This is a genomic window from Streptomyces sp. NPDC086787 (genome assembly GCF_044745865.1).
Lineage (GTDB): Bacteria > Actinomycetota > Actinomycetes > Streptomycetales > Streptomycetaceae > Streptomyces.
In genome coordinates this window covers 500,077-614,476 of the sequence record NZ_JBIVBC010000002.1, presented here as the reverse complement: position 1 = coordinate 614,476, position 114,400 = coordinate 500,077, and the positions used below count along the sequence as shown (strand labels likewise).

Sequence of the window (114,400 nt, the reverse complement as noted above, 5' to 3'; positions counted from 1 at the left end):
GGGCGGCCTCCGCGGCCGTGGCCTCGCCGGTCGTCAGCATGTCCCACACGGTGGCCGCGGCCACGCCCCGGGAGACGGCCGAGGGCAGCCGCGCCGCCGCACCCAGGAAGTCGTCCCTGGTCGCGGCGTCGGGGCGGACCGTGGCGAAGGTCAGGTCGTCGTCGTTGACCAGCAGGAAGTCCGCCCGCGGCGGGAGTCCGGTGACCTCCGTGCGCTTTCCGGTGACCTCCACCCGTATCAGGGCCGTACGTTCCAGCGCGTCGCCCTTCCGGTCGTAAGCGCCCACCGCCAGCACCTGGGGACGCGCGGTGTCCGCGGCGACCAGCGTGGCCTTTCCGCCGTCGCTCTCCAGGGTGAACCGGTCGGTGCCAGCCGTCGCGAGCCAGGCCGCGCGCCAGTCGTCCAGGTTCCGGCCGCCGGCTTCGGAGAGCGCGTCGATCAGGTCCTGGAGGGTGGTGCTGCCCCATGCGTGGCGGGCGAAGTAGGCCGCCATGCCGGCCGTGAAGCGCTCCTCGCCGACGTAGGTCATCAGCTGCTGGAGGACGGAGGCGCCCTTCGGGTAGGTGATGTTGTCGAAGATCGACGCGGCCTGGGCGACGTCCTCGATGGGTTGGTGGATCGGATGGGAGACGGGGCCCTGGTCGGCCAGGTAGGCCTTCAGCTTGTCGCTCGCCAGGTGGCTCGCCCACGCGTCGGTGTGGCGGGTGGCGCGCTCGGCCGCCCAGTGGCAGGCGAACTCCGCGAACGCCTCGTTCAGCCACAGGTCGTCCCACCAGCGCATGGTGACGATGTTGCCGAACCACATGTGCGCCATCTCGTGGAGCAGCACCTTCGCGAACAGCTCGTGCTCGGCGGGCGTCGGGGCGGCCCGCCGCAGGAACGAGTCCGTCCAGGTCACGCAGCCGTAGTTCTCCATGGCCCCGCCGAACTCGGGCATGAAGACCTGGTCGTACCGACGCTGCGGAAAGGGCATCGAGAAGACCTCGCCGTAGAAGGCGAGGCCCTGGCGGGTGAGGGTGAAGATCTCCTCGGCGTCGCGGCGGAGGATCTCGGCGAGCGAGCGGCGGGCATAGACGCCCAGGTCGTATCCGTCGGCCCGACTGCGGATCTCGTGGAAGGGGCCGGCGTTGACGACCGTGTTGTAGACGGACAGGGGCGGGGTGTCCGGGAAGATCCAGCGGCGGGCCGCCTCCAGATCCTCGACACGGGCGTCGCCGGAGTTGCTGGTGACGGTCCAGGAGGTCGGGGCGGTGACCGTGAAGACGTGCGGGGCCTTGAGGTCGGGCTGGTCGAAGCATGCCCAGACGAAGCGGGCCTCGTCCGGCTCGAAGCTCATCCAGACGTAGACCTCGCCGTCGGCGGGGTCCGTCGCCTTGTGCACGCCCTCGCCCGTGGTCGTGTCCGCCTGGACGCTCTCCACCCGCAGCACGTTGTGCTCCGCCAGGGCGGGCAGCGGTATACGGCCGTCGACGGCGGGGAGGAGGGGGGCGCCGTTCAGTGTGGCGCGGAGGACCTGGGCCGCACAGTCGACGAAGGTCTCGGCACCGGGTTCGTGACAGGTGAAGGCGATGGTGGAGACGGCCCGCACCTCCGGCCCCTCGGGCAGGGCGGTGAGGTCGATCTCCACGTCGTACCGCTCCACCGTCAACAGCTCGGCCCGGCGCTCGGCTTCGGTACGGGTCAGACTTCGGACCCCCATGCGTCCTCCCTCGGTAGTCGGCGGCGGCCAGCGTACGCGGTGGCGCTGCTGTGATCGACGCGATTTAGCGGGGACGTACGTCAGTTCTCCGAGGGGACGCGTACGGCGATCTCCTTCGCGATCCGCCGTGCCTCGGCGGACAGCTCCCTGCCGTCTCCGGGAGCCGCGGCCAGCAGCAGACGCAGCAGGTCGTGCGCCTCGGTGAGGCTCAGCGGGGTCAGCCGGTCGCCCGTCTCCGCCCAGGAGGCGAAGGCGATCTCGGCCGGGTCGATGTGCTCGTGGTCGTCCATGTCGGGGGCAACGTACCCGACCGGCGGGCGGTCACACTCGCGGTCACGAGTGGTTGGGCGGACCGGCCCGGCCTAGCGTCGGAGGAGAGGAAGCTCCTTATCCGCTCGCAGGCTGGGAGGGCGACCATGGAGATCCGGGGTTCGGCGGCTCTGGTCACGGGAGCCAACCGCGGTATCGGGCAGGCCTTCGCCCAGGCACTGCTCGACCACGGTGCCACCAAGGTCTACGCCGGTGTCCGGGACCCGGACTCGGTCCGGATTCCGGGGCTGGTGCCGCTGCGGCTGGACGTCACCGACGAGGAGCAGGTGGCCGCGGCCGCGCGTACCGCCGACGACGTCAGCATCGTCATCAACAACGCCGGGGTGGGCGGTGGCCCGGCCCTGCTCGACGGGCCGTTCGACGGTGCCCGGCGCGAGATGGAGGTCAACTACTTCGGCACCTGGGCCGTATCGCGCGCGTTCGCGCCGGTACTGGCCGCGCACGGCGGCGGAGCGCTGGTCAACATGCTGTCGGTGGCCTCGTGGGTGGCCAACCGGCTGCTCCCGAGCTACGCGGCGTCCAAGTCCGCCGAGTGGTCGCTGACCAACGCCTTCCGGCTGGAGCTGCGGGAGCAGGGCACGCTGGTGATCGGCGTTCATGCCGGGTACGTGGACACCGACCTGGCGGCGGGCATCGACTCACCGAAGATCAGCGCGTCGGACGTGGCCGGCCAGACGATGACGGCACTGCTGAACGACGAACCCGAGGTGCTGGCCGACGAGCGGACCCGGGCCGTGCGTGCCGCCCTCGCGGGCGGACTGGAGGCGCTGTACGCGGGCCGTTGACGCGCGCCTACACCTCGGCGCGTACCTTGTCGGCCTGCATGCCCTTCTGGCCCTCGATCGCCTCGAACGAGACCTTCTGGCCCTCCTGAAGGGACTTGAAGCCCGTTCCCTCGATCGCCCGGAAGTGCACGAAGAGGTCGGGGCCGCTCTCCGGCGTGATGAAGCCGTAGCCCTTCTCGTCGTTGAACCACTTCACCGTGCCGTTCTGGCGGTCGGCCATGTGTTCGTCCAGTGCCATGTGCGTACTGCCCTCCAGCCGTGGTCGTGCGCCTACGGCCACATACTTCCCGGGCAGTGGCCACCCGATGCCCTATTTAACACGTTTAGATGCAAAACGGTTCCGGGTCGACGCCAGCGTGGCCGCCGCGACGCCGCCGACGAGCGCGGTCGGCAGGAACGGCGTCCACAGGGGCGCGAATCGCAGCAGCAGGGCGCCCGCCACGGCGCCGCACAGGAACGCCGTCAGACGGAGCGCGGCGGCGACGGCGAAGCCGTGCGGGAGGCCGCCGAGGGCGCGGGCCAGGCTCGTCAGCGTCCCGGTGAGATAAGTGGTCGACGCTTCCGGCACGCCGGAGCCGACCGTCGCGGCGCTCTGCACGCCCATGGCCATGGCGGCGCACGCGAGCAGCAGCGGGGTGCCGCCGGGGCCGGGCCGCCCGGCAAGGGCCAGCCAGCCTCCGGACACGGCGAGGAGCAGCGCCGTCTCGGCCGCCACGACCAGGCCGGTCCGCCGTCGCCAGCCCGGATCGCGATGCCTCAGCACGGCGGTGGCCGACGTCACGCCCACGGCGTAGCAGCCGACGGCCACCACCGCGCCCGTGACCATTCGGCCGTCCGGCGCCACTAGGGCCCGGCCCAGTTGTACGACGTTGCCCGTGATGACGCTGGCGAACATCCCGTCGAGCGTGGACACGCACAGGGCGTCCAGGCTGCCGGCCGCGGCGGCCAGCACGACGAGAAGGCGCAGGACCTGTCGTTCGGAGAGCACGGCCCATGAGTGTGCACGTCGCGAGGCCGCCCGCCGCCGCCGACACGACCGGGCCACGCGGAGTGCGCGTCCATGCGGGTTGTCCCCGTGGCGCGAGCGAGCCCGGAACAAGGAGCCGGTCGTTGTCGGGGTACTGGTTCGTCTCCGTCGGAAAGGCCTCGAAAATGCGCCGCACCGTCCTCGCCCTCTGCGCCCTCGTCACCGCCGCGGCCACCGGATTCCTCGCCACGAGCGCCATGCGCAGCCGCTGACGCCCGGCCGCCCCCGGCGCGCCGGACGGGTCGGCGGTTGCCGGTCGCCGGGTGTACGGCGTCGGTGCAAGGTGGAAGACATGGATGTCCGGCAGGTCTGGGCCGACGCGCGTCGGCCGTGGCAGTCGAGCCATGCGCTGCTGCTGATCCCGATCGCGCTGATCGTGGTGATCACGGTGGTGGACCAGCTGGTTCCGGCAGACGTCCATCTCGGCCCGCTGCTGGTGATCGCCCCCGCCATCACCGCCTCGTTCGCCGGACCCTGGCCGACCGGGCTGATCGGTTTGCTGGCCGTGGGCGCGCAGGCCTACATCGGCTGGCACTTCGGGGTGCTGTTCACCCGGAACGTGCTGGTCCAGATCCTGGCCCTGGCCGTGCTCTCCGTCCTGATCGCCTGCTACTGCCAGGTGCGCGAGCGCCGCAGACGCCAGCTCGCCCAGGTGCGTCTGGTCGCCGAGGCCGCGCAGCACGTGCTGTTGTGGCCACTGCCGGAGCAGATCGGCTCACTGAGGATCGCCTGTCTGTATCTGGCGGCCGAGGCCGAGGCCCAGATCGGCGGGGATCTGTACGCCGCCACGCCGACCGACTCGGGCGTGCGGGTCATGATCGGCGACGTCCGCGGGAAGGGGCTGTCGGCCGTCGGCGAGGCGGCGCTGCTCATCGGCGCCTTCCGGGAGGCGGCGCACTGCCACACCGCCCTGCCCGCGCTGGCCGAGGCGATGGAGCGGAGCATGGAGCGCAACCTCCCCGAGCTGGAGCCCAAGGAGGAGAGCGGGGAGCGGTTCGCCACGGTCCTGCTGATGGAGGTTCCCGAGGACAGCCATGTCACCCGGATCCTGAGCTGCGGCCATCCACCGCCCCTGCTGCTCAGCGGCGGCAGTGCCACCACCGTCGCCGTGCACCCGGCTCCCCCGCTGGGGGTCGACGGTCCGGGGCCGGGGCGCCATTCGCTGGACGTGTTCACGTTCGAGCCCGGTGACACCCTGCTGCTCTACACCGACGGTGTGATCGAGGCCCGGGACGCGGACGGCAGCTTCTATCCGCTCACGCAGCGGGTGGCGCAGTGGGCGGGCACCAGCCCCGAGAAGCTGGTGCACCTGCTGCGCGGCGACCTTCTGCGTCATGTCGGCGGACGCCTGGACGACGACGCCGCGATCATCGCGCTCTGCCGTGACCCCCACGTCCATGGCCGCGCCCACACCCACGCCCACTCGCACCGTCACCTTCACCGGCCGGGGTCGGGCCACTGACGGCTCGCCGTCCGCTCACCCGTCGGCGCGCTCCTCACCGGTGTCCGGGGTACGCAACGGGAAGATCATGCAGCTGCTGGTGGCGTGGGCGAGTAGACGGTCCCCGGCGTCGACCAGTCTGGCCTCGGCGAGCGCGGTCCGGCCGCCCCGGCTGACCACTGTGCCGATGGCCCGTACCCGGCCGGTGTCGACCGTGACCCGCTTCAGGAACTTCACCGTCAGGTCGAGCGAGGTGTAGCCCGTGCCGGGCGGGAGCGTGGAGTGGACGGCGCAGCCCGCCGCGGAGTCGAGCAGGGTCGCGTAGACACCGCCGTGCACGCTGCCGATCGGGTTGTAGTGCTCCTCCCCCGGCTGGAGGGAGAAGACGGCATGGCCCTCGGCGACCTCGTCCAGCCTGAAGTCCAGGGTGGCCGTGATGGGCGGCGGGGGCACCCGGCCCGCCAGCATCTCGCGCAGGAAGTCCATACCGGAGGCCTGTCCGGCGGCCGCCGCCGTGGCCGCGGGGTCCTCCCAGTCGTACGTGCGTGTCCGTCCCATGTTCCAGTGCCTCCCAGCTGACTTCTGTGATCGAAGTTAGCTGGGCGCCCGGCTGACTGTCAATGGCGAAGCCAGCCTCCTATCATGGCTGGATGGAGTGGCTTGAGGTCAGCACCGAGAACTGCACCGTCCAACGGACGCTCGACCTGGTCGGCGAGAAGTGGACCATGCTGATCCTGCGCGACGCCGTCAACGGCGTGCGCCGGTTCGACGAGTTCCGGCGTCACATCGGACTGTCGGAGGCAGTGCTCAGTGACCGGCTCCGCAAGCTGACCGCGGCCGGTGTGCTCACCACCGTGCCGTACCGGGAGCCGGGCAGCCGGTCCCGCAACGAGTACCGGCTGACCCGCAAGGGGTGGGATCTCTGGCCGGTCCTGGTCGCACTGCGCCAGTGGGGCGAGGCCTACGCCCCCGATCCGGCCGGTCCCGTCCTCGACCTGCGCCATGGCGCGTGCGGGGCGCCGGTGCGCGTGGTGGTCGAGTGCGCCGAGGAGCACGTGGCGCTCGCCCCGGACGAGGTCTCCGCACATCCGGGACCGGGCGCCCGCCGCCTGACCTGACCCCTCACCGGAGGAGGGGCAACTGCATTGCGGCCCCGCTCAGTTCCCCGACTTGGTGATGTTGACCATCCAGGGGACGCCGAAGCGGTCCGTGCACATGCCGAACACATCGCCCCACATCTGCTTCTCCAGCGGAACGGTCACGGAGCCGCCGGTGGACAGCTTCTCCCAATAGCCGCGCAGTTCGGCCTCGTCGTCGCCGCTCAGGCTCACCGCGAAGTTGTCGCCCACGGTGCGCTCCATGCCGGGCGGGGTGTCGGCGCCCATCAGGGTGAAGCCGCTCGGCGTCTCCAGCATCCCGTGCATGACCTTGTCGGCCTCGGGGCCGCCCTGGTGGCCGAACTCGCCGTAGGAGTGCGCGGCCAGGGTGCCGTCGAAGACCTCTCGGTAGAACTCCAGCGCCTCGCGGGCGTCGCCGTCGAAGCTGAGATACGGGTTGAGTCGCGAAGCCATCTGAGCCTCCTGAAATCAGGAAAAACCGGGCGTGGACAGCGTAGCGCCGACCGCTGACCGTCGCGTACTGCTGTTAAAATGATCCCGCAGGCCTTCGGCGCCCCGGATGAGAGCGCGCGAAGGCTTTTTTCATGCCATCTGACACGTCCTCATCGACCACATCCTCATCGAAATCGAACGCGTGCTCGTCACGAGCGACCCCCACCACCGGCTACCGCGCCCTCCTTCGCGGCCGGGAGTTCGCCGGCCTGTACTTCGGTTTCACCCTGACGACCGCCGCGACCACCCTGTCGGGCTTCGCGCTCGGAACGCTCGTCAACCACCGGACGGGGTCGCCGTTCCTGACCGCGGTGAGCATGTACGGCGCCTCGTTCGCCACGGTGCTCGGCGCGCTCACTCTGATGTCGGTCGCGGACGGCGGACGCCCCCGCCGGACGCTCGTCGTGCTCCAGTGCGTCTCGCTGGCGGGTGTCGCCGCCCAGGCGGTGCCGGGGACACCGCTGGCCGCCCGGTTCGGACTGCTGCTCGTGCCGGGCTTCTTCCAGTCCCTCGGCAACGGGGTACGGATGGGACTGCTCGCCGAAGTGGTGCCCGACTCCGCCTACACCCTGGCACGTTCGCTGTTCAACATCACCTCGGGGGGCATGTCGATCCTCGGCTACGCAGCCGGGGCGGTGCTGGTGGGATTCCTGAGCCCGCAAGGGATCTTCATCGCCGCGGCGGCGCTGACCGCGACCGGGTCGGTCGTCGTGACGGCGACCGTCCGGGAGCACTCGATCCGGCTCACCCGCCGTCCCGGACTGCGACAGACCTGGACGACGAACATCGCGCTCTTCTCCCACCCCGGGCGCCGGGCGCTGCTGGTGAACCTGTGGGTGCCCAACGGTCTGATCGTCGGCTGCGAGGCCCTGTTCATCCCGTACGACCTTGAACTCGCCGGTGTCCTGCTGGCCGCCGGGTCGGCCGGCATGCTGGTCGGCGACCTGGCCGTCGGGCGGCTGCTCAGCGCCGACCGGCGACGTCGCGCCGCGTTCGCCCTGCGGCTGCTGCTCGCCGTCCCCTTCCTGGTGTTCGCCCTTCATCCGCCCACGCCGGTGGTGGTGGCCGTGGTGTTCGGCGCCGGTGCCGGATTCGCCGCCACACTGCCGCTCCAGGAACAGCTCCTCGCGATGACCCCCGACGCGGAACGCGGTCAGGTCCAGGGCGTCGAGTCCGCGGGCCGGATGGCCTGGCAGGGCATCGGCGCCGCGATCGCGGGCGGTGCCGCGCAGCAACTCGCTCCCGGTACGGCGATCAGCTCGGTGGCCGCGGTCTCCGTCGCCGTCACCGTGTTGTCCCGGCCGTCGGTGGTGCGGTCCCGGGACCTGCGGGCGGAGGTCGCCGACGTGTGAGTCGTACCGGCAGCGTTCCCGCTCGTGAGGTGCGTCAGGCGGGTGCCCCCGACAGCACTTCCACCTTGCCGGTGTCGAGTGAGTAGTAGGCGCCGACCACGGCGAGGCCGCCCTTGCGTACCAGAGGGGCGAGGTCCTGGTTGGAGCGGAGTTGGGTCGCGGTCAGGGTCACCTGGGCCCGGGACATCGTCTCGACGGGATCGTCGCCGCCCTCGCGCACCGCCTGCTCGTACGCCGGTCGCAGGGCCTCGGCGATGGCCTCCAAGTTGCCACGCAGCGGCTTGTCGTCCTGGAAGGACCTGTACGCGGACTGGACGGCGCCGCAGCGCTGGTGGCCGAGGACCATGATGAGCGGGGTTCCGCCGGTCATGGGGCCGTACTCGACGGAGCCCGTGACGACCGGGCCGGTCGCCTCGCCGCCGGTGCGCATCACATAGAGGTCGCCGAGGCCGGTGTCGAAGATGAGTTCGGGCGGCACCCGTGAGTCGATGCAGGACAGGACGGCCCCGAAGGGTTCCTGCTGCTGGGCGACGTACTCACGCCGGGTCGGGTCCCGGTCCGGATGTTCCAGGTGCCCGGTCACCCAGCGTGCGTTGCCTTCCATGAGGCGTGCGAAGGCTTCCGCGGGTGTGCCCGGCCGGGTCGGCGGCGAGGTGCTGATCACCGTTGTGGCCGCACCGGTCGACGCGCACCCCGCGAGCCCGGCCGCCGCGGCGGCGAGCGTGCCGGCCAGCAGCGTCCTGCGACGGTGACGTCCCGCTGTGTCCATGGCTCCATGGTCGGTGCGGCAGGCGCGACCCGGCGGCAGGCTCCAGCGGGCCCGGGAGACTATGCCCCCAACAGCCCACAGGGCCCGCACGACCGGGTCGGCGGCGGCTCGGGGTCAGGGTTCCCCGGGGGTCAGAGTTCCTCGACGAAGTACGGCTCGACGGTCATCCAGCCATTGCCCGCGGCACCGTTCAGCCGGCCGGTGGAGTTCCTGGACAGGGTGTACCAGGACTCCACGTAGTCGGGGTCGTCGGTGAACCACGAGTCGGGCATCGCGGCGAGGAGCGCGTTGACCAACGGGATGTAGGTTCCCTGGTCGGTCACGGTCAGCAGGGCGGTCGTGATCGCCTGCGCCAGGGCCTTGTAGTTGGTGCCGTCGTCGTCCTCCATCATGACGACGTCGGCGAGGTTGTACTTGTAGTTCGACCAGTTGACTAGGATCTGGTTCGGGTAGTAGACGGTGCCGTCGTAGTCCAGGTACGGCATGTCGACCGAGTCGACGCGCGGCTTGCCGTCCAGCCCGAAGCCGGTGACCAGGGAGAACGTCTCGGCGGCGCCCTTGAACCAGGGCTCCTCGTCGTCGCTCACCTCGACGGCCGTGACCTTGGTGGCCCACCAGCCGGCCGTGGCCCGCGCGTCCGCCCGGGCGGACGGGGAGGCGGCGAGCCCCCGGTCGGCGAACGCCTTGCGGAGCACCTCCAGTCCGGCCCGGTGCGCCTTGGAGACGTCGATGTCCAGCACATAGAGGGGGCGGTCGGGCACCCGGGCGGTGTCCACGGTGTGGGAGCGGCCCCGACTGTCGTAGGCCGTGATGCTGCCGGCGTGGTCGTCGGCCGCCGCGACCGCGACCCAGGGGTCGACGGCGGCGGTCAGGCGCGCGCGCATGGCCGGCGCGCCCAGCCGTATGCGCAGCAGCGACCCGGTCGACGCGGGCAGCCCCTTCAGCTCCGCGATGCGCCGGTCGGCGGCCGCCACCGAGGTGCTCAGGTGCCTGCCGGCGGGGTCCGTGGCCCGGCCGGCCAGCGCCCCCAGGTCCGCTTCCGCCGTGCCCAGCGCGGCCGAGCGCACCTGCGCCCGCCAGTGCGGGCTGCGCAGCGAGGAGGACAGTGACCTCGCGATCGTGTCCTCGACCTCGTGCACCTCGCGCAGCTGTGAATGCCGCGTCGCCGTCGCGCGGCCCGGCGTACCGGTCGGCGCCGACGCGATCGCCGGCTGGGCGGTGCCGCCGATGACGGCGGACAGCAGCACACCGATGAGCGCGCCGCGCCGCCTGCTTCGTCTTGTCACCGTGCTCCTCATGTCGTGGGGGACTCGCCTCAACGAGGCGTAATGACCTGAGCATGACAATTCAGTGGTTCAGTGGCTCAGCCACTTCCTCAGTGAAGCAGGGCGTCGTTCCGGCCGTCAACTACTTGGCGGAGCATGGAAGTTGGCGGCGCCCAGGATGCTCCTCGCACGGGAGGGCCGTACCCGGGGACGAAATCTTCAGTATGCGGGCGGGTCCTCCGGCCCGCATCCCAGCGAGCGGGTGTCCCCGGGCGGTACTAGAAAGGAATGAGTTGCCGGTGTGCCGGAGGGAGTGACCAGCGATGCAGATCGTGGTGGACCTCACCCGTTGCCAGGGCTACGCCCAGTGCGTGTTCCTCGCGCCAGAGGTGTTCCAACTCCATGGCGAGGAGGCCCTGCTGTACCACCCGGCCGTCCCCGCTGAACAGCTCGAACGCGCACGTCAGGCCGCCGCGGCCTGTCCGGTGCAGGCCATCCTGCTCGGCGAGGGGGTGAGTGCCGGTGGCCGCTGACCCCCGCGAAGGCCGCATCGTCATCGTCGGCGCGTCCCTGGCCGGGCTGCGGGCCGCCGAGAAGCTGCGCGAGGAGGGCTTCACGGGCTCGTTGACCGTCATCGGCGACGAGCCCCATCCGCCGTACGACCGTCCGCCGCTGTCCAAGCAGGTGCTGTTCGGCAAGGTGCCCGCGGACTCCACCGGACTGCCGATGCGCCGCGACCCGAAGGCGGAGTGGCGGCTCGGGGTACGCGCCACCGGGCTGGACATGCTCGGCAAGCGGGTGCTGCTCGCCGACGGCGAAGCGGTCCCCTACGACCGGGTGCTGATCGCCACCGGAACCCGGGCCCGGCCGTGGCCCAATCCCGAGGAAGCCGCCCTGGACGGGGTGATCACCCTGCGTACCAGCGACGACGCGGCGCTCCTCGCGCAGCGCCTGGCCGCCGGACCGCGCCGGGTGCTGGTGATCGGCGGCGGCTTCACCGGCTCGGAGATCGCCTCGGCATGCCGGGAGCACGGCCTCGCGGTCACGCTCTGCGAACGCGGACCCGCACCGCTCGTGGGCGCCCTCGGCGGCACCCTGGCCAAGCTCGCGGCGGCCATGCAGCGCAACAACGGCGTGGACCTGCGCTGCGACATCAACGTCACCCGGCTGCGCGGCAACGGCCAGTTCACCGGCGCCGACCTGTCCGACGGCAGCCATGTCGACGCGGATGTGTGCATCGTCGCCATGGGAGCGATCCGCAACGTCGAGTGGCTGGCCGACTCCGGACTCGCGGCCGGCCCCCGGGGGATCGCCTGTGACGCCGGATGCCGCGCCTTCAACATGTACGGCATCGTCACGGACAACGTCTTCGTGGCCGGTGACGTCTCGCGGTTCCCGCACCCGCTATTCGACTACCAACTGCTCTCCCTGGAGCACTGGCACAACGCGGTGGAGCAGGCCGAGGTCGCCGCCCACAACATGATCAGTCCGGAGCCGCTGCGCCGTCCGCACCTCGCGGTCCCCACCTTCTGGTCGAGCCAGTTCGGGCTCAACATCAAGTCCGTGGGCGTACCCACCTACTCCGACCAGGTGGTCATCGCGCAGGGGTCCCTGGAGGCGCGCCGTCTGGCGATGGTCTACGGCTACCGGGGCCGGGTGACCGCAGCGGTCACCGTCGACATGGCCAAGTCGCTGGAGTACTACCAGCGTCTGATCGAGACCGGTGCCCCGTTCCCGCCCCCCGTCGGCGCCTCGGACCGGCCCATGGCGGCGGAACTCCCGATGCCCTCCGACGTACCGGACCCGAGCAGGCTCTACCACGGGCCCAGCGTCGCGCTCACCGGCCACCTGCCGGACCGCCGACTGACCCTGGCGCCGCCCATCGCCTGATCCCGCCGGTTCCTTCGTCCGGACCCTCGGCCCGGCCCCTCTCCGTCCGGCCCCCTCCGTCCGGTCCGTCCCATCCCGTCCGTCCGTCCACGAGGAGTGCCCCATGACCCCCGACACCCTGCTGGAGCGGATCACCGACTACGCCAACCGCGCCAACCCCTGGCCGCTGTACGAGGAACTCCGGGAGTCCGGCCGTGTGGTGCCGCAGGCGGACGGAAGCTTTCTGATCGGCCACTACCACGACATCCTCGCCCTGCTGCACAACCCGCGGATCAGCGTCGACGGGCGTAACTCCGCCAAGGAGTTCGAGGAGGAGCGGCGACCGCCGTTCCTGCGACTCGACGACCCCGAGCACCACCGGCTGCGCACGCTGGCCATGCGGCCGTTCGGACCGCCGCACTCCCCCGCACGGGTCGATGCCATGCGCGACGCGATCGCCCGGATCACCGAGGAGCTGGTCGCCTCGCTCAAGGACCGCGAACGGTTCGACGTCGTCGACGACTTCGCCTATCCGCTGCCCGTGACCGTCATCTGCCGACTGCTCGGCGTGCCGCGCACGGACGAGTCGATGTTCAGCGAATGGACCGACGTGCTGGTCGCGTCCGCGGACATCGGACCCGCGGAGGACACCGCGGCACGGGACAAGGCGGCCATGCAGGCACAGCAGGAGATGGGGCACTATCTGCTGGATCTCGCCGATCACCGGAAGGGCGAGCCGACGGACGACATGCTGTCCGCCTTCGTGAACGAGTCCGACCCCGAACTGCGGCTGAGCGCGGACGAACTGGCGCAGACCGCGATCCTCCTGTTCATCGCCGGGCACGAGACCACGGTCAACCTGATCACCAACGGTGTGCTCACCCTGCTGCGTCGGCCCGACCAGCTGGAGCGGCTGCGCCGCGACCCCGGGCTGCTGCCCCAGGCGGTCGAGGAACTCCTGCGCTTCGAGCCCCCGGTGCACATGCGGGAGCGCTATCCACTGGCCGATCTGGAGGTCGCCGGCACCACCCTGCCCCAGGGCTCCACGGTGGTGCTGGCGCTGGCCTCGGGCAGCCGCGACCCCCGGCGGTTCAAGGACGCCGACCGGTTCGACCCCGGCCGCCCGGACATCGAGCACCTCGGTTTCGGCAGCGGTGTCCATCTGTGCTACGGCGCTCCGCTCGCCCGTATCGAGGCGCAGACCGCGCTCGGCGCGCTCATCCCCCGGCTGGGCAGCGCGACGCTGGTGGAGGACCCCCCGCCGTACCGGACCAACGCGATGCTGCGCGGGCCCCGGCACCTGATGCTCGACGTCAAGGGCTGGAACTGAGCCGGGGCACCGCACCGGCATCGAACAGCTCGGCCAGCACGGCCGCCAGGCCCGCTCGCGAAGTGACGTGCAGTTTCCGGAAGATACGGGTCAGATGACCCTCGACCGTCTTCACGGAGATGAACAGGTCCGCCGCGATGGCGTTGTTCGTGAGCCCGCGGGCGACCAGGGCGGAGATCCGGCGCTCCTGGTCGGACAGTGTGGGGCCCATCGGGCCCTGTCCCGGGCGTGGCTGGCGGGCGCCGATCTGCCGCTGCGCGTTCACGGCGAGGGTGCCGAGGTACCCGGCACCGCAGGCGTCGGCGAGGCGCTTGGCCCGGCCCGTGGCGGCCGTGGCGGCTTCGAGGCGGCGGGCGGCGGTGAGTGTGCGGCCCAGGGCGAGCCGGGCGCGGGCTTCGGCGAGGACCAGACCGGCGGCCGCGAAGCGGTCGGCCGCGGTGGCACGGAACTCGATGGCACCGCAGGCACAGGGGTCGTCGTCGTGGACGGCGGCCCGGGCGAGTGCCGCGTAGCCGCGCTGGCCCGGCAGCCCGGACGTCTCGGCGGCATCGGTCGCCCGTGCGGCCCATACGCGGGCGGCCGCGTTGTTCCCGCGGGCCGTCTCGGCCTGCGCCGCCGTGCAGTACCAGGTGGCCCGTAACGCCTGGATTGTCGCCGTACGGCCGGAGCGGTCCGAGTCGTGGGCGCCGATGACGGTGTGCAGGAGTTCCATGCAGGCGTCGGGCCTGCCCTGGTCCAGACGCAGGGCGGCCAGGGCGGCGGTGGCCAGCTCCCACAGTCTGCCGCGGCGCTCCACCAGGCTCAGGGCGTGTTCGGCGGCGGGTGTGGCGGCGGCCGGGCCGTCCCGCAGGGCGGTCGCCGTGGCGCGCAGGGTCAGGGCATGGCCGACCAGGTCCGGTCTGCCGAGCAGATGCGCGGTCTCCTCGGCGTGCGCCGCCGATGTCAGCGCGCCCGTGAGGTCGCCGGCCGCCTGCTGCGCATACGACTGACAGAGCGACAGGTACGCCATCATGCAGGTCTGCCCGGTGCGCCGGGCGACGCGGACGGCGCGGGACATGTGCCGGATCGCATCGCCGTGGCGCTCGGCGAGGGCCTCGGCCCAGCCGACCTGACCGGCCTCGTCCAGGAAGGTCGTGAGTTCCTGGTCGTCCATGACGTCGAGCGCCGCCGACGCCTCGCGCGCGTGGGACGTCAGCAGCGGGCCGCGTCCGCTGTAGGCGGCGCCCAGGGCGCGGCAGGCGGCGATCGCGGTGCGGGTGCGGCGGTCCAGCGGCGCGGGGGTGCGGGCGAGCAGGGCGTCGAGGTGTTCGTCGGCCTCCGCGTAGCGGCCCTGGGCCGTTCGCACGGTGGCGAGTTGCAGCCTCAGCGGGTTGGCGCGGGGGTCGTTCTCCGGCCAGCGCGCCACTTCGTCCTCCAGGGCGAGTCCGGCCGCCCTGGAGCTGCCTAAGATCCGTTCCACGACCGAGCGGAGCACCACGATCGGGACGCGGTCGGCGGGCCGGTCGCGCGGGATGAGGTCCAGAGCGTGAAGGAGGGCTTCTCGGCAGGCCGCGAGGTCGCCGGTCATCCCGCTGGCGTTGGCCAGCCCGAGCAGCATGCCGAGGCGGCGGGCGGGTTCGACGGAGCGGTCCGGTGGGGACAGGCGCAGGGCCGTACGGAGCCAGGCCGCCGCGATGGCGGGCGTGGTGCGCAGGGTGAGGGCGGCCGCCTCGGTGAGCACACCGACCGCTTCCCGGTCCCCGGGGTGTGCGGAGCGCACGACGTAGGGGGCCCGTTCCACCGGACCGGCGCCACTGAGCCACAGAGCGCGGTCCGCACGGCCGTTCGCGGCGAGGAACCAGCCGGGCGGGGTCTCCCAGGAGACCACCTCACGGAGCAACGGGTGCCGGAACTGGAGCAGTTGACGTGAGTCAGGTCGCTGCCCCGCCGGTGTCACGGGCCGGATGAGGTCCTTGGCGGCGAGTACGTCGAGCGCGTCGAGGGCGCCCGGGGTGGCCAGGTCGGCCACGGGGGCGACGAGCAGTGGGTCGAAGGGGTCGCCGAGGACCGCGGCGGCGCGCAGTACGGCGAGTTCACCGGTGGTGAGCAGGGCGATCTCGCGGGCCAGAGCCGCGCGCAGGGTGTCCGGGAGGTCGGCGAAGTCACCGGCGCCCTGCGCGGAGAGTTCGGCCAGCACTTCGAGGTAGAGCGGGTTTCCGCCGCTGACGGCGCAGAGTCGTTCGCGTCGGCCGGGGGTGTGGCCGGGGCCGAGCAGTTTCTCGCACGCGTGCCGGTCGAGCGGTGCCAGGGGCAGGCGCGACGTGGAGTAGTCGGCGGCGGCGTGCTGGAAGGAGGCACGCAGCTTGGCGGGGGCCTGCCGGGGCCGGTGGGCGCAGGCCAGGATCAGCGGGGTCCCGGGGGGCTGCCGCAGCAGATGGTGCAGCACTTCGAGGGTGCTCTCGTCGGCCCAGTGCAGATCGTCCAGACAGAGCAGCACCCCGTGGCCCCGGTCGGCACCGGCCAGCAGCCGGGCCACGGCGAGGTACAGCCGGTACCGTTCGACCCCGGGGAACCGGGACCGGCCGGTGACCGTGCCGGGAGCCCAGTGGGACAGCAGGTCGAGCAGCGCGGCCGTGTCCTCGTCGGGTGTTTCGCGCGCGTCCTCGGGTAGCAGGCCGGCGCACCGGCGGAGGGGTTCGGCGAACGCCGCGAAGGCGCGCTGCCGTTCCAGTTCGGAGGCGCGGCCGGAGAGTACGGTGAGGCCTTCGGACCGGGCGAGAGCACCGAGTTCGGTGAGGAGTCTGGTCTTGCCGAGCCCGGGGTCGCCGGTGATCTCGACAACGGTCGAATTCCCGCCCGCGCAGGCGGTGACGGCCGACCTCAGCAGGGCCATCTCCGGGTCCCGGCCTGCCAGGTGCCAGGGGGTGCGCGGGCCGGCCGTTCTCGCCGGTACGGATGTGCCCTGCCGTTCGTTCTGAGAAGTCATGGGCGCCTCAACTCTGTGTGGGTTGTGCGGCGGCTGGGGTGACACGGCATGCGGTGGTACGGGATTTCCCGGGCATCCTCGCCGGGTCCGGGCGGCCGGTCATCCGTGGAACTACGCAGACGGCTACCGAGCCTCTGGGCGCGCGGATGCCGGGGCGGGGGTGAGTCGGGACAGCGGGACGGCGGAGCGAGACCGTCCGGTACGACCGTGGCGAAGACACGGCGTTCCGCCTGCGGCGGCGCGGTCGTCGCCGACGGGGCGCGCCGGCTGACGGCCGGACAGGTGTGCGCAGCGCGTTGTGGTCACCAAGTCGCGGTGGCCGGCGTACTGGGCGAACCGGCCGATGGTCCAGTCGGCGTGTGCCGACTCCGTCAGCCGCGGATGCGGGCGGGTGCGCTGCCGCACCGCCCGTCCGTACGCGTCGACCGTGTTCGGCTCACGGGCGAGCCCAACGAGCTCAGGGCAGCGTGCATTCGGCGACGGCCGTCAAAGTCATCCCCAGCGACACGACGGGACCAACCGTGACGGTCCACGACTCCGGTGCGACGCCTCGCGCGTTGGCATAGACCGCGACAGACACTTGGACGCCTCCCGTCCTGTATCCGCCTCCTGTAAGGCGCTGCCCAGGCGGACATGTCGCGGTCGAAGTCGCTGTGCCGCTCAACGGCACGTTCACTGTGTTTCCTAGAAACTCCGCGGTGGCTACTGGCGGCCCTGGAGTTCCAGTTGCCCCCGTGGCACCGGTTGGGCCAGTCGCACCCGTCGGCCCAGGGACGCCCGTGGCGCCGGTCGCACCCGTAGCCCCAGCCGCGCCAGTGGCGCCGGGAGCGCCTGCGATGCCGGTGGCCCCCGTCGCACCAGTAGCACCAGTCGCGCCTGCAATGCCTGTCGGCCCAGTGAAGCCCGTAGCCCCAGTCGCACCCGTCACTCCGGGGGCACCAGTTGCACCGGTCACGCCAGTCGATCCGGTCGCACCCGTAGTGCCTGTCGGCCCGGTAACGCCCGTAGCCCCAGTGGCGCCAGTGGCGCCGGGAGCGCCTGTGATGCCGGTGGCCCCCGTCGCACCAGTAGCACCAGTCGCGCCTGCGATGCCTGTCGGCCCAGTAACGCCCGCGGCCCCAGTCGCACCCGTAGCGCCAGTTACTCCAGTCGCGCCGGTGGCGCCGGGATCTCCAGTGACTCCAGTCGCACCCGTCACTCCGGGAGCACCAGTTGCACCGGTCACGCCAGTCGATCCGGTCGCACCCGTAGTGCCTGTCGGCCCAGTAACGCCCGTAGCACCGGGAGCCCCTTCAGTGCCGGTGGCTCCAGTGGCACCGGCAGCACCCGCAGCGCCAGTCGCACCCGTCGCTCCGGGTTCGCCAGTCGCCCCGGTAGTGCCTGTCGGCCCAGTAACGCCGGTCGCACCGGTCGCGCCTGCAACGCCCGTAGCTCCAGTCTCGCCAGTGGCGCCTACGGCTCCGGTGGCTCCCGTCGCGCCTGTGGGCCCTGTTGACCCGGTGAAGCCCGTAGCCCCAGTCGCTCCGGTCATGCCCGCAATTCCAGTAGCCCCCGTCACACCAGCAGCTCCGGTCGCACCTGCAATGCCTGTCGGCCCAGTGAAACCCGTAGCCCCAGTCGCTCCAGTCTCGCCAGTCGCACCGGTAGTGCCTGTCGGCCCAGTAACGCCGGTCGCGCCTGCAACGCCGGTGGCACCGGTCGCGCCCATAGGCCCAGTCACGCCTGCAATGCCCGTCGGCCCAGTAACGCCCGTAGCTCCGGTCGCGCCAGCGCCGGTCGCACCGGTAGCGCCTGCTGGCCCGGTAACGCCCGTAGCTCCCGTCACCCCGGCCGCACCCGTAGCGCCGGTCGCACCTACAGCACCAGTAGCTCCGGTCGCACCTGCAATGCCCGTCGGCCCAGTAAAGCCCGTAGCCCCAGTCGCACCGGCCGCACCGGGAGTCCCTTCAGTGCCAGTGGCCCCCGTCGCCCCGGTCGCTCCCGTGGCACCAGTCGCACCCGCAGTACCAGCGGCGCCGGCAGCACCGGTAGCGCCCGCTGGCCCAGTAACACCCGCAGTACCGGTCGCACCTACAGGGCCAGTGGCTCCCGTGGCACCAGTCACGCCCGCAGTACCAGTGGCGCCCGCAGCACCGGTAGCCCCTGCTGGCCCGGTGGCGCCGGTCGCGCCCGCGGTGCCGGTGGCCCCCGTCGGACCGGTCGCACCTGTGGGACCCGTTGGCCCAGTCGCGCCTGTCGGGCCGTGTGGCGGCCGCGGCCGGTTGCAATCGGTGTGACTGCCGTGGTGTCCCTCGTTCTCCTCGGGGCACCACGGGACGCCTCCTGGATTTGCGGCGCTTGACTCTGTTCCCCGACCCACCGTCTTCGCCGCGGCAAGCGGGGGATTCAACGTTCCGGCCACCACAAGTACCAGCGAGGCAACACCACTCCACTTGACGGAACCGTGGCGTCGCGGAAGCGGCCCGAGTCGGGACTTGCTGATTTCAGGAAACACGCGTTCTCCGAATTTTCGCGAAGCCCCAGGCTGCCGCTGCTATCGCAACGCACAGACAAAACATCGTCAATCCGAACTAATACCACACATTAGAACGATAATCGGGTCCGCGGTCAGGGCGTCGACGAGCACGTAGGTTGCTTCACTCAGGCGGGTGGCACGGCCGTGCCACCCGCGAGGCTCCCTCACCCTTCCCCGACCGGAACGGCCTCGATCGGGGGTTTCCCCCGATGCTGGCGCGCGCCACCCACCGGCACGGTGGATCCCGGCAAGCGCGCCCGGCCGGTCCCCCTGTCCCCTACGCGCAGGAGCACATGTGCACGCCTCCGCGATCAGCCACACAGCAGCGAACACCCCGGACTCCGACGCCGACGCGCTGGTGGGGGACGTGCGGTTCTCCCTCATGGGGCCGCTCGCCGCCGAGGCACACGGGTGTGCGCTGTCACTCGGCCCGCTGAAGCAGCGGCTCGTCCTGGCCATGCTGCTGTGCCGTCCCAACGCGCTGGTACCGGTCGGTCTGCTGACCGAGGCGGTGTGGGACGGCGATCCCCCGAGGACGGCGCGCAAGAACCTCCAGGTGTATGTGTCGGCACTGCGCAGGACGCTCACCGAGGCCGGAGCGGCGGACCGGCTCGTGCTCCGCCCCGGCGGATATCTGATCCGGCTGGCCGAGTGCGAACTGGACACCCTGCGCTCGCAGTCACTCGCCCGCGCCGGGCGGGCCGCGGTCGCCGAGGCCGATACGGCGCGAGCCGCCCGGCTGTTCACGCGGGCGAGGATGCTGTGGCACGGTCCGGCGCTGCCCGAGCTGAGCTCTTCCGCGGTCCTGCGGGCCGAGGCGGAACGGCTGACGGCCCGCCATCTGGCCGTGTGCGAGGACTGGGCCGAGGCCGCGCTGGCGGCGGGCCAGGCTCGTGAGGTCGCCGAGGCCACCGCCGACCTCGTCGAACAGCACCCACTGCGGGAGAGGCTCCGTGCCGCCCAGATGACGGCCCTGCACCGCTCGGGCCGCCGGGCGGAGGCGATGGCGGCCTACGAGGAGTTACGGCAGTGTCTCTCCCGCGAGCTGGGTCTGTCGACGAGCCCCGCACTGGAGTACCTGTACCGTTCGATCCTCGCCGACGAAGCAGGCAATGCGGGTCATGCAGGCCCTTCAGGTCACGCAGGGCTTGCAGGTGAAGCCGGTCAGGCAGGTGAAGCCGGCGAAGCAGCAGGTCCCGGCGGTGCCGGCCCGGCCGCCCGGCGGCCCGCCCCAGTCCAAGTGCCCGCGGACACCACCGACTTCACCGGTGCCGCCGGCCTACTGACCGAGCTGGTGGAGACGGTCGGCGGCGGCGGACCCGCCCTGCTCGTCGGCCCGGCGGGCGCGGGCAAGACCGCCGCCGCCGTGCGGGCGGCACACCAGCTGGCCGACGGCTTCCCGGACGGCCGGATCGTCGTACGGCTGCGCGGCAACCACGGGACACCCCGCCCCCTGGCCGCGACAACCGCCGAACTGCTCGCGCTCACCGATGTGCCGCCGGGCTCGGTGCCCGCGGATCCGGAGCGGGCCGCCGCCCGGTGGCGGCAGTGGCTGGCGGACCGCAGGATCCTGCTGGTGCTGGACGACGCCCCCGAGGAGGCCGCCGTACGCCCGCTGTTGCCGGACACCGGACCCGCGGCCGTCGTCGTCACCGCCCGCGGCCAGCTCGCCGGGCTCGCCCCGGCCCATCGTGTACGGGTGCCGCCCATGCCGGTGCCCGAGGCGCTGGACCTGCTCACCCGGCTCATCGGCACGGCCCGGCTGCTGGGCGACCCGCCCGCGGCCGAAGGGATCGTCACAGCCTGCGGTTCACTGCCCCTGGCGATACGGGCGGCGGGTCTCAAGCTCGCGGTCCTGCCGCATCTGCCGCTTGCCGAGTTCGCGAGCCGACTGGCCGACCCCGCCGCGGTGCTGGACGAACTGGCCGTGGGCGACATCGACGTACGGTCACGGGTGGCCGAGGAGTGGTGGCAGCTGGACGGGGCCCACCGCCTCGCGCTCACCCGGCTCGCCCGGCTGCCGCTGGCGGAGACATTCACGCTCGAGGATGCCGCGACCGCCCTCGGGTGCGCGGCGGGCCAGGCGCGGCGGGAGCTGGAGCTGATGATCGAGGCCGGTGCGGTCGTGTCGCCCGGCAGCGAGACGACCGCGCACGCGGCCGCGTACTCCCTGCCGTACCTCACCCACCTCTACGCCAGGGAAACGGCGTCGGCCGGCCGGGTCACGGCGGAAGCACCACACCCGAGCTGCGGGCATGCCATTTCCGTACCGTCCCCATCCCCGGTCTGAACCGGCGGATGGCAACCATGGTGCGTGATGGCCGTGAACGGACGGCGGGCGAGGGGGCGGGGAGGCGGTCCATGGAACTGGCGGAGTTCATCGGCCTTCGGCCGGTTCCCTGTGCCGGTCTGCTGCTCACGCTCACCCGGCGCTGTCCCCTGCGGTGCGCCCACTGCTCCACGTCGTCCACGACGGCCGGTGAGGAGCCCGACGCGGAGCGGTTGCTGAGGTTCGTCGGCTCGTTCACCGCCGACGACCGGCCGGAGGCCGTCATGCTGACCGGCGGGGAGCCGTTGCTGCTGCCAGGCCTGGTGCGCGGGCTGGCCGCCAGGATCCGGGCCGCGGGCGCCCGCAGCGTGCTGCTGAGCGGGATGTTCTTCGCCCGGGGCGGCCGTGTGCCGTCGCCGGTGATGCGGGCGATCCGCGCCGTGGACCACTTCTCGGCGAGCCTGGACGCCTACCACGAGCGGGAGATCCCACGAGGCGACGTCTTCCGGGTGATGCGGCAGGTGCTGGAGTCCGGGATCCCCGTCAGTTTCCATCTCACCGGCAGCGGGCCCGAGGACCCCTATCTGGCGGACGTGACCGGCGCCGTCCGTCGGGAGTTCGCCGACCGGGTGCCGATGCTGGTCAACGAGGTGCGTCCGGTGGGCCGGGCGGCCTCGTGGGTCCCGGCGACCCCCGCGCGGCTCCTCGACGCGGGGCGGGTGCTGCCGTGCGCGATGGCCGCGTGGCCGACCGTGGCCTTCGACGGTGCGGTGCTGGCCTGCTGCAACCAGGTGGTGGTGGACCGCAGGCCGGTACCGGAGCATCTGTCGCTGGGGCACATCGAGCGGGACGACTGGGCCGCCGTACGGCACCGTTCGCTGTCGTCGCCGATGCTGCGGATGGTCCGGGCGGTGGGCCCCGCCCATCTGCGCGCTCGGTACACCGACGAGCCCGACGGGGCCTGCGGGGCCGGTTATTGCGCCGGATGCCGGAGTCTGTCCGCGCGCCCGGAGGTGGTGGCCGGTGCGGCGCGGGACGCCTCGGGACCGGCCGGTGAGCTGCTGGACCGGGAGGCCGCCCGGATACAGGCCGAGGCCGGTCCGGTGGCTCTGCTGCGGCGCTACGGCTGCGCGCCCTACGCCCCGCTGGTGGCGCTCGCGGGAACCGCCGGGGCCGGGGAACGATGACCGGCCGGGTGGGCGCGGCGGCCGGGCTGCGCGTCAAACTCGGCCTGGCCGCACCGCCGTTGCGGGCCGCCACCGCCGCGCTCTGGCGACCCGGTCCGGCCGGTCTGCGCCGACGCTATGTGGAGTACCTGTACGCGATGCACGCCGTGGTGCGGGCGTCCGTCCCGCTGCTGGAACGAGCCGCGCGCCGCTGTGCGGAACTGGCCGGGGACGACCCGGTCGCCGAACCCCTCGGCCGGTATCTGGGCAGCCACGCCGAGGAGGAGCGGGGCCACGACACATGGCTGCTGGAGGACCTCGCCGCCGCCGGGGCCGACCCCCGGGCGGCCCTGACCCGGCTGCCGTATCCGCTCGTCGCCGATCTGGCCGGGGCCCAGTACTACTGGATCGAGCACCACCACCCCGTGGCCCTCCTCGGCTACATCCGGGTGCTGGAGGGCAACGCACCGGCGCCCTGGCTCGCGGACCGGCTGGCGGCGGACACCGGGCTGCCCGCCGCCGCGTTCCGCACCGTGCGCGAGCACGCCGAACTGGACACGGACCACCTCACCGACCTGGACGACCTGCTGGACACCCTGCCGTTGACCGCCTCCCAGCAGGCCGCGGTGGGCGTCAGCGCCCTGCGTACGGCCGACGGGATCACCCGTCTGTTCTCGACCCTCGCGACCGAGCCGGGAGGCCCGTCATGACCGACGACAGCGCAGCCATCGACCGACTGAACCAGGCGGGCTTCGCCGTGCACGCGCTCACCGAGGAGCAGCAGGAGGTGCTGCGCGGGCTCACTTCCCACGAACTGGACCTGCTGGTGGACATCAAGTCCCGGCTGGACGAGGTGGGGCCCGAAGTGCAGGCACACAGCGAGATCGCGGGCGGCGCGCTCTTCTGACCACCGCCCGCCGACGCCCGTTCTCTCCCCCCTCCCCGCCCGTGCCTTGCCCGAAGGGACCCGGACCATGACCTGCTCCGCATGCGCGTGCGCACTGCCGTCCGGGGCCCGGTTCTGCCCGTCGTGCGGAGCGCCGTGCGCGTCGGCCGCCACCGAGGCGACGGACGGGGCACGCACCGAGTCGCGCAAGGTCGTCACCGTCCTGTTCTGCGACCTGGTGGGCTCCACCGCGCTGTCCGGCGACCTCGACCCGGAGACCCTGCGATCCGTGACACTGCGCTACTTCGAGTTGATGCGAGGTCAGATCGAGTCCCACGGCGGCACGGTGGAGAAGTTCATCGGGGACGCGGTCATGGCGGTCTTCGGCGTGCCGCTGGTGCGGGAGGACGACGCCCGGCGGGCGCTGGCCGCCGCCCTCGCCATGACCGCCGCGCTCGATTCCCTGAACGCGGAGCTCGACACGACGCTCGGGGTCCGGCTGAACGTGCGCATCGGCATCAACACCGGCCAGGTGGTGTCCGGTTCGGACGCCTCGGCCCGCCAGGCGCTGGTCTCGGGCGAGACCGTGAACGTCGCCGCCCGGCTGGAGCAGAACGCCGGTCCGGGGCGGATCCTGATCGGTCCGTATACCCTGCGGTCCGCCGGTCCCGCCGTACGCGTCGAACCGGTCGGACCGTTGTCGCTCAAGGGCAAGTCCGAGCCGGTGCAGGCCTACCGGCTGCTCGGGCTCGGCGAGGACGATCCCGAGGCATGGCGCCGCTTCGACGTGCCCTTCGTCGGACGCAGCGCCGAACTGGCGTCGCTGGACGCCGCGTTGGCGGAGATCTCCGACGGGCGCGGGGCGCGGCGGGTGCTGGTGCACGGGGAGCCCGGCATGGGCAAGACGCGGTTGCTCCGGGAATGGCTCGGAGCCGGCGCCTTCCGGTCCGGCGTCGGGCGTTGCCGGCTCTACGGCGGCCGGGGCAGCCTCGGTCCGCTGGGCGACGCGGTGGCGGCGCTGACCGAGGCGGCCCCTCCCGCGCCCGGTGTCACCGACGCATTGCGGGTGCTCTCCGCCGGTCTGCTGCTCGACGGTACGCCGAGCCCTTCGCTCGACGACACCTGCGCCGCCCTCGTCCGGCTGCTGACCGCGCTGTCCGTGTCGGGCCCGGTGGTCCTGGCCGTCGACGACTGCCAGTGGGCCGGGCCGCTGCTGCTCGACGTCCTGGAGCGGCTGGTCCGTGAGCTGGGGCAGGCCGCGGTACTGCTCGTGTGCGCGGCCCGGCCCGAGCTGCTGGAGAGCCGTCCGGGCACGGCCGAAGGGCTGGTGCGGGCGCTGCCGCTCGGGGGCCTGTCCCACGAGGAGTCCGCGGCCCTGGCCGCCGGGCTGGCCGACGTCAGCGCGCACGGGAGCGCCGCGCCCGGCCGGCTGCTGGAGCGGGCCGGGGGCAATCCGCTGCATCTGGAGCACCTGGTGGCGGCCGCCGCGGAGGCCGGGTCGCGGGACGAGCTGCCGCCGACCGTACAGGCCCTGCTCGGAGCGCGGATCGACGCCCTGGAGCCGCATGACCGCGCGGTGCTTGACCAGGCGTCCGTGCTCGGGCGGGAGTTCGCGGCGAGCGAGCTGGCCGACCTGTGCGGTTCGCCCGCCGGTGTGCGTGCCGCGCTGCCGAGGCTCGGCCGGCGGCTGCTGGTGGAGCCCGGCGGCGAGATGTCCTTCCGGTTCAGCAGCGGGCTGGTGCAGGAGGTGACGTACACCTGCATGTCCAAGCGCGCGCGGGCCGAAGGGCACGAGAGGGCCGCGGAGTTGCCGTCCGTGCGGGCGGCCGGGCAGGCGGCGGTGGGCGTGCACCTGGAGCGGGCGCTCGGCTACCGGGTTGAGCTCGGACGGCTCGACGACCGTACCGAGGCGCTGCGCGGCCGGGCGGCCGAGGCCCTCGGCCGGGCCGGGGCACAGGCGCTCGCCCGGTCCGACCTGCATCGGGCGGAGGACCTGCTGACCCGGGCCGTGGCGCTGTACAGGACCGGGCAGCCCGGTCGGCCCGGTGCCGTGCGGCGGCTCGGCGAGGCGCGTTCCGCGCTGGGCCGGGCGGACGAGGGCCGGGGTCTGCTCCGGGAGGTCCGTGCGTCGTCGGCCGATCCGGTGGAGGCGGCACACGCCCGGCTCGCCCTGGCCGTGCTGGGCGACGGCGAGGACGAGTCGCCCGCGGCGGCCGCCGAGGTCGTACTGCCCGTGTTCGAGTCGGCGCGGGACGAGCTGGGCCAGGCGCGGGCCTGTCTGCGGCTTGCCCAGCGCGATCAGGCCCTCGGACGGCACGAGGACGCGGACCGCCGGCTCACCAGGACGCTGTCCCACGCGGTACGCGCCGACGGCGAGCCGGAGCGGGCCGCGGCCCTGGGTGCGATCGGCGTCTCCCTGTGGCGTGGCCCGGTACCGACCGCCGAGGCCCGGACCCGGTGCCGGGCGCTGCTCGACGAGCACGGCGGCGGTCGGCGGACGGTACGGCTGACCCTGAACTGTCCGCTGGCCGTGCTGCTGGCCCTCCAGGAGAGGTGGAGCGACGCACGGGAATGCCTTGCGGAGGCCGCGCAGGTCGCGGGTGAGCTCGGGTATGCGGAGACCGAGGTCGTCCTTCCGCTGTTCGGTGCGATGGTCGAGGCGCCGGCGGGACAGCGGGCGAAGGCCCTCGCGCTGCTGGACTCGGCGGCCGCGGCCGCCCGGCGGCTCGGGGCGGCGGCCCTGCTGGACAGCGTCGGCCTGGAGGCGGCGCGGCTCCATCTGGACGGCGGCGACGTGTCCGCGGCCGCCGACGCGCTCGGGCGGATCCGCCGGGGCGGGGACCGTACGCACGCCGAGGCGGCGGAGTTCGACGGCCTGTCGGGCCGGGTCGCGGCCGCGCGGGGCAGCCGTGCGGCGGCGCTGCGGCTGGCCGCTCGCGCCGTCCGCACCGCGGCGCGGACCGACTCCCCCGTGGTGCGCGCCCTCGCCAGGCTCGACCAGGCGCACGCACTGCGGGTGCTCGGCCTGGCCGGACCGGCCGCCGAGGCGGCACGGGCCGCCGGTGCGGTGTTCACCGCCAAGGGGCATCTGCCCGGGGTGCGCTGGGCCGCGGAGGTCCTCGACGAACGCATCGGCACCGGACGAAATGAGCGAGGATGACGTCAGCGCCGCCGCACGGTCTCACCTGGCGCCTGCTCGGCAAGCGTCCCGAGGACATCCCCGTGGCCGCCGACCAGGTCGGCCCGCCGGGCGCTCCGGCCGACGCCACCGGCCGGGGGGTGCGGGTCTGTGTGATCGACTCCGGTGTCGAGGCCGGTCATCCGTCCGTCGGGCCGGTGAACGGCTCCTGGGTGGTCGTGCAGGACGACAGCGGGATCCGGGTCGAGGAGACCGAGGCGCGGGACACCTGCGGTCATGGCACGGCTTGCGCCGGGATCATCCGGCGGGTCGCGCCGGACTGCGAGCTGTACAGCGTCCGGGTGCTCGGCGAGCGGTTCTCCGGCACCGGTGACGTGCTGCTCGAAGGGCTGCGGTGGGCCGTGGGGCAGGGCTTCGACGTGATCAACCTGAGCCTGTCGACCACCCGGACGCGTTTCGCGCAGGACCTGCGGCTCATCACCGACGAGGCCTACTTCAACCGCACGGTGGTCGTCGCGTCCGCGCACAACGCCCAGGTGGAGAGCTTCCCCTGGCGTTTCGCCTCGGTGATCTCGGTCGGCAGCCACGGGGAGGCCGACCCCGAACTGCATCTGTACAACCCTTCTCCGCCGGTCGAGTTCTTCGCCCCGGGCCAGAACGTGGAAGTGGCCTGGCTGGGCGGCAGGACCATCCGTTCGACGGGCAACAGCTTCGCGACGCCCTACATCACCGGCATGTGCGCACGGATTCTGTCCCACGGGCCGCGCATGACCCCGTTCCAGCTCAAGAGCGCCCTGTACGCCTGCGCAGCCAATGTCCACTAGCGAAGGTGCCGTGATGTCCCTCGATACCCAGTCCGCGAGCACGTCGAACGATCCGATGGCGCTCGAACTCCTCCAGTCCGTGGTCGACGTCGCGCGGGCGATCTTCGGCGCCGAGGCCAGTTCGGTGTTCCTGCTGGACGAGGAGGCGGACGAACTGGTCTTCCAGGCCGTGTCCGGGCGCGGTGAGGACTTCCTCGTCGGCCGGCGCTTTCCGGCGGGGCGCGGTATCGCGGGCTGGGTGGCGGTGTCCGGGGAGCCGATCGTCGTGGACGACCTCTCCGACAATCCGTCGTTCGACCGTTCCCTGGCCCAGTCCACCGAGTATGTGCCGAACGCTCTGATGGCGGCCCCGCTGGTCCACGGACAGCGGATCCTGGGCGTGATCGAGGTGCTGGACCCGGCCGACCAGGCGCGCTCCAGCCTGCCGGAGCTCGATCTGCTCTCGCTGTTCGCCCGGCAGGCGGCGACCGCGCTGGCCTTCAGCCTGTCGAGGCGGGCCGACGCGAAGGAGGCGGCCGCCGGTCTTCCCCCGGGGCGCAGGGCGGCGGCCGCGCGGCTGGTCCGTGAGCTGGAGCGGCTCCTGACGGACGCTCCGGACCGGTGAGGCACGGGAGCGGCGCGTTCGGGGCGCGCTCGGTGCGGGCTCGGGGCGCGCTCGGGGCGCGCTCGGGGCGCGCTCGGGGCGCGCTCGGGGCGCGCTCGGGGCGCGGGTCTCCGCCTGGTGCGGTGGCCCGCGCCTTGTGATGGCCGGTGGTCACGCCCCGCGGTGACCGGTGTCAGCGCCCGCGGTGACCTTTGTCAGCGGCCGCCCGCCTCCGTGGCGGCCGGTTCCTGCGGTTCGGTGTCGGCGCCGGTGGTCTCCTCCGGGTCCTGGCCCAGGGAGTTGAGCGCGGTGCGCAGACGGCGGCTGACGGCAAGCAGCGCCAGCGCGACGGTGAGCGGCGCGGCGAGTACGAGGGCGGCCTTCACGACCCCTCCGGCGCTGATGAGGTAGCCGGTGACGCCGGGGCCCAGCCAGGCGACGCTGGTCGCCCCGAGCACGACCGCCGTGCCCACCCGCCCCTGCATATGGGTGGGCGCGTCCGTGCTGACGGTGAGCCGGGCCAGGGATCCGACCGTGGGCAGGCCCAGTACCAGGAGGAACACCGCCACCACGGTGACCGGTTGGCTGCCCGTCGCGGTGAGCGGGATCAGCACCAGCCAGGCCGCTGTCACCGTGGTGACGATGGCGGTGGGGCTCATGCGGCGCAGCACCCAGCCGGCGGTGATGCCGCCGACGATGCCGCCGCACCCCGCCGCGCTGAGCACGATGCCCGCCGCGGCCGGATCATGTCCGAGGTCGGAGGAGTCGACCGCGGCCAGCAGTTCGACGGCCCGGCCCAGGAGGTTGATGTAGGCGACCCACGCCACGAGGGCGAGCAGGGCGCGCCGCCGGACCAGCCAGGGGATGCCGAGGGTGAGTTCGACGCCGAGATGGCGCAGGGACTGCTTCAGGGTGCGTTCGGCGGGAGCCGCGGGGCCGGCCGGCCGGCGCCGGTGCCTGACCAGGGAGAGCAGAAGCATCGAGACGAGGTACGACGCGGCGTCCAGGGCGAAGGCGAGCGGCGCGCCGAGGCCGAGGAGGACGCCGCCGATGGGTGGGCCGACCGCGATGGCGACGTTGGAGCGGACGACGTTGCGGGTCATGGCCTCTCTGCGCCGCCCGGCGGGTATCACCTCCCGGAGCAGGCCGCCCTCGGCCGGGCTGAACAGCATGGTCAGGACGGCGGTGGCCGCGGCTGCGGCGACCGCCAGCGGTGTGCTGAGCCGTCCGGTGAACAGGGCGAGGGCCAGGAGCACGGCGACGGCCGCGCGAGCGGCGTCGCAGAAGATCATGAGCCGTCTGCGGTCGACGGTGTCCGCGATCAGGCCGCCGGGCAGCATGGTGACCATCAGGGCGATGCCCGAGGCGGTGCCGACCAGACCCGCGTCCGTGGCGGAGTGGGTGGTGGCCAGTACCGCGAGCGGCAGGGCGAGCGAGGTCATCTCACCGGCGATGTCGGACAGCGCCTGGCCTGTCCAGATCAGCGTGAAGTTTCGGTTGATCATGAGGTGACCGGGTGCCGGTTGCCGGTCAGGCGTCGGTCTTCACGGCGACGTAGAGCCCCTTGGTGTGGGTGGTCTCGTCGATGCCGTCCGCGAGGGTGCCGGAGATGTGCAGGCCGTGGTGGCCCACGAGGCGCAGACCGGCGGCGGTCAGCAGGTCGGTGAACTCCCGCGGGCTGTGGTGGGCCTGGAAGTGTTCGACGGTCTTGCGGGTCCAGAGGCCGGGCTGTCCGGCGGCGGGCTGGAAGGCGTCGAGGACGATCCTGAACCGGCGGACCCCGCCTTCTTCCTCCGAGTTGCCGCGGGTGACGACGAACGTGTCCTCGCCGCGCATGACGTGGGGCGCCCGCATCAGGTCGTAGCCGTAGGCGGTGTTCGCGTCGAAGATCAGTACGCCGCCGGTCGTCAGGGAGGCCGCGATGCTGTGGAACGCCTCGCTCACCTGGGCCGGTTCGATGAGGTAGTTGAAGATGTCGCTCATGCACAGCACGACGTCGTAGGGCTCGTGCGCGAGCGGCCGGCGGACGTCGTGGACCGCGAACTCGATGCCGGTCGCCGCGTGCCTGCTCCGGGCCATGTCGATCATGGCCGGGCTGATGTCCACACCGGTGACGTCGTAGCCGCGGTCGGCGAACAGCACGGAGCTGCGGCCGTTTCCGCAGCCGGCGTCGAGGAGTCTGCGGCCGCGCGGTCCGGCGTCCTGGATGAGCCGGTCGAGTACGGCGGCGAAGGCGTCGTAGTCGTCGTGCTGGGTGAGGACGTCGTAGAACGAGGCGGTGGCGTCGTAGGCGTCGGCGGCGTGGTCGGGCCGTACGGTCGTGGTCATGAGGTCGTCCTTCCTGCGGTTCGATGGGTCGAGACCTGTGCGGACCCCTTACGCGGACGCCTTGGCCGTCATGCGCCGACGGGACCGCAGCAGCTCCAGCAGTCCGACCGTCAGCGCGTCGTCGAAGGCCCGCCAGACGGTTTCGGGTGCCTCCCGGACCGCGAACTCCGCGCAGCTGACCCACAAGCGCGGGTCGTAGTCGGTGTAGCCGGAGTCGATCGTGCCGACCTCGTAGCCCGGTTTGCCGATCGTCTCCCAGCAGCTGTACAGCGTGCCGTCGGCGTTGACGACGGCACCGGTGACTCCGTCGCGTTCCCCGCAGAAGCCGCAGGAGGCGCCGCTCGGCCGGCCGACCTGGAAGCCCGCGTCGAGGGCGGTGGCGTAGGCGCCCAGCAGGGTGGCGACGTCGCTGCTCGACCGGTCGATGACCGCGTCGAAACCGCCGGCGTAGTTCAGCACCGGGGCGAGGTGCAGACCGCAGCGGGAGGCGTCGACCCGGGTCGCCAGCAGGCCGATCAGGTCTTTCAGCCCCGGGAGCGCGTCGGGGGTGGTGTTGATGCGGAAGTCGAAGCGCAGATCGGTGACTTGCTGAGCCTCGGCGATGTTGTCCACGATCCGGTCGAAGGTGCCCCGTCCGGCTCGGGTGGCCCGGAGCCTGTCGTGCAGTTCGGGGGGCCCGTCGAGGGTGATCTGCGCGGAGCGCAGGCCCGCGTCGTACAACTGCCGTGCGAGCGTGGCCCGCAGCAGTACGCCGTTGGTGACCATCGAGGCGCCGACCGGCGCCAGTTCTCCCAGGCGGAGGAGGAGTTCACGGCAGGCGCGGGGGTTGAGCAGCGGTTCGCCGCCGAAGAGCAGCACGAACAGCCGCGACAGGCCGGCCGCGCGCATCCGTGGTTCGGCGAAACCGGCGATCCGTTCGATGGTGCCGGAGTCGAGCGCGAACTTCGGTATGCGCGGGGGGTCGAAGCGGCCGGGGGCGGCTTGGCCGGTGTTCTGGAAGCAGTAGGGACAACCCAGGTTGCAGTGGGTGGCGGTGACGACCGTCAGGCTGTAGGACCGCGCCGGACGCTTCCGCGTGATGCCGACCCGTGTGACCTCCGCGTGTCCCTCGGGGGTCAGTTGCCCGCCCTCGGCGAAACGCGTGGGCAGCAGCGCGGTGCCGGCGGGTCCCAGACACCAGATGCCGGACTTCCCTTCGAGGACTCTCACGGTCCCGCTCATGTCCCTCCACGTTCTCCGTCGGGTTCAGGGGTGTGGGACATGAGTGCCGCCCCGTGCCGAACCGACGGCGGCCGGGCCGCGCGAGCGCGCAGCCGCCCGGCCCGCCCGCCGGTCCCGCGGACGATCCGGGTCAGTTGTTGGCCTTCGGGTCGTAGATGCCGCAGATCAGCTCGCCGGACTCCTCGACGACCTCGGTCTCGCCGACGTGCGCCTCGACCTCGTCCTCGGTGGTGGTGGGCTCGGTGTTCTCGGCCATGATGGTTTCCTCTCCCTTTCGGTGTGCGCATACGGACACGGAATGCACCGCCTACGGCGGGGCCGGGGGCGGTGGCCGTCCCGACGGAAGAACCTAGGTCGGAGGGTTCCAGGAGCGGTCGACGAACGGTATGGCACCGGTGTGTGCGCAGACCAACGGCTGCCGTCCCGCGGCGAGGCGCGCCCGACGGCGTGCCGCACACGGTTCCCGGGTCAGCGGCGGGCCGGCGCGATCAGCCCTTGCGCCACTTCTGGTTGGCGGTTCCGCCGCACGTCCACAGCTGGAGTCGGGTTCCGTTCCCCGTGCCGTTGTCCTTGACGTCGACGCACTTGTCCGCCTGGGAGCTGACGAGGTCGCCCGCGGAGCTCAGGTAGAACAACTGGGCGCGGCTGCCACTGCACTTGGCGATCTGGATCGCGGTGCCGTTGCCGGTGTTGCCCCAGGCGAGGTCCATGCACAGGCCGAGTGAGCGCACGGTGCCGTCCGACTTGAACTCCCACTTCTGGTTGGCACGACCGGAGCAGTCCCAGATGTCCAGCTTGGCGCCGTCCCTTCCCACGCCGTCGCCGCCGCCGATGACATCGACACACCGGTGGGAGGCCGAGCCGATCAGCAGGCTTCCGGGGATGCTGACGGCACTGCCGCCGGAGCCGCCGCTCGACGGCTTCGAGGTCGACGGCTTCGAGGGGGAGTTCGGCTTGGTGCCACCGGACTTGGTACCTGACCCCGAACCGGAGCCGCCGGCACCGCCACCGGCCCCGCCGACACCGCCGACACCGCCGACACCGCCACCGACGCTCTGGCCGCCACCCGTCTGCGAACCAGGCACACCACCACCGGCCCCGGCCACACCACCGCCGGAACCACCCGAGCCGCCGGGCGCGTTCCTGGCGGGCTGCCCGGCGGGGCGGCGGGACGCGGTGACGGCGGGAGACGCCGGGCCGGACGCGTCGCCCTTGACCGAAGGCTGCCCGGCGGCCGCCACCGCCGCGGCCGACGTGGGCGCCCGGTCGGGGAAGAGGTCCACCCGGCCCAGCAGCGGTACGGCGAGGACGGCGACCGCGGTCAGCGCGGCGGCACCGCCCACCGTCCCCCACACCCGCAGGCCGGGGACCAGCCCCCGCCGAGGAGTTGCCGGACGACGGGCGAAGGTGTCGCTGAAGCTCTCCGCCGGACTGCCGGACCGGTCCGCCTGGGGCCGGGGTTTGCGAAGGGGCGGCACGTCGTCTCCTGGAGGTCTCGGCATGAGCGGGGCATCCGCACCCTAGCCAAACGGTGACCCTCAAACCCCAAGCACACGCGGGGACTTACGGCGGAAAGTCACCTTGCGTCCGGCTATGGCTGGTCATCCGTGATCAATTCGTTGATGTTCAACGGATTGTTCTTTTCTTCGATGTCTGTTTCTCACGCTAGCGTTCGCCCCTGAAGCAACATCAACACCGGAAGGCGGAGGCCGTGAGCCTCATCGACCATGACCGCGCCGAGAGCGCGGACCGGACACTCGGCCTCCTGCTCGCGGAACGCGACAGCCTGCGCCGTTTCGTGACCGGCATGATGGGCCGCGATCCCCATGGCGCGGAGGACGTCGTCCAGGAAACCCTCCTGCGTGCCTGGCAGTCGGCCGGACGGCTGAACTGGCGGGACCGGCCGATCCGTATGTGGCTGTTCCGGGTGGCCCGCAACCTCGTGGTCGACGGCCGGCGCAGGGACCGGACCGTTCCGGTCGGGATCACTGCCGCGGACTTCGGCGGCGCGGCTCCCGCGCACGTTCCCGACCACGCCGACCGGGTCGGCGACCGCCATGTCCTGGTGTCCGCGCTGCGCACGCTCGCGCCCGCGCAGCGCGAGGCCGTCGTCCGCGTGCACATGTTCGGCCACCCGGGTGAGGACGTCGCCCGGCAGCTCGGGGTACCGCAGGGCACCGTGAAGTCCCGGACGCACCACGGCGTCCGTGCGCTGCGCGGCACGCTGGAGTCCTCCGGCGGTCACCCGGGCGGCGGCCGCCCGGCCGGTACCGGGACGCACCGGGGAGGGACGCGATGACCTCGTCCGACGTGATGACGACCTGGCTCGGCCTCGCCGGTGTGCTCATCGTGGTCCTCGCGGTCACCCACTGGCTGGTGCGCCGCGGCGGCGGCTGGAAGGCTCTGGTTCGCCGTACACGTCGTGAAGTCGCCCTCACGGCCAGGGCGTTCAGCGGGCCGGTGCGGACGGAGCTGCGCTACCGGCGTGGGCTGCGTGTCCTCGTGCGCCTGCTGCGCGATCCCGCCGTGTGGACCGATGCCGAGCGAGCCACGGCCCTGGCCGCGGACGTCCGGCCCGGCGTCCGCCCCTACGGCGTGCTGGCCGGACCCCGCTGGATGGGTGTGCTGGTCGCGGCGGACGACACCGCCCTGTCCGTACCCCCCGAGCCCTGGGCGCCGGACGAGGACGACCCGCGCCTGTGGTGGATCGGCCGCGCCGATCTGACGGACGTCCACGACGACCCGGCCGTACCGCCGTTGCTGGTGTGTGCCGGACTCGACGCGGGCAACGCCGTGCTGCTGAACGTTCGTTCCGGGCCACCCGCCCTGTCGGTGCACGGTCCCTCGCGCGCCGGCCGCACCGCGCGTGCCGTGCTCCAGGCACTCGCCGCCCAGTTGGACAGGCGGCTGCCCGACGGCCGGGTGGGCATCGCCGCCGGGGTGCATCCCCGGTACCAGGGTGCCGCGGCCGGGGCCACCGTGGCGCGGGCCGGTATCGAGGTGGCGGTGTGTGCCGATCCCCTGGAACGCCCGTTGCCGACCGGTCTGCGGCTGCTGACTCTGGGGGTCGCCCGGGGCCGTACCCGGCTCCTCGAAGTCGACCCGGAGGCCTGGCTCACGGTGCACGGCGCGCCCGCGGCCGCACGCGTCGACGTTCTTCCGCTGGCCCGGGCCGTCGCCCGCGCGCTGCCCGCTCTCCCGCCGTGCCCCGACGGACCGGGTGACCAGGAGGCGGTGGAGCCTCCCGAGACGGCGGCCGTGCCGGGTCCCGCAGATCCCGATCTGCTGCCGGACGAGCCGGACCTCGAAGCGGGTGCTGGTGCCGTCGAGCCGACAGGGGTCTCGGCCACCCGGCCGAGCCCTGCGCCCGCAACCGAGCCGCGGCCCGTGCCCGTACCGGCCGCCGCGCCTGCGGGCGGCGGCGAGGGCGACGACGACTTCGCGGAACCGGCCGGGTCCGGCACCACCGGCGTCTCCGCGGCCTCGCCGCACGCGTCGTAGCCACCGCCGTCCACAGCCACAGTCACCACGGCCATGGCCATGGCCATGGCCAACACTGCGTAGCCCACCGCCGTAGCCGCCGCAACCACTGCTGTACCGCGCAACCCCCGAACCCGAACGACCGCCCGGCTGGGAGCCGTGAACCTCACCATCACCACCGTGGACGCCACGGACGGACAGCGCCGCGACCACCATGTCCGGCTGCCCCTGCACGCCACCGTCGGCGATCTCGCCGCCGCACTGGTCCAGGACGACCAAGCCCCCGCGGGCGGTGCGGACTGGGCCGCGTCCGGCCCGCCGCGGGCCCGGAACCTCTACGCCGGTGACCGCCGGCTCGACCCCGAGGCCGCCGTGCCCGGCAGCGGCGTCCGCGACGGCGCCCTGCTGGGTCTCGGCGGCCCGGTGCGCGCCGCCGATCTGATCCGGGTGCAGGACGAGCCCGGCACGGACCACGAACTCGCCGAGGTGCACGTCGTCTCGGGTCCCGGAGCCGGGCGCACCTGGCGGATCGGTCCGGGCAGCCACGAGATCGGCACCGACCCACTGTGCGCCATCCGTCTCGACGACGCCGACGGCGTGCCCCGGTCCGGGCTGTGGGTGACGGTCGGCGCGGACGGCTCCGCGGCCTGGCACCGCACCGGCGACGAGCCCGGCGCCACGATCCGTGCCCGGCTCGCGGCCCCGCCGCCCGACGACGCCGTCACCGCGCTGCGTCGGCCGCGCCCGCAGGCGCCGGGCCAACGCCCGGCGGGGCCCGGCCCGGTGCCGTGGCCGGCCGGTGAGGACCTGACCGTGGGGCCCGTGCTGCTGCGGATGAACAGCCTGGTCGAGGCGGACGCGGCGGTCGCCCCGTCCGCCGACGGCTTCGGCGTGGACTACAACCGTCCCCCGCGGATCGCCCCGCACCTGGACGCCGAGCGGGTCCGGCTGCCCCAGCCGCCGTCGCCGCCGCAGAAGCGTCCGTTCCCGACGGTGATGATGATCTCCCCGGTCGTGCTCGGCCTGTTCATGGTCAGCATCTTCAAGTCGTACTACTTCCTGGTCTTCCTGTTCCTCAGCCCGATGATGATGCTGTCGAACTGGGCCACCGGGCGGCGCGCGGCCCGCAAGCAGTTCCTGGAGTCGGAGCGGGCCTACGAGCAACGCCGTGATGTCGTGGAACAACAGGTCCGGGACGCCGTCCGCAAGGAGCGGCGGGTACGCGACACCACCGGCCCCGACCCGGCCGCCGTCGCCCTCGTCGCGACCGGTCCGGGCGGGCGACTGTGGGAGCGCCGTCGGCACGACCCCGACCATCTGGTGCTGCGCCTGGGCACGGTGGACCAGCCGTCCGTACGGGAGTTGGAGGACCCTGCGCGCGACGAGAACCACCGGACCATTCGCTGGAACATCCCCGACACCCCGATCGGCGTCGACATTCCCGCGCACGGTGTCGTGGGCATCGCGGGTGCCGCCGCCGAGGTGCAGCCGCTGGCCCGCTGGCTGGTGACGCAGGCGACCGTTCTGCACAGCCCGCGCGATCTACGGATCGTCGTGCTCACCGAGCCCGACCGGGTCGCCGACTGGGCGTGGGCCCGCTGGCTGCCCCATCTGCGGCCGGGTACGGCGGCCGGTCCCGTCGTGTTGATCGGCAACGACCCCGAGTCCACCGCCGCCCGGGTCAGCGAACTGGTGTCACAGGTGCAGTCCCGCCGCCGTACGGTCGGCAACGATCGCAACGCCGTCCTCACCGACCCCGACGTGCTGGTGATCGCCGACGGCGCGCGGCGGTTGCGCGACGTGCCGGGCATGGTGCAGGTCCTCACCGAGGGCCCCCGGGTACGGATCTTCAGCGTGTGTCTGGACGAGCGGGAGCGCCTGCTGCCCGAGGAGAGCACCGGAGTCGTGCTCGCGTCGGACGGTCGGCTGACCGTCCGACGTCCCGGTATGCCCGACGTGCCCGACGTCCGGGCGGACCGGGTCGAACCCGAATGGTGCGAGCAGGTGGCCCGGGCGCTGGCCCCGATCCGCGACGTCAGCCCCGAGCACGACGCCGGACTGCCGCAGCGGGTGAGCCTGCTGGACCTGCTGGAGCAGGAACCGCCGAACGCCGACGCCCTGTTGGAGCGGTGGCAGGCCGAACCGGCCAGCACCACCTTCCTGGTGGGCACCGGCTTCGACGGCCCGCTCTCCCTGGACCTGGTGCAGGACGGCCCTCACGGCCTGGTCGCCGGCACCACCGGCGCCGGAAAGTCGGAGCTGCTCCAGACCTTCGTCGCCTCCCTGGCCGCCGCCAACCGGCCCGACGAGCTCACCTTCGTCCTGGTCGACTACAAGGGCGGCAGCGCCTTCAAGGAGTGCGCGCACCTCCCGCACACTCTCGGTATGGTCACCGACCTCGACGCCCATCTCGTGGAGCGGGCCCTGGAGTCGCTCGGCGCGGAACTGCGCCGCCGCGAGCAGATGCTGGCCGCCGCCGACGCCAAGGACCACCCCGAGTACCGGGCCAAGCGGGCCGCCGATCCCTCGCTCGCGCCGCTGCCCCGGCTGGTGCTGGTCATCGACGAGTTCGCCACGCTGGTCCGTGAGGTCCCCGACTTCGTACCGGGCCTGATCAACATCGCGCAGCGCGGCCGGTCGCTCGGCATCCATCTGATCCTGGCCACCCAGCGCCCGGCGGGTGTGGTCACCGGCGACATCCGCGCCAACACCAATCTGCGGATCGCGCTGCGGGTCACCGACCAGACGGAGAGCCAGGACATCATCGACGTCAAGGACGCCGTCGACATCTCGTCCGCCACTCCCGGCCGGGCCCTGGTACGGCGCGGCCCCCGGCAGGCCGACCCGTTCCAGACCGCCTGGGTGGGCGCGGAGCGCCCCCGCCAGGCCGCGGCCGGCACCGAGCCGGAGAACGCCGGGCCGCGCAAGGCCGTCCGCACGGTGGACGTGGGCTGGAACGCGCTCGGCCGGCCCGCCGAACTGCCCGCCGAGGCAAGGACGGTGACGACCACCGCGGCCCAGGGTCCGGCGCCCACCGACCTCCAGACGCTGGTCGCCGAGATCCGCGCAGCCGCGGACCGACTGGACGGCTTCGTCCAGCAGCCGAGCCCGTGGCTGCCTCCGCTCCAGCCGCAGCTCCTCCTGGACGAGCTGGACGAGTTCGGCGCCGCCCGCGAGGGCCGCCTGCTCATCCCGTACGCCCTGGAAGACGTCCCGCAGCTCCAGCAGCGCCGGGTCGCCGTCGCCGACCTGAGCACGTTCGGGCACCTCTACGTCATCGGCGCGCCCCGCTCCGGGCGCACCCAGGTGCTGCGGACGATCGCCGGTTCCGCGGCCCGGGTCGCGAGCGCCGCCGACGTGCACCTGTACGGCATCGACGCGGGCGGCGGCGGCCTCACCGCCCTCGGCGCGCTCCCGCACTGCGGCGGCGTGGTCTCCCGGCACGATCTGGAGCGGCTCGGCCGTATGCTGCGCCGCCTGAACCTGGAACTGACTGAGCGTCAGGACCTGGCGCAGACCCACAGCGCCACGGGCATCGCCGAGTTGCGCAGGCTGCTGCCGAAATCCGAACGGCCCGCGCACATCCTGCTGATGATCGACGGCTGGGACTCGCTGTCGCAGATCCTCGACGACCACGACCACGGTCAGCTGGTGCAGGAGGTGACCCGGCTGGTGCGGGAGGGCGCCGCCGCCGGCATCCATGTGATCGCCACTTCCGAACGCTCCCTGCTGGGCGGGCGGATGGCCGCGCACAACGACCACAAGCTGCTGCTGCGGCAGGGCGACCGGGCGGACTACCAGGCTGTCGGCATGATGCCCGGCAAGGTGCCGTCCGACATCCCGCCCGGACGCGGCTGGCACGTGCTGAGCGGCACCGAGACTCAGGTGGCGCTGCTCGCTTCCGGCGGTGGCACGGAGCAGGCGGAGGCGCTGCGCTCGATCGGCGACACCGCGCGCAGGCGGGACGCATCGGTGCCCGACGTCAGGCGCCCCTTCCAGGTCGCCGTGCTGCCCCGCTCGGTGGAGTTCGCCGAGGCGTACGCGAAGGTCGCGGACACCGACCGCCGGCCGCTGTGGGGCCTGATCGGCGTGGGTGGCGACGACGGCGGACCGGTCGGCACGGATCTCGCCGGCTCGGCCTCGGCGTTCGGCGTGCTCGGGCCGGCCGGCTCCGGCCGCAGCAACGCCCTGGCGTCGATCGCCGTGTCCCTGCTGGCCGGCGGCACCTCGCTGGTGGTGCTCACCCCGCGCGAGTCGCCGCTGCGCGCCCTGGACCGGCACGCCACCGCGACCGTCCTCACCGAGGCCGATCCGTCGGCCGACACGGTGCGGGCGGCACTGGACGCGCTGCCGGGGCCGCGCGTGGTCGTGATCGACGACGCCGACCTGCTGACGAGTTCGGCGGCGGACAAGCTGCTGAAGGAGATCGCGGTCTCCGGCCGGGACCAGGGTCTCGGGCTGGTGTACGGCGCGTCCGTCGAGGGCCTCCAGAGCGGCATGAGCGGCTGGACCCTCGCCGCCCGCCGAGCCCGGCGCGGGCTGCTGCTCGCGCCGAAGAACCTGGCCGAAGGTGACCTGATCGGCGTACGACTGCTGCCCAGTGTGGTGCGGGGGTCGACCCATGCGGGCCGGGCCTGGACGGCCGGTCCCGGCGGGTCGCTGCTCGCCCTTCAGGTGCCACTCACGCCGCTGCGGGCCTGACCGGGTCCGGAGGGAACCACGAAGGGCCGCCCCGGAGTTGCTCCGGGGCGGCCCTTCGGTCTCGCGGCGGCCGGGGTTACGACGACTGCGTGAGGCTGTTGCTGATGCCCTGGTCGAACTGGATCGCGTTCTCCTTGATGCCGTTGAACATCTCCGAGAAGTCGTTGATGCCCTTCACGGCCGCCAGCAGGCTGGTGTCGAAGTTGTTGTAGGTGGTCCGGATGACCTCGCTGGACTGCTGGAAGACCATGCCGTCGTCCACGAGGGTGTTGACGCGGGTGCGCAGGTTGCTGAGGACGGGCAGGAGGTTCTCGTGGGCGTCGTGCAGCAGGCTCACGACCTCCTCGATCTTGTGGTAGTCGAGATTGATGCCGTTGTAGTTGGCCATGTGCCGTTCCTGTCCGTCGTTCTACTGGATGTGCGGGTTGCTGCCGCTGGAGTGCGGCGGGGGCTCGTTGTCGGAGTGGTCGTCCGAGCCACTGCCGTGGTCGTTGCCATTGTTGCCGCCCACCTGCTGCCAGTCCGGCTGGTTGCCGTTGGCGTCCTTGGGGCCGCGGGTGAACTCGGTGCGGTCGCCGTCGCTGCCGGTGGTGACCATCGAACCGCTTCCGTCGGCGTGGAGGTTGGTCTCCGAGTGGACGGTGCTGCCGTCCGGGTATGAGGTGTCGGTGGTGTAACTGAGACCGTTGTTGGTGTAGTTGGTCACCGACGTGTAGGTCTTGCCGTCGTAGGTGACGGTGGACTCCTCACGGATGACGTTGCGGTGGTCGTCCAGCGTGAGATGGGTGTGGACGTTGCCCCGGTCCGTGGTGATCGTCTGGTCCAGCGGCGGGTCGCCGGGGTCCGTGGCGGAGCAGAAGTCGGGCATCGAGCCGTCCGGTCCGGGCACGCACTGGTCGAGATGGGCCTGCCGGTAGTCCCACAGGTCCCGTTGGCGGAAGTAGTTCTGCAGGCCCAGGTTGCTGCCCGTGACGCCCATGCCCTGGGCCAGTTCGGAGTCGAAGGAGAGGAACGCCTCGCCCACCGAGCCGAAGGCGCTCGCCATCTCCTTGATGCCCTTGTCGGCACGGCTCATCGTGCTGCTGGCGTTGTCGTAGAAGTCGGCCACCGCCTCGGCCAGCGTCCAGTCGCCGAGGACCGCCAGGGCGTCCATGGTGGGGGTGGAGCTGTACTCCGTGTAGTCCCGTCGGCCCAGACGCGCGAACGTGCTGTTGTCGAGGAGCGGGCCGATACCGCTCGCCAGGGTTTCCAGGTCCGTCTTGGCGTCGTTGAGGACGTTGTAGTCGATCTTCAGTTTGTCGGGCATGTGAGGGCCTCCCGGTACCCCGTTCAGACTCCGGTCAGCAGGACCACGCTCGACCCGCCCGGCCGGTTCATCGTGGATCACCGGTGTAACCCAGGTCACGTGAACCACGGCCGGCGCTGCGGCGTGGTCAGTTGGGGAGTGACCACCCCCAGCATCATCGCTCCGGGAGGAACCTCGCATGGCACGCCCGACCGACTGGAACGCGATCGGGCTCGACGCGGACCCCACTCCCGGTGACCCGGACCAGATCCGGACGCTCGCCACCGAGCTGAACAATCTGGGCACGTCCGCGCGGGAGATCAGCACCGCGATCGACGCCGTCATGAACACGGCCGGTGACAGCGTCTTCGTCGGGCAGGCGGCCGACGCGCTGCGCGGCAAGGTGGACGACCGGCTGCGCGGCCACATCGAGGACGTGGCGTCGTCCTTCGAGACCGCGGCGACCGCGCTGACCGGCTGGGCGGACAAGCTCACCGAACTCCAGCAGCGGGCCGACGGCGCCCTCTCGTCCGGCCGGGGCCTGTCCGAGGACGACCCCCAGCGGGAGACCTACGCCTCCACGGCCCGGCAGGCGGGCACCGAGCACGGCGAGGGTGCCTCGTCGGCGGCGGGCAGCGTCCGCGGCGTCTCCCACATCCAGCTGCCGATCTCCAAGTGCCAGATCTTCTGGGAGGCGTTCCAGTGGTTGGCGATCATCCTGATCGTGCCCGCCCTGCTGCTCGGCGGCCCCATCGCGCTGCTCGCCTTCGGTGTGAATCTGACCCTCTTCATCAAGACGGTCGTCGACTTCGCCAACGGCGACGCCAAGTTCCTCGACCTGTTCCTCGCCGGACTCGGCATCCTGGCCCCCACCACCAGGGCCCTGCCGATCTTCCAGATCATCAAGGGTGTCGGGCGGACCGCGTTCGCCCGGGGCTTCGCCAACGTGGCACGCGGCACCTTCCAGGCCCTGCGCAGCCTGTTCACCAACGGATTCCGTCCCACCACCCTGCTGTTCGGCCTGCGTGACCTGGTGAGGCTGAGCGGCACCTGGATCCGCCGGGGCGGCCTGTGGGTGCTGAACGGCCTGCACAACCTGCCCGGTGTGATCGGCCGCGGGCTCAACTCGGCGGGGCTGACGATCGTGCAGGGCTTCAGGGGGATCCCGGCGTTCGTGCGGGGACTGCCCCAGCAGCTGTCCCGGGGCTGGCAGGCGACCACGAAGTTCATGGGCGAGCAGTTCGGCGGCACCAAGTGGCTGCGGTTGTTCCTTCCCGTGGACGCTGCGGAGATCGGCCAGTACGGGCTGCGGGGCGCGCTGCGCATCGGTTTCGTCGAGCGGGGTGTGTTCGGGCAGCACGTCTTCGGCGCCCCGCTCACCGGTGCGCTCGGACGCTCCGTGAGCGCGATCCCCGTCGATCCCCGTACGGTCGACGCGCTCGTCGACCTGCCGCGCACCGCCCTGTCCGACCTGCGCGTCCAGATCGGCGCCGGGGGGCACAACGGCCTACGGTCGTTCGACGTCCCCGCCGCGAACCTGGACGTCGTCTCGGCGATCCGCCCGCCGTCCCTGCACCTCGGCGACGTGGGCTCGATCGCCCACCGCGGCAACTTCGGTGTGCACGCCGCGCGCACGGTGGACGCGCTGGTCGACATGCCCCGCGCACAGCTGGGCAGCGTCCGCGCGGAGGGCTTCGGGGCCCTGCCCGGCCGTGCGGACCAGCTCGGGGTGAGCGTCGGCGGCACGCCCACCGTCATGACCCCGTCCGGGCTGCACGTGCCCGCGTCGGCCGGTGTGCCGGGCAGCGCGCACGGTCTGACCAACGCGCCCGCGAGTACCGTCCCCGGCGGCGTCCACGGTGCCCTCACCGGCACGGCACCGGCGCCGAACACCCTCGCGTCCGCCACCGATGTCCTGCTGCCGGGCGGCGCCCACAACTCCACCCACGCCCCCGGCACCGTCCTGACCGGCACCCAGGCGTCCCCGCCGCCCGTCTCGTCGGCCCTGGGCAACGTGTCGGCACCGGGCACCACCTCCCCGGGCACCCTGCACGCGGCGCTGACCGGCACCCCGGGCGTGGGCACCGTGCACACACCGGGCACCTCCGGCATCGGCGGCACCCACGCGACGCCGACCGGCGCTCCGCACTCGGCCACCGGTCACGGCACACCTCCGTCACCGACGACCGCGTCCCCGCACGGCGTGACCGCTCCCCACAGCCTTCTGACCGGCTCCCCGACGGGCGCGCACCCCACCACGACCGGAGCCGGCGGCGGGGTGTCCGCCCTCGACCTGCTGGCGGGCGGCGGCCGCTCCACCCCCGACTCGCCCGTGACCGCGGGCACGGGCGCCACCTTCGCCGACCGCACCAGCAACGCCCTGACGGCCAACCAGACCCGGCTCCACCTGGACGAACTCCTCCACTCCCCCGGCTCCCCACGCACCGGCACGCCCTCGCACCAGTTGTCGCACGCCTCGTCCCCACCGTCCCCGTCCCCGGCTCCGCCGACACCCGACCGCCTCACGGCCAACCCCACGGCACACGACACCGCCGTGGGCGGCACCGGCCAGTCGGGCGCCCACACCCGCGCGGCCCTCGATCTCCTGGACACCGGTCGCAGCGCCCGCGCCACCGAGACCCCCGCCTTCGCGGGCACTCCCGCCTCCACGGACGCCGACAAGGGCCTGGCCGGCTCGGCCCACGGCAACGTCGCACCCTCCACGCACGCCCCCGTCACCCCACCGGAGCCCCGTACCGCGCTGCCCACGCAGCCGTCCCCCGCACCGGCCGCGCACACGTCGGACAACGCCGCGTCGAGCTCCGTGTCGTTCGACTCGCTCCTGAAGGAGCGGGATGTCGTGCGGGTTCCGGGTGGTCACGAGTTGGCGGTGAAGGCTCCGCGTGGGGCTCAGCCCGAACTGCACGGCGGCGCGGCCGGATCCGGACTGTTCACCGTGGAGAAGAACGGACCCACAGGGTTCGTCGTACGACAGCTGGAGGCCGCCGGCAGCGACACGGTGATCCACTCCTGGAGCTACCGCCGCATGGGCATGCGCATCGGCCTCGCCGACCAGACAGTGCGCCTGACCGACGGCCCCCTCGCCGGTACCTCGGTCAAGTTCACCGACAAGACCGCCGACACCCTGGCCGACGCAGGCGCGAACTGGCCGGTGAAACTCTCAGGTGACAACGAGCTCGTCGTCGCCTCGCCCTCCGGTGCCCACGTCTACGACCGTGCCACCGGCGCCCTGGTCCATTCGTCCACGCCGGACGTCACTCTGCCGGCGCGCCCCGCTCACCTCACCGGCAGCGCGGCCGACACCTGGGACGCAGCCGCCCACGCGGCCCGCGGTCACCTCGGCAGGGCAGCCACCGACAACGACGTGAAACTGTTCATGCAGGGCGTCATCGGCGGCGCCTTCACCTCGAAGAAGGGCTACGGCGGCTTCCTCAACCCCGGTGTCCTGGACGCCAACCCCGGCCTGATCGACAAGGTCAAGCAGTTCAACAAGGTCACCGACGACCTCATGTTCGAGGGACCCAACCAGCGCATGACCGTCTGGCGCGGCGTCTCCATGGACCCCAGAGCAGCACAGGCCGACCACTTCTTCGAGCGGCTGCCCGCCTCCACGTCCAACAACCGTGACTTCCAGGCGGAGTGGGCCAGGAACGGCGTCAGCAGCAACCGCGTCATCTTCGAGATCGACGTACCCGCCAACCACGGCAAACTCGCCATGGCCTACCCGCCCGGTTATGCCAAGGCAGGCGACGACGCCCTCGCTCTCAACCAGGACCAGTGGGAGATCACCCTCTCCCCCACCAAGCTCGTACGCACCGGCCCCGCACGCATCGAGGACGGCATCACCGTCATCCCGGTCCGGGCGGAGCAGATCCCGGGAGGACAGCTCGACAGCCTGATCACGGAGCGATGGAGCGGACTCCCCTCGGGTGAGGCGTTCGAGGACTTCGGCCGCGCCTTCGGCCAGGACTCCCTACGACGCTGGGACGGACTCGGCGACGCCGCCGTACGCGAGAGCGGCAACGACCCCCACGTCAGAACCTTCGTCGTCAGTCGCCCCGGCTTCGCCGACGAACTCACCATCACCGTCACCCACAAGCCCGCCGACAACGCGGTGTCGGTCACCATGACCGGCGGCGCGGGCACCTTCAGCAAGGAGTGGAGCGGCACCGGCTACAGCCACCTCGCCGCCGACCTGCGCGGCAACGTCCTCCACAACAACGACCTCTTCAACTCCCTCCCCACCCCTGCCTCCTGGGAGCGGGCAAGCCCGTCTCCGAGCCCCCGGGGCGGGGCACACGAACTTCCGGCACACGGCACCCGGCTCACACCAACCGAGATCGAACAGGCCTGGTTCCGCGACGGCGAACGCGTCGACCAGCTCTTCGGCTCCGCCGACGACCCCGCACGCGGCCTGCGCCGCGAGGCCTGGCGCGACCACGTCCAAGCACGCTACGACCTCGGACGCGCCGAAGACCTGCTCCACAACGGCAAGGCAGGCGGCTCCAGCGCCCCCAGCCCCACCGAACTCCGCATCCGCGAGAGAATCGACAACGCCCGCGAGCAGTACCAGAACACCCACCACCGGCTCACCGACCTCGGCGTCGACCCCGCCCGCATGGAGACCGACCTCGCGGCGCTCCGCAACCTCAGCCTCAGCGAACGCCCACGGCTCCTCGGCGGCACACAGCCGCCCACATCCGAGGGCACGCCCGCCACCAGCGCTGCCACGCAGACGGCGCCGCCGCCGGCCGCCCACACCTCGACGGATGCGGCGCCGTCCGCCGAACCGCCCAAGCGGCTGGACGAAACGCTGGGCGAGCACACCACGGCACTGCGCGATCTCCAGCGGCTGGAGGCCAGCCAGTCCCAGGTGGGCAAGTCGGTGGAGGCGCGAGCCGCGGCGAAGGTGGAGATGGACGCGGCGAAGCTGCGGGTCGCGGAGACCACCACCGCGCTGGACGACGCGCTGCGGCGCGACCTCACGTCGGGGCAGCTGTCCCAGCGGGAACTGAACCAGTTGGTGGACCAGTTCGCCGGTGCTGGTGACATTCAGCGGGCCCGGGTGCTCCAGGAGCATGCTCTGGGGCTGGATGTCCGGGCTCGTGAGCTGGAAACGGGATCCGCGCGTTCGGATCAGTTCATCCGGACCGGTGCGGAGGTCGAGGGCCAGTCTCTCGAAGTGCAGCGGCGTGCCCAGGAGTTGGAGGATCTGGTCAGGGCGGGCGGCCAGAGCCCGGAGCGGTTGCGGGAGCTGGCGAACGAACTCGTCAGGTCCGCCGACGACCTCGACTCGGCTCTCCAGGGGTTCGTCAAGGACGCGGCCCGGTTCGGCGGCACATACACCCTGCGGAACCAGCATGCCCCGGTCGCCACCGTCGCCCGCATGCTGGCCCGGCGGGTGGACGACGCCGCGCGGGTCGCGGAGCCCGGCGCCCTGCTCGACCTCAAGGGTTTCCGGGGTACCGCGGCAAGCCTCACCGATGTGCGCGGGCTCGCCGGACTCGCCCGGCGCTACCGCACGAACAAGGCGTACGGCGAAGTGCCCACCGGAGAGCAGTGGAAGGCCGTTCTCCCCGGGGAAGAGGGCCAGTGGAAGGCGGTGTTCGGGGACTTCGACAAGCTGTCGCGGGCCGAGCAGACCTCGTTCGTGCGCACGCTCTCCGAAGAGAACCTCAAGGCGCTGCGCGCGGAGGTCGGCGCGCTCCTGGACGGTATGGAGCCCGCCGAAAGGAAGATGTTCGAGGCGCTGCGGGACCGGCTGGAGAACCTGCCGTACCGCATCAAGCACGCGACGCCCGCCTATCACGCCATCGCCAACAGCGGTGTGATGTCCTCCCAGGGTGACCTCGCCCGCCGGGGCATCAGGTTCCTCGCCTCCGGCAAGAGCTCGGTGAAGAACACGTCCAACCTGGGCAACGACGACTTCGTCTTCTTCCGGATGGAGGTCGGCGACGAGGCGATGGCCACCCGGTACGGACCGACCACCCTCGTCTTCGACGCCAAGGTCCTGAAGGAGGAGGGTGGTTGGGTCTCATTGCACGACCAACTGCACCCGTTGGACCGCGAGACGATGCGACGCCTGGACTTCGACGGCAAGAGTGTCCGCAACGCGTCGTACGACAAGGGTTTCGACGAGGTGGGCAAGCGGGCCCGCTGGACGTACGAGTATCCCGACGGCGGCGGACTGCGGAAGGTCTCCTTCGAGCAGGAGGTGTTCCACGGCCGGCACGTCCAGGAGGCGCTGTCCCTGTCGGTGGTGCGCGAAGTCGCCCGGATCGGCGGCGATTTCCGGAGCCATGTCTTCAAACTCATGGCCGACCTGGACAATCCTCAGGCTCTCGGCTCGGTCGTCTCCAAGCTCTACCGGCCCGAGGCGAAGTTCGCGTCCGGGCTGCCGATCAACCCCGTGGGCAGCACCGCGCGTTCCGAGTGGCCGATGCCTCTCAAGGTCGTCGACGAGAACGGTGACGGCCGCTACTTCCCCGACGGCACCGTCGATCCGGCCGCCCGTGCGGCCGGCAAGCAGTTCGACGAGGCCTCCGACCGGGTCCGCCAGGCGGACACCGCCATCGCCGGAGGGCAGAACAAGTCCGTCGGCTACCACCTGCGGAAGGCACAACTGCACGCCAGGCAGTCGGTCGACCTGACGCAGGAGTTCCACGCCGCCGCCGTCGGCGAACGCAAGGTACTCGCGCAGACCCTGCTCGATCAGCGCGTGAAGCTCCTGGACGACATCACGGAGAAGATCGCCGCCTCGAAGGCGCAGCCCAGGCCACCGGTGGCCGACGCGCCCGGAGCGAGCACATCCGCCGCCGCGACCTCCGCGAGGCCCGCCTCCCCGACCGCGCCGCAGATGAGCGACCTGACCAAGGAACTGCCGCAGTCGGTGGAGGACGCGTTCAAGGCCGTGTTCCCCGAGGCCACCGAGGCGATGAAGAAGATGGCCCGGGTGCTGGGCAACTCGGACGGGTTCCGGGTGCTGGAGAACTCCAAGGACGGCGCACAGACCACCGCGGCGGTGGATCTCGGCAGGACCGCCTTCGACAAGGCCTTCAAGGCGCTGGTCAAGAAGGGCCTGGTGGTCGGCAGGCACGACGGGCTTCACCTCACCGACGACGGCCGTGCTCTGCTGCTCCCGGACCGGGCCAAGGCGGAGACATCGGCGCCCCCCTCCACGACCGTGTCCGACGCCACCGACCTCCGTCCCGGCCACGGCACACAGCCGCTCCCGGACACCGGGCTCGCCCCGGCCCCGCGCCACACGCACGCGGCCACGCAGACCAGTGACCTGACCGCCGCCACGACGGTTCCGCACGGTCATCTGCTCCAGGAACCGGCCGCGCCGCCGCATACCACCGTCGACGAGTCACTCACCTCGCACACCACGACCACGGAAACGGCCTCGCCGCACCCGCTGGACACCAACTCGTCGGCGGCACGCACCCTGGAGACCGATCCGACCGTCAAGGACTCCCCCACGGCACATCCGATCGCCGAAGAGACGCCCACCGCACCGCACACCACCGGCAACGAGCCGCTCTCACCCCATCCCGCCGACCCGGAATCCGCGCCGCCCCACCCGCTGGACGCCGACACCACGCCCCGGCACACGGCCGACGACCCCGCGGCGCCCCCGCACACGACCGACGACCCCACGCCCGCGCCCGCGGAACCGCGCCCCACCACGACCACCCCCGTAGGCCACCCCGCCGACGTCGACCTCCTCGACACCGCCGTCTTCCGAAGCCGTACCGCCACTCCCGAAGGTGTCCGGTTCCAGTCGCGGATTCACGCGGTGGACCGTGCACTGGCCGCCTTCCACCGCGTACCGGCGGACCAGTTGGGGCGCCGGGCGGCAGCGCTCGACGAACTGGCCGGTGCCGCCCGGCGCTTCGTCGAGGAGCGCCCGGGATCCGCACGCCGTCCCGGTGTCGAGGAGTTGCTGAACCAGGTGGACGCAGAGGCGACGGCCCACCGTCTGCTGGAGGAGCACGGCAACCTGGGCGCAACGGCGAGCTTCGCCGCCCTGGACGACCTGGCCACCCGTACCCGCGCCGCGCTCTCCGCGGGCGGCGCCGGTCCGGCGATCCACGCCCGTCTCCAGGACATGCTCACCACGGTCGAACGTCAGGCCGGCACCCACCGGCTGCTGACCGTGACCGAGACCGCCGTTCGCCTGGCCGCACCGATCGGGCAGCCGACGGAGGCACCCTGGGCCGGGGAGTCCGGGGACGTGCCCACCGTTCCGGGCTCCGAGGGGCGGCCGACGCGGTCGGCGGGAGGCGGGTCGGAATGACCCGAGGATCCGGCTACCCTTCAACGTCTTCGAGAAATCGATCCAGTCGCTTCACCTGACCGGCAGCGGCGTTCACCGCTCACCGAGACCACCGAGGAACGGACATGACCACCCGTCACACCGTGGCGCCCAAGGGACAGGGCGGCCGGGGCGCGTACCGCACCATCGGCGAGGCGATACGAGCGGCTTCGCCCGGGGATCTCGTGGTGATCGCACCCGGCACCTGGACCGAGTCCCTGGTGCTGGACCGGGCCGTAGTGCTCACGGCCGAGCACGGGCGCGGCAGTGTGGTCATCGCGGCGCCGGACGGGGAGGCGCCCGCGGTGACGGTGGACGGACCGGACTGCGCGCTGCACAACATCACCGTGTGGGGCGCCGACCCGGGCCGGCCGGCGGTCGGCGTCGCGCCGGGGGCGGGGCTGGTCCTGGAGGAGTGCACGGTCGAGAACGGCCGGGTGCAGGTGCGGGGCCCGGAGGACCCGGAGGACGGCAGCACGGCGGTCGTGCTGCGCCGGTGCCGTCTGGAGGGGGCCCGGCTGGCGGGGCTGCACCTCGCCGGGGAGGTGCGCGCGCGGGTGGAGGACACCGCGGTCACCGGGGTCGACGGCACCGGCGTGGTGCTGTCCGGCACCGCGAGCCTGGACGCGGTGCGGCTGCGGCTGGAGCGCACCACCGGGTCCGGGGTGCGGCTGCGCGGCAGGGCGCGGCTCAGGCTGAACGACTCCGTGCTGTCCGGCAGTGGCCGGGCCGGGCTGCTGCTGGAGGACGACACCGAGGCCACCGCCGGGGAACTGCGCATCGAGTCGCCGGGTGCGGCCGGGGTGCATCTGACCGGTTCGGCGCGCGCCGAGCTGACCGACTGCCGTATTCGCGGGGCGGCCGCCAGCGGGCTGGTGGTGCAGGAGAGTGCCCGGCTGAGCGCCTCGGGCTGTTCGGTGGCGGACGCGGGTGCCAACGGGCTGCTGGTCACCGGCACGGCCGAGGCGGAGCTGGCGGACTGCCGGATCGACCGCAGTGCCTTCAGCGCGGTCCATCTGGCCGACACGGCGGTGGGACGGCTGTCCGACTGCCGGGTGCGCGGCGGCTCCGAGCACGGCGTGCACGCGATCGGCGGGGCCCGGATGGAACTGACCGACTGTGGGATCTCCGGCATCGCCATGACCGGGGTGAGCGTGCTGGAGCGGGCCGCGGCCACGCTGACCGGCTGCCGGGTCTCCGACTGCGCCGCCGGTATCGGCATCGGCTCGCCGGTGGGCAGCCGGGTCACGGGCAGCGCGGTGACGGGGACGAAGGAGATCGGGGTCCAGGTCGGCAAGGGTGCCGCCGCCGAGCTGACCGGGGTGCGGATCAGCGGCGCCGGGGCGGCCGGACTGGTGGTGGACGAGGGCGCCGAGGCGACGGTGACCGGAGGCTGGGTGGAGGACTGCGCCGGTTCCGGTGCCGTGGTGTGGACCGGCGCCCGGCCCGAGGTGACCGGGCTGCGCGTCGAACGGCCGGGCAAGAACGGTGTGTTCCTGGCGGAGGGCGCGGGTGGCACGTTCACGTCGGTGGACGTCCGGCGCTCCGGGTTTCCCGCGCTGCACGTCGCCGCAGGGGCCGATCCGGTGTTCCGGCACTGCCGTGTCCGTGACTGCGCGGAGGCGCTGGGCACGGACGAGGGGGCGAGGCCGGTCCTCGAGGACTGCACGGCCGACGACGCCCCGCTCCTGTTCGGCAGTCCCGCCCCGGCCACGGCAGCCGCGAAGGGTGCCCCCACGGGACCCGCGGCCACCGGGTCCCGGCCCGACGGCGACGCGGACGAGCCGGAGGAGGAGCATCTGGAGGACCTGCTCGGCGAACTGCACGAACTGGTCGGCCTGGACCGGGTCAAGCAGGACGTCGGCTCCCTGGTCAAGCTCATGCAGACGGTGCGCCGCCGGGAGGAGGCCGGACTGCCCGCGCCGCCGCTCAGCCGTCACCTGGTGTTCGCGGGCAACCCCGGCACCGGGAAGACGACCGTGGCGCGGCTCTACGGCCGTCTTCTCAAGGCCCTGGGGCTGCTGCGGCGCGGTCATCTGATCGAGGTCGACCGTACGGCGCTGGTCGGCGAGTACGTCGGTCACACCGGTCCGAAGACCACCGCCGCCTTCAACCGGGCGCTCGGCGGTGTGCTGTTCATCGACGAGGCGTACTCGCTCGCCCCGGCCGGGGCCGGCAACGACTTCGGCACCGAGGCGGTCGCCACCCTGGTGAAGCTGATGGAGGACCATCGCGACGACGTGGTGGTCATCGTCGCCGGTTACCCCGGCGACATGCACCGTTTCATCGGCTCCAACCCCGGCCTGGCCTCCCGCTTCGGCCGCACGCTCCTCTTCGAGGACTACGCGCCCGCGGATCTGGTCTCGATCGTCGAGTACCAGGCGGAGCGGCACCGTTACGAGCTCACGCCTCCGGCCCGCGGTGACCTGCTGGCTCTCTTCGAGGGCATGCCACGGGGCGAGGGCTTCGGCAACGGGCGCTCGGCCCGTCAGGTCTTCCAGGAGATGACGGAGCGTCAGGCCCAACGGGTCGCGGAACTCCCGGATCCCACGGCGGATCAGCTGATCGGCCTGGAGTCGCACGACCTGCCGCTGCTCACGGAGCGGTGACCGGCGGGTTCGTGCCGTCGCTCATGCCTGGTCCCTACGGCAGGCACGCCTTGTGCCCCCTGGCCGACTCGACATCGGTGGTCTGCCAGACGCCCTTGGGGTTCTTCGCGAGTGTGGCGTTGTACAGCACATAGGAGTCGGCGGTCGTCGGCACCTTGTCGATCTGGTTCGTCTTCTTGTTCTTGATGAACGACCTGCTCTCGTCCGAGCAGTAGGTCACATGCGCCTTGTCCGCTCCGGAGAGGGCGGCCTTGCGGTCGAAGTACCGCGTCTCCCCGATCCACGTGTCGTCGTCGTCGACGTAGGCCCGTACGTACTCGGTCGACGAGGTCAGCGCCTCGCCGGTGTTGTAGAACGCGAGCGCCTTGGTGCTCGTGCTCCCCTTGAAGATCGCCTCGTCCACTGCGTCGATGCTCCGGGCGCTGTCCGCGAGGACCGCTTCCACCGCCGGGTCTGCGGTCCTGGTGTCCTCGAAGACGTTCTTCGCGTAGGAGGGGAAGGTGATCTCCGGGCGGCCGCCGGGCGCGGGCCTCGGCGAGGCCGACTTCGGATGCGGGGTGCCGCTTTCGCCACCACAGCCGGCGACCAGGAGTGCGGCTGCCGTACCGGCGAGGGCTGACGCGAGCAGACGGGACGGGTGGGGCATGGTGAGCTCCTGCTCCTGGAGGCGCGTGCTGTACCGAACATACGGACTTGACCGTGGAGGAGCCCGGTCCGACACCATGGCGTCAGGAGGTCTTGGGCTGCTCAGAGAAGTGAGCGATGAGAAGAGCCGACAAGACGAAGAGCAAGTGGGCGATGAGGAAGGGTGCCAGACCGTGGCCAGTGAGCGTTCCGCCAGCCCCGGCGCTTCCGGTCGCGTTCCGCCCGGCCAGCGTCCGGTGCACGGCTGGCCCGTCTCGCACTACGGCCCCGTTCCCCGTTTCCGCGCCGAGCGCTGGAACCTGCGTGTCTTCGGTGCCACCGCCTCCGGCGACCGGCACGAGTGGACTTTCGACCAGTTGGCGTCGCTCCCACGCACCACGGTCGTCGCCGATCTGCACTGCGCGACCGGTCTCACCTCGACCGAGCACGAGTGGTACGGGATCCCCGCCGCCACCCTCCTCGACCTGGTCCCGCCGGCGCCGGAGGCCGCACACGTGATGGCGTGGGCGGAGTACGGCTACTCGACCAACCTGCGGCTCAGCGACCTGACGGCACCACAGACCCTGATGGCCACGCACCACAACGGTGAGCCGCTCACCGCCGAACACGGCTTTCCGCTGCGCCTGGTGGTGCCGCACCCGTTCGGCTGCAAGGGCCCCAAATGGCTGCGCGGCATCGAGTATCTGACGGCGGACCGGCGCGGCTTCTGGGAGGAGGGCGGTTACCACAACACCGGAGACCCCTGGCAGGGGCAGCGCTACTCCTGTCAGGAGGAGGTCGACGGGACGGGCGACGCACCCGGACGCCGCCGCCCTCGTAGTGAGCGGCTCGCAGTGATCGGCTCATAACGGTCCGCTCGTGCTGGTCAGCGGCTCGACCGCTGGGACTCCACGATCGCGGCCATGGTCCGTTCGGCTCCCACCCGCCGCTGCACCCGCTCCGAGAACCCGGGGAAGTGCGACGCGACCTTGGTGAGGAACCGCAGTTCCAGCGGGGCGACGTTGATCTCGGCGATGTCGCGCTCGACGGCCCGCACGACCCCCTTGACCACCCGGTCCGGCGCGACCGTGCGCACACCGCCCGGCGTCCCCGAGCCGGTGTTCGCGAACATCCCGAGCTCGCGCACGAATCCGGGCTGCACGATCGACACCCCGACGCCGCTGCCGTGCAGGTCCTGCCGGAAGGACAGCGAGAACCCGCGCAGCCCGAACTTCGTCGCGGTGTACATCGAGGACGACCTGGTGGCCGCGAGGCCCGACAGCGACCCGACGAAGCAGATGTGACCGCGCCCCGCCGCCACCATGTCCTCCGCGAGCAGCCGCGCCAGCAGCGCCGGTGCGCGCAGGTTCACGGCGAGCGCCCGGTCGATCTGGTCCGGGGTGTAGTCCAGCACGTCGCCGCTGGAGGGGAGGGCCGCGTTGGCGATGAGGATCTGGGTGCCCGCGGCCTCGGCGGCCAGGCGCAGCACGTCGTCCGGGTCGGCGAGATCGGCCAGGATCGTCCTCGCTCCGAAGCGCTCGGCGAGCGGCTCCAGTGCCTCGCGGCGGCGGCCGGTGAGGATGAGGTCCGCCCCTCTGGCCGACAGTTCGGCGGCTATCGCCCCGCCGATGCCGCCCGTGACTCCGGTCAGCAGAACGGTTGCCCCAGCTATGTGCACGACTGTCCTCCGGTCTCGTTCGTTCGAACGAACAATAGAGAGGGGCGGGTGATCCTGTCCACCGGTGCGAGGGGCGGCGGCCCGGACGGGAACCGCCGCGGGGCTGGTGGAACAATGAGCGCCATGCCCAAGGCCGCCCTCACCACACGTCAGCGCATCATCCAAGCCGTCCTGGACATCATCGGTGAGGGCGGGGTCGCGGCGCTCACCAACAGGAGGATCGCCAAGGAGGCTGGTGTCTCGCTCGGCTCCGTGACGTACCACTTCGCCACTCAGCACGACCTGCTGCGCGAGAGTCTGCTCTACTTCGTGCGCGAGGAGGCCCGGCACTTCACCGAACTGGCCGACCAGTGCCAGACCGACGGCCTCGCCATCGAGGACGCGGCGTCCCTGGCCGGGCAGGTGGCCTGCGGTTCGGCGCTCGACAGCGCGCACCTCGCGCCGTTCGAGCTGTATCTGCACGCCGGACGCGACGAGCGGCTGCGTGCGGCGGCGTCGGAGGCGTTCTCGGCGTACGACCGGCTCGCCGCGCAGATCCTCACCGCGCTGGGCGTGCCGGACGCGGAGCGTCTCGCGGCCACGACCGTGGCCTTGGTGATGGGCCTTCAGCTGAGGCGCCTGGCGACCGGCAGCACGGCGGACGACCTGGTCGACGCCCTGCTGCTGCTGGCGCCGGGAGCCGCGGCCTCCTCCCCCGGCCGGGGCGTGCCCGCGTAGCGCCGCCGGTCAGCCGTCTGGCCGGCGGTCCGGTCAGCGGTTCTGGGCGACGGGCAGGCTCACCCGGAGCTCGTAGCCGCCCTCGGCCGTGGGGCCGGAGGTGACCGTGCCGCCGAGGAGCTGGGCGCGCTGGCTCAGACCGGCCAGGCCGTGCCGGGCGCTGGGCAGGGGCAGTACCGGGAGGGTGGGGGCGTCGTTGGTGACCGTGGTGTGCACGGCGCCGTCCGCCTGGTGGATCCGAACGGCCGCGGTGGCCCCCGGCGCATGTTTGCGGACGTTGGTGAGGGCCTCCTGCACCGTCCGGTAGACGGCGCGCTGGACGGTGGGAGGCAGGTCCTCGGGCAGGTCGATCTTCAGTTCGGTCTCGATGCCGCTGCTGTCGACCAGTCGCCGCAGGTCGGCAAGCGAGGGCTGCGGGGTGAGCTCCGTGGGACGGCTGCCGGAGGCACGCAGCACGCTGACCATGTGCCGCAGCTCGTCGAGGGTCTGCACGCTGAGCTGGCGGATGGTGGCCGCCGTCTTCTTGGTCTCGGGATCGGTGCTGCCCACCTGGAGCGCTCCGGCCTGTACGGCGATGAGGCTGACCTGGTGCGAAACCACGTCGTGCATCTCGCGGGCCAGCTGTGCGCGCTCCTGCGCCAGGATGCTCTGGGCGGCCATCTGCCGTTCCTGCTCACGTGCGTCGGAGATCTCGGTGAGCCGCAGCGAGAGGTCGCGCCGGGCCTGCACGAGCTGGCCCAGGAAGACGGGGGCCACCGCGGTGGCCAGGGAGTAGCTGAGGTGCAGGAGGTTGGCGGTCTGGTCGAGTTCGGCGGCCTCCAGGGAGGACCAGGGCCAGGGCATGAAGTCGATGAACGCGTAGCCGAGGGCGCAGCAGCCCAGCAGGACGCGGTGGCGGCTGAGCGAGGAGAGCGTGTAGAGCGCGGCCATGGTGGCGAGCACCGCGTCGGTGAACAGGGCGGTGGGCAGGGTGAGCAGGAAGGTGATCATGGGGAAGCGGCGGCGCAGGGCGAGGGCCAGCGCGGCGAGCACCGCCCAGCCGAGGGCCGCTCGCGACTGCGTACCGACCCGGGCCCAGGCGTCGGCCAGCGCGACCAGCACGAGGGCGGCGTCGATCAGGGGGGCCGGTACTCCCTGGCGGCTCATGGGGTGTCCTCGTCCTGTTGCGGGGTCAGCAGGCCCGCGCGTTCGGCGATCAGTGCCGCCTGGACGCGGCTGCTGACGTTCAGCTTGTTGAGCACGGCGCTGACGTGCCCCTTCACGGTGCCGGTGCTCAGGTGCAGCCGTTCGCCGATGTCGGTGTTGGCGAGGCCGTCGGCCATGAGGACGAGGACGGCGCGCTCGCGTTCGGTCAGCCGGGCCGTGAGGTGGACGGCGGGTTCACGGGTGTCCTTGTCGAGGTAGCCGTCCACCACCGTGCGGGTGACCTTGGACGACAGCACCGTGCCGCCCTTGGCAAGGGCGCGCACGAGGTGGGGCAGCTGCTCGGGGTCGGTGTCCTTGAGCAGGAAACCGGCGGCGCCCGAGCGCAGGGCGGTGGTCACGTACTCGTCGGCGTCGAACGTGGTGAGCATCGCCACCACGGGCGGCTCCGGCATCCGGCGGAGTGCGGCGAGGACGGTGAGCCCGTCGACGTCGGGCATCCTGATGTCCAGCAGGACCACGTCCGGGTGTGCCTCGCGCACCGTCCTGACGGCCTGGCCGCCGGGCACGGCCGCGACGACCTCGATGTCGTCGGCCGCGTTGAGGATGTGCGTGAAGCCCCCTCGGACCAGGGCTTCGTCGTCGACCACCAGGACCCGGATCACGCGCGCTCCGCTCGTCGCATACTCGCCGTTCGATCCGTACCCCGTACGGACCCCGTCCGGGTGGGCCGGCGCCGATTCCCGCCGATTGGCGGCGCCGCCCCGGCCGCCCGGCGGGGGTGGCTCCGGCCGGTCGGCGGGGCGCCTTCGGAAGCGTGCCCGGTGAGCGGCATCGGGCCCGGGGGCACAGTCTTGAGGGATGACGCAGCAGACAGAGCCGGAGGTTTTGTACGCCCCCGCGGAGGTACCGCACACCCCTGTGGCGGACTCACCCAGCCGTGCGGAGGCGACGCGCCGCCCGCCGGTGGTCTCCCGCGGTCCGGCGCAGGCGGAGCGGGACCGTCCGCGCGCCGCCCCCGTCGGTGGTCCCTCTGTGGGACGGCTGATCGGTATAGACCTGGCCAGGGGGCTCGCGGTGTTCGGGATGTACGCCGCTCATGTCGGCCCCGACGTGTCCGTGGGCGGGCCGGTGGGGCTTCTGCTGGAGATGGCGCGGGGCCGTTCGTCGACGCTGTTCGCCGTGCTCGCGGGGTTCTCGCTGGTCATCATCACCGGCCGCCCTCACCCCCGTACCGGTCGGTCCGGCAGGCAGGCCGTGGGCCGTGTGGTGATCCGTTCCGCCGTACTGTTCGTGGCCGGTTACGCCCTGACCGCCCTGGACACGGACGTGGACGTGATACTCAGCTTCTACGCGCTGCTCTTCCTGGCGGTGCTCCCCCTGCACCGGCTCCGGGCCGGGACACTGGCGCTGATCGCCGCCGCGGGGGCGCTGGTGCTGCCCCAGCTGCTGTATGTGATCCGGCTGTCCATCGAGGACGGGAACTGGGCGGACACCGTCGTCGCCGCGGACCCACTGGCGCGTCTCACCGGCACCGACGGCGTCATCGAGCTGCTGTTCACCGGCGCGTATCCGGTCCTCACCTGGGTGCCGTTCCTGGTGGCGGGCATGGCGATCGCCAGACTCGATCTCTCCCGTCCCGGCATCCGGCTCCGGCTGGCCCTGAGCGGCGCCGGGCTCGCCGTCCTCGGCTACGGCGGCTCGTGGCTGGCCCTGCGCCTGGTCCCGCATGCCCTGGCCGCCGTCGCGGCGGCCACGCACGATCCGGCGTCCGCTGCCTGGTGGTCGGACAGCGTGGGCGACCCCGAGGACGGCACTCCGCTCGCCTGGCTGCTGGTGGCCGCGCCGCACAGCCAGACCACCTTCTCCGTCCTCGGCAACACCGGGGTGGCCCTGGCGGTGATCGCCGGATGCCTGACGGCCGCCGGCCGGCTGCCCCGGCGTCTCACGTCACCCGTCGCGCGGGTCGGGATGATGGCGCTGACGGTGTACGTCCTGCACATCGTCGCGATCTGGCTGTTCACCGAGGTCTGGTACGTGCCCGCCGTCGAGGCCGACGGCATGGCCGCGCTGCCCGTCCTGTTCGCGTTCATCGCCGCGGCCATGGTGCTGGCGGCAGTGTGGACCCGGCTGTTCCGGCGCGGCCCGCTGGAGCAGGCGCTGCACCTCGCCACGCTGCCCGCACGGCACATCGGCTGACCTGCGGCCGATGCTGTCACCAGGGAATCCCCTGCCCGGATGAAAGCCGTCGTCGCCTGGCGCGTCACGCGCGACCGCATGATCATAATTACGCCTCGTATGTCACTCTTCACCCCACAGAGCCCACCTGGGCGGGAGTGTCGGGAGAGTGAGGACGACGATGGCCCAAAGGAAGCTGCCTCGCGCGAGCCGTGTCATGGGCTCGGCCGCCATGGGTGCGGCACTGGCACTGATGCCGGTGCTTCCGGCCCACGCGGCGACGACCATCGACGTGGACTGCACCGGCGACACGGGAGCCGCCCTGCAGGGGGCGATCGGATCGGCCCTCGACGGTGACACCGTGCGACTCACTCCCTTCTGCGTCTACACCCTCACGACCGAGGCGTCCCCCGGCGACGGGCTTCCGGCGATCGTCGGCAAGTCGATCACCGTCCTGGGCCGCGGCGCCACCATCCAGCGCCCCCCGACGGAAAGCGACTTCCGCATCTTCGAAGTCGGTATCGACGGCGCCCTGGACCTCCAGGACGTCACCGTCATGGGCGGTGCGCTGACGGGCAACGGAGGCGGTATCGCCATCCGCAACCACGGGACCCTGACGGCGGAGCGCACCAGGTTCGAGGGCAACATCGCCCGGATCACCGGTGCGGGCGGCGCGATCTTTTCGGAGTCCGTCAGCAGCATCACGCTCACCGACTGCACGGTGGCGGACAACTCCGCGGACCAGGGCGGCGGGATCCAGGCGGGCAGCGACCTCACTTTGACCCGGACCGTCGTGCGGGGGAACCGGGGCCAGATCGCCGGTGGAGTGATCTCCTTCACCGACACGCTCACCGTCCAGGACAGCACCATCAAGGACAACAGCGCCTCCGTGCTGGCGGGCGGCCTGTTCGTCGGGTCCGGAACCGCCGACGTGCAGAACACCCGCATCCTCGACAACACCGGGGCCCGCGTCGGCGGGGTCGATGTCGGCACCTCCGCCACCGCGACCATCACGGGTTCCTTCATCAACGGCAACACCGTCACCGATGCCAGCGGCGCCCTGAGCGGTGGCGGCGGCGTGCGGACCACAGGGGACACGACGATCGACAGCACCGAGATCCGGGGCAACCGGCTCATCGGTGACAACGGCCGCGGCGCGGGCATCTCGGCACCGAGCGGAACGCTCACCCTCCGGAACAATTCCTCGGTGACCGCCAACCTCGCCTCCGGCCGCTACTCCCGGGGCGGTGGCCTCTACGCCGACGGCACCACCACCGGCGTGACCGTGTCGGTGGCCGGCTCCCATCTCGACGGCAACAAGGTGACCGGCACCGGCTCCACCGCCGCGGGCGTCTACAACAACGGCGGCGCCATCTCCTTCACCAGCTCCACCGTGAACAACAACACCGCCCCGAACGCCCCCGCCCCCGGAGGCGTCTCCACCACCGTGCCGATCACCTCCGTGGACGGCGCCACCACCTTCACCGGCAACACCCCCACAAACTGCCTCCTCAGCCCGGCCGCCGTGACGAACTGCACCAACTAGTCGCTGTCGGCGAACGTCGCGGTCAACTCGTCCTGCGTCGCAGGAGCAGACCGGCCAGGCCCTGTGTGGCGGGCGAGGGGTCGGCAGCGCGGGTGGTGACATGGATCTCCCGGACCGCCTCGGGTTCGACCACTTCCAGGAAGGTGACACCGGCGCGGGGCACGGCCGCCAGTCCAGGGACGAGTGCCACTCCGAAGTCGGCCGCCACCAGGGCCAGGAGAAGGTCGTAACTGTCCGACCGGAAGGCGATGTCGGGTTCGAAGTGCTGTGATCGACAGAGGAGTTCGGTGACCGCCTGGAATCCCTGGGTGGGCAGGGTGGACAGCCAGGTGGCGTCGGCGTAGTCCCGCAGCCGCGCGGTGGTCTGTCCGGTGCGGTGCAGATGCGGGGGCACGGCGAGCTGCAGCCGGTCGCGGTGCAGGAGAGTCTGGCGCAGACCCCGCAGGTCGGGTTCAGGCAGATGGTCGTACTGGTGGGTGACCGCCAGATCGAGGTCGCCTGCCGCCACGGCGGGGATGGCGTCCTCCGGTTCGGCCTCGGTGAAGGAGACACACACCTCGGGGTGCCGACGCCGGAACGCGAGGAGCGCGGGAACGACCAGGCTTGTCCCCGCGGTGCTGAACGCGGCGACACGGACCTGGCCGCTGCGCAGTCCCGACACGGCGTGCACGGCCTTCGCGGCAGAGTCCAGTTCCGCCATGACGCGGTGCGTGTGGTCGACCAGCACCCGGCCCGCCTCGGTGAGGCGAACGCTGCGCGGGGACCGTTCCAGCAGGGCGACACCGAGTTCCTTCTCCAACGCCGACAGCTGCTGGGACGCGGCCGAGGCCGTGCATCCGGCCCGCTGCGCGGCTCCGGCGATCGAGCCGGTCCGGGCGACGTCCCGCAGCAGGCCGAGTCTTCGAGGATCGAGCATAAGCAAACCCTACGCTCAGGCGAAGGAGCCGCATCTCCTCATGGGTCTCGTGGCGGTGGAACCTTGCTCGACATCACCACGACACCCGGAGTTCGCATGCTTCCTTCGGCCAACGATCCGCTCCGCTCGGCGGCGCCGCGCCAGGTACGCACCCCCGTACCCCACGATGTGGAGCGCGCCTGGCGCGCGGTCAGCGATCACCTGCGGCCGACTCCGCTCGAGTTCGGTGCGGGCGGACGGTCCGCGTCCGACTTCGCCCTCAAGCTGGAGTCCCTTCAGCCCACCGGTTCCTTCAAGGTCCGCGGCGCGCTCAGCGCGTTGTCCGCGCTCGACGGCAGGACCCGGGTCGTCACCGCGTCCGCGGGCAACCACGGTCTCGGGGTGGCTTTCGCGGCTCGCGTCCTGGGCCGCCCGGCCACCGTCGTGGTGGCCGAGAACGCCTCACCCGCCAAGGTGGCCAAGCTGCGGCGTTTCGGCGTGGACCTGGTCCAGGCGGGCACCTCGTACGACGAGGCCGAGGCGCATGCCCTGGAGCTGGCCGGTGACGGCGCCCACTACCTCTCCTCCTACAACGATCCCCATGTGATCGCCGGCCAGGGAACCATGGGATTCGAACTCGACAACCAGCTCGGGGGCCGCGGAAACGGTCTGACGGTGGTGTGCGCCATCGGTGGTGGAGGTCTCGCCGCGGGCCTGGGCCTGTGGGCCTCGGCCCGGCCGGGTGTACGTGTCGTGGGCGTGGAGACGGAGGTCTCGACCGCGGTCAGCGCCGCCATCAGCGCCGGCCGGCAGGTGACCGTCGAGGTCGGGGAGAGCATCGCCGACGGCATGGCCGGCAACATCGAGGCCGGCGCGGTGACCCCTGGCCTCATCGGCAGGTACGTCGACGACCTGGTGACCGTGAGCGAAGCCGAGATCCGCGGGGCGGTCCGTCACCTGGCGCTGGAACGGGGCTTCGTCGCCGAAGGCGCAGGCGCCGCCGCGGCCGCGGCTCTACTGGCCGGCAAGGTGCGGACCCGGGGGCTGGCCGTGGCGGTGGTGTCAGGCCGCAACATCACCGGGCCGACTCTCACCGCGGCACTCGGCTGACCTCACCCTGCCGCCGCCTTCTCCCCTGCCTCGCACAAGACCCTCCTCGCACGCACGCCCCCTCCTCGCACGCCCACCGCCCCCTTCCGGCTCTCAAGGGAGACGCCATGAGATCACCCATTGACCGAGCAGTCCGACCGCACCCGGTCTCGCCGCTGCGCGCCGTCCTCACCGTGGGCGCCTGTGTCGTCCTCGCCTCCGCGTGTGCCAATCCGGACGACTCCGGATCCGCGTCGCCCTCCTCCGCCGGGACGACCGCGGCCGAGGTGTCGGTCGAGCGCAGCGCCAAGCTGTACGCCATGGTGCCGGACGCCTACAAGAAGGCGGGCAGCATCAAGGTCGCCACCAACGCGCCCTTCCCGCCGTTCGAGATGTTCGCGGGTTCCGGGAACAAGAACCTGTACGGCCTGGAGATCGATCTGGGCAAGGCGCTGGGAAAGCGCCTCGGCGTGCCGTTCGAGTTCACGCAACAGCCCTTCGACGGGCTGCTCCCGGGCTTGCAGGCGAAGAAGTACGACGTACTCATGGCCGGTCTCTTCGACACCGAGGCGCGTGAGAAGACCGTCGACTTCGTCAACTACGGGCGCAGCGGGTCGGCTCTCCTCGTGGGCAAGGGAAACCCGGAGAAGCTGAGGACGCCGGCCGACCTGTGCGGGCACCAGGCCGCCGCGCAGACCGGCGCCCAGCAGATCGCGCTGCTGAAGAAGCAGAGCTCACAGTGCGTCAAGCAGGGGAAGGAGGGCATCTCGGTCAAGACGTTCCCGCAGTTCTCCGACGCGTTGCTGGCGCTGAAGACCGGCAAGGCCGAGACCATCGCGGGGGATCTGCCCGCGCTGCGGTACTCCGCCCAGCGCGACGCCACCGTCGAGACCGTCCAGGACCCGAAGGCACCCGAGGGCTACGACCCGGCGGCCCTCGGGATCGGGCTGCCGAAGAACCAGCCGAAGCTGCGCCAGGCCGTGCTGAGCGCGCTGTCGGACCTGATGAGCAGCGGCGCCTACGACAAGATCCTCGCCCACTACGACGTCGAGCAGATCGCCATTGACGAACCGTACGTCAACCGGGCGGGAGAGGCGACCGAATGACCTCCGTCCCGTCCACCGCGACCGTGGACCTCATGAACACGGACGAGGGTCTGCCCGTGCGCCGGCTGCGCAGACCCGGCCGTACCGTGGCGGCCGTCCTGGTGTCGGCCGGTGCTCTGGGCCTGGCCTGGAGCTTCGTGACCAACCCCAACCTGGACTGGGGAACGGTCGGGGCGTACCTCTTCGCCCAACTCACGCTCCAGGGCGTGTGGGTGACGTTCTACCTCACCATCGTGAGCATGGTGATCGGCGTGGTCGGCGGCACCCTGGTGGCGGTGATGGCCCTTTCCGACAACTACGTCCTGCGTGCCGTCGCCATCGCCTACACGGCGGTCTTCCGGGGAACGCCCGTACTCGTCCAGATCATCTTCTGGGGGTTCATCGGGGCCTTCTTCCCGGAGGTCACCCTGGGGATACCGTTCACGGGAATCGAGCTGTACTCGGCTCCCACGAGCAGTCTCGTCTCGGCGACGACGGCCGCCATCCTCGCCCTGGGGCTCAACGAGATCGCCTACGCGGCCGAGATCGTCCGCGGCGGCATCGAGTCGGTGGACCCGGGTCAGCGGGAGGCGGCGTCCGCGCTGGGTCTGCGGCCCGCCGTCACCATGCGCCGCATCGTGCTCCCGCAGGCGATGCGGGTGATCGTGCCGCCGATGGGCAACGAGGTCATCACGATGCTCAAGACCTCCTCCCTGGTGTCGGTGATCGCCGGGAACGACCTGATGACCAATCTGCAGCAGGTCTACTCCCAGAACTACAAGGTCATTCCGCTGCTGGTGGTGGCCTCGGCCTGGTATCTCGCGCTCACCGCCGTCTTCACCCTCGTCCAAAGGCAGTTGGAGAGGCGATACGGCCGTGGCACCGTGCCCCGCTCCGCCCGCGCGGGACGGTCGCGACAGCGCAAGGCGTCCATCGTCAGGAGGACGGTATGAACACCCCCATGGTCAGCGCCGTCGACGTGCGCAAGACGTTCGGTCACACCGAGGTCCTGAAGGGAGTCGGCCTCACCGTCCGCAAGGGCGAGGTGGCCTGTCTGATCGGCCCCAGCGGCTCGGGCAAGAGCACCTTCCTGCGCTGCATCAACCACCTTGAGCGCATCGACTCGGGCAGGTTGTACGTCGCGGGCGAGCTGATCGGTTACCGCCGCGAGGGCGGCCGTCTTCAGGAGCTGTCCGAGAAGCAGATCGCCGGTCAGCGCAGCCGGATCGGCATGGTCTTCCAGCGCTTCAACCTGTTCCCCCACCTGACGGTGCTGCAGAACATCACCGAGGCCCCGCAACGGGTCCTGGGCCGGTCACGGAGCGAGGCGGAGCAGGAGGCCGGGGAACTGCTGGCCCGGGTGGGACTCGCCGGCCGGGAACGGCACTACCCGGCGCAGTTGTCGGGCGGCCAGCAGCAGCGGGTGGCGATCGCCCGCGGTCTGGCGATGAGGCCGGAACTGATGCTCTTCGACGAGCCGACCTCCGCCCTCGATCCGGAGCTGGTGGGGGAAGTGCTCCAAGTGATGCGGGGTCTGGCGCAGTCCGGCATGACCATGGTCGTGGTGACCCATGAGATGGGCTTCGCCCGTGAAGTGGCGGACCAGGTGGCGTTCCTCGACGGCGGTCTGATCGTCGAGCACGGCCCTCCCCGAGCGGTGCTCAACCAGCCCACGCATGAACGCACCCGCGCCTTCCTCGCCCAGGTCCTGTAGGGGAGGCGCCAGTGACGACACCGGACCGCGCGCCGACGGCCCGCGCACCCGAATGCGGACTCGACTGCGGACTCGACGAGGTGGTGGAGCTGTGCCGGGACCTGATCCGCATCGACACGAGCAACCACTTCGACGGCTCCGGCCCCGGGGAGCGCGGGGCAGCCGAGTACGTCGCCGCCCGTCTGGACGAAGTAGGCGTCGACAGCACGCTGTTCGAGTCGGCGCCGCGTCGTGCGAGCGTCGTGGCGCGGATCCCCGGGCGGGACACGTCCCGTCCGGCGCTGCTCCTGCACGGCCACCTCGACGTGGTGCCGGCCGACCGGCGCGCGTGGACGGTGGATCCCTTCGCCGGGGAGATCCGTGACGGTTGTCTGTGGGGCCGCGGTGCGGTGGACATGAAGAACATGATCGCGATGATGCTGGCCGCCGTCAGACGCCTGGCCCGCAGCGGCGAACTCCCGGCGCGTGACGTCGTCCTGGCGTTTCTCGCCGACGAGGAGGCGGGTGGCGTCCTCGGCTCACGCTGGCTGGCCGAGCGTCATCGCGAGCTGCTGGCCGACTGCGACCAGGCCGTCAGCGAGATCGGCGGGTTCTCCGTGCAGTGGCCGGGTCCGTCCGGTCCCCGGCGCGCCTATCTGGTCGAGACCGCACGCAAGGGCGTGGCCTGGCTGCGCCTGCGAGCGCACGGCACGTCCGGCCACGCGTCGATGACCGCACAGGACAACCCCGTTGTGCGACTGGGCGCCGCCCTGGCCCGCCTCGGGGAGTACGACTGGCCGCTCGCGCTCACGGCGACAACCGCGCGCACGGCGGGCGAACTGCGCCGACTCACCGGAGTCGACATCCGCGTGGACCCGCTCGAGGGCACACCGTTGGCCCCGGTCACGGGACTGGTCACCTCGTCCCTGAGGCACGTCGCCAACCCGACCGTGGTACGCGCCGGAGACACCGTCAACGTGATCCCGGCCGAGGCGGAGGCGCTGGTGGACGGCAGGTTCGTACCGGGCCATGACGCGGAGTTCCTGCGCACCGTCGCCGCGCTCGTGGGACCCGGCATCGAGATCGAGGTCGTCGACCGGACACCCTCCGCCGAGGCCGATCCGAACAGTGCGCTGATCGACGCCATGCGACGCGCCCTGTGGGCCGAGGACCCCTCGGGGGCCGTGGTCCCCTACTGTTCCTCCGCCTCGACCGACAACGCCTCCTTCGCGCCCCTGGGCATCGCGGGATTCGGATTCGTCCCCCTGCGGCTGCCCGCCGGGTTCGACTTCGCCCGCATGTTCCACGGCACCGACGAACGCATACCGCTCGACAGCCTCCGCTTCGGCGCTCGAACCCTGCACCGCTTCCTCCTCGACCACTGAACGTCACTCGCCGGATTCCGTCCGGCACCCCTCCGGCACCCCTCCGGAGCCCGTCCGGAGCCCGTCCGGAGTCTCGACCGAAGCTCGACCGAAAGAAGGCCGCCCGCCATGACCACCCTGCTCTCCCCCGGCGCCGAACCTCCGCCCCCGCACACCACGGCACGCAACGGCGGCGATGTCGTGGTCGAGTCGCTGGAGGCACTCGGCGCCCATACCGTCTTCGGGATCCCCGGCCAGCACGCGCTCGGTCTGTTCGACGCGCTGAGCCGCGGACGGCTCCGCTTCGTGTCCAGCCGGGTCGAGAACAACGCCGCCTTCGCCGCCGACGGACACGCCCGGGTCACCGGCCAGGTCACCCCGCTGCTGCTCTCCACCGGGCCCGGCGCGCTGACCGCCCTCGCCGGGCTCCAGGAGGCCGCCGCCGCCTCGGCGCCGGTCCTGGTGATCAGCAGCCAGATCCCGTCCGCGGGCCTCGGTGGGGCCCGGCACGGCTTTCTCCACGAGCTGACCGACCAGACGGCGGTCGTCCGCGGGGTCGTCAAACGGGCGCGGCTGGTGCGGTCCGCTTCCCAGATACCCTCCGCCCTCGCCGAGGCATGGCGCGAGGCGGCGTCCGCGCCGAGCGGCCCGGTCTGGGTGGAGATTCCCCAGGACGTGCTGCTCGGACCGGCCGGTGTACCGCCGGTTCGGGACCTGACCGGGTACCCCGGGACGCTGTCACCGCGTGCCGAGCTCGTCGCCGAGGCGGTACGGCTGCTGGACGCGGCGGACCGCCCCGTCATCCTCGCGGGCGGCGGCGTGGTGCGCTCCGGCGGGCAGGCGGCGCTGCTCCAACTCGCCGAGCGTGTTCAGGCGCCCGTCGTCTGCACCTTCGGCGGGAAGGGCGCCTTCCCCTGGCAGCATCCGCTCTCCCTCCAGTCCTGGCTGGAGGACCGACACATGACCTCGTTCCTGGAGGACGCCGACGTACTGCTCGTGGTCGGCTCCGGACTGGGGGAACTGTCCAGCAACTACCACAGCTTCAGACCACGCGGCCGGATCGTCCAGATCGAGGCCGACCTGGGCAAACTGGAATCCAACCACCCCGCCCTCGGCATCCACGCCGACGCGCGGGCGGCCCTTGAGGCGATGGCCCGCGCGGTGGCGGCGAGACCGGCCGACGGCACGGCGCACACGGCAGTCGCCCGCGTGCTCGACCTGATACGCGACCGCCTGGATCGCCAGGACCTCGGCCTGGAGCAGCGAGTGCTGCGCGCGGTCCGCAGCGCCCTGCCGGAGTCCGTGCCGAGCTTCTGGGACATGACCATCCTCGGCTACTGGGCCTGGTCCGCGTTCGACCCCCGCAGCGCGCCGTTCCACTCCGCCCAGGGAGCCGGTGGCCTCGGCTACGGCCTGCCCGCGGCCCTCGGCGCGGCCACCACCGGCCGGCCCGCTCTCGCTGTCAGCGGTGACGGCGGCGCCATGTACTCCATCGCCGAGCTGGCCACACTGCGCCAGCACGACCTGCCGGTGACCTGGCTGATCGTCGACGACGGCGGATACGGCATCCTCCGCGCGTACATGAACGAGGCTTTCGGGCGGGCCACGGCCACCGAACTGGCCCGCCCGGACTTCGCGGCACTGGCGGCCTCCTTCAACGTCCCGGCCACGGTGAGCAGCACGGAGACGCTTGCCGACGACCTCGCCGCCGCGCTGGCGTCCGGCGGACCGCACGTCGTCGTACTGCCCTGCCTGCTGCGCATGTTCGCCCCGACCCACCTGGAGCGCTCGTGAACTCCCCCCGCCCGCTCACCAACTTCGTCGGGGGGCGCCGATGCGAGCCGACCGGCTCCGTGCTGGCGCTCACCGACCCCCGCACCGGCGTCGCGTTCGGCCACGCCGCGGTCTCCGGGCCGGACGAGGTCGACCATGCGCTGCGCACCGCAGAGGCCGCGTTCCGCGGCTTCCGGCGCACCACTCCGGCCGAGCGGCAGACCGCGTTGTTGTGCCTGGCCGACGCACTGGAGGACGGGGCGGAGGAGTTCGCCGAGGCCGAGTGCCGGGAGACCGGCAAGTCCCGGCACCAGATGCTTCAGGACGAGATCCCCCAGTGTGCCGACCAGTTGCGCTTCTTCGCCGGGGCGGCCCGCCTGCCGGAAGGAGCCGCCAGTGGTGAGTACGCGCCGGGGCACTCCTCACTCGTCCGCCGGGAGCCGGTGGGGGTGTGCGCGCAGATCACGCCGTGGAACTACCCGCTGATGATGGCGGTGTGGAAGATCGCGCCCGCGGTGGCGGCCGGCAACACCACGGTGGTCAAGCCCGCAGAGACCACACCCACCACGACGGTCATGCTCGCGGAGCTGGCAAACCGGTTCCTGCCGCCGGGGGTCGTCAACGTGGTCCTGGGAGACCGGGAAACGGGTCGGCTGCTGATCGGGCATCCCATCCCCGCCCTGGTGTCCCTCACCGGGTCGACCCGGGCCGGTGTCGAGGTCGCCCGCGCCGCCGCCGACGACCTGAAGCTGACGCATCTGGAGCTGGGCGGCAACGCCCCGGCCCTGGTGTTCGAGGACGCTGACGTTCAGGCCGCCGCCGAGGGCATCGCCGCCGCGGGCTTCTACAACGCGGGACAGGACTGCACCGCCGCCACGCGGGTCCTCGTCCAGGCAGGAGTCCGCGAGGCCCTGGTGAAGGCACTCACCGGGACGGCGGCCGCGCTGACCGGCGGACCGGGCGCCGCCCCGGGGGCGGAGCCCGATGTCGGTCCGCTCAACAGCGCCGCCCAGCTCGGCCGCGTGCTGGGACTGCTGGCACGGCTTCCCGACCGCGCCTTCGTCCACACCGGTGGGCACCGGGTAGGCGACTGCGGCTATCACCTCGCGCCGACCGTGGTGTCGGGGCTGCGCCAGGAGGACGAGATCGTCCAGGAGGAGATCTTCGCGCCCGTTCTGACCGTGCAGGAGTTCACCACGGAGGCCGAGGGGGTCCGGCTGGCAAACGATCAGCCGTACGGCCTCGCGGCTTCCGTCTGGACCTCCGACCACTCCCGGGTGCTGCGCACCACGGCCGAACTGGAATTCGGCGCGGTGTGGGTGAACACCCACGGTGTTCTCACCGCGGAGATGCCACACGGCGGCTTCAAGCATTCCGGACACGGCAAGGACCTGTCCGCGTACGGCCTCGCCGACTACACCCGCGTCAAGCACGTCATGAGTTCCCTGACCGACCGTGCCTGACCCACCTCCGAACATTCCTGGAGCGACCTTGACGTTCACCACCGTGTCCACCGCTCACGCGCCGGCTCCCGTCGGCTCCTACAGCCAGGGCCGCCGTATCGGTCCCTTCCTCCAGGTATGCGGCCAGCTGGCCGCCGACCCCGTGACCGGGGCGATCCGCGACGCCACGGCAGGCCCGCAGACACGGCGGGTCCTGGAACAGGTCGGTGCCGTACTGGCAGCGGGCGGCGCGGGCTGGGACGACGTGCTGATGGTGCGCGTCCACCTCGCGGACGACGCGGACTTCGACGAGATGGATGCCGCCTACCGCGAGGTGCTCGGCGAGCCGTTCCCCCCACGCACCACCGTCACGGCCGGACTCGCTCCGGGGGCCCGGGTCGAGATCGACGCCCTCGCGGTCGTGGACCGGGCCCGGCCGTAGAACAAGCCGTAAGACAAACTGACGCTCTGCCGTAGCGGAACTCTCTTTCCCCCGCTCCTCGCACTTCCCAGCATGAAGGGACAGGGACTTCCGGACCTCTGCGAAGTCCCGCGAAGCACCAGGGGAATCCCATGAGTACGACGGTTTCGTGGAAGCCTTTGCACCTGACTGGTCGAACCTGGGCGCTACCCAGCACGGCCAGGGCGGCACGAGCCGCGCGCGTTCGGATCACTGAACAACTCGTTGAATGGCGGCTTCCAGCGCTCGTCGACGACGTCGTTCTGGTGGGTGTCGAACTCGTCACCAACAGTCTCCGCCACGGGGCCGCGCCGGTCTCGCTGACTCTCAGCCGGATCCGCGGCCCCGGAGGCCGGGACGGCGTCAGGATCGAGGTGCGGGACGCGGGCTCCGGCTTCGACGTCGCCGCGGTCCGCGCCGGTTGGCCCCGGGACGACAAGGACTGTGGCGAGGGCGGGCGTGGGCTGCTGCTGACGGAGATGGTCTCCGAGTGCTGGGGCAGCCGTCTGGACACGGCCGGACACAGTGTGTGGGCCCATCTCTGCTGACCGGTCACGAGGTCCGCGGGACCCCGGGGGTCGGGTCTCCCGGGGAGGCGTCCCACTCGTAGCGCATCACGACAATCACGGAGTGTGACCCCGGAGGCGTTAGAGTCGCCGGGTGAGCCGATCCCGTGACGCTGCGGAGGACGGAAGGTCCCGCAGACTCAACCCCGTCGCCGCCCTCGCGTTCACCGTCGGCGGCGCCCTGTTCGCCGTCGGGGCCGGTTTCAGCGAGCTGGTCGCGAGTGCGACACAGAGCGCCTCGATCTACTTCACCGGGGGCCTGTTCTTCAACACGGGCGGATACGCGTCCCTGTTGGAGACGTTCAACGCTCCCGGACACGAGTGGAGGTGGTGGAGCTACGAGCCGATGCGGAAGGACTGGCTGAGCGCCTTCACCCTGCTCGCCGGAACCGTGGTCTTCGGCGTCAACCTGCTGGACTCGTTCATGCACGGACTCACGGTGAAGGAGGCCAACCGGCTGGTCTGGGCGCCGGACCTGGTGGGCTGTCTGCTCTTCCTGCTTTCGGGACATCTGGCGTTCACCGTCCTGCGCCAGGACACACCCGGTGCCCGCGGGCTCGGCTGGTGGATCACCGCGGTCAACCAGTTCGGGTCGGTGCTGTTCCTGGTCTCCGCCCTGGCCGCGTTCACCCGCCCCGCGACCGGAAGCCTCGTCAACGCGCACGTCGCCAACTGGGGGACGCTCACGGGCGCGGTGTGCTTCTCCGTCGCCGGTGTGCTCCAGCTCTTCACCTGTCGATCTGAAGCACCGCCATCATCCCCAGGTCCTCGTGGTTGAGGATGTGGCAGTGCACGACCGTCTTGCCCGGATAGTCGAGGAACCGCATGCGGATGACCATGTTCCCGCGCGGCGGGACGTCGACAGTGTCCCGCAGGCCGTAGTTGGTCTGCGGCTCGCCGTTGATGCTCATCACCTGGAAGTCGTTGGTGTGGACGTGGAACGAGTGGACCTCGTCGCTGTCGTTCCTGACGGTCCACTCCTCGACGGTGTTGAGCCTGGACCGGAAGTCGACGCGGTTGTGGTCGAACTGTTTGTGGTTGATGTAGAAGAGCGTGCCCGCCTTGTTCTCGGTGAAGACGACCGTCTTGCGGGCCGCGACGGTCTCCTCGCCGAGGTCGTCGACCGGGGCGAAGGCCGTGGGCAGGTCGGCGGCCCGCGTTGACGTGCCTTCGGAGCGGACGGTGGCCAGGGTTGCCCTGGGAAACTGGTTCCCGGCCTTGCCGGTGTTGTACGGCAGGGTCAGCAACTGCGCGGAGCCGGCCGCCGGGCCCTGCACGAGCACGTCGTAGCGCGCGCCGGCGGGGATGATCAGGGAGTCGGCCGAGTACACCCGGTTCACCGGGTAGCCGTCCTGGGCGACGACGTGGAACCTGGTGCCGGGCAGCGCCACTTTGTAGAAGATGTTGGCCCCGATGTTCGCGATGCGCCACAGCTGGGTCTCGCCGGGCCCGATCCGGATCACCGGGTTGAGCTGCCCGTTGACGGTCCGGGTGGTGGGGTCGCCGATCTTCAGGTGCGCGGTCTTGATCTGGTCGCCGACGAGCTGGAAGTCCTTGAGCGCGACGACGTGCTCCTTGATGCCGCGCAGCGGTGCGGGCAGATGGTCGTCGAGGCCGTCGACCACGATGAGCCCGGCCATGCCGCCGGCCGTCTGGGCGGCGGAGAGCGCGTGCGGGTGCGGGTGGTACCAGTAGGTGCCCGGCTCCAGGCTCTTCGGGAAGGCGTACTCGTAGGTGAACGTCCGCCCCGGCTCGATGCGCAGGAAGATGTTGTCCGAGTTGCCGACGGGCGACACGTGCATGCCGTGCACATGCAGGTTGGTCTGCTTGTCGAGCCGGTTCTCGAAGGTGACCCGCATCCGGTCCCCCGGCCGCAGCCGCAGTGTGGGTGGCATGTACATCCCGTTGTACGTCAGGGCCCACAGGTCGCGGCCAGCCAGGCGCACCTTCCTGCGTTCGACGACGATCCTGGTCGTGAGCAGTCCGTCCCGGCTGACGACCTGTGGAGGGTCGCGCAGTTCCTCCGTCGCCGGTGCGGTCAGGGCCGGCGACGGGGACGCGCTCACCAGCCGGGCCGGGGTCGCCTCCGGATGGCCGTGGGCCCGTGCCCCGGTGTGCGTGGTGCATCCGGCGGCCAGGGAGAGCACGGCGAGCGCCGATCCGACGACGGCCCGGGTCCGGTGGGCGGGTGCGGACAAGGTGAACTCCCCTTGCACTGCGGGTGCGGAAGCACGGGCGGCCGTAGGCTGCCATCTTGCCCGCGGGCCGAGCCGGACGAGCCGGGGCGCGCCGCTCCCCCTACGCTCGTGGGAAAGGGGGGTTCGACCCCGGAGGTGAGGGCATGCGTGCCTCGCTGATACAGCTGTCCGTGGAGGCGTCGGACTCGGCCGGTGAGCGCCGTCGCCGGGCGGCGGCCCTGGTCCGCGGCCGTGCGGGTGACGATCTGGTGGTGCTGCCGGAACTGTGGGTGGCGGGCGCGTGGGCGTACGACGGCTGGGGGCAGGACGCCGAGGCGGTCGACGGTCCCACCGCCGAGGTCATGTCGGCCGCCGCGCGTGAGGCCGGGGTGTGGCTGCACGCCGGGTCGATCGTGGAGCGGGACACGGACGGCACGCTGTACAACACCGCGCTCCTCTTCGACCGGGCCGGGGAACTGCGCGCCCGGTATCGCAAGATCCACCGGTATGGCTTCGACACCGGTGAGGCGACCCTGATGGGCGGCGGCCGCGCCATCGTCACCGTGGCCGCCGACTTCGGCGTGATCGGCCTGGCCATCTGCTACGACCTGCGTTTCCCCGAGTTGTTCAGGGGCCTGCTCGACGCGGGCGCGGAGCTGGTCGTCGTTCCCGCCGCGTGGCCCGCCGCGCGCCTGGGCCACTGGCGGCTGCTGACCCGCACCAGGGCCCTGGAGGAGCAGGTCTTCCTGCTGGCCTGCTGTGCGACGGGCACCCACGGAGGAATGGAGCAGGCCGGGCACAGCACGGTCGCCGACCCCTGGGGGACCGTGCTCGGCGAGGCCGGTACCGCCGAGGAGACGCTGACGGTGGACTGCGACATGGCCGAGGTCGCCCGGATCCGCCACGAACTCCCGGTCCTGCGCGACCGCGTCCTCGCCATCGGGGCACCCGGGTCACGGTGACCGGGGCCAGGTCGTGTCCGACCTGGGGCCGTGGTGGGCGGCGGCCGCCTCCCGATCCCGGGTCGCTTTCCCGATCCCCGGTCCGCCTTCCCGATGCCGGATCCTCGGCAGCGCCCTACAGCAGCCGGAGCACGCCCACGACCTTGCCCAGGATCTGGGCCCGCTCGCCGGGTATCGGGGCGTACGCCGGGTTGCGGGGCATGAGCCAGACCTCGCCGTCCTGACGGCGCAGGACCTTGACGGTGGCCTCGTCCTCTATGAGGGCGGCGACGATGTCACCGTGGTCGGCGCTGTCCTGCCGTCGGACGGTCACGATGTCGCCGTCGCAGATGGCCGCGTCGATCATGCTGTCGCCGCTGACCGTGAGGGCGAACAGGTTGCCCTCGCCGACGACTTGGCGGGGCAGGGAGTACACGTCCTCGACCATCTCGTCCGCGAGCAGGGGCGCACCGGCGGCGATCCGTCCGAGGAGCGGGACCTCGACCGGTGCGGAGGCCCCACCGGCGAGGTCGGGCGCCCATGAGGGCCGTACCCGGTAGGCGCGGGGGCGGTGCGGGTCGCGGTAGAGGACGCCCTTGCGTTCCAGGGTCATCAGCTGGTGGGCGACCGAGGAGGTGCTGGCGAGGTCCACGGCCGCGCCGATCTCCCGCATCGACGGCGGATAGCCCTGCCGGTTCACCGCGTCGGTGATGCAGTGGACGATCGCCTTCTGGCGGCCCGTCAGCTCGCCTTCGGAGGCGCGAGGGCCTGGCGGGCGGCCCCGTCGGGCGTGCTCGCTCTTCTCCATCCGGGGTACCTCCGTACAAGATCCGCAGAATGCGACCTTAACCCGCCACGCCCCGCAAATGGAACACCGATTCGATGGATTCCAGGTGCCTGCGGTGCCGGGCGCGGGCGGACTCATCGCCCGCGCAGCGCGCCCGCCGTCGTTCCGGTGCGCTCGCGCAACAGGATCCGCAGGGTGTTGGCGTGTTCGTAGCCGACCTTGCGGGCGATGACCTCCAGGGGCAGGCCGGTGGTGCGCAGCAGATGCTGGGCGCGCTCGACCCGCAGGTCCTGCACGAAGCGGACCGGCGAGGTGCCCAGCGTGCGCCGCACGGCCCGTTGGAGCGTGCGTTCGCTGACGCCGATGGCGTGCGCGGCGTCGACGATGGAGATGGGTTGGTCCAGGTGGTCCCGGGCCCAGCGTTCGAAGGCGGCCAGGGTGGGGTCGCTCTGCGCGAGTGCCGCCGAGATGGTGTAGGCCGCCTGGGACGGGCGCTCGTCGATGACGAGATAGCGGGCGACCAGGTCGGCAAGGGCGGGGCTGCTCATCCGGACGATCGCCAGCGCGAGGTCGACGTGCCCGAACGCCGCGCCCGCCGTGGTCACCCCGTCGGACGAGGTCACCATGCGCGCCTCGTCGATGGTCACCTCCGGATAGCGCTTGCGGAAGTACGGCGCGAGCCACCAGCTCGTGGTGGCGCTGAGCCCGTCCAGGATGCCGGACTCGGCGAGCAGGAAGGTGCCGGTGCAGGCGGAGGCGATGGGGGTGCCGTCCGCGCGTGCCCCGGCGACCAGGCGCCGTACCGGCTCGGACGCCGGGCCGGAGACGTGTGCGAGCAGGGCGTCGGGCCGCCGCTCGGCGAGCGCCGGAACCACCAGCAGGTCAGTTCCCGCCGCCGCGGCCACCGGCTCGGCCTCGACCAGGTGCCCCGCGCCGGTGCGGACGCGGCGGCGGAAGCCGACCCTGGTGACGTTCCAGGGCGGCGGCGGTTCCGGGAGCTCGTCGCGCATGGCGTTGGCCGCGTCCAGCACGTCGAGCAGGGCCGCGAGGCCGGAGTCGAAGACGCCGTCGTAGACGAGCAGGGCTATGTCCATGTCGGAAACCATATCCACCGCGTCGTTTCCGACACTGGGAGCGTCGGCGTGCGCGGCCTAGATTCTGAGGAGTCCGGACAGATCAGGCGCCCGGCACCAGCGCCGCTCAATCCCAACGGCATCACAGGAGCACACCATGACGAAGATCGGACTGCTGGCCCGGATCGAGGCCAGGCCTGAGCACGCGGACAAGGTCGAGGCGCTGCTGCGCGACGCGGTGGAGCTCGCCCGGCAGGAGGAGAACACCGTCACGTGGTACGCGTTCCGCCAGGGCCCGACCACCTTCGGCGTGTTCGACACCTTCGAGGCGGAGGAGGGCCGCCAGGCCCATCTCCAGGGCAGGATCGCCGCCGCGCTGATGGACGCCGCGCAGACGCTGCTCAGCGAGGCGCCCGACATCCGGCCGGTCGACGTCCTGGCCGCCAAGCTTCACTGAACGGCGCGAACCATGGCACAGCACGGCCCGGGGACCCGCTCGCGCACCCACACCTGGGCGGCCCCGAAGGGCTACGCGGACACGTCCGGCCACACCGGTCTCGAACTGGCCCGGATGAGCCTGGACGGGCGGCTGCCCGAGGCCCCGATCTGCGGAACCCTCGGCTTCCGGCTCGTGGCGGTGGAAGAGGGAGGTGCGGTCTTCGAGGGTGATCCCGGCGAGCACCTCTTCAACCCGATGGGGACCGTGCACGGCGGCTACGCGGCCACCCTCCTCGACTCCGCGCTGGGCACCGCGGTGCTGACCGCTCTGCCGCCCGGCGTCGCGTACACCACCGCCCAGCTCGGTGTGCACCTGGTCAGACCCGTGCTGGCCACCACCCCGACGCTGCGCTGCGAGGGCCGTACCGTCCACGTCGGCCGTACGACGGCGACCGCGGAGGCCCGGATCACCGGGACCGACGGCAGGCTGTACGCCCACGCCACCGCGACCTGCGCGGTGTTCCCGGTGCCCGCCGCGGGCTGAGGCACGCCGGTCGGCCGGTCTTCCCGGCCGGCCGACCGGCACTCCTGGTTACTAAAGCTTGGTTGAGCAGTTCAGACTGATAAGCCTATTGTTATTACTTGTGAACGAGGTCCAGGAAACCGCCCCGCTCGCCGCGGCCCTGCGGCTGGCGGTCGCGCGGATCACCCGCCGTCTGCGCCAGGCACACGCCGTCGGAGATGTGTCGCTGTCCGGAGTCTCCGTGCTGGCCCGGCTCGCCGGGGCGGGCCCCGACACACCGGGCTCGCTCGCCGAACTGGAACGCGTCCGGCCGCAGGCCATGGCCACCACGCTGAACGGACTCGAACAGCGCGGCCTGATAAGCCGGGCACCCCACGCCACCGACGGACGGCGTGCCATCGTGTCGATCACCGAGGAGGGCCGCACCATGCTGGCGGAACGCCGGTCCGAATCCGTCAGCCGGCTCGCCCGGGCCCTCGGGGACCTCACCCCGCAGGAGCAGGCCGTGCTCCGGGACGCCCTGCCCCTGCTCGACCGTCTGTCGGAACGGCTGTGAACCGGCTCAAAGACTCCCCCGCCGGCCCCGGCTACAAGTGGGTCGCCCTGTCCAACACCACGCTGGGCGTGCTGATCGCCACGATGGACGCGTCCATCGTGATCATCTCGCTCCCGGCGATCTTCCGGGGCATCGGCCTCGACCCCCTGGCCGCGGGCAACATCGGCTATCTGCTCTGGATGATCCTCGGCTACCTGCTGGTGTCGGCGGTGCTGGTCGTCGTACTCGGGCGGCTCGGCGACATGTTCGGCCGGGTCCGGATCTACAACCTCGGCTTCCTGATCTTCGCGTGCGCGTCGGTCGCGCTGTCCCTGGACCCGTTCCGGTCCGGCGCAGGGGCCCTCTGGCTGATCCTGTGGCGCATGGTGCAGGCCTTCGGCGGCTCCATGCTCACCGCGAACTCGGCCGCCATCCTCACCGACGCCTTTCCGGCACGGCAGCGGGGCATGGCGCTGGGCGTCAACCAGATGACCGCGCTCGCCGGCCAGTTCCTCGGCCTGCTCGCGGGCGGTCTGCTCGCGGCCGTCGACTGGCGGGCGGTGTTCTGGGTGAGCGTCCCCATCAGCGTCACCGGCACCATCTGGTCCTGGCTGAGCCTGCGCGAGACCGCCTCGGGGCGGCGCGGCCGCATCGACTGGTTCGGCAACCTCACCTTCGCCGCCGGTGCCGGGGTCCTGCTCGCGGGCATCACCTACGGGATCCAGCCATACGGCGGCAGCGCCACCGGATGGGGCAACCCCTGGGTGCTCGCGGGCCTGTGCGGCGGTGTCCTGCTGCTCCTGCTGTTCTGCGTCATCGAGACCCGTGTCGCCGAGCCCATGTTCGAGTTGTCGCTGTTCAAGGTGCGGGCGTTCGCCGCGGGCAACCTGGCGGCCCTGCTCACCGCGATCGCGCGCGGCGGGCTCCAGTTCATGCTCATCATCTGGCTCCAGGGCATCTGGCTGCCGCTGCACGGCTACGACTTCGAGGAAACGCCGCTGTGGGCGGGCATCTTCATGCTTCCGCTGACGCTGGGCTTCCTGATCGCGGGGCCCGTGTCCGGCCATCTCTCCGACCGGTTCGGCGCCCGGCTGTTCTCCACCACGGGCCTGCTGCTGGTCGCCGCCTCGTTCCTGGGCCTGCTCACCCTGCCGGTGAACTTCGACTACGGCGCGTTCGCGGCGCTGCTGCTGCTCAACGGGCTCGGTCAGGGCATGTTCTCCGCACCGAACACGTCGTCGATCATGGGAAGTGTGCCGGCCGAGTACCGGGGCGTGGCCTCGGGGATGCGGTCCACTTTCCAGAACTCGGGCACCGCCCTGTCGATCGGTGTGTTCTTCACCCTCATGGTCTCGGGACTCGCGTCCTCCCTCCCGGCGGCACTCGGCGCCGGACTGCGCGCGAACGGCGTGCCCGCCGCCGCGGCGGACCAGGCCGCGTCGCTGCCGCCGGTGAGCACGCTTTTCGCGACGTTCCTCGGGGACAACCCCATCGGTCATCTGCTCGGTTCGACTGGATCGCTGTCCTCACTGTCGCCCGCCCAGCGCGAGGTGCTGACAGGTCACGGCTTCTTCCCGCAACTGGTGTCGGAACCCTTCCACCAGGGGCTGACCGTGGTCTTCGGCGTCGCCGCGGGCATGGCCGTCGTGTCCGCGCTGGCGTCCGCCCTGCGGGGCCGCCACGAGGCCCCGGAGAAGCCCGCCGTCGAGGCCGCCACCCCGGCACAGACCGGACGCCCCGTGCGATAACTCCCGCGCCCGGCACACCGTTCACCCGGACTTCACCGCCCGTACCCTGGTACCTCTTGCCTCCCGGCGGATGTCCCTCCTAGCCTCACGTCGCCTCCATTCACCCTCGATGAAAGGCGACTTGACGTATGAATCACCCGCAATCGCGCAGGGCGACACTCGCCAGACGCTTCGGAACGGGAGCCGTCGCCGTCGCGGTCACGACCGTGCTGGCCGCGGCGGCTCCGTTCCCCGCGACCGCCACGGCGCCCAACGCCGTCACCGAGCGCCCCTCCACTCTCGTGGACCCGCTGATCGGCTCGGCGAACGGCGGCAACACCTTCCCCGGTGCCACCCTGCCGTACGGAATGATCGCCTGGTCCCCTACCAGCACCAAGGGCGACCAGACCAGCACGGGCGCGGCCAACGGCTACCAGTACGACGCGACCCGGATCCGCGGACTGAGCCTGACCCACGTCAACGGCGCGGGCTGCAACCCGGGCGCGGCGGGTGATGTCCCGATCATGCCGTTCGTCGGCGATGTCACGTCGTCGCCGTCGGCCGACACCAAGGACGCCGTCTACGCGGCGAACTTCTCGCACGCCAACGAGAAGGCCGTGCCCGGCCGCTACACCCTGGGCCTCGACTCGGGCGCCTCCGCCGACCTGGCCGTCGGCGAACGTGCCGCGGTCGCCGACTTCGGCTTCCCGGCGGCCCGCCCGGCGAACCTGCTCTTCCGCGTGTCCAACTCGCTCAACGGCAGCGAGGACGCGCACGTCGACATCGACGCCGCCCACCGCAAGGTGACCGGCTCGGTGCTGACCGGCGCGTTCTGCGGGCGCCGCGCCAACGGCGGGGTGAACAACCGCAAGAGCTACTACCGCCTCTACTTCAGCGCGTCCTTCGACCGCGCCTTCTCGTCCGTCGGCACCTGGCACGACAGCCAGTTGTCGCCCGGTTCCACGACCGCGTCCGGCGGCGAGGGATACGCCACCGGCTCCGACCGCGCGGGGCGCGGCTCCGGAGGCTGGGTCGGCTTCGACACCCGCTCTGACAACGATGTCCACATGCGGATCGGCATCTCCTACGTCAGCCTCGCGGGCGCCGAGAACAACCTCCGCCAGGAGATCGCGCCGCGGGCGCGCGTGGCCGACGTCGCCGAGGCCGGAGCGCGTGCCTGGGACCGTGAGCTGGGGTCGGTGCGGGTGCAGGGCGGCGGCGCGGACCGCCGTACGGCCTTCTACACGGCGCTCTACCACGCGCTGATGCAGCCCAACCTGATCAGCGACGCCGACGGCCGCTACTGGGGCATGGACCAGGCCGTGCACCGGCTGGCGCGCGGCCAGCGGGCGCAGTACAGCAACTTCTCGGGCTGGGACCAGTATCGGGCCCAGATACAGCTCCTCGCCCTGCTGAAACCCCGTGTGGCGGGCGACTTCGCGCAGTCGCTCTACAACTTCGCCCAGCAGAACCGAGGAGTGTGGGACCGCTGGGTGCACATCAGCGGTGCCACCCATGTGATGACCGGTGACCCGTCCGCGGCCACCCTCGCCACCTTCTACGCCATGGGCGTGCGCAACTTCGACTACCGGGGCGCCTTCGACTCGCTCGTCCGCCAGGCCACCGTGCCCACCGCGGACGGACTGTCGGACGCGGGCTGCCCCGGGCAGTGCGAGGGCCAGCGCCCGAACCTCGGCCAGTACCTGACCTCGCACTACGCCGCCCAGGACGTGTGCCACTGCTGGGGCGGGGCGGCGGAGACGTTGGAGGACGCCGTCGCCGACCACGCGCTCGCCCAGTGGGCGAGGATGCTCGGCCGTGACAGGGAGGCGAAGGAGTTCACGGAGCGCGGCGCCTATTGGCGCAACGTCTTCAACCCCGGTACCGGCTACGCGCAGGCGCGCAATCTGGACGGCGGCTGGGTCACCCCGTTCAGCCCGGGCAGCGACCTCGGCTTCGCCCAGGGCACCAGCGCGACCTACACGTGGATGGTGCCGCAGGACGTCCAGGGGCTCGCCGCCGCCATGGGCGGCCGGGACAGGGCCGCCGCCCGCCTCGACGGGTTCTTCCACACCGCCGACGGCTCCTGGTCGCTGCGCGGCGGCGACCCGCTGCGCTACGACGCGACGAACGAGCCCGGCATTCACGCCCCCTGGCTCTACAACGCCCTGGGCCGGCCCTGGAAGACCCAGGAGACGGTCCGCCGGATCCTGAACACCGTCTACGGGACCGGCCCTTCGGGGCTCCCCGGGAACGACGACCTGGGCACGATGTCCGCCTGGTACGTCTTCTCCGCCCTCGGGATCTACCCGCAGAGCCCGGGCAGCGCGAACCTGCTGCTGGGTGCCCCGGTGTTCCCGAAGGCGGTCCTGCACCGGACCGGCCGGGCGGACATCGTCATCACCGCGCCCGCCGCCGACGACACGCACATCTACGTCGACGGCGTGCGCCAGAACGGCCGTGGCCTGTCGCGATCCTGGGCCGGTCCGTCACTGGTCGGCTCCGGCGGCAGACTCGACCTCCGTCTCGCCACCACGCCCAACACCCGCTGGGCGACCGGGGAGAGCGACCTGCCGAAGTAGCCCGCGCCGGCCCCGCGGCGACGCACCGCGGGGCCGTGCGCAACCGGCATCATGTCCCCGTCATGATGATCCACGGCGTTCGACGGAGGCAGTACATGAGGGTGGCGGTGTTCGCACTGGGCGGCACGATCTCGGTGGCGCGGCGGGGTGAGTCGGATCGGCTCACCGGAGCCGAGATCGCCGCCGCCGTGCCCGGGCTCGAGGAGCTGGGCGTGGAACTCGACGTGCGGGACGTGCACGCCGTACCCAGCGGGAGCCTGACGTTCGCCCAGTTGCTGGATCTGGTCGGGGACGCCAGCCGAGCGGTGGACGAGGGGGCGGCGGGCATCGTCGTCACCCAGGGCACCGACACACTGGAGGAGACCGCATATCTGGCCGACCTGGTCTGGCCGCACGACGCGCCGTTCGTCCTGACCGGTGCGATGCGGCAGGCGGCCATGGCCGGTGCCGACGGGCCCGCCAACGTGCTCTCGGCCGTGCGCGTCGCCGCCTCTCGCGAGGCACGCGGTCTCGGCGCGCTGGTGGCCTTCAACGACGAGGTGCACGCGGCACGCTGGGTCCGCAAGTCGCACAGCACCAGCACAGCGGCCTTCGTGTCGCCGAACACCGGACCGGCGGGCCACGTCGTGGAGGGCAGGGTGCGCGTCCTGGCCGTGCCCCCGCGCCGCGGCGTCCTGCCCGCCCGGTACGACACCGCACGGCTGGATGCCACCCGCGTCGCCCTGCACTGCGTGACGCTGGACGACGACGGCGCCCTGCTTTCCGGGGTCGCGGACACCTGCCGGGGCCTGGTGGTGGCCGGCTTCGGGGTCGGGCACGTCCCCGCGCGGCTGGCTCCCGTGCTGGGTGCGCTGGCCGAACGCATGCCCGTCGTGCTGACCTCCCGCACGGGCAGCGGCTCGGTGCTGCGGCACACCTACACCGCGCCCGGCTCGGAAACCGATCTGCGCGAGCGCGGCCTGATCGACGGCGGGCTGCTGGATCCGTACAAGGCACGGGTCCTGCTACGGCTGCTGCTCGCGGCGGACGCGGATCGCGAGACGGTGGCCAAGGCCTTCGCGGAGCACGGCTGATGCCCCGGCCACCGCACGCGAGGCGGTACTCGGGCGGTGCGGCTCAGAGCGCGTGCTCCAGGCGCTGCGCGACCAGTTGGACGAACCGTGCCGGTTCCTTCGGACGGCCGCCCTCGCCGAGCACCGCGAGGCCGTAGAGCAGTTCGGCGGTGTCCACGAGCGGGGCGTGGTCCTCGCGCTCCCGGTACGCCTCGTTCAGGCTGCGCACGAGCGGGTGGCCGGGGTTGAGTTCGAGGATCCGCTTCGTGGCCGGGACCTCCTGGCCCATCGCCCGGTACATGTTCTCCAGTGCCGGGGTGAGGTCGTGGGCGTCGGAGACGACGCAGGCCGGGGAGACGGTGAGTCGCGTCGAGAGGCGGACGTCCTTGATGTCCTCCGCCAGCTGTTCCTTCATCCAGCCGAGCAGGCCGCCGTACTCCTCGGCCTGCTTCTCCCGTTCCTCGTCGGCCTGTTCGCCGTCCTTGGCGTCGAGGTCGATCTCGCCCTTGGTGACGGACCGCAGCCGCTTGCCCTCGAACTCGCTCACGGCGTCGACCCACACCTCGTCCACCGGGTCCGTGAGCAGCAGGACCTCGATGCCGCGGGCCCTGAACGCCTCCATGTGCGGGGAGTTCTCGATGCTCTGCCGGGACTCGCCGCACATGAAGTAGATGTCGTCCTGGCCGTCCTTCATGCGCTCCACGTACTGCTGGAGCGTGGTCGGCTCGTCCTCGGCGTGCGTGCTCGCGAAGGAGGAGACGGCGAGCAGCGCGTCCCGGCTGTCGGGGTCGCCGAGCAGCCCCTCCTTCAGGACGGCGCCGAACTCCCGCCAGAACGTGGCGTACTTGTCGGCGTCCTTCGTCTTCATCTCCTTGACGGAGGACAGCACCTTCTTGGTCAGCCGGCGCTGGATCATCCGGATGTGCCGGTCCTGCTGGAGGATCTCGCGGGAGACGTTGAGCGAGAGGTCCTGCGCGTCCACGACGCCCTTGACGAAGCGGAGGAACGGCGGCAGCAGCGCCTCGCAGTCGTCCATGATCAGTACGCGCTTGACGTACAGCTGGAGACCGCGCCGGGAGTCCCGGGTGAACAGGTCGTGCGGGGCGTGGGCCGGGAGGAACAGCAGGGCCTGGTACTCGAAGGTGCCCTCCGCCTGGAGGCGGATCGTCTCCAGCGGATCGCGCCAGTCGTGGCTGACGTGCTTGTACAGCTCGTGGTACTCGTCGTCGGACACCTCGTCGCGCGGTCGGGCCCACAGGGCCTTCATCGAGTTCAGCGTCTCGGGTTCGGGCGCGGTCCCGCTCTCGCCGTCTCCCTTGCCGTCGCCGTCGCCCTCGCCGGGGAGGAGCCGGATCGGCCAGGTGATGAAGTCGGAGTACCGCTTGACGATCTCCTTGACCGTCCACACCGACGTGTAGTCGTGCAGCTGGTTCTCGGGGTCGGCGGCCTTGAGGTGCAGGGTGACCGCGGTGCCCTGCGGGGCGTCGTCGGCGGTCTCCAGGGTGTACGTGCCCTCGCCTCGCGACGACCAGCGGGTACCCGTGCTCTCCCCGGCCCGCCGGGTCACCAGGGTCATCTCGTCGGCCACCATGAAGCCCGAGTAGAAGCCGACACCGAACTGGCCGATGAGCCCCTCGGCCCCGGCCTGGTCCCGGGCCTCCTTCAGCTCCGCCAGGAAGGCGGCCGTACCGGAGTTGGCGATCGTGCCGATGAGCTGTCCGACCTCGTCGTACGACATCCCGATGCCGTTGTCCCGCACGGTGAGGGTGCGGGCCTCCCGGTCGAGTTCGATCTCGATGTGCGGGTCGGACGTGTCCGCGTCGAGTCCGCCGTCCCGCAGCTTGGCCAGGCGCAGCTTGTCGAGCGCGTCGGAGGCGTTGGAGACGAGCTCACGCAGGAAGACGTCCTTGTTCGAGTAGACCGAGTGGATCATCAGCTGGAGCAGCTGACGGGCCTCTACCTGGAACTCAAACGTTTCGGTCGGCATGGTTCGGGTGTCCCTCACAGGTACTCGGCGGTGCTCCGGATACCGGAACACGGGTGGAAGTCACTGTAAATCACCAAGTCACGCAACCGTGCGGCCCTCCCGGATGTCCCCCATAGTGAAGTAACTGTCCCCAACCAAGGAATGAACCGGGGGGCGTCATGCGTCACCACCAACCTCACCGTCATCACCTGCGGCGCCCTACGGCCGTCGCCGCCGGCCTCCTTCTCACGCTCACCGCCACCGTCGGCGCCACGGCTTCCGCCTCGGCCGCCGCGCCGTCCCGGCCGGCCGCCGCCCAGGCGCTCGTGGTCAACGCCCGGTGGGGCGGGCACTGCACGTACGACCGTCTCGTCTTCGACGTCAAGGGGACCGTTCCCACGGTCACCGTGCGGCCCGTCACGAAACTGATCTACGACCCCTCCGGAAAGAAGGTCCCGCTCTCCGGGAAGTACTTCCTGGAGGTCAGGTTCTCCCCGGCCGCCGCTCACAACGCGTCGGGCCAGTCGGTCTACCGGGGACCACGGCTGACGAAGATCGGTCTGCCCGTGCTCAAGGGCCTCGCGCTCACCGGTGACTTCGAGGGTGTGGTCACCTTCGGCGCCGCCTACGGCGCCAAGCCCGTCCCGAAGACCTCCGTCCTCCACTCGCCGGAGCGCTACGTCCTCGACGTCCCGCACGCCAAGGTCTGCTGACCGCGCTCCACGGCCAGCACGGCGGGATGCCTCGGCGCGCGGAGGCATCCCGCCGTGCAGCCCTTGAGGAGGTCGTACAACTCCGTTGCACGGGCGTGCCGTTGAAGAAGCGTGGCGACTGCCGCGCGATCCTCCGCGAGGTGCGGCTGCGGCGCGGCACGGTCCTGTCGCTGGTAGCTTGATGCGATGCGCCACGAGGTGACGGAAGCGGACACGGCGGTGAGCCTGGGCAGCGGGGACGTGCCGGTGCTGGCCACGCCGCGGCTGGTCGCGTGGCTGGAGGCGGCGACCGTGCGGGCCGCGGCGCCGTTCACGGAGCCCGGACGGACCACGGTGGGTACCGTCCTGCGGGTCGAGCACGTCCGAGCCACGCCCGTCGGGGGTCTGGTGGACGTCTCGGCGGAGCCGCCGACCGTCTCGGGCCGTCGGCTCACCTTCCGGGTACGCGCCGTCGACGGCTCGGGCAGACTGGTGGCGGCGGGTGAGATCGACCGGGTCGTCGTGGACCGCCGGCGGTTTCTCGAGGAAGCGGAGTCCTGAGGCGGTTGCCGGGCCTCTTCGGACCGGACCTCTCCGGAGTCGAGGGGTGCGCGGCGCGCGACTACGATGGGCCTGTCGCCCCGTCGAGGGCCCGATGAGGGGCTCGGCCCGAGCCCTGGAGCACGGCGACGCCGGCGCCCCGCAGTGGGCAGGATCCGTGTCGCCGCACTTCATCATGACTTCTCAGCACCAGCAGGGAGCACCGTCATGACCGCTCAATCCGCCACGATCGTCCTGGAACGCCCGGCACAGGAGCTGGCCGACGCGACCTCCGGCCACCCGTTCCTGTACGAACTGAAGCCGATGGAGGCGCGCAAGGTCCTGGACGACCTCCAGGCCGCGCCGATCGACAAGCTGCCGGTCGACGAGGAGTGGATCACCGTAGCGGCCCCCGTGGGCGACGTGCGGGTGCGCATCGTCAGGCCGCAGGGTGCCACCGGAACACTGCCCGTCGTGCTGTACATGCACGGTGGCGGCTGGGTCCTGGGCAACGCCGCCACGCACGACCGTCTGGTGCGGGAGCTAGCGGTCGGCGCGGGCGTGGCGGTGGCCTTCGTCGAGTACACCCCCTCGCCCGAGGCCCGCTACCCGGTGGCCATCGAGCAGGGCTACGCCACCGCGCAGTGGATCACGCGCGAGGGCGCCTCCAGGGGCCTGGACGCGAGCCGTATGGCGGTGGCCGGAGACTCGGTCGGCGGGAACATGACCGCCGCGCTGGCCCTGATGGCCAAGGAGCGCGGCGACGTCGCGTTCATCCAGCAGTCGATGTACTACCCGGTCACGGACGCGAACATGGACACGAAGTCCTACGAGCAGTTCGACTCCGGCTTCTACCTCAGCCGCAAGGCGATGGAGTGGTTCTGGGACGCCTACACCGTCGACCCGAAGCAGCGCGACGAGATCACCGCCTCCCCCAACCACGCCGCCACCGCACAGCTCACCGGCCTGCCCCCGGCTCTGCTGATCGTGGACGAGGCCGATGTGCTGCGCGACGAGGGCGAGGCGTACGCGGCCAAGCTGCGCGCCGCGGGTGTCCCGGTCACCACCGTGCGCTACGACGGCACGGTGCACGACTTCATGATGCTCAACTCGCTCAGCGAGTCCAAGGCCACCCGGGCGGCGGTCGACCAGGCCATCTCGATCCTGCGGGACGCCCTCGGCACCGGATCCGCCTGACGAGGGGAGCCGAGGGAGCCGGGGCGGCTCAGGTCGCGGTCGCCCCGGCAGCGGCACGTCCGGCCTGACGGCCCGAGAAGATGCAGCCGCCGAGGAACGTGCCTTCCATGGAGCGGTATCCGTGGACCCCGCCCCCGCCGAAGCCGGCGACCTCGCCTGCCGCGTAGAGACCGGGCACCGGTTGTCCGCTCGCGTCGAGGACGCGGCCCGAGAGGTCGGTCTGGAGGCCGCCGAGGGTCTTGCGGGTGAGGACGTTGAGGCGTACGGCGATCAGCGGACCCGCGCTCGTGTCGAGGATCCGGTGAATGGGGGCCGTGCGGCTGAGCGAGTCCCCGATGTAGGTGAGAGCGTTGCGGATGCCCATGACCTGGGCGTCCTTGGTGTAGGGGTTGTTGATTTCGCGGTCCCGTGCCTCGATCTGCCGTTTGAGGGAAGTCAGATCGATGAGGTCGGTGCCGGTCAGTCTGTTCATCCCGGTGACGAGTTCGGGGAGCGTCGAGGCCACCACGAAGTCGGCGCCCCTGTTCTTGAACCGCTCGATCGGTTCGGGGGTCTGCCAGATCCGTGACAGCAGTTTCAGGATGTCCTTGTTGGTGAGGTCCGGGTTCTGTTCGGAGCCGGAGAGCGCGAACTCCTTCGCCATGATCTTCTGCGTGGTGACGAACCAGGAGTAGTCGTAGCCGGAGGCGGTGATCGACTTGAGGGTGTGGAGGGTGTCGTACCCGGGGATGTCCGGGCTGTCGAACCGTTGGCCGGTCGCGTCGAACCACATGGACGACGGGCCTGGCAGGATCCGGATGCCGTGGCCCGGCCAGATCGGGTCGTAGTTCCTGAGGCCTTCGGTGTAGTGCCACATCCGGTCGGGGTTGACGATCCGTCCGCCCGCCTTCCGAGTGATCGCCAGCATACGGCCGTCGACGTGCGCCGGTACGCCGGTGACCATGAACTTCGGGGCGGTGCCGAGCCGGGCGGGCCAGTTCTGCCGGATCAGGTCGTGGTTGGCGCCGATCCCGCCGGAGGTCACGACGACCACCGGAGCGCGGAGTTCGAAGTCGCCGACGACGGTGCGGGAACTGGACGTGCCGCGGGCCGCGTTGCTGGGTTCCAGGACGGCACCCCGGACACCGGTGACCGCACCGTTGGTGGTCACGAGTTCGTCGACCCGGTGCCGGAACCTGAATGTCACCTTGCCGTCGGCGACCGCGGCCCGCACCTTCTTCTCGAAGGGTTCGACGACCGCCGGCCCGGTGCCCCAGGTCACGTGGAAACGGGGTACCGAGTTGCCGTGTCCGTCGGCGCGGCCGCCGCCGCGCTCGGCCCAGCCGACCACCGGGAACCACTGCATGCCGAGGCTCGCGAGCCAGGAGCGCTTCTCGCCCGCCGCGAAGTCCACATACGCCTCGGCCCACTTGTGGCCCCAGTGGTCCTCGCCCGCCGGGTCGGTGACCCCGCGGTCGAAGCCGGCCGTGCCGAGCCAGTCCTGCCAGGCGAGGTCCTTGGAGTCCTTGACGCCCATCAGGCGCTGCTCGACGGAGTCGACCATGAACAGTCCGCCGAAGGACCAGAACGCCTGGCCGCCCAGGCTGGCCTCGGGTTCCTGGTCGAGGAGCAGCACCTTGCGCCCGGCCGCGGCCAGTTCGGCGGTGGCGACCAGCCCGGCGAGCCCGTGTCCCACCACGATGGCGTCCGCGTCCTGCGACCCGGCGGCGAAGGCGGGCAGGGTCTGGGCGAGGGTCGCCGCCGCGAGCACTCCGCCGGCGACGGTCAGAGCACGACGGCGGGTGAGGGAGCCCGGGACTGGTGTGTTCTGCATGTCCTGCCTTCCGAGAGCGGGCAACGGGAGCGGGCAACGGGGCGTGGGGGTACGCGGGGTGCCCTTGCGACGGCAAGGTGTTACCGAAGGTAGCCCAGCGGTTCCCGTACGACCAGACCGCTGCACGGCGAACTCCGCCGGCTCCCCCGCGCGGGCGCGGTCGGGTGAATCCCGCACCGGCGAGTGGCCGGGTGCGCGCCGACGGGAAGGCCCTTGTACGTACCGGACGAGCGAGGGTCAGGGAGCACCCCGATGCCGAAGTTCCTTATCCAGGCCAGCTACACACAGGAGGGCTCCAAGGGCCTGCTCCAGGACGGCGGGACCGGCCGCCGCGCCGCCGTCGAGCAGGCCGTCGGCCAGTTCGGAGGCACGGTCGAGGCCATGTACTTCGCCTTCGGCGAGGACGACGTCATCATCATCGCCGACTTTCCGGATGCCACGTCCATGGCCGCCATCAGCCTCACCGTCAAGGCGAGCGGCGCCCTGCGCACACGGGCCACTCCCCTGCTCACCCTCGAGGAGATCGACGACGCGGCCCGCCGTCACGCCGACTTCCGCGCCCCCGGCGCGTAACCACGCCCGGCGCACTCCTCTGCGGCGAAGGGGGGGCGGAGCGATGCCGTGCGTGCCCCCCGCGCGCCACCTCCCGTCCACCCTCCGTACCGCCGAACGCGGGAACCTGGCGGCATGCGCCAAGAACCCGTATCGCCCACGGTCCACGAGGCGGCCGTCGACTCAGTGGACGCCCTGCTGTCCCTGCTCGCCGACTGCGAGGACAGCTGGGACACCCCCGACCGGTCCGGTGATCCCGTGGACATCCTCGACCACGGCCTTCAGGTGGCCGCGGTCCTCGCCGAGCGGTATCCGGACGACGAGGAACTCCAGGTGGCCGGGCTGGTCCACGACATCGGTCACCACCTGATGCCCGGGGACGAGGCCGGGCACGGGGAGCAGGCGGCCGAGGCGGTGTCCGCTCTGCTCGGGCGGCGCGTCGCCCGCCTCGTGGCGCTCCACATTCCCGCCAAGCGCTGTCTCGCGGCCACCGACCCGCACCTCGCGCTCTCCCCGGAGAGCGCCCGCACCCTCGGCCACCAGGGCGGAGTGATGACGCCCGAGGAGGTCGCCGCCTTCGAGGCGGACCCCGACTTCCCCTCGGCGGTGGCGCTGCGCCGCGCCGACGACGCGGGCAAGGTCGTCGGCCTGCGGGTACCCGGCCTCGACCACTGGCGGCCGACGGTGGAACGGGTGGCCGCGGCGGCCACGGGGCACGGCGGCACCGCCTGACAGGCGACACCGTCCGACACGAGCGGCCCTCCGACAGGAGCCCGCCCCTGACGGCGCCGCGGCGCCGTCAGGCGCCGGGCTGCTGTGAGTCGACCATCGCCTGAAGCAGGTCGCGCAGGGAGCGCCGCTGGTCTCCGTCGAGGGCGACGAGCGGGTCGCGCGCGAACCGGAGGCGGGAGCGGAGGTCCTGGGCGGCCGCGCGGCCCGCCTCGGTGAGGGCGATGCGCTTGATCCGCCGGTCGGTGGGATCCGGTACCCGCTCCACGAGACCCCGCTGCTGGAGCCGGTCCACCATGCCGGTGAGGTTCGACGGATCGGTGCCGATCCGCTCGGCGAGCCGCCGCATCGGGAGTGCCTCCTCCACCGCGAACAGGACCTTGACCTGCTGCGGCGTAAGTCCGTGGTGGACCGAGGCGGTCTCGTACTCACGGCCGTAGAGGGCGGTGATCTTCGCGAAGAGGGCGATTACCTCGGTGGTGAGCTGGTCCGGGGTGTCCATGGCTGGAGTCTAGTCCAGCTGCTTGCGCACCACCATGGTTGACAAAGATGGTGGTACTCCATAAGTATTTACAACCATCACCTCGTACTCCCCCGGAAGGAACGTCATGTCCTCCAACTCCGCCAAGGTCGTCCTGATCACCGGCACGTCTTCCGGCATCGGTCTGGAGGCCGCGATCGCGGCCGCCCGTGCCGGGTGGACCACGGTCGCCACCCTGCGTGACCCGAAGCGGGCCGACGCGTTGCGCGACGCGGCCGACCGGGCCGGCGTCACGCTCGACATCCGCCGCCTCGACGTCACCGAGCCGGCCTCCGTGGCCGCCGCGATCGAGGGCGTCATCGCCGACCACGGCCGCCTCGACGCGCTGGTCAACAACGCCGGCGCCGGTCATGTCGGCACGATCGTGAACGAGACCGTCGACGATGTGCGCGACGTGATGGAGGTCAACTTCTTCGGCGTCGTGGAGGCCACCAAGGCCGCGCTGCCGCATCTGCGGGCGTCCGGCGGCAGGCTGATCAGCGTCACGTCCATCGGCGGTGTCGTCGGGCAGCCCTTCAACGAGGCCTACTGCGCCGCCAAGTTCGCGGTGGAGGGTTTCATGGAGGCTCTCGCCCCGGTGGCCGCCCGGCTCGGAGTGGCCGTCTCCGTGGTCGAACCCGGCGCCGTGGCCACCGAGTTCGTCAACAACATCGGCATCGACCCCGAGCGCCTGTTCGCCGAGGCCGGCGACTGCGCGCCGCTGCTGGAGAGCTACGTCACCCGCACCATGGAGCAGTTCTCCGGCGCCGCCCAGACTCCGGCGCAGGCGGCGGCCACCGTGATCGAGGCCCTCACCTCGGAGCAGCCCGCCTTCCGGCTCCAGACCTCCGACGCGGCCCGCGCCTTCACCGCCATGAAACTCGCCGACCAGGACGGCTCTGCCGTCCTCGGCCTGACGGGCGCCTGGCTCGGCTGACCGGTACGTGTACGCTCCCGGGCCGCGCATCCGGGCGGACGCGGGAGCGGGAACTCAGTCCTTCAGCATCTCGTCACGCACCGGAATCCAGTCCAGGGCGGATCGGATGCCGTCCTCCAGGGACAGCTTCGGCGTCCACCCCAGGAGCTCGGCCGCCCGGTCGCTCCTGGTGTAGCCGCCGGCGACGTCACCGGGTCGCGGATCGGCGTCGATGGTGGCCAGGGGGGTGCTGACGACGTTGTTGAACGCGGCGCACAGTTCCCGGACGGTGGTGCCCGAGCCGGTGCCCAAGTTGATCGCGATCGAGCGCTTCGCACTCGCGAGGACGGAGTCGAAGCGCTCGATGGCCGCGACATGGGCCGCGGCGAGGTCCCAGACGTGCACGTAGTCCCGGATGCCCGAGCCGTCGCGCGTCGGGTAGTTCGTCCCGGTGATCGGGAACGGACGGCCTTCCCGATGTGCCTGGATGAGCACGCCCAGGGCATGGCTGGGCCGCTTGAGCTGGAGACCGGTACGCAGCTCCGGGTCGGCCCCGACCGGGTTGAAGTACCGAAGGGACAGCACACGCGGCCCCGCCACGGCGATGTCCTCGAACATCCCCTCGCACACGGCTTTGGTCCGCGCGTAGGGGCTCTGTGGCGCCAACGGCGAGTCCTCGTCGACGGGCGAGCCGTCCTCGGCACGGTAGATCGAGGCCGAGCTGCTGAAGATGACGCGGTCGCAGCCGTTGCGGTGCAGGTGGTTGACGAAGGCCAGGCTCTTGGCCACGTTCGCCTCGTAGTAGGCGATCGGGTCCGCGACGGAGTCGGGCACCACGATCAGCGCCGCGCAGTGCACCACGGCGGAGATGTCGGGGTGCTCCGAGAAGATCCGGTCGACCAGTGCGCCGTCCGCGATGTCGCCCTCGTAGAACGTGCGACCCTCGACGAACTCGCGGCGGCCCCGGACGAGGTTGTCGAGGATCACCGGGGTGATGCCCGCGTCCAGGCAGGCCGAGGCGACAGTGCTGCCGATGTAACCGGCTCCCCCGGCGACAAGCACCTTCACCACGAAGTTCTCTCCCGGCCTCGTTCCGAACCACGTCCGAACCACAGCGGACGACGGGAAGCAAGGCTAGCGGAGAGACCGGTCGGGGAGCGCGGCCGCTCCCGCACGCATCCACGCCCGTGTGCCGAACGACGCGCACGCCCGTGAGGCCACCACGGCGGCCTCGCGCAGCGCGTCGGGGAAGCCTCCCGGAGACGGGGCGCCCCGTAGGGCGAGGCCGTGGGCGAGGGCGCCGTGCAGGGCGTCGCCCGCGCCCAGGGTGTCCACCACCGTCACCTGGGGGACGTCGACCGTGCCACCGCAGTCCGGACCCGCCCAGATGACGGGGCCCGCGCCCCGAGTGACCGCGGACCAGGCGACGCCGTGCTCCCGCAGGAGGAGCAGGGTGTCGGCCGGTGTGCGCGCACCGGGCGGGTGGAAGTCGGACGAGCAGACCGCCACGTCGACCCACGGCAGCAGCTCCGGCACACCGTGCTTCCAGCTTCCCCCGTCGAGCAGGGTCGGGCGCCCCGCGGCACGGGCGGCGCGGGCGGTGGCCACCGCGAGGTCCATGTGGTGGCCGTCGAGCTCCACGATGTCGCACGCGGCCACCAGCGCGTCGAGCCCGGCGGGCGGGGCGAGCCGGTGGCGGCCCGCGTTGGTCGATGCGACCGCGCGTGCCCCGCTCGACGCCGTGACCAGGACGGTGGACACGGCTGGCGGCTCGGGCGAACCCTCCGTCAGATCCGACACGGCGACACCGAGTCCGGCCAGGTCGGACAAGGCCGCCGCGCCCAGCGGGTGGGAGCCGACCGCCGTGAGCAGCGTGGCGGCGCCGCCCAGATGACTGAAGACCGCGGCCGCGTTCGCCGCGGGACCACCCGCCGCGATCACCTGCTCAGCGGCCGTCAGTTTCTCGTCGTCGCCCGGCACATGGTCCACGAGCTGGATCACGTCGAGTGTGCACAGTCCGACGAACAGCCCCCGGGGGCGCCTCAGCCTCACCGGCCCCACCTCCTACCGCGGTCCCGTCACCGGAGCGGGAACGCGTTCCGAGGTCATCGGTATCACGTCCGGACCCTGGCCAGGTGCGGTGGCCGGTAGGGTGTGCCGCGTCACCCAGACCCGGCCGGAGGCACGACATGGACAGCAGTACCGCCTGGCTGCGTCGCTACGGGGCCGAGCCGGCGGCCGCCGAGGCGAGACTGGTCTGTCTGCCGCACGCGGGCGGCGCGCCGACGTTCTTCCGGGACTGGCCGCGGCTGATGGCTCCCGAGGTGGATGTGCTCGCGGTCTGCTACCCCGGGCGGCAGGACCGCTTCGAGGAGCCCTTGATCACCGCGATGGCCCCGATGGCCGAGGCGGTGGCCACAGCGCTGGTGCCGCTGGCGGACCGGCCGCTGGCGCTGTTCGGGCACAGCATGGGCGCGGCCGTGGGGTATGAGGCGGCACGGCTGCTGCGGGACCGTCACGGGATCGAGCTGTCGTACCTGTTCGTGTCGGCCATGGTGGCTCCGCACCGGCTCCGCCCGCGTACCCGGCATCTGCTGAGCGACGACGAGCTGGCGGCCGAACTCCTCGCGCAGGGCGGCACCGCCCCCGAGGTGCTGGCGGACGACGGGCTGCGCGCGATGGTGCTGCCCGTGGTGCGGGCCGACTTCCGGCTGATCGAGGCCTACCGGCGCGACGTCGACGCGGAGCCGTTGGACACACCGGTCCTCGCCTACCACGGGCTCGACGACCCTTGCACCGACGAGGAGTCCGTGGGCGAGTGGCGGCGCCGCACCCGTGCGGCGGCCGGGACCAGGTCCTTTCCGGGCGGGCACTTCTATCTGGGTGAGGCACTGCCGGAGCTGGCCGCGGACGTACGGGAGCGGCTCCTGTCGTCGGTGCGCGGGGTGCCCGGGCCGTCGTGTGCGGCGCGGGGGCGAGCAGCGTCCACGGCGGGTGAGCTCACCCACCTGGCGTGAGTCCACGCACTCCGTAGGGTGAACGCCGCCACCGGGCGGACCTCGCCGACGGCGGAGGGCGGCCCCGGGTACTAGCGTCGGGTCCTGTGCTGCTCAGCTACGCATTCGTGAACCTGAAGCCCGGAGTCGGGAAGACGACCAGCGCGGTCTGGCTGGCTCACGCGCTCCACGAGTCGGGTGTCCCGCCGCTGCTGGTGGACAGCGACCCCGCGTCCTCCGCGCTGCGCTGGAGCGAACTGGCGGGCGGGTTCCCGTTTCCGGTGATCGCCCTTCCGGTGGGCGATGTGCACCGGCGCGTGAACGACTTCCTCGGCAACCGGCAGGCCGTCGTGTTCGATGCCCCGCAGCTGGAGGACCACGCGAAGATCGCCCGCAGCATCATGCGGTACGCGAGCGAGTGGATCGTTCCGGTGACGCCCGCGCCCATCGAACTGGACCGCATGGCCCCCATCGGCGGGGAGATGGGTGACATGCAGTCCCTGCGCGCCACACCGGCACGAGCCGCCGTTCTGCTGAACCGCACCAACCGCCCGGACGCCACCCGCACCGGCCCCGACGCCGACGCCCGCGAGGCGCTCACCGAGCGCGGTTTCGACGTGCTGGCCACACACATCCCGCGACTCGACCTGTACGCCCAGTCGTTCGGCGGACCGGTCACGGTCAAGGGCTCGGCCTACATGGAGCTCGCGGAGGAACTCGTCAAACGTCAGGACACGCGATGAACCAGCGCAAGGACACCTACCGGGCCGCTCTGCGGCGCGAGCCGCAGAGCACGGCCAAGCGCTCGTCCAAGGTCACCGAACTGCACACCCGCTACGTCCGGTTGACCATCGAGTTGTCCCCGGCGCTCTCCAACGACTTCAGCCGCTGGGTCGCGGCGCCCGTGTCCGCGCTGGGCAGTGCCGGGGCCGCCGTGCTGCGTCCGCTGACGCGCTGGGACGTGATGGCGGACGCGGCGGTGGTGGCGTCGGCGCTGATGGGCGACGTGGTCCGGCCGCGGTCGCGGAACTCGGGCGAGTAGGGCGCGCCTTCTCCCGTCGTCGTCACGGGCCCGTCACTCCCTCGCCGTGACGGTCTGGTGGGCTTGGTGGCGCACGTCGGGGTGCGGGTGCGCGCGCAGCAGGCGCAGCAGTGACCGCCATGCCTCGGGCCAGTCAAGGAAGGCGCCCGTGGGCGTCACCAGACCGGTCGCGAGCAGACCCGCGGCCGTGCCGCCGTCCCGGGCCAGCCGTTCGGCGGCGGCGAGCACCGCCGCGGAGTACCCGGGCAGCGCGAAGTGCGTCCGGACCGCCCAGAGCCGCCCGGAGATCCGTACCGCGGCGAGCACACCGGCGCCCTCCAGCATGTCCGCCAGCTCCCGGAGCCGCGGGTGGAGTTCGGACGGGTTCGTGGTGCGGTTGAGCAACTCGGTCTGAAGTACGGCGCGTTCGGCCGCCAGCAGCGGTTCCGGCGCGAGCTGTGCGATGACCGCTTCGAGCAGCTCCGGGGGTACGGCGGAGCCGTCGACGCGGGACACCAGCGCACGCAGGCGTTGCAGCGCCGGCAGGTCACGGTCGTGAAGCGCGTCGCGGCCGCCGTCGGACGTGTGCAGCGCGGCCAGCAGTCCGGCCACCGCGCCGTGGAACACGCTGCCCGGCGCGGCGCCGCCCAGGGGATGCGGCAGCCCGGAGCCGAGCAGCGCGCTCAGCGCCGACGCCGCGTGGTTCCAGCCGGTGCGGTCGTCCAGGTCGCAGACGGCGCGGGAGAGCCGGAGCCTGAGTTCGGGCTCGTACCGGCACCACTGCCCCGCGCCCAGCGTCATCGAGTGGCCGAGGGAGCCGTCGAGCGCGAGGGAGGTGTCGTAGGCCGTGCCGACGGCGCTGGCGTACGCGCGGCGGTGTGCCTCGGCCACCTCCCAGGGGCTGACCTCCATCAGGGCGCCACGTACGGACTGGGCGTCGTCGCGGGCGGCGTCGGCGAGGAGGCTTCGGCTCGCGGGTTCGCCGAGCAGCGGCGGCAGCGCGCGGACCACGGCGGTCCGCACGTCCGGATGGCTGTCGGCGGCGTGGAAGGCGTCCGCCAGCAGGGCCGACGCCTGCCGCGACGGCAGGAAGCGGACCGCCAGCCGTGCGGCCTCCTTGCGGGTGGTCACCTTCGCGGGCTGCCCTGCGGTCAGCAGCCCGGCCAGGGAGACGGCGAGTCGGGACGGGGCAGTGAAGCGGGCGGCGCGGGCGGCCGCGTGCCCGGCGACCCGGGCCCGGTCGCCGCCCGCGTGCCGCAGCAGCACCGGCAGGGCTTCCTCGGGCCGGTCGGTCCAGGAGAGCGCGCCGAGGGCCGCCTCGGCGAGGACGACGTCGGAGGCGTCCGCGTGCTGGAGCGCGAGGGCGAAGCCGAGTTCCGGGACCGGCGCCGCGGCCCTGATCAGGGCGGCCCGGTCGTCGAGCGGCAGCGAGTGGTCCGCGGCTGCCCGTGCGGCGAGCCCTGCCGCCGCGCGCCGCTGGCGGGGCAGCCAGCGGCCGCTGTCTTCGAGGTCGGGCAGCGGGCGGCGGGCGCCGCGCGCCAGGAAGCGACCGTACGGCGGAGTGTCGTCCAGCAGCGGGTCCAGCAGGTCGGTGCGCCACCGGGTGAGCACGCGCAGTACCGGGCCGAGGACGACCGCCGACGGTTCGAGCGCGATGATCCGTGCGACGCGTTCGCCGCGTGTGGCGGGTGCGGCGAGCCACAGGGCGGCGGCCGCCTCGAAGGTTGGGTCGTCGCCGTGTTCCAGGGCCCTGACCAGCATGTCCTGGAGGCCGGGCAGACGCCGGGCACGCGGGCCCAGCGCTGCGGCGAGGGCCAGCAGCAGGCGGAAGTCGGCCCGTCGCGCGCCGGCGTCCAGCCAGGGCCGGAGCGCCTCGAACACCTGCCGCTCCTGGCCTCGTCGCAGCACCCGGTGCAGCGGCCCGAGGTCGGGCACGCCGACCCGGCCCGTGATGCGTTCCATGGTGCGCAGCGCCCAGTCCCGCAGGGCCGTCGCCTCGCCGGCGCCGTGCTCGTCGTCGTCCGTGACGTGTTCGACGAGGACGCGCACGGCGAGTGAGCGCAGTGCCACCAGGCTCTGGTCCGAGACGTCCCGTGCTTCGAGGGCGTCGCCGGCGATGCGGTCCAGCGGCGCCGCGTCCTCGGCGGCGAACACCCGTGGGTGGGCCTCGGCGAGCGCGTCGAGCGCCTCGCGTCGCACCAGGTCCTGATCGTTGCGCAGTCGCGCTGCCGCGGCCAGCGTCGCGGTGATGGCCGTGCGGCTGCCGTCCCGGCCGGCGCACTGCACCAGGAACCGCCAGGCGCAGGCCCGGTCGTCGGCGTCCGACCGGCGGACGGCGTCGAGCAGCACCGGGCGAGCCTCGGCGAACGGGCCGTGGGCGAGCGTGTCCGTCTCGTCCCACCAGTTGTGGGGTTCACCGGTGAACTCGGCGGCCTCCCTGCGCACTTCGGCCCAGCGGCGCTCGCGGGGCAGCAGTTCGAGGACCGTCGGAGCCGCGCCCTGGGGAGACCCGAAGGCGGTGACCGCGTCCAGGAAGGCGGGGCGCCTGCCGGGGGCCATGGCCTTCAGGAGCGCGGCGAAGTGGTGGCTGCGACGCAGCCAGTGCCAGCCCAGCACGGGCAGTGACTCGGGGGCGGCGCGTACCAGTGCGCGCAGCACGCCGGGCGGTGGGCAGGGCTCGTGGCGGCTGGGACTGCGCTCGGGTGAGGTGAGCCAGCGGACGACGCGCTCGGCGTCGGTGGCGACGAGCGGGCCGAGCGCCCTGACGAGCGGCGGGGTCAGTGTGTCGGGGCCGTATCCCTCCAGCAGGGCGAGCAGCCCCTCGGGGCGCGAGGGTGCGAGCGCGGCGGCCGTCGTGGCGTGCACGCGCCACCACTCCTGACGCTGGTGTCCGGTGACCCGGTCGGCGAGAGCCGTCTCGGCATGGCCGAGCACCGGGTCGGGGTGGCGGCGTGCGAGCCGCGTCCAGCCGTCGACGGCGTGCGCGAGGTCGGGCAGTTCCCGGGCCACGAAGGCGGTGGAGCAGGCCGGCAGCAGTCGTGCGGCCTCGGCGTCGCCCCACTGGTCACGCAGCCGGACGACCAGCCGCTCCGCGAGTTCCGTACGGCCGCCCGAGAGGAGCAGTCGCGCGAGGTTGCCGCGCAGTGCGGCGGGCGCGTCTTCGTACGCCGCCTCCACCGTCGCGTCCGGTACGGCCGCCGGCCGCGCCGCGCGCAGGGCGTACCCGGCGACGACCCGGTCGGGGTCGGCCAGCCGCTCCGTGAGGAACCCGGTGTCTCCTCCGGCGAGGGCGGCCAGCGCGCCGAGCCGCCGCTCGTAGGTACCCCCCGCGTCGAGGTCCGCGAGCAGCGGGGCGAGCCGACCGTCGTCCGCGAGTGCGCGGGCTGTCCGCGCGGTCAGCGTGAGGCGCTCGGGGAAGGCCAGCGGTTCGAGTGCGGAGAGCAGATGCTCCGCGGTGCTCAGCATGCGCCGATTGTGTCGGGCGGGATCCGCTCGGGCGATCGAATGACAGGGCGGCCACGACGCCGGTCAGCCCTCGGGCGTGGGAGCGGCGGGCGGATCGTCGAGGAACGTGGCCGTGGGGACGTGGAACAGACAGCCCGTCATCGCGGTCGAGAAGTCGAGGATGCGGTCGTGCGCCGCCCGGCCGTCGCCGAGGAACATGTTCCGCAGCATCCGTTCGGTCACGTCGGGGGTGCGGGCGTAGCCGATGAAGTAGGTGCCGAACTCACCGTCGCCGAGTGTACCGAACGGCATGTTCTCTCGAATGATCTTGCGCTCGTCGCCGTTCTCGTCCGTGATGGTGGTCAGGGCCACGTGGGAGTCGGCGGGCTTCACGTCGTCGGGGAGTTCGACGTTGGTGAGCTTCGTCCGCCCCACGGCGTCCTCCTGCCGCTCGGCCGGCAGGGCGTTCCACGCCGCCAGGTCGTGCAGGTACTTCTGCACGATCACATAGCTGCCGCCCGCGAAGCCGGGGTCCTCGTCGCCGACGAACACCGCCTCGTCCGCGAGCGGGCCCTCGGCGTTCTCGCTGCCGTCGACGAACCCGAGCAGATCGCGCTCGTCGAAGTACTTGAAGGCGTGGACCTCGTCGGTCACCGTGACCGCGCCGCGCAGCCGGTCCGTGATGAGCCGGGCGAGTTCGAAGCACAGGTCCATTCGGCGGGCCCGTACGTGGAAGAGCAGGTCCCCCGGTGTGGTGGGCGCCCGGTGGCGCTCGCCCCGCAGCTCCACGAACGGGTGCAGGTCCCGTGGACGGGGTCCGCCGAAGAGCCGGTCCCAGGCCGCCGAGCCGATGCCGACGACCTGGGTCAGCTCGTCGTCGGGGGCGCGGAAGGCGACGGAGCGGCGCAGCCCGGAGAGGTCCGGGAGCAGGTCGCGGACGGTGTCCTCGCCGCCGGGGTCGATGGTGACCACGAGGAACACCGTGGCTTTGGCCGGTGGGACCACCACGGGCTGGGACTCGACCACAGGCCCTCCTCCGCTCCGCCGCCGCCCTGGCGCTTCCTGGCAGGTCCTGTCCATCCTGCTTCGCCCCGGGGAAAACCGCGCGGGAAGCCATCGGGGCGCAGCGCGGCGCGGGCTTGCGTAGGCTGAAGAGGCTCGGGGCCCGTACGGCGGTGGTGTGCTGCGCCGTCGTGTGCCGCACCGAGGAGACGGATGTGATCGAGCTGGCCGCGGCGTTCGCGGTCGCGGGCGCCGCGAGCAACGCCGTGGGCACCGCGTTCCAGCGCAAGGCGGCGTCCGCCAGCACTCGCGGTGGTCTACGACTGCTGCTGGAGCTGGCGCGCCGCCCGGCCTGGGTGATCGGCGTCGCCGGTGTCGCGGGGGCGGCGCTGTTCCAGAGCCTCGCACTGCTCAACGGGCCTCTCGCCCTGGTGCAGCCCCTGTTCATCCTGGAACTGCCGTTCGCGCTGCTGGTCGCGGCCCCACTGATGCACCACCGCCTGTCCCGGCCGGGATGGTGGGGGGTGGCGGGGGTGGTCGGCGGGCTGGGACTGGTGCTCGCGGCCGCCGCCCCGCACGGCGCGACCCACCAGGCCTCCATGGGGCGCTGGCTCCCCGCGCTGGTCCTGTGCCTGGGGTCGATGGCCGCGGCTCTGCTCCTGGCGCGCCGGAACACCCCGGCGGCCCGTCGCGCCGCGATCCTCGCGGGAGCCTCGGCCGTGGGCAACGCGCTGACCGCCGCCCTGCTGAAATCGGCGACGGGCACCTTCGCCGACCAGGGGTTCACGGCGTTCCTGCGGTCCTGGCAGACCTACGGATTCGCGTTGACGGGCGTGGCCGCGGTGCTGTTCCTGGAGAACTCCCTCCAGGCGGGTCCGCTGTCCGCCGCGCAGCCCGCGCTGACCATCGGGGACGCGACGGTCAGTCTGGCGCTGGGCATCACCCTGTTCGACGAGCGGATCCGTACGGGCTGGTGGCTGCTGCCCGAGGTGCTCGGCGGCCTGCTGATCGTCATGGGTGTGCTGGTGCTCAGCCAGGCGGAGCGGTTCATCGCCCAGCCCGCGCAGGAGAGCCGTGAACCGTGCCGCGGCACGGTGGAGGACCCGCAGCGCAACTGAAGACGCAACAGCGTCGGACCGGCGCCGACGGTCGGCTGTCGGCTGTCGGCCCGTAACCTGTGCTCCGTCGGCAGCAGGAGGGGACCCCCACGTGACGAGTCGCGTCACCTTCATCACGCCCGCCACGGGGCCGTCGCTTCGGCAGGCGCGCTTCGACGACGACGGCCCGGTCGACGAGGCCGGCGCGGCGCGGGCACGGTCGGTGGCCGGCATGCTGCCGTCGGCCGCACACGTGGTCACCTCCCCGAGCGTGCGCTGCCGGGAGACGGCCGCCGCGCTCGGTCTCGACGGCGGGCCGGAACCGCGGCTCGCGGGCCTGGACGTGGGGCGCTGGCGGGGCCGTACCCTCACTGAGGTCGGCACGGCGGAGCCGGAGGCCGTGGCCCGGTGGCTGTCCGACGCGGGCGCCGCGCCGCACGGCGGGGAGTCGGTGCGGGACCTCTGCGGGCGGGTCGCACGCTGGCTGGACGACACCCTGGAGACGGACGGCCGTACGCTCGCGGTGGTCGAGCCCGAGGTCGTGCGGGCGGTGGTCGTTCACGCCCTGGGCATGTCCACGGACGCCTTCTGGCGGTTGGACGCGCCACCTCTGACGGCCGTCGAACTGAGTGGGCGCGCCGGACGCTGGAACGTACGCCTCGGGCGACCGCTTGCCGGTCCGGACGCGGGCACGGCCGACTGACGCCGACGGGCTCAGGAATCGCGGTCCCGGTGGAGACGCAGCCGAGCCGCTATCGCGCAGCGCAGGCACGCGGAGTCCGCGCCGGCAGCGGTGTCGCACGGTTCGGCGGCGCGTGGGTGTTCGTGGCAGTCCAGCGGGGCGGCGACGAGGGACTCCAGGTCCTGGAGGAGTTGCTCGGTGCGCTTGGCCTGCTGGGCGAGTACGCGGACGCGGGCGCTCTGGCCGCCGATCTGGCGTCGGCTGGCCATCAGTTGCTCGTATTCCTCGACGGTGAGGGCGACCGCCTCCCGGCCTCCGAGGGTGATGCGGCGCGGCTGAAGGTGTCTGGCCAACTCGGTCCTCCGCTCCTCGCCCTGTCCTGTGTGCCGGAGAACGCGAGAGGGCCCCCGGATGGTTCCGAAGGGCCCTCTGCTGTCCTGAAGGACTCAGTTGGTGGCGGAAACCGTCCGCCCGGCCGTGGCGGCCGCGGGCTTGGGGTTCAGCTGCCGTTCGGCCAACTCGCCGAAGAGCAGGCCGAATCCGCCCCACAGCACGGCCTGGATGGCCAGCGCCGAGAGCCGGAACCGCCACAGCAGGGCGGCCGGGAAGTCCTTCGGCACCTCGTTGATGACCGGCAGGAAGGCGAACGCCAGCCCGATCACCACGGCGAACGCGGTCACCGCGGTCACGGTGGCCCACCAGTTGCCCAGTGCGGGCGCGAGCCGCTTGCCCAGGATGGTGGCGGCCACGGCCAGCAGCGCGCTGAGCGCCATCATCAGGAAGTAGAGCGTGGTCCGCTTGGAGATGGTGTCGGGGTCGCCGACCGACGGCGGGTTGGCCGGGTACTTCAGGAACGGCACGACATACACGGCCAGCAGCGCGCAGCCGGAGAGCAGCAGCGCGCTCGCCCGGGGGCTGAAGCGGCCGATGCGGCCGAGCGCGAAGCAGAAGGCGAGCGCGGCGATGCCGCCGAAGGCCACGCCGTAGACCAGGACACCGGTGGCGAGTCCGGCGGTGGACTGGAGGGAGCGGGAGACGACTTCCATCTCGTGCTCGTGGGAGTGGGCGTCCTCGAAGCTGATCGCGCTGTCGACGTTCGGCTCACCGAGGAAGTAGGCCACGATCAGGGCGAGCACGCCGGCCGCCAGGCCGGCGAGCATGCCCCGGACGAGAAGGTTGCGCACGGTTGCGGAGTTCATGATGGTGCGGCGTCCCTCGGGTCAGTGGCAGGGGAAGCCGAGCAGGTGGCGGGCGTCGTGAACCCACTCATGGACGTCCGTGCCGTTGATCACGGAGGTGGCGCCCTGTTCGGCGCCGACGAAGTAGAGCAGGACGAGCATGAGGACGCCGAAGAAGACCGCCCAGGGTGCTATTGCCTTCAGCGGCAGCGTGGCGGGAACGGCGGGGGTGTTGGCTGTCGGCTGGGCGACGGTCTGCGCCATGGCAGGACCTCCTCTGGGAGTTCGCGTCCCATCTCGGTGGTGCACATGACGACGGCCACGGGTCTGACTCACAAGGTGCTCCAGAGAACTGGGGCGTCTCGCTCACAGTGGCGCGACCGTGCCGGACTCACACCGGCTTCCGTCTCGCCGTCGTCGATATCGGACCGACCGTACCGCGTGACGCGGGCACGGCCAAGACCGCGCCCGCGTCACGTGATCTTCCTCTCCGAGGAGCAGTGCTACTTGGCGCCGAAGTCCTGCGTCCACCACGGTCCGCCGGACCCGTTGTGCACGCCGACGCCGAGTTCCTTGAACGAGCAGTTGAGGATGTTGGCGCGGTGGCCGGAGCTGTGCATCCAGGCGTCCATCACCGACGCCGGGGTCTGCTGGCCCGCGGCGATGTTCTCGCCGTACGTGGACCAGCGGTAGCCGGCGGCGGTGATGCGCTCGCCGGGGCCCTTGCCGTCGGGGTTGGTGTGGTCGAAGAAGCCGCGTGCGGCCATGTCGTCGGAGTGCTTCTGCGCGGCGTCGCGCAGCTGGGAGTTGTCGGTGACCGGGCCGCAGCCGGCGGCCGAGCGCTCCTTGTTGACCAGCGCGATGACCTGGCCGACGGTTCCCGCGGGGGCCGACTGCGTGGTCGTGGTGCTGGACCGGCGCGACGGGGTGGCGGGCTTCGCGGGCTTGGGGGCGGTCCTGGTCCTGCGGGCGGTCGGGGAGGAACTCGGGCTCTTCGACGGGGAGGCGGAGGGCGAGGAGGACACGGACGGCGACGCCGACGGTACGGGGGAGGTCGCCGGGGCGTCGGCCGCCTCGATCTCCGCGAGCGGTGTGGTGGGCGTCTTGGCCGCGGTGTCCGTCCCGGTGCCGGGATCCGTGCCGAAGTACCAGATGCCGGTGCCGAGCAGGCAGGCCGCGGCGACCGCGCCGCCGAGGGCCCGCTGCCGGTTGCGGCGCTGCCTGCGCGCCGCTGCCCGGGAGGTCGTCTGACCGCCGTCGGAGCGGCGCCTGGCGGCGGCCCTGCCGCCCCCGGCGGGACCGCCCGTCGCGCCCAGCGCCGTTGTTGCGGCCACCGGGGCCGTCGCGCCGAGGCCGGCCCGCGCGCCCGCCAGCAGCGCGGCGGTCACCGGGACCAGCGCCAGGCCGGCGAGCAGGCCCTCGACGGGCATGAGTCCGCTCCACCGGCCCGCGCAGCTCACGCAGTCGCGGGCGTGGCGGGCTATTCGCTTGCGCCACAGCGCGGAGGGCCGGCCGTCCCAGGTGCCCAGCATGCCGCGCAGTTCCTCGCAGGGCGGCTGCGCCTCGAGGGCTCGTACGACGACTCGCGCCGCGTCGAGCTGTGCCTTCATCCGCTGCACCTGCACCGCGGTGTGCTGCGGGGACAGTTCCAGGGCCTGCGCGACCTCCGCGCGGGTCAGTTCGCCGGCGCACTCCAGCCACCACAGGGACAGCAGGCTCTGGTCGTCGGGCTCCAGCCAGCGGGTCGCGCGGGCGGTCTCCTGGCGCTGCCCGGACAGTTGCAGCCGCAGCATGGTCAGGTCCACGAAGTCGGCGCCGGGGTCCGCGGACTCGGCGGCCTCCTCCACGGCACCCGGGGCCAACTGGCGGTCCTGCCAGTGCGCCCGGACGCGGTTCATGGCGATGGCCACGAGCCAGGAGCGGAAGTTCTCCGGGTCACGCAGGCCGCCCAGCCCGTTCAGGGCCCGCAGCATGGTGTCCTGTACGACGTCGTCGACGTCGACCGAGCCGTTCAGGGCCCGGCCCACGACGTTGTACACGAGCGGCAGGTACGCGTTGACCAGCGCGTCCTGCGCCGCCTGGTCGCCCTCGCGGGCGGCGGCGACGAGTGCGGCCGAGTTCACCATGTCCTGTGTGCTCATAAGAAGACTTCCCTGTCCTTGACGCCCGACGATGATGTCCGATGACTGGGAGACCTCCACGAGCGTCCCCGATAACAGTTCTTGGGACAGTAGTTCGGGGGTTGCTCACATCAGGGAGGGAGTTGGGAGCCTTCGTACCGGTATGCCCTCCATAGGGTGTTGTGCACGTCACACCCCGGTCGACGGTCGGACCGTTCAGTGATGCCGGGTCATGTGGGCGAGGGCCTGTTCGGCGCCGTCGGGCGCGAAGGCGCCGTCGATGCCCTCGGCGGCTCCCTCGGCGGCCTCGGCGGACCGCGGCAGCAGGACGCTCTCGTAGGCGGTGACGGCATCGTCGAGGGTGGGTCCGGCGGCGAGGGCACGGGCGAGGTCGGCACCGTCGAGCATGGCGAGGTTGGCGCCCATGCCGGAGAACGGCGACATGACGTGCGCGGCGTCACCCAGGAGGGTCACCCCGGGGGTGTGCTCCCAGGTGTGCGGGACGGGCAGGGCGTACAGGGGCCGGTTGACGTAGCCGGTGTCGGTTTCGGTGATGAACCCGAGCAGGTCGTCGCTCCAGCCGGTGAACGCCTTGAGGAGCGCGTCGCGTACGGCGTCGGCGTCGGCCAGGTCCACGCCCCGGCGCTGGTGCCAGTCCTCGTCGGTGCGCATCCCGACGTAGACACGGATGTGGCCGCCGCCGTTCCGCTGGGCGACGAAGCCCTGGTTGTCGTCGAGAGCCATCATGGTGCCTTCGCCGGCGAGGGCGGCGAGTGCCGGGTGGCGGTGGTCGGCGTCGTCGAGCCCCGTTTCGACGAAGGTGACGCCGGTGTAGACGGGCACGGCTTCGCTCAGCAGGCGGCGGACCCTGGACCAGGCGCCGTCGGCGCCGACGACGAGGTCGACGTCGGCGGTGTCGCCGCCCGAGAAGTGCAGCCGGTGGGTGCCCCCGCCCAGCGGTTCGGCCCGGGTGAGCCGATGGCTCCAACGGACGGTGCCGGGCGCGAGGGAGTCGAGCAGGAGGTCGCGCAGCCGACCGCGGTCGATCTCCGGGCTGCCTTCGTCGGTGCCCGCCTCGGGCGGGGTCGCGTCGAAGAGGATCCGGCCGTCACGGCCGGCGAGACGCATCTGCTGGCCTTCGGGCCTGGCCAGTTCGAGGAACTGCTCCCAGAGACCGGCGGCGCGCAGCGCCTGTTGGCCGGATTCGGGATGCATGTCGAGGGTGCCGCCCTGGTCGCGGGCGGTGCGGGACGCGTCGAGGTCGTGGACGGACACCGGGATGCCGTGCTGTTGCAGGACGCGGGCGCAGACGAGGCCGCCGGGGCCGGCTCCGACGATCGCGATGCGGGGGCTGGATGCGGACATGGCGAGGAGTCCCTTCTCTCAGGGATGTTTCGGGGATCAAGGGAGGTTTCGAAAATCCGAAACGGAGGATGGTGCGGCCGGGACCGTGCCCGTCGACCGCACCACCACAAAACCACACTCGATCCAAAAGTGCAACGAGACAACTTTTCTACTCGCTCAACCAGTCACCCGAGGTGTTCCCGGACGACAGCCAGGGCCGCCGCCATGATGCTGAGCTGCGGGTTCACCTCCGGGCAGCCGGGCAGCACGGACGCGTCGGCGATCAGCACCCCGTGCACCCCGCGCAGCCGTCCCCTCCCGTCCGCCGGGAAGCGCTGCGGGTCCGCGCCCGCGGCGACGGTCCCGGTGGGGTGGTAGGCCGACAGATGCAGCTGCCGCACGGAGGTGTTGGCCAGGACGGCGTCCAGTTCCGCCGAACTGCGCACCCGGGGCGTGGCGGTGATTCCGGTGAGGACCTCCTCGGCGCCCGCGGCGAAGAGGAGTTCACCCATGACGCGCACGGCCCGCATCAGGCGTCCGGCGTCGCGGCCGTCGAGGTCGTAGCGGAGCAGGGTCCGGTCACGGCCGAGGACACGACCGGAGGGCCGGTCGGCGATCATCGCGCCGAGGGTGGCGAGCCGGTCGGCGCCCTCCAGTTCGCCCCGCAGTTCCGCGCCGAGTCCCGGCAGCACGAAGGAGCCCATGCCGGGCGGGGTCGCGGTGGCCTCGACGAGGATGCCCGCGTCATGGTGTTCCTCCACGCCGACGCTCTGGAGCACGCCTTCCCAGGCGGTGACCGGCTCCGCGAAGCGCCCGGCGACGCTCGTCGCGGGGTGCACGCTGAGGTTGCGGCCGAGCCGTGGGTGGCGGCCCAGGCCGGAACGGCGCAGCAGCGGCGGCGACTCGAGGGCGCCCGTGGCGACCACGACCAGGGGCGCGAGGATTTCGATCGCACCGCCCTCCCGGCGTACCCGCACCCCGGCGGCGCGCGGCCCGCCGGGCCGGTCGGTGTCGACGAGGACACGTTCCACCCGGGCGCCGGTGACGATGCGCGCTCCGGCCGCGCACGCGTCGGGCAGCACGGAGAACTGGACGCTCTGCTTGGCGCCGGTCGGGCAGCCCACCACACACTGGCAGGAGCCCTTGCAGCCGGTGGCGTTGCGGCGCAGCGGCGCGGCCCGCCAGCCCAGTTCGCGCGCGCCGGCGAGAGCGATCCGGCCGTTGTTGCCGAGGACGTCCAGGGGCTGGGTCGCCACGCTCAGGATGCGCTCGGCCTCGTCCAGCAGGGGGCCGAAGCCGTCGGCGAGGCCGAATCCGAAGTCGGTGCCCCAGCGGGCCAGGACGTGGTCCGGAGTGCGGTAGCAGGTACCGGAGTTGACGACCGTCGTACCGCCGACGGCGCGGCCGGTCGGCAGCAGCAGAGGTGGGCTGCCGAGGGCGAAGGTCGCTCCCGCGTCACGGTAGAGCCGCGTGAAACGGTCGAGCGGGGTGTGCCGGCCGAACCATTCGGTCGAGTGGTGTTCGCCCTCTTCGAGGACGACGACGTCGAGCCCGGCGCGGGCGAGGGTCAGCGCGGCCATGGCGCCGCCCGCGCCCGATCCGACGACCACGGCGTCGGCCGTGGAGCGCGCGGGCCACGCCTGGGCCGGGGTGCAGTCGAGCGGCGGGTCCCGCCGTGCCAGTGGGGGCGTCACCGGCGGCGCCTGCTCCAGCATCCGCTCGGTGCCGGCCGCGAGGAGCACGGGGACCTTGACCACGTCCAGCAGGGCGTGGAGCGTGGGCCGGGTGCCGAGACCGGCGAGTACGGACTCCCGTTCCGCCGGGGAGAGCGCGGCCAGTCCACGCCCGGTCCGGGCCCTGGCGTAGGTCTCCAGGCCGTGCGCGGCAGCACGTACACCGGTCCGGGCGGCGCGCGGCATGGCGGCGAGCACGGACTCCAGTCGTGCGGGGACCCGGGCGGGCCAGCCCGTGGTGCCGTCGTCGGCGATGAGGGCGGCCACCAGGCCTGGGACGCTCATCGGGCGCCCACCTCGGCGTGGGCCGTGCCACGGAGCGTCCACTCGGCCTCGGTGCGCCAGCCGCCGAACCACCAGCGCTCCAGCAGGACGTGCGCGTCGGCGCGTTCGCTGTTGCGGCACACGGCGTGGGAGCCGTCGGGGTCGGTGTAGTCCAGGGCGAGGGTGCGCTCCGGCGGCTGAGTGACCTCGACGCGGATCCGGCGCAGTCCGGCGCGGCCTTCGACCGTCCAGGTGGGCAGGCCGACGGCGGCGCGGAAGCGGCCGAGTCCGGCCCAGCCGACCGCCGACCGTTCGGCGCGCCGTGGCCAGGTACGGCCGACGTGCCGCAGTCGCAGGAACACCAGTGGCGGAAGCGCGCGCAGAACCGGCCGGGTGGAGACGGCCGCGACGATCTCCAGGACGTCGCCGCCGCCGAGGTCGGCGTGCAGCCAGGCCCAGCGGCGGGCGTTGCCGTGGCCGTAGATCCGGGCGGAGGCGCCCGGGGCCGCGGTGAGCGTCAGCGTCGTGCCGTCGTGGGTGAAGGTGCCGTCGTAGCGGGCGCGCGCGGCGGGCAGGATCTGGGCGGCGGGCAGCAGCGGGCGTCGCCAGGACCAGCGGGGGAAGGTGAACAGCGGCTCGGCGAGGGGCCTTTCGGTGAGCTTCCAGGAGAGTGCCCCGTCCTCCGCCGACCCGGTCAGGGTTCCGGGCAGGGCCGTGACCCCGTTGACGGTGAAGCCGGCCGCTCCGGGGGGCCAGGCGGCGGGACCGAAGCGGGCGTGCCGTACGGGCCCGTCCTTGGGGAACACCGCGGCCCAGCCGTGGGCATGGGGTGCGGATCCGTCGGCGGGCGCGGTGAGTTCGTGGTGGAGCCACAGTCCGCTGCCGGTCGCCGGGTCGGTGACGGTGGTGTACCAGACCTCGGTTCGGCCCGGTTCTCCGTTCCAGCGTGGGGCGTGCAGCGCGCCGGTGTTCTCCCGGCGCGGGAAGCGGAAGCTCGCGAGGAACGGCAGGAGCCCGGTGGTCACCGGGAAGCGGAGGGTGCCGGTGCCGATCCGGGTGCCGTTCTCGTACAGGGTGTAGGGCAGTACGGTCATCGAGGCGACGGGCCTGCGTGGAGTCACCGACTTCCAGCCGTCGAGCGTCAGCCGCCGGCCTTGGGCGGTGAACGTGAGGCGGTAGCGGATACGGCGCCTCGCGAGCGGCGAGATCTCCAACTCGCCGATGACGTCGGGGTCGTCGGCCCAGTCAGCGATGCGTACCCGGCCGGTGGCTCGGGCCTCGGTCGTGCCGGTCGGCCGCAGCACGCGGTCCGCCGAGACCCGCAGGTCGAGGCGGATCCGCCGGGTGCCCTCCGTGTCGTCGAGCCGCAGGGTGCCGAGCATCGTCTCGGTGAAGACGGTGCCGCGCTCCGGCATCCCGCGGTCCGGGCGCGCCCCGGCCTCGGTGGCGGGGTCCGCGCTCATGCGAGGCCGTCCAGCATGATGCGCTCGGTGGCGGTCAGGTAGTCCTCGGCGGCCTGCCGGGCGGCCGCCTCGTCACCGGCGGTGACCGCGTCGATCACAGGTTCCAGGCGGGCCCGGGCCGCCGCGGCGTCGGTGAAGGGGCCCCGCAGCGCGGCGCGTACCGGCAGATAGGCGTTGAAGAGGGTGTTGGTCAGCAGGAGATAGACCCGGTTGCCCGTGGCACGGGCGAGGGCGCGGTGCACCTCGATGTCCGCCAACTGCACGGCGTCGGCGTCCGCGGCCTCCCCCACGGCGGTGAGCAGCAGGCGCAGTTCGGCGTGTTGCCGGGCGGTGGCCCGGACGGCGGCGCGTCCGGCGATCAGGGTTCCTATGCCGCGCCGTACTTCGAAGATCTCGCCGATCCAGTCGGGGCTGTGCCGTACGAGCATGGGGAGCAGGTCGGCTCCGCCCACGCGCAGGTAGTCACGCACCCGGGTGCCGACGCCGTGCCGGGTCTCCAGCAGTCCCGCCTGCACGAGGCGGCCGAAGGCGTGCTTCAGGGTGGTGCGGGTGACGCCGTAGCCGTCCGCGAGTTGCCGCTCGGGCGGCAGATAACTCCCGGCCGGATGGCGGCCGGTGAGGATGTCCTCACGCAGCCTGCCCTCCAGGACGTCGACGATGGTTTCGCGCGGCAGGGTCTCCACCCGGTCCTCCCAGTGGCTCAGTGGATGAGCCACTCAACCAACAGACGTGGACGAAAGTCAATGGGTGGGCCATGGAAGAGGCCCGGACAACTCGATGTGGGCGGCACCGAGTTGCCCGGGCGCGGGGTCACGCGGCGCCGCTGGTCCCGGGGGCGACGAACCGCCTGTGCAGCGGGGTGAACTCGCTCTCGGGCATGCCGCCGATACCGGCCTTCTCGACCGCCGGGGCCAGCCGTTCCGCGAAGAAGGCCTGGAAGGCCTGTTCCGACTCCCAGACGTCGACCACCCGGAGCCCCTCGGCGTCGAACCAGGCCACGTGCATCTGAGCGCCCGAGGGGGCGACCGCCTCCCAGTCCACCGCGTCGCGCACGATGTCGTACTGCTTCGGGGTCACCCCGGCCCAGCTCATGGACAACACCACAGCCATGTCCGCTCCTTGTCCTCGTCGGCCCTCGCCGTGTCCGGAATCGTCCCGCGACGGGGGGTGTCCGGCGAAGGGCGCGCGGAGGTGCGGGCCCGCACGGTTTCGATCCATCGCGCCGAGCACATGGCCCCGCAGCACGACATCCACGGACGTACGGACGCCGGACCCCGGACGCGACCGCGCCCCGCCTACGCCCGATCCGGCAGGCGCCGCTCCCCCGGGCGCCGGATGCCCGTGACGCCGTAGGTGGTAGGACACCGGTGACACGGGCCCCGGCACAGGTCGTACGCGACGACGGGGCGGACCATGGAGGCATGACGACTCGCCCACCGGCCCTGCTCGCCGGGCTCCTGCTCACGGCCGGTGCGCTGGCCGCCTACGTCGGCATCGCCCGCGACGGCGGCGCCCGGGACGCCGGGCCGGCGGACTCCCGGACCCGGTATGCCGCGGTCGGGGACTCCTTCACCTCCGGTGTGGGAATCCCCCGGCAGAGCGCGGATCCGGCCGGCTGCGGCCGCTCCGACCACAACTATCCGGCGCTGGTCGCCGCCGGGCTCGGCCTCACGGCCGACGACTTCCGGGACGTGAGCTGCAGCGGGGCCGCCATCGCCGACCTCACCGCGCCCCAGATCACCGGCGGCGGCAGCAACCCGGCCCAGTTCGGCGCGCTGTCCCCGGCGACCCGGCTGGTCACGATCGGCATCGGCAGCAACGACCTCGACCTCATCGGCATGATCATGCGGTGTGTCACCGACACGACGGCGGACGCCTTCCTCGGCACCGGCGGCGGCTCGCACCGGCCCGAGCCCGCCCCCTGCCGCGGGCAGTACGTGGAGGGTGGCACCGACCACGCACAGGAGCGGATCGCCGCCGCGGGCGGTCGGCTGTCCGACGCGCTGCGCGAGGTCCGCCGTCGCGCGCCCGGGGCTCGCGTCCTTGTCGTCGGCTACCCGGCGATCATGCCCGCCGACAGCTCCGCCTGCGGGCTCGAACTTCCCCTGGCCCGCGGCGACATCACCTTTCTCCGGGAAAAGGAGCAGCAGCTCGACGCCACCCTGCGGGAGCGGGCCCGCGCGGCCGGCGCCGACTTCGTGGACACCTACACTCCCTCGCGGGAGCACAACGCCTGCTCCGCGGCCGGCACCCGCTGGGTCGAGCCGCTCCAGCCCAGTGGCCCGGCCGCCGCCCTGCACCCCAACGCGCGCGGCGAGCGCGGGATGGCGGCGGAGGTGCTCCGCGCGGTGAACTCGGCCGGGCATCTGGGGTGAGGTCCAGGTGCACTGATCACGAGCGTTGTCGACAGTCGCGGGGCTCACCCCCCGATCGTCGTCCGGCTCCGGGCCTTCTCGTACTCGGCCACGGGCTCTCCGCCGACGCTCCACGGCCAGGAGACGACCTGGCCGCCGATCGCCTCGAAGACCGGGCGGGCGTCGTGGCGCCGTTCGGCCGCGATCAGCGCGTAGGCGAGCAGGTTCAGGTCGGCGAGGGCGGCGGCGTGGTGCAGGAAACCGGGCCGGGCCCAGGTGTGGGCGGCGCGGTCGAGGACCTGGGCGGCCTCGACATGGGTCCAGTGGTTGCGTGCCATCAGCGCCTCGACCCCGCCCAGGGCGAGGACGGAGTGGTACTGGAGGACCTGGGCGGTGAGTTCCGTCGCCGTGCAGGGCGCGTTCTCGGGGGCGCGGGCCCGGACGGCGTCCACGAAGTCCAGGACCTGGATGCGCGAGCCCATCTCGTCCGGGCCCAGATAGCGCAGCATGCCGAGGTACGCCTCACGGTTCCAGCGGTCGCGCGCCAGCACCTCGTTCCAGATGCCGAACGCCTCCGGCTGGCCGCGCCGCTCCAGCCGGGCCAGACCCAGCAGCACCACCCAGGGGGTGGGGTCCTGGGGCGCGAGTTCGGCGGCGCGGAAGCAGTTCTGGGCGATGGTGTTCCCGTCCGCCAGGCTGCGCTGCGCGCGTGCGCGCACGAGCAGTGACCACGCGTGCAGTACACGGGCCCGCGCGTTGCCCGGTTCCCGGGCGGTCCAGGCCCGGGGCACATGCGTCTCGGACAGGCAGTGTGCGAGGACGGACATCCGTTGTGTGTGGCGGTCCCAGTCGTCCGTCTCCTCGTCCATGAGACGGGATATCTGGGCCGAGCACAGGTCCGTGGTCGCGATCGTGCCGGTCCTGGTCGTCGCGAGCAGCGCCTTCAGCAGCCTGTCGAGAGCGGGGTCGTCCAGCGCGAGTACAAGGCGGGCCCTTCTGCGGCGACTTGAGAGAAATGCCATGTGCGGAGGCTATGGGTGATCAGCCGTAGCGCAAGGTGTCGGCCGGGATCGTTATGGATTGCACGTGTGATCAGCGGTTACCCGCTCGTACGGCGAGACAGCCGGGCGAGCAGATAGGCGCCCGCGACGGTGACGAGGGCCGCCATGCAGGCGATGAACACCAGTCCCGCGCCGCGCAGCCCGAGCGGTCCGGTCAGCAGGCCGACCCCGATCACCGGCAGCGAGATTCCCGCGTAGGCGACGACGAACAGGGCGGAGATCACCGCCGCCCGCCGGTCCGCGGGGGACGCCTCGGCCACGGCGGACAGCGCGCCGCGGAACGCCAGCCCCTGGCCCGCACCGCCGACGGCCGCGCTGAGCACCACCAGCGCCATCAGGTCCCAGTGCAGCGCGGCCGCGAGCAGGGCGAGCCCGGTCAGGAGCACGGCACAGCCGAGCGGCAGCGAGCGTGCCACGCCGATGCGGCCGACCGCGAGTTGCCCGACGGTCGAGGCGAAGAAGGCGAGCGCGACGACCAGCCCGCTCACGGCGTGGTCGCGCACCCCCAGGTACTCGGCGAGGAACGCGGGGCTGACCGACGTGAACACACCGAACAGCGCGAAACCGGCGAACGCGGCGATCGCCGCCGGCCCGAACACCGCGCGCACCGGCCCGGGCAGGCTGGGGCGCTGCGGTCGTACGGTGCTCAGCGGCCGCCGTTCCCGGACGGTCTCCGGAAGCCACAGCAGCACCGCGGCCGAGCAGGCCAGCAGGGCGAGATGGACGACGAACGGCAGGTGCAGCGGCCAGGGCGCGTACTGTGCGAGCAGCCCGGCGAGCAGGGGGCCGCAGCCCAGCCCGCCCATGTTGGCGGCGGTGGCGACGAACGTGGCACGGGAGGTGCCGCCCGGGGGCGCCAGCTCCATCACATAGGCCGTCGCCGCCCCGGTGAACAGACCGGCGGACAGGCCCGACAGCAGACGGCCGGCGTACAGCCGGCCGAGGCCGCCGGCGCTCAGGAAGCAGACGGCGCTGACCGCCGCGAACCCGAGGCCGCACAGCAGTACCGGGCGCCTGCCCAGGGCGTCGGAGGCGTTGCCCGCCAGCAGCAGCACACCGATGACCCCGAAGGCGTAGACGGCGTACACGACCGTGACGGTCAGTTCGGAGAACCCGAGTTTGTCCTGGTAGAGGCTGTAGAGCGGGGTCGGCAGTGTGGTGCCGGCCATGCACACGGCGAACACGGCTCCGCTGAGCGCGCAGGGGAGCCACCCTCGGCGTTCCAGGTCCATGCTGCCGACGGTAACCGCTCGGTCACCGCCGCGCCGCGTACCGGCCGGGCGCGGAAACCGCGGCGGGGCGGCGGGCGTCCTCCCTACTGTCCGAGCACTTCAGGCTGTTGCTCGCATTCGAGCGAACAACTCTCCTCTATGAGGACATATGTTCATACGTTCAGCCGCTGTCACCCTGTCGGGCGCGCTGGTTCTGTCCGCCCTCGCCGCCACGGCCGCCGAGGCCGACGCCGGTCAGGGCGACACCACGATCGTCGGTGTCGTCGTCAACGGCGGCAAGGCGGTCGTGGTCGGCGCCACCGCGAAGAAGACGTTCAAGCTCAGCATCACCACGAGTGACGACTCGGGGATCAAGGACGCCTACGGCTGGGTCTACCACGGCTCGTTCGACCTCCCCGACGGCTCCGCGGGCCCCGGCTCCGACACCCCACTGGCCTGCACCCCGGCCTCGGGCAGCGCCACCACCGTCACCTGTGTCGCCGACATCACCGTCGACCCGAACGCGGACCTCATCAACGCCCATGCCGGCACCTGGCACGTCTGGACCTCCGTGGACGCCAACGACTCGGACTACGTCAACCTGGACGACGCGAGCACGTTCACCATGAAG

Annotated in this window: 96 protein-coding genes and 1 riboswitch (2 of these 97 running past the window's edge); of the genes, 54 read left to right on the top strand and 42 right to left on the bottom strand. The window is 72.1% G+C overall.

All coding sequences use genetic code 11. The features are described 5' to 3' along the window. Window positions 1–1,699 carry the 5' portion of an aminopeptidase N gene (gene pepN / locus ACIPK3_RS08965; protein WP_402567576.1) on the bottom strand. The gene continues 758 nt to the left of window position 1, outside the view, so 1,699 of the gene's 2,457 nt are visible here — the first part of the coding sequence; it begins with the start codon at window positions 1,697–1,699; the stop codon falls past the left edge of the window. An 80-nt stretch (window positions 1,700–1,779) separates the two neighbouring features. Continuing rightward, window positions 1,780–1,989 (bottom strand): DUF6417 family protein, encoded by a 210-nt coding sequence (locus tag ACIPK3_RS08960; protein ID WP_402567574.1) that lies wholly within the window; start codon window positions 1,987–1,989, stop codon window positions 1,780–1,782. A gap of 126 nt (window positions 1,990–2,115) precedes the next feature. Here ACIPK3_RS08960 and ACIPK3_RS08955 point away from each other — a divergent pair, with 126 nt between their 5' ends. Next, complete coding sequence (locus ACIPK3_RS08955) at window positions 2,116–2,814, top strand: SDR family oxidoreductase (RefSeq protein WP_402567572.1); 699 nt, start codon at window positions 2,116–2,118, stop codon at window positions 2,812–2,814. A gap of 7 nt (window positions 2,815–2,821) precedes the next feature. On the opposite strand, the gene ACIPK3_RS08950 is transcribed toward ACIPK3_RS08955, so the two are convergent. Both ACIPK3_RS08950 and ACIPK3_RS08945 read right to left on the bottom strand, forming a co-directional pair. Next, window positions 2,822–3,034 (bottom strand): cold-shock protein, encoded by a 213-nt coding sequence (locus tag ACIPK3_RS08950; protein WP_402567867.1) that lies wholly within the window; start codon window positions 3,032–3,034, stop codon window positions 2,822–2,824. A 90-nt stretch (window positions 3,035–3,124) separates the two neighbouring features. After that, window positions 3,125–3,802, bottom strand: a complete 678-nt coding sequence (locus ACIPK3_RS08945) for a YoaK family protein (protein ID WP_402567570.1) — start codon at window positions 3,800–3,802, stop codon at window positions 3,125–3,127. Between the two features lie 122 nt (window positions 3,803–3,924). On the opposite strand from ACIPK3_RS08945, the gene ACIPK3_RS08940 reads away from it, so the two are divergent. Both ACIPK3_RS08940 and ACIPK3_RS08935 read left to right on the top strand, forming a co-directional pair. Further along, window positions 3,925–4,053 carry a hypothetical protein gene (locus ACIPK3_RS08940; RefSeq protein ID WP_402567569.1) on the top strand — a complete coding sequence of 43 codons (129 nt, stop codon included), beginning with the start codon at window positions 3,925–3,927 and terminating at the stop codon, window positions 4,051–4,053. 80 nt (window positions 4,054–4,133) lie between these two features. Further along, window positions 4,134–5,303, top strand: coding sequence for a PP2C family protein-serine/threonine phosphatase (locus ACIPK3_RS08935; protein WP_402567567.1), 1,170 nt, complete (start codon window positions 4,134–4,136; stop codon window positions 5,301–5,303). A 15-nt stretch (window positions 5,304–5,318) separates the two neighbouring features. Here the strand turns inward: ACIPK3_RS08935 and ACIPK3_RS08930 are convergent, their stop codons facing one another. Then, window positions 5,319–5,840, bottom strand: coding sequence for a PaaI family thioesterase (locus tag ACIPK3_RS08930; protein ID WP_402567566.1), 522 nt, complete (start codon window positions 5,838–5,840; stop codon window positions 5,319–5,321). A 92-nt stretch (window positions 5,841–5,932) separates the two neighbouring features. On the opposite strand from ACIPK3_RS08930, the gene ACIPK3_RS08925 reads away from it, so the two are divergent. Continuing rightward, entirely contained in the window at window positions 5,933–6,400 is a 468-nt protein-coding gene (locus ACIPK3_RS08925; protein ID WP_402567564.1) for a winged helix-turn-helix transcriptional regulator, read from the top strand. Between the two features lie 39 nt (window positions 6,401–6,439). Here the strand turns inward: ACIPK3_RS08925 and ACIPK3_RS08920 are convergent, their stop codons facing one another. After that, the gene (locus ACIPK3_RS08920) at window positions 6,440–6,853 is read right to left on the bottom strand and encodes a VOC family protein (RefSeq protein WP_402567562.1); all 414 of its coding nucleotides are present in this window, start codon (window positions 6,851–6,853) and stop codon (window positions 6,440–6,442) included. A 131-nt stretch (window positions 6,854–6,984) separates the two neighbouring features. Here ACIPK3_RS08920 and ACIPK3_RS08915 point away from each other — a divergent pair, with 131 nt between their 5' ends. Continuing rightward, entirely contained in the window at window positions 6,985–8,244 is a 1,260-nt protein-coding gene (locus ACIPK3_RS08915) for an MFS transporter (protein WP_402567560.1), read from the top strand. A 34-nt stretch (window positions 8,245–8,278) separates the two neighbouring features. Here the strand turns inward: ACIPK3_RS08915 and ACIPK3_RS08910 are convergent, their stop codons facing one another. Together ACIPK3_RS08910 and ACIPK3_RS08905 are read right to left on the bottom strand one after the other, a co-directional pair. After that, window positions 8,279–9,013, bottom strand: coding sequence for a carbonic anhydrase (locus tag ACIPK3_RS08910; protein WP_402567558.1), 735 nt, complete (start codon window positions 9,011–9,013; stop codon window positions 8,279–8,281). Between the two features lie 131 nt (window positions 9,014–9,144). Further along, window positions 9,145–10,299, bottom strand: a complete 1,155-nt coding sequence (locus ACIPK3_RS08905) for a DUF3103 family protein (protein ID WP_402567557.1) — start codon at window positions 10,297–10,299, stop codon at window positions 9,145–9,147. A 302-nt stretch (window positions 10,300–10,601) separates the two neighbouring features. Between ACIPK3_RS08905 and ACIPK3_RS08900 the strand changes: the two genes are divergently transcribed. The 3 genes from ACIPK3_RS08900 (at window position 10,602) to ACIPK3_RS08890 (ending at window position 13,477) form a co-directional block, all read left to right on the top strand. Continuing rightward, window positions 10,602–10,811 (top strand): ferredoxin, encoded by a 210-nt coding sequence (locus tag ACIPK3_RS08900; protein WP_402567555.1) that lies wholly within the window; start codon window positions 10,602–10,604, stop codon window positions 10,809–10,811. Further along, the gene (locus ACIPK3_RS08895; protein WP_402567553.1) at window positions 10,801–12,168 is read left to right on the top strand and encodes an NAD(P)/FAD-dependent oxidoreductase; all 1,368 of its coding nucleotides are present in this window, start codon (window positions 10,801–10,803) and stop codon (window positions 12,166–12,168) included. The genes ACIPK3_RS08900 and ACIPK3_RS08895 overlap by 11 nt, the downstream gene beginning before the upstream one ends. A gap of 103 nt (window positions 12,169–12,271) precedes the next feature. After that, entirely contained in the window at window positions 12,272–13,477 is a 1,206-nt protein-coding gene (locus tag ACIPK3_RS08890; RefSeq protein WP_402567551.1) for a cytochrome P450, read from the top strand. On the opposite strand, the gene ACIPK3_RS08885 is transcribed toward ACIPK3_RS08890, so the two are convergent. After that, window positions 13,461–16,442 (bottom strand): AAA family ATPase, encoded by a 2,982-nt coding sequence (locus ACIPK3_RS08885; RefSeq protein WP_402567549.1) that lies wholly within the window; start codon window positions 16,440–16,442, stop codon window positions 13,461–13,463. The genes ACIPK3_RS08890 and ACIPK3_RS08885 overlap by 17 nt on opposite strands. 2,810 nt (window positions 16,443–19,252) lie before the next feature. On the opposite strand from ACIPK3_RS08885, the gene ACIPK3_RS08880 reads away from it, so the two are divergent. The 7 genes from ACIPK3_RS08880 to ACIPK3_RS08850 all read left to right on the top strand — a co-directional run bounded on the left by ACIPK3_RS08880 (window position 19,253) and on the right by ACIPK3_RS08850 (window position 27,845). After that, entirely contained in the window at window positions 19,253–21,247 is a 1,995-nt protein-coding gene (locus ACIPK3_RS08880) for a BTAD domain-containing putative transcriptional regulator (RefSeq protein WP_402567548.1), read from the top strand. A 71-nt stretch (window positions 21,248–21,318) separates the two neighbouring features. Then, entirely contained in the window at window positions 21,319–22,413 is a 1,095-nt protein-coding gene (locus ACIPK3_RS08875; RefSeq protein WP_402567546.1) for a radical SAM protein, read from the top strand. Beyond that, the gene (locus ACIPK3_RS08870; protein WP_402567544.1) at window positions 22,410–23,102 is read left to right on the top strand and encodes an iron-containing redox enzyme family protein; all 693 of its coding nucleotides are present in this window, start codon (window positions 22,410–22,412) and stop codon (window positions 23,100–23,102) included. The genes ACIPK3_RS08875 and ACIPK3_RS08870 overlap by 4 nt, the downstream gene beginning before the upstream one ends. Then, window positions 23,099–23,299: an aroma-sacti cluster domain-containing protein gene (locus ACIPK3_RS08865; protein WP_402567543.1), complete on the top strand. Its 201-nt coding sequence runs from the start codon at window positions 23,099–23,101 to the stop codon at window positions 23,297–23,299. The genes ACIPK3_RS08870 and ACIPK3_RS08865 overlap by 4 nt, the downstream gene beginning before the upstream one ends. A 67-nt stretch (window positions 23,300–23,366) precedes the next feature. Beyond that, on the top strand, window positions 23,367–26,438 hold the full coding sequence (locus ACIPK3_RS08860; protein ID WP_402567541.1) for an adenylate/guanylate cyclase domain-containing protein: 3,072 nt from the start codon (window positions 23,367–23,369) through the stop codon (window positions 26,436–26,438). Next, on the top strand, window positions 26,435–27,241 hold the full coding sequence (locus ACIPK3_RS08855; protein WP_402567539.1) for a S8 family peptidase: 807 nt from the start codon (window positions 26,435–26,437) through the stop codon (window positions 27,239–27,241). Before ACIPK3_RS08860 ends, ACIPK3_RS08855 begins: the two co-directional genes overlap by 4 nt. A 13-nt stretch (window positions 27,242–27,254) precedes the next feature. Continuing rightward, window positions 27,255–27,845: a GAF domain-containing protein gene (locus ACIPK3_RS08850; RefSeq protein WP_402567537.1), complete on the top strand. Its 591-nt coding sequence runs from the start codon at window positions 27,255–27,257 to the stop codon at window positions 27,843–27,845. Window positions 27,846–28,039: 194 nt separating this feature from the next. Here ACIPK3_RS08850 and ACIPK3_RS08845 read toward each other — a convergent pair whose 3' ends face one another. From ACIPK3_RS08845 to ACIPK3_RS08825, 5 genes are all read right to left on the bottom strand, one after another. Next, window positions 28,040–29,329 (bottom strand): MFS transporter, encoded by a 1,290-nt coding sequence (locus tag ACIPK3_RS08845; RefSeq protein ID WP_402567536.1) that lies wholly within the window; start codon window positions 29,327–29,329, stop codon window positions 28,040–28,042. A 25-nt stretch (window positions 29,330–29,354) separates the two neighbouring features. Continuing rightward, complete coding sequence (locus tag ACIPK3_RS08840; RefSeq protein ID WP_402567534.1) at window positions 29,355–30,152, bottom strand: class I SAM-dependent methyltransferase; 798 nt, start codon at window positions 30,150–30,152, stop codon at window positions 29,355–29,357. A 48-nt stretch (window positions 30,153–30,200) separates the two neighbouring features. Next, window positions 30,201–31,373: a radical SAM protein gene (locus ACIPK3_RS08835; protein WP_402567532.1), complete on the bottom strand. Its 1,173-nt coding sequence runs from the start codon at window positions 31,371–31,373 to the stop codon at window positions 30,201–30,203. A gap of 130 nt (window positions 31,374–31,503) precedes the next feature. Continuing rightward, window positions 31,504–31,629: a hypothetical protein gene (locus ACIPK3_RS08830; protein WP_402567530.1), complete on the bottom strand. Its 126-nt coding sequence runs from the start codon at window positions 31,627–31,629 to the stop codon at window positions 31,504–31,506. A 232-nt stretch (window positions 31,630–31,861) separates the two neighbouring features. After that, the gene (locus ACIPK3_RS08825) at window positions 31,862–32,851 is read right to left on the bottom strand and encodes a ricin-type beta-trefoil lectin domain protein (RefSeq protein WP_402567528.1); all 990 of its coding nucleotides are present in this window, start codon (window positions 32,849–32,851) and stop codon (window positions 31,862–31,864) included. 233 nt (window positions 32,852–33,084) lie between these two features. Between ACIPK3_RS08825 and ACIPK3_RS08820 the strand changes: the two genes are divergently transcribed. From ACIPK3_RS08820 to ACIPK3_RS08810, 3 genes are all read left to right on the top strand, one after another. Further along, complete coding sequence (locus ACIPK3_RS08820; protein WP_402567526.1) at window positions 33,085–33,672, top strand: sigma-70 family RNA polymerase sigma factor; 588 nt, start codon at window positions 33,085–33,087, stop codon at window positions 33,670–33,672. Next, window positions 33,669–34,874 carry a hypothetical protein gene (locus tag ACIPK3_RS08815; protein ID WP_402567524.1) on the top strand — a complete coding sequence of 402 codons (1,206 nt, stop codon included), beginning with the start codon at window positions 33,669–33,671 and terminating at the stop codon, window positions 34,872–34,874. Before ACIPK3_RS08820 ends, ACIPK3_RS08815 begins: the two co-directional genes overlap by 4 nt. Window positions 34,875–35,012: 138 nt before the next feature. Beyond that, on the top strand, window positions 35,013–39,554 hold the full coding sequence (locus ACIPK3_RS08810; protein ID WP_402567522.1) for an FtsK/SpoIIIE domain-containing protein: 4,542 nt from the start codon (window positions 35,013–35,015) through the stop codon (window positions 39,552–39,554). A 76-nt stretch (window positions 39,555–39,630) separates the two neighbouring features. Here the strand turns inward: ACIPK3_RS08810 and ACIPK3_RS08805 are convergent, their stop codons facing one another. Together ACIPK3_RS08805 and ACIPK3_RS08800 are read right to left on the bottom strand one after the other, a co-directional pair. Further along, window positions 39,631–39,942 carry a hypothetical protein gene (locus ACIPK3_RS08805; protein WP_402567521.1) on the bottom strand — a complete coding sequence of 104 codons (312 nt, stop codon included), beginning with the start codon at window positions 39,940–39,942 and terminating at the stop codon, window positions 39,631–39,633. 21 nt (window positions 39,943–39,963) lie between these two features. After that, window positions 39,964–40,860, bottom strand: coding sequence for a hypothetical protein (locus tag ACIPK3_RS08800; RefSeq protein ID WP_402567519.1), 897 nt, complete (start codon window positions 40,858–40,860; stop codon window positions 39,964–39,966). 178 nt (window positions 40,861–41,038) lie between these two features. On the opposite strand from ACIPK3_RS08800, the gene ACIPK3_RS08795 reads away from it, so the two are divergent. Together ACIPK3_RS08795 and ACIPK3_RS08790 are read left to right on the top strand one after the other, a co-directional pair. Further along, window positions 41,039–49,159: a hypothetical protein gene (locus ACIPK3_RS08795; RefSeq protein WP_402567517.1), complete on the top strand. Its 8,121-nt coding sequence runs from the start codon at window positions 41,039–41,041 to the stop codon at window positions 49,157–49,159. Window positions 49,160–49,263: 104 nt separating this feature from the next. Next, entirely contained in the window at window positions 49,264–51,786 is a 2,523-nt protein-coding gene (locus tag ACIPK3_RS08790) for a right-handed parallel beta-helix repeat-containing protein (protein ID WP_402567515.1), read from the top strand. 34 nt (window positions 51,787–51,820) lie between these two features. Here ACIPK3_RS08790 and ACIPK3_RS08785 read toward each other — a convergent pair whose 3' ends face one another. Continuing rightward, entirely contained in the window at window positions 51,821–52,432 is a 612-nt protein-coding gene (locus ACIPK3_RS08785) for a hypothetical protein (protein ID WP_402567513.1), read from the bottom strand. Window positions 52,433–52,604: 172 nt separating this feature from the next. On the opposite strand from ACIPK3_RS08785, the gene ACIPK3_RS08780 reads away from it, so the two are divergent. Beyond that, window positions 52,605–53,279, top strand: a complete 675-nt coding sequence (locus ACIPK3_RS08780; protein WP_402567512.1) for a molybdopterin-dependent oxidoreductase — start codon at window positions 52,605–52,607, stop codon at window positions 53,277–53,279. Window positions 53,280–53,296: 17 nt separating this feature from the next. On the opposite strand, the gene ACIPK3_RS08775 is transcribed toward ACIPK3_RS08780, so the two are convergent. Next, window positions 53,297–54,088 carry an SDR family NAD(P)-dependent oxidoreductase gene (locus tag ACIPK3_RS08775; RefSeq protein ID WP_402567510.1) on the bottom strand — a complete coding sequence of 264 codons (792 nt, stop codon included), beginning with the start codon at window positions 54,086–54,088 and terminating at the stop codon, window positions 53,297–53,299. A gap of 123 nt (window positions 54,089–54,211) precedes the next feature. On the opposite strand from ACIPK3_RS08775, the gene ACIPK3_RS08770 reads away from it, so the two are divergent. Next, window positions 54,212–54,805, top strand: a complete 594-nt coding sequence (locus ACIPK3_RS08770) for a TetR/AcrR family transcriptional regulator (RefSeq protein WP_402567508.1) — start codon at window positions 54,212–54,214, stop codon at window positions 54,803–54,805. A 33-nt stretch (window positions 54,806–54,838) separates the two neighbouring features. On the opposite strand, the gene ACIPK3_RS08765 is transcribed toward ACIPK3_RS08770, so the two are convergent. Continuing rightward, entirely contained in the window at window positions 54,839–55,951 is a 1,113-nt protein-coding gene (locus tag ACIPK3_RS08765; RefSeq protein WP_402567506.1) for a sensor histidine kinase, read from the bottom strand. Next, entirely contained in the window at window positions 55,948–56,613 is a 666-nt protein-coding gene (locus tag ACIPK3_RS08760; RefSeq protein WP_402567504.1) for a response regulator, read from the bottom strand. The genes ACIPK3_RS08765 and ACIPK3_RS08760 overlap by 4 nt, the downstream gene beginning before the upstream one ends. A gap of 421 nt (window positions 56,614–57,034) precedes the next feature. On the opposite strand from ACIPK3_RS08760, the gene ACIPK3_RS08755 reads away from it, so the two are divergent. Beyond that, window positions 57,035–58,147: a DUF418 domain-containing protein gene (locus tag ACIPK3_RS08755; protein ID WP_402567865.1), complete on the top strand. Its 1,113-nt coding sequence runs from the start codon at window positions 57,035–57,037 to the stop codon at window positions 58,145–58,147. A gap of 160 nt (window positions 58,148–58,307) precedes the next feature. Further along, window positions 58,308–59,672 (top strand): hypothetical protein, encoded by a 1,365-nt coding sequence (locus tag ACIPK3_RS08750; RefSeq protein ID WP_402567503.1) that lies wholly within the window; start codon window positions 58,308–58,310, stop codon window positions 59,670–59,672. Window positions 59,673–59,694: 22 nt separating this feature from the next. On the opposite strand, the gene ACIPK3_RS08745 is transcribed toward ACIPK3_RS08750, so the two are convergent. After that, entirely contained in the window at window positions 59,695–60,588 is an 894-nt protein-coding gene (locus tag ACIPK3_RS08745; RefSeq protein WP_402567501.1) for a LysR family transcriptional regulator, read from the bottom strand. Window positions 60,589–60,684: 96 nt separating this feature from the next. Between ACIPK3_RS08745 and ACIPK3_RS08740 the strand changes: the two genes are divergently transcribed. The 10 genes from ACIPK3_RS08740 to ACIPK3_RS08695 all read left to right on the top strand — a co-directional run bounded on the left by ACIPK3_RS08740 (window position 60,685) and on the right by ACIPK3_RS08695 (window position 70,817). Further along, window positions 60,685–61,677, top strand: a complete 993-nt coding sequence (locus tag ACIPK3_RS08740; RefSeq protein WP_402567499.1) for a threonine/serine dehydratase — start codon at window positions 60,685–60,687, stop codon at window positions 61,675–61,677. 107 nt (window positions 61,678–61,784) lie between these two features. Further along, complete coding sequence (locus ACIPK3_RS08735; protein WP_402567497.1) at window positions 61,785–62,762, top strand: ABC transporter substrate-binding protein; 978 nt, start codon at window positions 61,785–61,787, stop codon at window positions 62,760–62,762. Beyond that, window positions 62,759–63,694, top strand: coding sequence for an amino acid ABC transporter permease (locus ACIPK3_RS08730; RefSeq protein WP_402567496.1), 936 nt, complete (start codon window positions 62,759–62,761; stop codon window positions 63,692–63,694). Before ACIPK3_RS08735 ends, ACIPK3_RS08730 begins: the two co-directional genes overlap by 4 nt. Beyond that, complete coding sequence (locus tag ACIPK3_RS08725) at window positions 63,691–64,455, top strand: amino acid ABC transporter ATP-binding protein (protein ID WP_402567495.1); 765 nt, start codon at window positions 63,691–63,693, stop codon at window positions 64,453–64,455. Before ACIPK3_RS08730 ends, ACIPK3_RS08725 begins: the two co-directional genes overlap by 4 nt. Before the next feature lie 11 nt (window positions 64,456–64,466). Continuing rightward, entirely contained in the window at window positions 64,467–65,819 is a 1,353-nt protein-coding gene (locus ACIPK3_RS08720) for a M20/M25/M40 family metallo-hydrolase (RefSeq protein ID WP_402567493.1), read from the top strand. A 108-nt stretch (window positions 65,820–65,927) separates the two neighbouring features. Further along, on the top strand, window positions 65,928–67,592 hold the full coding sequence (locus ACIPK3_RS08715; protein WP_402567491.1) for a thiamine pyrophosphate-binding protein: 1,665 nt from the start codon (window positions 65,928–65,930) through the stop codon (window positions 67,590–67,592). Next, window positions 67,589–69,034 carry an aminobutyraldehyde dehydrogenase gene (locus tag ACIPK3_RS08710; RefSeq protein ID WP_402567489.1) on the top strand — a complete coding sequence of 482 codons (1,446 nt, stop codon included), beginning with the start codon at window positions 67,589–67,591 and terminating at the stop codon, window positions 69,032–69,034. Before ACIPK3_RS08715 ends, ACIPK3_RS08710 begins: the two co-directional genes overlap by 4 nt. Window positions 69,035–69,062: 28 nt before the next feature. Continuing rightward, entirely contained in the window at window positions 69,063–69,455 is a 393-nt protein-coding gene (locus ACIPK3_RS08705) for a RidA family protein (protein ID WP_402567487.1), read from the top strand. A gap of 131 nt (window positions 69,456–69,586) precedes the next feature. Further along, entirely contained in the window at window positions 69,587–70,021 is a 435-nt protein-coding gene (locus ACIPK3_RS08700) for an ATP-binding protein (protein ID WP_402567486.1), read from the top strand. 112 nt (window positions 70,022–70,133) lie between these two features. Then, the gene (locus tag ACIPK3_RS08695; RefSeq protein ID WP_402567484.1) at window positions 70,134–70,817 is read left to right on the top strand and encodes a hypothetical protein; all 684 of its coding nucleotides are present in this window, start codon (window positions 70,134–70,136) and stop codon (window positions 70,815–70,817) included. On the opposite strand, the gene ACIPK3_RS08690 is transcribed toward ACIPK3_RS08695, so the two are convergent. After that, window positions 70,768–72,237 carry a multicopper oxidase family protein gene (locus ACIPK3_RS08690; RefSeq protein ID WP_402567482.1) on the bottom strand — a complete coding sequence of 490 codons (1,470 nt, stop codon included), beginning with the start codon at window positions 72,235–72,237 and terminating at the stop codon, window positions 70,768–70,770. The two genes, ACIPK3_RS08695 and ACIPK3_RS08690, sit on opposite strands and share 50 nt — an antisense overlap. 143 nt (window positions 72,238–72,380) lie before the next feature. Here ACIPK3_RS08690 and ACIPK3_RS08685 point away from each other — a divergent pair, with 143 nt between their 5' ends. Then, window positions 72,381–73,178: a nitrilase-related carbon-nitrogen hydrolase gene (locus ACIPK3_RS08685; RefSeq protein WP_402567480.1), complete on the top strand. Its 798-nt coding sequence runs from the start codon at window positions 72,381–72,383 to the stop codon at window positions 73,176–73,178. 115 nt (window positions 73,179–73,293) lie between these two features. Here ACIPK3_RS08685 and lexA read toward each other — a convergent pair whose 3' ends face one another. Then, window positions 73,294–73,965, bottom strand: a complete 672-nt coding sequence (gene lexA, locus ACIPK3_RS08680; RefSeq protein ID WP_402567478.1) for a transcriptional repressor LexA — start codon at window positions 73,963–73,965, stop codon at window positions 73,294–73,296. Between the two features lie 113 nt (window positions 73,966–74,078). Continuing rightward, window positions 74,079–75,038, bottom strand: coding sequence for a GlxA family transcriptional regulator (locus tag ACIPK3_RS08675; protein ID WP_402567476.1), 960 nt, complete (start codon window positions 75,036–75,038; stop codon window positions 74,079–74,081). Window positions 75,039–75,174: 136 nt separating this feature from the next. Between ACIPK3_RS08675 and ACIPK3_RS08670 the strand changes: the two genes are divergently transcribed. The 6 genes from ACIPK3_RS08670 (at window position 75,175) to ACIPK3_RS08645 (ending at window position 81,895) form a co-directional block, all read left to right on the top strand. Continuing rightward, entirely contained in the window at window positions 75,175–75,474 is a 300-nt protein-coding gene (locus tag ACIPK3_RS08670; RefSeq protein ID WP_402567474.1) for a putative quinol monooxygenase, read from the top strand. A gap of 12 nt (window positions 75,475–75,486) precedes the next feature. Continuing rightward, on the top strand, window positions 75,487–75,999 hold the full coding sequence (locus ACIPK3_RS08665) for a PaaI family thioesterase (RefSeq protein WP_402567473.1): 513 nt from the start codon (window positions 75,487–75,489) through the stop codon (window positions 75,997–75,999). Between the two features lie 100 nt (window positions 76,000–76,099). Continuing rightward, window positions 76,100–76,534 (top strand): MarR family winged helix-turn-helix transcriptional regulator, encoded by a 435-nt coding sequence (locus ACIPK3_RS08660; protein WP_402567471.1) that lies wholly within the window; start codon window positions 76,100–76,102, stop codon window positions 76,532–76,534. An 83-nt stretch (window positions 76,535–76,617) separates the two neighbouring features. Beyond that, window positions 76,618–78,261, top strand: coding sequence for an MFS transporter (locus tag ACIPK3_RS08655; protein WP_402567863.1), 1,644 nt, complete (start codon window positions 76,618–76,620; stop codon window positions 78,259–78,261). Between the two features lie 128 nt (window positions 78,262–78,389). Then, window positions 78,390–80,822: a GH92 family glycosyl hydrolase gene (locus ACIPK3_RS08650; RefSeq protein WP_402567470.1), complete on the top strand. Its 2,433-nt coding sequence runs from the start codon at window positions 78,390–78,392 to the stop codon at window positions 80,820–80,822. A gap of 95 nt (window positions 80,823–80,917) precedes the next feature. After that, entirely contained in the window at window positions 80,918–81,895 is a 978-nt protein-coding gene (locus ACIPK3_RS08645) for an asparaginase (RefSeq protein ID WP_402567469.1), read from the top strand. Window positions 81,896–81,938: 43 nt separating this feature from the next. Here the strand turns inward: ACIPK3_RS08645 and htpG are convergent, their stop codons facing one another. Continuing rightward, entirely contained in the window at window positions 81,939–83,861 is a 1,923-nt protein-coding gene (gene htpG, locus ACIPK3_RS08640) for a molecular chaperone HtpG (protein ID WP_402567467.1), read from the bottom strand. A 158-nt stretch (window positions 83,862–84,019) separates the two neighbouring features. Here htpG and ACIPK3_RS08635 point away from each other — a divergent pair, with 158 nt between their 5' ends. The 3 genes from ACIPK3_RS08635 to ACIPK3_RS08625 all read left to right on the top strand — a co-directional run bounded on the left by ACIPK3_RS08635 (window position 84,020) and on the right by ACIPK3_RS08625 (window position 86,269). Then, on the top strand, window positions 84,020–84,553 hold the full coding sequence (locus tag ACIPK3_RS08635; protein WP_402567465.1) for a hypothetical protein: 534 nt from the start codon (window positions 84,020–84,022) through the stop codon (window positions 84,551–84,553). A 186-nt stretch (window positions 84,554–84,739) separates the two neighbouring features. Next, a complete protein-coding gene (locus ACIPK3_RS08630) occupies window positions 84,740–85,093 on the top strand; it encodes a thioesterase family protein (RefSeq protein ID WP_402567463.1) in 354 nt (117 codons plus the stop codon). 207 nt (window positions 85,094–85,300) lie between these two features. Next, window positions 85,301–86,269: an alpha/beta hydrolase gene (locus tag ACIPK3_RS08625; protein ID WP_402567461.1), complete on the top strand. Its 969-nt coding sequence runs from the start codon at window positions 85,301–85,303 to the stop codon at window positions 86,267–86,269. 28 nt (window positions 86,270–86,297) lie between these two features. Here ACIPK3_RS08625 and ACIPK3_RS08620 read toward each other — a convergent pair whose 3' ends face one another. Beyond that, entirely contained in the window at window positions 86,298–88,082 is a 1,785-nt protein-coding gene (locus ACIPK3_RS08620; protein ID WP_402567460.1) for an FAD-binding dehydrogenase, read from the bottom strand. Between the two features lie 252 nt (window positions 88,083–88,334). Between ACIPK3_RS08620 and ACIPK3_RS08615 the strand changes: the two genes are divergently transcribed. Together ACIPK3_RS08615 and ACIPK3_RS08610 are read left to right on the top strand one after the other, a co-directional pair. Beyond that, window positions 88,335–88,655, top strand: coding sequence for a GYD domain-containing protein (locus tag ACIPK3_RS08615; protein WP_402567458.1), 321 nt, complete (start codon window positions 88,335–88,337; stop codon window positions 88,653–88,655). Between the two features lie 114 nt (window positions 88,656–88,769). Continuing rightward, window positions 88,770–89,366: an HD domain-containing protein gene (locus tag ACIPK3_RS08610; RefSeq protein WP_402567456.1), complete on the top strand. Its 597-nt coding sequence runs from the start codon at window positions 88,770–88,772 to the stop codon at window positions 89,364–89,366. A 67-nt stretch (window positions 89,367–89,433) separates the two neighbouring features. Here the strand turns inward: ACIPK3_RS08610 and ACIPK3_RS08605 are convergent, their stop codons facing one another. Then, window positions 89,434–89,865, bottom strand: coding sequence for a MarR family winged helix-turn-helix transcriptional regulator (locus ACIPK3_RS08605; RefSeq protein WP_402567455.1), 432 nt, complete (start codon window positions 89,863–89,865; stop codon window positions 89,434–89,436). Window positions 89,866–89,971: 106 nt separating this feature from the next. Between ACIPK3_RS08605 and ACIPK3_RS08600 the strand changes: the two genes are divergently transcribed. After that, the gene (locus ACIPK3_RS08600; RefSeq protein ID WP_402567453.1) at window positions 89,972–90,820 is read left to right on the top strand and encodes an SDR family NAD(P)-dependent oxidoreductase; all 849 of its coding nucleotides are present in this window, start codon (window positions 89,972–89,974) and stop codon (window positions 90,818–90,820) included. A gap of 54 nt (window positions 90,821–90,874) precedes the next feature. Here the strand turns inward: ACIPK3_RS08600 and galE are convergent, their stop codons facing one another. Then, a complete protein-coding gene (gene galE / locus ACIPK3_RS08595; RefSeq protein WP_402567451.1) occupies window positions 90,875–91,870 on the bottom strand; it encodes a UDP-glucose 4-epimerase GalE in 996 nt (331 codons plus the stop codon). Window positions 91,871–91,933: 63 nt separating this feature from the next. Further along, window positions 91,934–92,851: a PfkB family carbohydrate kinase gene (locus ACIPK3_RS08590; RefSeq protein WP_402567450.1), complete on the bottom strand. Its 918-nt coding sequence runs from the start codon at window positions 92,849–92,851 to the stop codon at window positions 91,934–91,936. A 137-nt stretch (window positions 92,852–92,988) separates the two neighbouring features. Here ACIPK3_RS08590 and ACIPK3_RS08585 point away from each other — a divergent pair, with 137 nt between their 5' ends. From ACIPK3_RS08585 to ACIPK3_RS08575, 3 genes are all read left to right on the top strand, one after another. Then, complete coding sequence (locus tag ACIPK3_RS08585; RefSeq protein ID WP_402567449.1) at window positions 92,989–93,816, top strand: thioesterase II family protein; 828 nt, start codon at window positions 92,989–92,991, stop codon at window positions 93,814–93,816. Window positions 93,817–93,902: 86 nt separating this feature from the next. Beyond that, entirely contained in the window at window positions 93,903–94,538 is a 636-nt protein-coding gene (locus tag ACIPK3_RS08580) for an AAA family ATPase (RefSeq protein ID WP_402567447.1), read from the top strand. Further along, window positions 94,535–94,837, top strand: coding sequence for a hypothetical protein (locus tag ACIPK3_RS08575; RefSeq protein WP_402567445.1), 303 nt, complete (start codon window positions 94,535–94,537; stop codon window positions 94,835–94,837). Before ACIPK3_RS08580 ends, ACIPK3_RS08575 begins: the two co-directional genes overlap by 4 nt. A gap of 33 nt (window positions 94,838–94,870) precedes the next feature. Here ACIPK3_RS08575 and ACIPK3_RS08570 read toward each other — a convergent pair whose 3' ends face one another. Together ACIPK3_RS08570 and ACIPK3_RS08565 are read right to left on the bottom strand one after the other, a co-directional pair. Beyond that, entirely contained in the window at window positions 94,871–98,281 is a 3,411-nt protein-coding gene (locus ACIPK3_RS08570; RefSeq protein WP_402567443.1) for a hypothetical protein, read from the bottom strand. Between the two features lie 63 nt (window positions 98,282–98,344). Continuing rightward, window positions 98,345–99,286 carry a Dyp-type peroxidase gene (locus ACIPK3_RS08565; protein WP_402567442.1) on the bottom strand — a complete coding sequence of 314 codons (942 nt, stop codon included), beginning with the start codon at window positions 99,284–99,286 and terminating at the stop codon, window positions 98,345–98,347. Window positions 99,287–99,477: 191 nt separating this feature from the next. Between ACIPK3_RS08565 and ACIPK3_RS08560 the strand changes: the two genes are divergently transcribed. Both ACIPK3_RS08560 and ACIPK3_RS08555 read left to right on the top strand, forming a co-directional pair. Then, on the top strand, window positions 99,478–100,380 hold the full coding sequence (locus tag ACIPK3_RS08560; RefSeq protein WP_402567861.1) for a DMT family transporter: 903 nt from the start codon (window positions 99,478–99,480) through the stop codon (window positions 100,378–100,380). 91 nt (window positions 100,381–100,471) lie between these two features. Beyond that, complete coding sequence (locus ACIPK3_RS08555) at window positions 100,472–101,062, top strand: histidine phosphatase family protein (protein ID WP_402567440.1); 591 nt, start codon at window positions 100,472–100,474, stop codon at window positions 101,060–101,062. Between the two features lie 11 nt (window positions 101,063–101,073). Here the strand turns inward: ACIPK3_RS08555 and ACIPK3_RS08550 are convergent, their stop codons facing one another. The 9 genes from ACIPK3_RS08550 to ACIPK3_RS08510 all read right to left on the bottom strand — a co-directional run bounded on the left by ACIPK3_RS08550 (window position 101,074) and on the right by ACIPK3_RS08510 (window position 110,253). Beyond that, window positions 101,074–101,394: a hypothetical protein gene (locus ACIPK3_RS08550; protein ID WP_402567439.1), complete on the bottom strand. Its 321-nt coding sequence runs from the start codon at window positions 101,392–101,394 to the stop codon at window positions 101,074–101,076. A 93-nt stretch (window positions 101,395–101,487) separates the two neighbouring features. Beyond that, window positions 101,488–102,240 carry a CbtA family protein gene (locus ACIPK3_RS08545; RefSeq protein ID WP_402567437.1) on the bottom strand — a complete coding sequence of 251 codons (753 nt, stop codon included), beginning with the start codon at window positions 102,238–102,240 and terminating at the stop codon, window positions 101,488–101,490. Between the two features lie 21 nt (window positions 102,241–102,261). Next, the gene (locus ACIPK3_RS08540) at window positions 102,262–102,483 is read right to left on the bottom strand and encodes a CbtB-domain containing protein (protein ID WP_402567435.1); all 222 of its coding nucleotides are present in this window, start codon (window positions 102,481–102,483) and stop codon (window positions 102,262–102,264) included. Window positions 102,484–102,518: 35 nt separating this feature from the next. After that, window positions 102,519–102,667, bottom strand: a riboswitch (cobalamin riboswitch). A gap of 55 nt (window positions 102,668–102,722) precedes the next feature. Beyond that, on the bottom strand, window positions 102,723–104,360 hold the full coding sequence (locus ACIPK3_RS08535) for a sigma-70 family RNA polymerase sigma factor (RefSeq protein ID WP_402567433.1): 1,638 nt from the start codon (window positions 104,358–104,360) through the stop codon (window positions 102,723–102,725). Window positions 104,361–104,555: 195 nt separating this feature from the next. Then, window positions 104,556–105,704 (bottom strand): FAD-dependent oxidoreductase, encoded by a 1,149-nt coding sequence (locus tag ACIPK3_RS08530; protein WP_402567431.1) that lies wholly within the window; start codon window positions 105,702–105,704, stop codon window positions 104,556–104,558. A 164-nt stretch (window positions 105,705–105,868) separates the two neighbouring features. Next, window positions 105,869–107,701, bottom strand: coding sequence for a GMC family oxidoreductase N-terminal domain-containing protein (locus ACIPK3_RS08525; protein WP_402567429.1), 1,833 nt, complete (start codon window positions 107,699–107,701; stop codon window positions 105,869–105,871). Then, a complete protein-coding gene (locus ACIPK3_RS08520; protein WP_402567428.1) occupies window positions 107,698–109,143 on the bottom strand; it encodes a hypothetical protein in 1,446 nt (481 codons plus the stop codon). Before ACIPK3_RS08520 ends, ACIPK3_RS08525 begins: the two co-directional genes overlap by 4 nt. Continuing rightward, on the bottom strand, window positions 109,140–109,859 hold the full coding sequence (locus ACIPK3_RS08515; RefSeq protein WP_402567426.1) for a FadR/GntR family transcriptional regulator: 720 nt from the start codon (window positions 109,857–109,859) through the stop codon (window positions 109,140–109,142). The genes ACIPK3_RS08520 and ACIPK3_RS08515 overlap by 4 nt, the downstream gene beginning before the upstream one ends. A gap of 94 nt (window positions 109,860–109,953) precedes the next feature. After that, on the bottom strand, window positions 109,954–110,253 hold the full coding sequence (locus ACIPK3_RS08510; RefSeq protein WP_402567424.1) for a hypothetical protein: 300 nt from the start codon (window positions 110,251–110,253) through the stop codon (window positions 109,954–109,956). Window positions 110,254–110,564: 311 nt separating this feature from the next. Here ACIPK3_RS08510 and ACIPK3_RS08505 point away from each other — a divergent pair, with 311 nt between their 5' ends. Further along, complete coding sequence (locus ACIPK3_RS08505; protein WP_402567422.1) at window positions 110,565–111,518, top strand: SGNH/GDSL hydrolase family protein; 954 nt, start codon at window positions 110,565–110,567, stop codon at window positions 111,516–111,518. Between the two features lie 44 nt (window positions 111,519–111,562). Here ACIPK3_RS08505 and ACIPK3_RS08500 read toward each other — a convergent pair whose 3' ends face one another. Both ACIPK3_RS08500 and ACIPK3_RS08495 read right to left on the bottom strand, forming a co-directional pair. Continuing rightward, the gene (locus ACIPK3_RS08500) at window positions 111,563–112,519 is read right to left on the bottom strand and encodes a hypothetical protein (RefSeq protein WP_402567420.1); all 957 of its coding nucleotides are present in this window, start codon (window positions 112,517–112,519) and stop codon (window positions 111,563–111,565) included. Window positions 112,520–112,596: 77 nt separating this feature from the next. Then, window positions 112,597–113,790, bottom strand: a complete 1,194-nt coding sequence (locus tag ACIPK3_RS08495; protein WP_402567419.1) for an MFS transporter — start codon at window positions 113,788–113,790, stop codon at window positions 112,597–112,599. Window positions 113,791–113,938: 148 nt separating this feature from the next. Between ACIPK3_RS08495 and ACIPK3_RS08490 the strand changes: the two genes are divergently transcribed. Continuing rightward, window positions 113,939–114,400 carry the 5' portion of a calcium-binding protein gene (locus ACIPK3_RS08490; RefSeq protein WP_402567417.1) on the top strand. It continues 318 nt past the right edge of the window, so the window shows 462 of its 780 coding nt (coding positions 1–462); it begins with the start codon at window positions 113,939–113,941; the stop codon falls past the right edge of the window.

Coding starts and splice junctions, on each gene's coding strand:
- ACIPK3_RS08960 (WP_402567574.1), bottom strand. CDS start 1,989: ATGGACGACCACGAGCACATCGACCCGGCCGAGATCGCCTTCGCCTCC.
- ACIPK3_RS08955 (WP_402567572.1), top strand. CDS start 2,116: ATGGAGATCCGGGGTTCGGCGGCTCTGGTCACGGGAGCCAACCGCGGT.
- ACIPK3_RS08950 (WP_402567867.1), bottom strand. CDS start 3,034: ATGGCCGACCGCCAGAACGGCACGGTGAAGTGGTTCAACGACGAGAAG.
- ACIPK3_RS08935 (WP_402567567.1), top strand. CDS start 4,134: ATGGATGTCCGGCAGGTCTGGGCCGACGCGCGTCGGCCGTGGCAGTCG.
- ACIPK3_RS08930 (WP_402567566.1), bottom strand. CDS start 5,840: ATGGGACGGACACGCACGTACGACTGGGAGGACCCCGCGGCCACGGCG.
- ACIPK3_RS08925 (WP_402567564.1), top strand. CDS start 5,933: ATGGAGTGGCTTGAGGTCAGCACCGAGAACTGCACCGTCCAACGGACG.
- ACIPK3_RS08920 (WP_402567562.1), bottom strand. CDS start 6,853: ATGGCTTCGCGACTCAACCCGTATCTCAGCTTCGACGGCGACGCCCGC.
- ACIPK3_RS08915 (WP_402567560.1), top strand. CDS start 6,985: ATGCCATCTGACACGTCCTCATCGACCACATCCTCATCGAAATCGAAC.
- ACIPK3_RS08910 (WP_402567558.1), bottom strand. CDS start 9,013: ATGGACACAGCGGGACGTCACCGTCGCAGGACGCTGCTGGCCGGCACG.
- ACIPK3_RS08900 (WP_402567555.1), top strand. CDS start 10,602: ATGCAGATCGTGGTGGACCTCACCCGTTGCCAGGGCTACGCCCAGTGC.
- ACIPK3_RS08890 (WP_402567551.1), top strand. CDS start 12,272: ATGACCCCCGACACCCTGCTGGAGCGGATCACCGACTACGCCAACCGC.
- ACIPK3_RS08885 (WP_402567549.1), bottom strand. CDS start 16,442: ATGACTTCTCAGAACGAACGGCAGGGCACATCCGTACCGGCGAGAACG.
- ACIPK3_RS08875 (WP_402567546.1), top strand. CDS start 21,319: ATGGAACTGGCGGAGTTCATCGGCCTTCGGCCGGTTCCCTGTGCCGGT.
- ACIPK3_RS08870 (WP_402567544.1), top strand. CDS start 22,410: ATGACCGGCCGGGTGGGCGCGGCGGCCGGGCTGCGCGTCAAACTCGGC.
- ACIPK3_RS08865 (WP_402567543.1), top strand. CDS start 23,099: ATGACCGACGACAGCGCAGCCATCGACCGACTGAACCAGGCGGGCTTC.
- ACIPK3_RS08860 (WP_402567541.1), top strand. CDS start 23,367: ATGACCTGCTCCGCATGCGCGTGCGCACTGCCGTCCGGGGCCCGGTTC.
- ACIPK3_RS08855 (WP_402567539.1), top strand. CDS start 26,435: ATGACGTCAGCGCCGCCGCACGGTCTCACCTGGCGCCTGCTCGGCAAG.
- ACIPK3_RS08850 (WP_402567537.1), top strand. CDS start 27,255: ATGTCCCTCGATACCCAGTCCGCGAGCACGTCGAACGATCCGATGGCG.
- ACIPK3_RS08845 (WP_402567536.1), bottom strand. CDS start 29,329: ATGATCAACCGAAACTTCACGCTGATCTGGACAGGCCAGGCGCTGTCC.
- ACIPK3_RS08840 (WP_402567534.1), bottom strand. CDS start 30,152: ATGACCACGACCGTACGGCCCGACCACGCCGCCGACGCCTACGACGCC.
- ACIPK3_RS08835 (WP_402567532.1), bottom strand. CDS start 31,373: ATGAGCGGGACCGTGAGAGTCCTCGAAGGGAAGTCCGGCATCTGGTGT.
- ACIPK3_RS08830 (WP_402567530.1), bottom strand. CDS start 31,629: ATGGCCGAGAACACCGAGCCCACCACCACCGAGGACGAGGTCGAGGCG.
- ACIPK3_RS08815 (WP_402567524.1), top strand. CDS start 33,669: ATGACCTCGTCCGACGTGATGACGACCTGGCTCGGCCTCGCCGGTGTG.
- ACIPK3_RS08805 (WP_402567521.1), bottom strand. CDS start 39,942: ATGGCCAACTACAACGGCATCAATCTCGACTACCACAAGATCGAGGAG.
- ACIPK3_RS08800 (WP_402567519.1), bottom strand. CDS start 40,860: ATGCCCGACAAACTGAAGATCGACTACAACGTCCTCAACGACGCCAAG.
- ACIPK3_RS08795 (WP_402567517.1), top strand. CDS start 41,039: ATGGCACGCCCGACCGACTGGAACGCGATCGGGCTCGACGCGGACCCC.
- ACIPK3_RS08790 (WP_402567515.1), top strand. CDS start 49,264: ATGACCACCCGTCACACCGTGGCGCCCAAGGGACAGGGCGGCCGGGGC.
- ACIPK3_RS08785 (WP_402567513.1), bottom strand. CDS start 52,432: ATGCCCCACCCGTCCCGTCTGCTCGCGTCAGCCCTCGCCGGTACGGCA.
- ACIPK3_RS08770 (WP_402567508.1), top strand. CDS start 54,212: ATGCCCAAGGCCGCCCTCACCACACGTCAGCGCATCATCCAAGCCGTC.
- ACIPK3_RS08765 (WP_402567506.1), bottom strand. CDS start 55,951: ATGAGCCGCCAGGGAGTACCGGCCCCCCTGATCGACGCCGCCCTCGTG.
- ACIPK3_RS08755 (WP_402567865.1), top strand. CDS start 57,035: ATGTACGCCGCTCATGTCGGCCCCGACGTGTCCGTGGGCGGGCCGGTG.
- ACIPK3_RS08750 (WP_402567503.1), top strand. CDS start 58,308: ATGGCCCAAAGGAAGCTGCCTCGCGCGAGCCGTGTCATGGGCTCGGCC.
- ACIPK3_RS08745 (WP_402567501.1), bottom strand. CDS start 60,588: ATGCTCGATCCTCGAAGACTCGGCCTGCTGCGGGACGTCGCCCGGACC.
- ACIPK3_RS08740 (WP_402567499.1), top strand. CDS start 60,685: ATGCTTCCTTCGGCCAACGATCCGCTCCGCTCGGCGGCGCCGCGCCAG.
- ACIPK3_RS08735 (WP_402567497.1), top strand. CDS start 61,785: ATGAGATCACCCATTGACCGAGCAGTCCGACCGCACCCGGTCTCGCCG.
- ACIPK3_RS08730 (WP_402567496.1), top strand. CDS start 62,759: ATGACCTCCGTCCCGTCCACCGCGACCGTGGACCTCATGAACACGGAC.
- ACIPK3_RS08725 (WP_402567495.1), top strand. CDS start 63,691: ATGAACACCCCCATGGTCAGCGCCGTCGACGTGCGCAAGACGTTCGGT.
- ACIPK3_RS08715 (WP_402567491.1), top strand. CDS start 65,928: ATGACCACCCTGCTCTCCCCCGGCGCCGAACCTCCGCCCCCGCACACC.
- ACIPK3_RS08700 (WP_402567486.1), top strand. CDS start 69,587: ATGAGTACGACGGTTTCGTGGAAGCCTTTGCACCTGACTGGTCGAACC.
- ACIPK3_RS08685 (WP_402567480.1), top strand. CDS start 72,381: ATGCGTGCCTCGCTGATACAGCTGTCCGTGGAGGCGTCGGACTCGGCC.
- lexA (WP_402567478.1), bottom strand. CDS start 73,965: ATGGAGAAGAGCGAGCACGCCCGACGGGGCCGCCCGCCAGGCCCTCGC.
- ACIPK3_RS08675 (WP_402567476.1), bottom strand. CDS start 75,038: ATGGACATAGCCCTGCTCGTCTACGACGGCGTCTTCGACTCCGGCCTC.
- ACIPK3_RS08670 (WP_402567474.1), top strand. CDS start 75,175: ATGACGAAGATCGGACTGCTGGCCCGGATCGAGGCCAGGCCTGAGCAC.
- ACIPK3_RS08665 (WP_402567473.1), top strand. CDS start 75,487: ATGGCACAGCACGGCCCGGGGACCCGCTCGCGCACCCACACCTGGGCG.
- ACIPK3_RS08655 (WP_402567863.1), top strand. CDS start 76,618: ATGGACGCGTCCATCGTGATCATCTCGCTCCCGGCGATCTTCCGGGGC.
- ACIPK3_RS08650 (WP_402567470.1), top strand. CDS start 78,390: ATGAATCACCCGCAATCGCGCAGGGCGACACTCGCCAGACGCTTCGGA.
- ACIPK3_RS08645 (WP_402567469.1), top strand. CDS start 80,918: ATGAGGGTGGCGGTGTTCGCACTGGGCGGCACGATCTCGGTGGCGCGG.
- htpG (WP_402567467.1), bottom strand. CDS start 83,861: ATGCCGACCGAAACGTTTGAGTTCCAGGTAGAGGCCCGTCAGCTGCTC.
- ACIPK3_RS08635 (WP_402567465.1), top strand. CDS start 84,020: ATGCGTCACCACCAACCTCACCGTCATCACCTGCGGCGCCCTACGGCC.
- ACIPK3_RS08630 (WP_402567463.1), top strand. CDS start 84,740: ATGCGCCACGAGGTGACGGAAGCGGACACGGCGGTGAGCCTGGGCAGC.
- ACIPK3_RS08625 (WP_402567461.1), top strand. CDS start 85,301: ATGACCGCTCAATCCGCCACGATCGTCCTGGAACGCCCGGCACAGGAG.
- ACIPK3_RS08620 (WP_402567460.1), bottom strand. CDS start 88,082: ATGCAGAACACACCAGTCCCGGGCTCCCTCACCCGCCGTCGTGCTCTG.
- ACIPK3_RS08615 (WP_402567458.1), top strand. CDS start 88,335: ATGCCGAAGTTCCTTATCCAGGCCAGCTACACACAGGAGGGCTCCAAG.
- ACIPK3_RS08610 (WP_402567456.1), top strand. CDS start 88,770: ATGCGCCAAGAACCCGTATCGCCCACGGTCCACGAGGCGGCCGTCGAC.
- ACIPK3_RS08605 (WP_402567455.1), bottom strand. CDS start 89,865: ATGGACACCCCGGACCAGCTCACCACCGAGGTAATCGCCCTCTTCGCG.
- ACIPK3_RS08600 (WP_402567453.1), top strand. CDS start 89,972: ATGTCCTCCAACTCCGCCAAGGTCGTCCTGATCACCGGCACGTCTTCC.
- ACIPK3_RS08585 (WP_402567449.1), top strand. CDS start 92,989: ATGGACAGCAGTACCGCCTGGCTGCGTCGCTACGGGGCCGAGCCGGCG.
- ACIPK3_RS08575 (WP_402567445.1), top strand. CDS start 94,535: ATGAACCAGCGCAAGGACACCTACCGGGCCGCTCTGCGGCGCGAGCCG.
- ACIPK3_RS08570 (WP_402567443.1), bottom strand. CDS start 98,281: ATGCTGAGCACCGCGGAGCATCTGCTCTCCGCACTCGAACCGCTGGCC.
- ACIPK3_RS08545 (WP_402567437.1), bottom strand. CDS start 102,240: ATGAACTCCGCAACCGTGCGCAACCTTCTCGTCCGGGGCATGCTCGCC.
- ACIPK3_RS08540 (WP_402567435.1), bottom strand. CDS start 102,483: ATGGCGCAGACCGTCGCCCAGCCGACAGCCAACACCCCCGCCGTTCCC.
- ACIPK3_RS08535 (WP_402567433.1), bottom strand. CDS start 104,360: ATGAGCACACAGGACATGGTGAACTCGGCCGCACTCGTCGCCGCCGCC.
- ACIPK3_RS08530 (WP_402567431.1), bottom strand. CDS start 105,704: ATGTCCGCATCCAGCCCCCGCATCGCGATCGTCGGAGCCGGCCCCGGC.
- ACIPK3_RS08525 (WP_402567429.1), bottom strand. CDS start 107,701: ATGAGCGTCCCAGGCCTGGTGGCCGCCCTCATCGCCGACGACGGCACC.
- ACIPK3_RS08520 (WP_402567428.1), bottom strand. CDS start 109,143: ATGAGCGCGGACCCCGCCACCGAGGCCGGGGCGCGCCCGGACCGCGGG.
- ACIPK3_RS08510 (WP_402567424.1), bottom strand. CDS start 110,253: ATGGCTGTGGTGTTGTCCATGAGCTGGGCCGGGGTGACCCCGAAGCAG.
- ACIPK3_RS08505 (WP_402567422.1), top strand. CDS start 110,565: ATGACGACTCGCCCACCGGCCCTGCTCGCCGGGCTCCTGCTCACGGCC.
- ACIPK3_RS08500 (WP_402567420.1), bottom strand. CDS start 112,519: ATGGCATTTCTCTCAAGTCGCCGCAGAAGGGCCCGCCTTGTACTCGCG.
- ACIPK3_RS08495 (WP_402567419.1), bottom strand. CDS start 113,790: ATGGACCTGGAACGCCGAGGGTGGCTCCCCTGCGCGCTCAGCGGAGCC.